This window comes from Actinomyces lilanjuaniae (assembly GCF_003606385.1).
In the GTDB taxonomy this organism is placed as follows: Bacteria; Actinomycetota; Actinomycetes; order Actinomycetales; family Actinomycetaceae; genus Actinomyces; species Actinomyces lilanjuaniae.
Map to the genome: position 1 here is coordinate 1,898,362 of NZ_CP032514.1, position 113,588 is coordinate 2,011,949.

The 113,588-nt window shown below is 69.7% G+C and carries 96 protein-coding genes, 2 tRNA genes and 11 pseudogenes (1 of these 109 running past the window's edge); 52 read left to right on the forward strand and 57 right to left on the reverse strand.

Annotation, left to right across the window (positions count from 1 at the left end; translation table 11 throughout):
• Positions 1-225: 225 nt before the first annotated feature.
• From D5R93_RS08110 to nadD, 7 genes are all read right to left on the reverse strand, one after another.
• A complete protein-coding gene (locus tag D5R93_RS08110; RefSeq protein WP_243106668.1) occupies positions 226-1,161 on the reverse strand; it encodes a hypothetical protein in 936 nt (311 codons plus the stop codon).
• 294 nt (positions 1,162-1,455) lie between these two features.
• Positions 1,456-1,528 (reverse strand) — tRNA-Ala (locus D5R93_RS08115).
• A gap of 41 nt (positions 1,529-1,569) precedes the next feature.
• Positions 1,570-1,645: transfer RNA gene (locus tag D5R93_RS08120), tRNA-Ala, on the reverse strand.
• A 139-nt stretch (positions 1,646-1,784) separates the two neighbouring features.
• Positions 1,785-2,447 carry a histidine phosphatase family protein gene (locus tag D5R93_RS08125; protein WP_120204690.1) on the reverse strand — a complete coding sequence of 221 codons (663 nt, stop codon included), beginning with the start codon at positions 2,445-2,447 and terminating at the stop codon, positions 1,785-1,787.
• A complete protein-coding gene (rsfS, locus tag D5R93_RS08130) occupies positions 2,444-2,854 on the reverse strand; it encodes a ribosome silencing factor (protein ID WP_120204691.1) in 411 nt (136 codons plus the stop codon). Before rsfS ends, D5R93_RS08125 begins: the two co-directional genes overlap by 4 nt.
• A gap of 26 nt (positions 2,855-2,880) precedes the next feature.
• Complete coding sequence (locus D5R93_RS08135; RefSeq protein WP_120204693.1) at positions 2,881-4,695, reverse strand: hypothetical protein; 1,815 nt, start codon at positions 4,693-4,695, stop codon at positions 2,881-2,883.
• Positions 4,685-5,368 (reverse strand): nicotinate-nucleotide adenylyltransferase, encoded by a 684-nt coding sequence (nadD, locus tag D5R93_RS08140; RefSeq protein ID WP_119836039.1) that lies wholly within the window; start codon positions 5,366-5,368, stop codon positions 4,685-4,687. Before nadD ends, D5R93_RS08135 begins: the two co-directional genes overlap by 11 nt.
• A gap of 444 nt (positions 5,369-5,812) precedes the next feature.
• On the opposite strand from nadD, the gene D5R93_RS08145 reads away from it, so the two are divergent.
• The 10 genes from D5R93_RS08145 to D5R93_RS08185 all read left to right on the forward strand — a co-directional run bounded on the left by D5R93_RS08145 (position 5,813) and on the right by D5R93_RS08185 (position 17,167).
• Positions 5,813-7,012, forward strand: coding sequence for a glycosyltransferase family protein (locus D5R93_RS08145; RefSeq protein ID WP_243107064.1), 1,200 nt, complete (start codon positions 5,813-5,815; stop codon positions 7,010-7,012).
• Positions 7,009-8,220 (forward strand): glycosyltransferase, encoded by a 1,212-nt coding sequence (locus tag D5R93_RS08150; RefSeq protein WP_120204697.1) that lies wholly within the window; start codon positions 7,009-7,011, stop codon positions 8,218-8,220. Before D5R93_RS08145 ends, D5R93_RS08150 begins: the two co-directional genes overlap by 4 nt.
• Positions 8,217-9,155, forward strand: coding sequence for a glycosyltransferase family 4 protein (locus tag D5R93_RS14540; protein ID WP_341466809.1), 939 nt, complete (start codon positions 8,217-8,219; stop codon positions 9,153-9,155). Before D5R93_RS08150 ends, D5R93_RS14540 begins: the two co-directional genes overlap by 4 nt.
• Before the next feature lie 8 nt (positions 9,156-9,163).
• The gene (locus D5R93_RS14790) at positions 9,164-9,376 is read left to right on the forward strand and encodes a glycosyltransferase family protein (protein WP_341466810.1); all 213 of its coding nucleotides are present in this window, start codon (positions 9,164-9,166) and stop codon (positions 9,374-9,376) included.
• A 163-nt stretch (positions 9,377-9,539) separates the two neighbouring features.
• The gene (locus D5R93_RS08160) at positions 9,540-11,384 is read left to right on the forward strand and encodes an ABC transporter ATP-binding protein (RefSeq protein ID WP_119836182.1); all 1,845 of its coding nucleotides are present in this window, start codon (positions 9,540-9,542) and stop codon (positions 11,382-11,384) included.
• 577 nt (positions 11,385-11,961) lie between these two features.
• A complete protein-coding gene (locus D5R93_RS08165; protein ID WP_243107065.1) occupies positions 11,962-12,594 on the forward strand; it encodes a phosphotransferase family protein in 633 nt (210 codons plus the stop codon).
• Entirely contained in the window at positions 12,582-13,652 is a 1,071-nt protein-coding gene (locus D5R93_RS08170) for an aminoglycoside phosphotransferase family protein (RefSeq protein ID WP_162933890.1), read from the forward strand. Before D5R93_RS08165 ends, D5R93_RS08170 begins: the two co-directional genes overlap by 13 nt.
• Entirely contained in the window at positions 13,637-14,953 is a 1,317-nt protein-coding gene (locus tag D5R93_RS08175; RefSeq protein ID WP_119836045.1) for a UDP-glucose dehydrogenase family protein, read from the forward strand. Before D5R93_RS08170 ends, D5R93_RS08175 begins: the two co-directional genes overlap by 16 nt.
• A gap of 25 nt (positions 14,954-14,978) precedes the next feature.
• The gene (locus tag D5R93_RS08180; RefSeq protein ID WP_120205952.1) at positions 14,979-16,499 is read left to right on the forward strand and encodes a sensor histidine kinase; all 1,521 of its coding nucleotides are present in this window, start codon (positions 14,979-14,981) and stop codon (positions 16,497-16,499) included.
• Positions 16,499-17,167: a response regulator transcription factor gene (locus D5R93_RS08185; RefSeq protein WP_119836046.1), complete on the forward strand. Its 669-nt coding sequence runs from the start codon at positions 16,499-16,501 to the stop codon at positions 17,165-17,167. The genes D5R93_RS08180 and D5R93_RS08185 overlap by 1 nt, the downstream gene beginning before the upstream one ends.
• Positions 17,168-17,270: 103 nt before the next feature.
• On the opposite strand, the gene D5R93_RS08190 is transcribed toward D5R93_RS08185, so the two are convergent.
• The 4 genes from D5R93_RS08190 to D5R93_RS08205 form a co-directional block, all read right to left on the reverse strand.
• Positions 17,271-17,759 (reverse strand): hypothetical protein, encoded by a 489-nt coding sequence (locus D5R93_RS08190; protein WP_119836047.1) that lies wholly within the window; start codon positions 17,757-17,759, stop codon positions 17,271-17,273.
• A 56-nt stretch (positions 17,760-17,815) separates the two neighbouring features.
• Complete coding sequence (locus D5R93_RS08195) at positions 17,816-19,120, reverse strand: glutamate-5-semialdehyde dehydrogenase (RefSeq protein WP_119836048.1); 1,305 nt, start codon at positions 19,118-19,120, stop codon at positions 17,816-17,818.
• A gap of 308 nt (positions 19,121-19,428) precedes the next feature.
• Positions 19,429-19,722 (reverse strand): TetR/AcrR family transcriptional regulator, encoded by a 294-nt coding sequence (locus D5R93_RS08200; protein WP_279221331.1) that lies wholly within the window; start codon positions 19,720-19,722, stop codon positions 19,429-19,431.
• A 4-nt stretch (positions 19,723-19,726) separates the two neighbouring features.
• On the reverse strand, positions 19,727-20,068 hold the full coding sequence (locus tag D5R93_RS08205) for a TetR family transcriptional regulator (protein WP_205570024.1): 342 nt from the start codon (positions 20,066-20,068) through the stop codon (positions 19,727-19,729).
• 103 nt (positions 20,069-20,171) lie between these two features.
• On the opposite strand from D5R93_RS08205, the gene D5R93_RS08210 reads away from it, so the two are divergent.
• From D5R93_RS08210 to D5R93_RS08220, 5 genes are all read left to right on the forward strand, one after another.
• Entirely contained in the window at positions 20,172-21,164 is a 993-nt protein-coding gene (locus D5R93_RS08210; protein WP_120204706.1) for an ABC transporter ATP-binding protein, read from the forward strand.
• A 5-nt stretch (positions 21,165-21,169) separates the two neighbouring features.
• Positions 21,170-22,168, forward strand: coding sequence for a hypothetical protein (locus D5R93_RS13575; protein ID WP_205570025.1), 999 nt, complete (start codon positions 21,170-21,172; stop codon positions 22,166-22,168).
• A complete protein-coding gene (locus D5R93_RS13580) occupies positions 22,129-22,317 on the forward strand; it encodes a hypothetical protein (RefSeq protein WP_205570026.1) in 189 nt (62 codons plus the stop codon). Before D5R93_RS13575 ends, D5R93_RS13580 begins: the two co-directional genes overlap by 40 nt.
• Positions 22,314-22,874, forward strand: coding sequence for a hypothetical protein (locus tag D5R93_RS13585; protein WP_205570027.1), 561 nt, complete (start codon positions 22,314-22,316; stop codon positions 22,872-22,874). The genes D5R93_RS13580 and D5R93_RS13585 overlap by 4 nt, the downstream gene beginning before the upstream one ends.
• Before the next feature lie 263 nt (positions 22,875-23,137).
• A complete protein-coding gene (locus D5R93_RS08220) occupies positions 23,138-24,301 on the forward strand; it encodes an AAA family ATPase (RefSeq protein ID WP_120205953.1) in 1,164 nt (387 codons plus the stop codon).
• A 69-nt stretch (positions 24,302-24,370) separates the two neighbouring features.
• Here D5R93_RS08220 and D5R93_RS08225 read toward each other — a convergent pair whose 3' ends face one another.
• Positions 24,371-25,456 carry a LacI family DNA-binding transcriptional regulator gene (locus tag D5R93_RS08225; RefSeq protein WP_205570028.1) on the reverse strand — a complete coding sequence of 362 codons (1,086 nt, stop codon included), beginning with the start codon at positions 25,454-25,456 and terminating at the stop codon, positions 24,371-24,373.
• 260 nt (positions 25,457-25,716) lie between these two features.
• Here D5R93_RS08225 and D5R93_RS08230 point away from each other — a divergent pair, with 260 nt between their 5' ends.
• From D5R93_RS08230 to D5R93_RS08240, 3 genes are read left to right on the forward strand one after another with little or no spacing between them, the layout of a single operon-like run.
• Positions 25,717-27,234 carry a sugar ABC transporter ATP-binding protein gene (locus tag D5R93_RS08230; RefSeq protein ID WP_120204708.1) on the forward strand — a complete coding sequence of 506 codons (1,518 nt, stop codon included), beginning with the start codon at positions 25,717-25,719 and terminating at the stop codon, positions 27,232-27,234.
• Positions 27,231-28,214, forward strand: a complete 984-nt coding sequence (locus D5R93_RS08235; RefSeq protein WP_119836052.1) for an ABC transporter permease — start codon at positions 27,231-27,233, stop codon at positions 28,212-28,214. Before D5R93_RS08230 ends, D5R93_RS08235 begins: the two co-directional genes overlap by 4 nt.
• 39 nt (positions 28,215-28,253) lie before the next feature.
• Positions 28,254-29,423, forward strand: coding sequence for a substrate-binding domain-containing protein (locus D5R93_RS08240; RefSeq protein WP_120204710.1), 1,170 nt, complete (start codon positions 28,254-28,256; stop codon positions 29,421-29,423).
• Positions 29,424-29,459: 36 nt separating this feature from the next.
• On the opposite strand, the pseudogene proB reads toward D5R93_RS08240, so the two are convergent.
• The 5 genes and pseudogenes from proB to D5R93_RS08265 all read right to left on the reverse strand — a co-directional run bounded on the left by proB (position 29,460) and on the right by D5R93_RS08265 (position 34,154).
• Positions 29,460-30,552, reverse strand: a pseudogene (gene proB, locus D5R93_RS08245) (glutamate 5-kinase).
• Between the two features lie 56 nt (positions 30,553-30,608).
• Positions 30,609-32,200 (reverse strand): annotated as a pseudogene (gene obgE, locus D5R93_RS08250) (GTPase ObgE).
• Positions 32,201-32,330: 130 nt separating this feature from the next.
• The gene (rpmA, locus tag D5R93_RS08255) at positions 32,331-32,588 is read right to left on the reverse strand and encodes a 50S ribosomal protein L27 (protein ID WP_119836055.1); all 258 of its coding nucleotides are present in this window, start codon (positions 32,586-32,588) and stop codon (positions 32,331-32,333) included.
• Positions 32,589-32,649: 61 nt separating this feature from the next.
• Positions 32,650-32,958: a 50S ribosomal protein L21 gene (rplU, locus tag D5R93_RS08260; RefSeq protein ID WP_119836056.1), complete on the reverse strand. Its 309-nt coding sequence runs from the start codon at positions 32,956-32,958 to the stop codon at positions 32,650-32,652.
• Positions 32,959-33,212: 254 nt separating this feature from the next.
• Positions 33,213-34,154 (reverse strand): sugar-binding transcriptional regulator, encoded by a 942-nt coding sequence (locus D5R93_RS08265; protein WP_120204712.1) that lies wholly within the window; start codon positions 34,152-34,154, stop codon positions 33,213-33,215.
• Between the two features lie 283 nt (positions 34,155-34,437).
• Here D5R93_RS08265 and D5R93_RS08270 point away from each other — a divergent pair, with 283 nt between their 5' ends.
• The 5 genes and pseudogenes from D5R93_RS08270 to D5R93_RS08290 all read left to right on the forward strand — a co-directional run.
• Complete coding sequence (locus tag D5R93_RS08270; protein WP_119836058.1) at positions 34,438-35,448, forward strand: phosphotriesterase family protein; 1,011 nt, start codon at positions 34,438-34,440, stop codon at positions 35,446-35,448.
• Positions 35,445-36,101: a 3-dehydro-L-gulonate-6-phosphate decarboxylase gene (locus tag D5R93_RS08275; protein ID WP_119836059.1), complete on the forward strand. Its 657-nt coding sequence runs from the start codon at positions 35,445-35,447 to the stop codon at positions 36,099-36,101. The genes D5R93_RS08270 and D5R93_RS08275 overlap by 4 nt, the downstream gene beginning before the upstream one ends.
• Entirely contained in the window at positions 36,089-37,069 is a 981-nt protein-coding gene (locus tag D5R93_RS08280) for an L-ribulose-5-phosphate 3-epimerase (protein WP_205570029.1), read from the forward strand. The genes D5R93_RS08275 and D5R93_RS08280 overlap by 13 nt, the downstream gene beginning before the upstream one ends.
• 39 nt (positions 37,070-37,108) lie before the next feature.
• Positions 37,109-38,161, forward strand: coding sequence for a sugar kinase (locus D5R93_RS08285; RefSeq protein WP_119836060.1), 1,053 nt, complete (start codon positions 37,109-37,111; stop codon positions 38,159-38,161).
• Positions 38,162-38,384: 223 nt separating this feature from the next.
• A pseudogene (locus tag D5R93_RS08290) lies at positions 38,385-39,617 on the forward strand (MFS transporter); the annotation flags it as partial.
• A gap of 186 nt (positions 39,618-39,803) precedes the next feature.
• On the opposite strand, the gene D5R93_RS14095 reads toward D5R93_RS08290, so the two are convergent.
• A complete protein-coding gene (locus tag D5R93_RS14095; protein WP_243106669.1) occupies positions 39,804-42,617 on the reverse strand; it encodes an Rne/Rng family ribonuclease in 2,814 nt (937 codons plus the stop codon).
• Between the two features lie 478 nt (positions 42,618-43,095).
• Between D5R93_RS14095 and D5R93_RS08300 the strand changes: the two genes are divergently transcribed.
• The 7 genes and pseudogenes from D5R93_RS08300 to D5R93_RS08325 all read left to right on the forward strand — a co-directional run bounded on the left by D5R93_RS08300 (position 43,096) and on the right by D5R93_RS08325 (position 51,857).
• Complete coding sequence (locus D5R93_RS08300) at positions 43,096-44,601, forward strand: cytochrome ubiquinol oxidase subunit I (protein ID WP_119836061.1); 1,506 nt, start codon at positions 43,096-43,098, stop codon at positions 44,599-44,601.
• A 24-nt stretch (positions 44,602-44,625) separates the two neighbouring features.
• Positions 44,626-45,756, forward strand: a pseudogene (cydB, locus tag D5R93_RS08305) (cytochrome d ubiquinol oxidase subunit II).
• 65 nt (positions 45,757-45,821) lie between these two features.
• Positions 45,822-46,733: an ABC transporter transmembrane domain-containing protein gene (locus tag D5R93_RS14100; protein WP_243106670.1), complete on the forward strand. Its 912-nt coding sequence runs from the start codon at positions 45,822-45,824 to the stop codon at positions 46,731-46,733.
• Between the two features lie 106 nt (positions 46,734-46,839).
• The gene (locus tag D5R93_RS14105) at positions 46,840-47,595 is read left to right on the forward strand and encodes an ATP-binding cassette domain-containing protein (RefSeq protein ID WP_243106671.1); all 756 of its coding nucleotides are present in this window, start codon (positions 46,840-46,842) and stop codon (positions 47,593-47,595) included.
• Complete coding sequence (locus tag D5R93_RS14110; protein ID WP_423243297.1) at positions 47,592-48,941, forward strand: ABC transporter domain-containing protein; 1,350 nt, start codon at positions 47,592-47,594, stop codon at positions 48,939-48,941. The genes D5R93_RS14105 and D5R93_RS14110 overlap by 4 nt, the downstream gene beginning before the upstream one ends.
• A gap of 334 nt (positions 48,942-49,275) precedes the next feature.
• Positions 49,276-49,614, forward strand: coding sequence for an ABC transporter ATP-binding protein (locus tag D5R93_RS15025; protein ID WP_205570030.1), 339 nt, complete (start codon positions 49,276-49,278; stop codon positions 49,612-49,614).
• Positions 49,615-49,750: 136 nt separating this feature from the next.
• Positions 49,751-51,857: pseudogene (locus D5R93_RS08325) on the forward strand (GAF domain-containing sensor histidine kinase).
• Positions 51,858-51,919: 62 nt separating this feature from the next.
• Here D5R93_RS08325 and D5R93_RS08330 read toward each other — a convergent pair.
• From D5R93_RS08330 to coaD, 6 genes and pseudogenes are all read right to left on the reverse strand, one after another.
• Positions 51,920-52,573: a response regulator gene (locus D5R93_RS08330; protein WP_119836065.1), complete on the reverse strand. Its 654-nt coding sequence runs from the start codon at positions 52,571-52,573 to the stop codon at positions 51,920-51,922.
• Positions 52,574-52,719: 146 nt separating this feature from the next.
• Positions 52,720-53,682, reverse strand: coding sequence for a bifunctional DNA-formamidopyrimidine glycosylase/DNA-(apurinic or apyrimidinic site) lyase (gene mutM, locus D5R93_RS08335; protein WP_120205954.1), 963 nt, complete (start codon positions 53,680-53,682; stop codon positions 52,720-52,722).
• Between the two features lie 112 nt (positions 53,683-53,794).
• Positions 53,795-54,579, reverse strand: a pseudogene (gene rnc, locus D5R93_RS08340) (ribonuclease III); the annotation flags it as partial.
• A 122-nt stretch (positions 54,580-54,701) separates the two neighbouring features.
• A pseudogene (locus D5R93_RS08345) lies at positions 54,702-55,282 on the reverse strand (YceD family protein); the annotation flags it as partial.
• A 124-nt stretch (positions 55,283-55,406) separates the two neighbouring features.
• A complete protein-coding gene (locus D5R93_RS08350) occupies positions 55,407-55,979 on the reverse strand; it encodes an ATP synthase subunit B family protein (protein WP_120204713.1) in 573 nt (190 codons plus the stop codon).
• A complete protein-coding gene (gene coaD, locus D5R93_RS08355) occupies positions 55,976-56,467 on the reverse strand; it encodes a pantetheine-phosphate adenylyltransferase (RefSeq protein ID WP_182911356.1) in 492 nt (163 codons plus the stop codon). The genes D5R93_RS08350 and coaD overlap by 4 nt, the downstream gene beginning before the upstream one ends.
• A gap of 119 nt (positions 56,468-56,586) precedes the next feature.
• Between coaD and rsmD the strand changes: the two genes are divergently transcribed.
• Positions 56,587-57,183: a 16S rRNA (guanine(966)-N(2))-methyltransferase RsmD gene (gene rsmD / locus D5R93_RS08360; RefSeq protein ID WP_119836068.1), complete on the forward strand. Its 597-nt coding sequence runs from the start codon at positions 56,587-56,589 to the stop codon at positions 57,181-57,183.
• Positions 57,184-57,277: 94 nt separating this feature from the next.
• Here rsmD and D5R93_RS08365 read toward each other — a convergent pair whose 3' ends face one another.
• The 4 genes and pseudogenes from D5R93_RS08365 to D5R93_RS14805 all read right to left on the reverse strand — a co-directional run bounded on the left by D5R93_RS08365 (position 57,278) and on the right by D5R93_RS14805 (position 61,739).
• The gene (locus tag D5R93_RS08365; protein ID WP_120205955.1) at positions 57,278-59,575 is read right to left on the reverse strand and encodes an ATP-dependent DNA helicase RecG; all 2,298 of its coding nucleotides are present in this window, start codon (positions 59,573-59,575) and stop codon (positions 57,278-57,280) included.
• A gap of 118 nt (positions 59,576-59,693) precedes the next feature.
• A complete protein-coding gene (locus tag D5R93_RS14795) occupies positions 59,694-60,623 on the reverse strand; it encodes a hypothetical protein (protein WP_341466865.1) in 930 nt (309 codons plus the stop codon).
• Between the two features lie 173 nt (positions 60,624-60,796).
• Positions 60,797-60,895: pseudogene (locus D5R93_RS14800) on the reverse strand (hypothetical protein); the annotation flags it as partial.
• Between the two features lie 10 nt (positions 60,896-60,905).
• Positions 60,906-61,739: a DAK2 domain-containing protein gene (locus D5R93_RS14805; RefSeq protein WP_341466811.1), complete on the reverse strand. Its 834-nt coding sequence runs from the start codon at positions 61,737-61,739 to the stop codon at positions 60,906-60,908.
• Between the two features lie 335 nt (positions 61,740-62,074).
• On the opposite strand from D5R93_RS14805, the gene rpmB reads away from it, so the two are divergent.
• Positions 62,075-62,266, forward strand: a complete 192-nt coding sequence (gene rpmB, locus D5R93_RS08375; protein ID WP_119836070.1) for a 50S ribosomal protein L28 — start codon at positions 62,075-62,077, stop codon at positions 62,264-62,266.
• 209 nt (positions 62,267-62,475) lie between these two features.
• Here rpmB and D5R93_RS08380 read toward each other — a convergent pair whose 3' ends face one another.
• From D5R93_RS08380 to D5R93_RS08385, 3 genes are read right to left on the reverse strand one after another with little or no spacing between them, the layout of a single operon-like run.
• Complete coding sequence (locus D5R93_RS08380; protein ID WP_341466812.1) at positions 62,476-63,342, reverse strand: thiamine-phosphate kinase; 867 nt, start codon at positions 63,340-63,342, stop codon at positions 62,476-62,478.
• Positions 63,300-63,782 carry an AIR synthase related protein gene (locus tag D5R93_RS14810; RefSeq protein WP_341466813.1) on the reverse strand — a complete coding sequence of 161 codons (483 nt, stop codon included), beginning with the start codon at positions 63,780-63,782 and terminating at the stop codon, positions 63,300-63,302. The genes D5R93_RS08380 and D5R93_RS14810 overlap by 43 nt, the downstream gene beginning before the upstream one ends.
• Positions 63,769-64,935 (reverse strand): D-alanine--D-alanine ligase family protein, encoded by a 1,167-nt coding sequence (locus D5R93_RS08385; RefSeq protein WP_120205956.1) that lies wholly within the window; start codon positions 64,933-64,935, stop codon positions 63,769-63,771. The genes D5R93_RS14810 and D5R93_RS08385 overlap by 14 nt, the downstream gene beginning before the upstream one ends.
• A gap of 185 nt (positions 64,936-65,120) precedes the next feature.
• On the opposite strand from D5R93_RS08385, the gene D5R93_RS08390 reads away from it, so the two are divergent.
• Positions 65,121-65,879 carry an AMIN-like domain-containing (lipo)protein gene (locus tag D5R93_RS08390; protein WP_119836072.1) on the forward strand — a complete coding sequence of 253 codons (759 nt, stop codon included), beginning with the start codon at positions 65,121-65,123 and terminating at the stop codon, positions 65,877-65,879.
• Positions 65,880-65,970: 91 nt separating this feature from the next.
• Here D5R93_RS08390 and D5R93_RS08395 read toward each other — a convergent pair whose 3' ends face one another.
• The 5 genes and pseudogenes from D5R93_RS08395 to leuC all read right to left on the reverse strand — a co-directional run bounded on the left by D5R93_RS08395 (position 65,971) and on the right by leuC (position 71,451).
• Positions 65,971-66,984 (reverse strand): NAD(P)H-dependent glycerol-3-phosphate dehydrogenase, encoded by a 1,014-nt coding sequence (locus D5R93_RS08395; protein ID WP_120204715.1) that lies wholly within the window; start codon positions 66,982-66,984, stop codon positions 65,971-65,973.
• Complete coding sequence (locus tag D5R93_RS08400; RefSeq protein ID WP_119836196.1) at positions 66,981-67,718, reverse strand: lysophospholipid acyltransferase family protein; 738 nt, start codon at positions 67,716-67,718, stop codon at positions 66,981-66,983. The genes D5R93_RS08395 and D5R93_RS08400 overlap by 4 nt, the downstream gene beginning before the upstream one ends.
• A 151-nt stretch (positions 67,719-67,869) precedes the next feature.
• Entirely contained in the window at positions 67,870-69,192 is a 1,323-nt protein-coding gene (gene murA, locus D5R93_RS08405; protein ID WP_119836074.1) for a UDP-N-acetylglucosamine 1-carboxyvinyltransferase, read from the reverse strand.
• A 175-nt stretch (positions 69,193-69,367) separates the two neighbouring features.
• Positions 69,368-70,015, reverse strand: a complete 648-nt coding sequence (gene leuD, locus D5R93_RS08410) for a 3-isopropylmalate dehydratase small subunit (protein WP_119836075.1) — start codon at positions 70,013-70,015, stop codon at positions 69,368-69,370.
• 6 nt (positions 70,016-70,021) lie between these two features.
• Positions 70,022-71,451: pseudogene (gene leuC, locus D5R93_RS08415) on the reverse strand (3-isopropylmalate dehydratase large subunit).
• A gap of 177 nt (positions 71,452-71,628) precedes the next feature.
• Between leuC and D5R93_RS08420 the strand changes: the two are divergent.
• Positions 71,629-72,363: an IclR family transcriptional regulator gene (locus D5R93_RS08420; RefSeq protein WP_119836077.1), complete on the forward strand. Its 735-nt coding sequence runs from the start codon at positions 71,629-71,631 to the stop codon at positions 72,361-72,363.
• Positions 72,364-72,381: 18 nt separating this feature from the next.
• Here the strand turns inward: D5R93_RS08420 and D5R93_RS08425 are convergent, their stop codons facing one another.
• The 4 genes from D5R93_RS08425 to D5R93_RS13305 form a co-directional block, all read right to left on the reverse strand.
• Entirely contained in the window at positions 72,382-73,515 is a 1,134-nt protein-coding gene (locus D5R93_RS08425; RefSeq protein WP_119836078.1) for a glycosyltransferase family 4 protein, read from the reverse strand.
• Between the two features lie 95 nt (positions 73,516-73,610).
• A complete protein-coding gene (gene nrdR, locus D5R93_RS08430; RefSeq protein WP_119836079.1) occupies positions 73,611-74,066 on the reverse strand; it encodes a transcriptional regulator NrdR in 456 nt (151 codons plus the stop codon).
• 100 nt (positions 74,067-74,166) lie between these two features.
• Positions 74,167-74,889, reverse strand: coding sequence for a LysM peptidoglycan-binding domain-containing protein (locus D5R93_RS14115; RefSeq protein WP_243106672.1), 723 nt, complete (start codon positions 74,887-74,889; stop codon positions 74,167-74,169).
• A gap of 173 nt (positions 74,890-75,062) precedes the next feature.
• On the reverse strand, positions 75,063-75,230 hold the full coding sequence (locus D5R93_RS13305) for a hypothetical protein (RefSeq protein ID WP_162933728.1): 168 nt from the start codon (positions 75,228-75,230) through the stop codon (positions 75,063-75,065).
• On the opposite strand from D5R93_RS13305, the pseudogene lexA reads away from it, so the two are divergent.
• Positions 75,172-76,007: pseudogene (gene lexA / locus D5R93_RS08440) on the forward strand (transcriptional repressor LexA). The gene D5R93_RS13305 and the pseudogene lexA sit on opposite strands and share 59 nt — an antisense overlap.
• Before the next feature lie 204 nt (positions 76,008-76,211).
• Here lexA and D5R93_RS08445 read toward each other — a convergent pair.
• The 3 genes from D5R93_RS08445 to hflX form a co-directional block, all read right to left on the reverse strand.
• Positions 76,212-77,216: an L-lactate dehydrogenase gene (locus D5R93_RS08445; RefSeq protein WP_119836082.1), complete on the reverse strand. Its 1,005-nt coding sequence runs from the start codon at positions 77,214-77,216 to the stop codon at positions 76,212-76,214.
• A gap of 110 nt (positions 77,217-77,326) precedes the next feature.
• Positions 77,327-79,372, reverse strand: a complete 2,046-nt coding sequence (locus tag D5R93_RS08450) for an ATP-dependent DNA helicase (RefSeq protein ID WP_243106673.1) — start codon at positions 79,370-79,372, stop codon at positions 77,327-77,329.
• Positions 79,365-81,095, reverse strand: coding sequence for a GTPase HflX (gene hflX, locus D5R93_RS08455; RefSeq protein ID WP_120204717.1), 1,731 nt, complete (start codon positions 81,093-81,095; stop codon positions 79,365-79,367). The genes D5R93_RS08450 and hflX overlap by 8 nt, the downstream gene beginning before the upstream one ends.
• A 389-nt stretch (positions 81,096-81,484) precedes the next feature.
• On the opposite strand from hflX, the gene D5R93_RS08460 reads away from it, so the two are divergent.
• The 3 genes from D5R93_RS08460 to D5R93_RS08470 all read left to right on the forward strand — a co-directional run bounded on the left by D5R93_RS08460 (position 81,485) and on the right by D5R93_RS08470 (position 84,041).
• The gene (locus tag D5R93_RS08460) at positions 81,485-81,985 is read left to right on the forward strand and encodes a B-box zinc finger protein (RefSeq protein WP_120204719.1); all 501 of its coding nucleotides are present in this window, start codon (positions 81,485-81,487) and stop codon (positions 81,983-81,985) included.
• Positions 81,982-83,340, forward strand: a complete 1,359-nt coding sequence (locus D5R93_RS08465) for an MFS transporter (protein WP_243106674.1) — start codon at positions 81,982-81,984, stop codon at positions 83,338-83,340. The genes D5R93_RS08460 and D5R93_RS08465 overlap by 4 nt, the downstream gene beginning before the upstream one ends.
• 89 nt (positions 83,341-83,429) lie before the next feature.
• Positions 83,430-84,041, forward strand: coding sequence for a class I SAM-dependent methyltransferase (locus D5R93_RS08470; RefSeq protein ID WP_119836085.1), 612 nt, complete (start codon positions 83,430-83,432; stop codon positions 84,039-84,041).
• A gap of 137 nt (positions 84,042-84,178) precedes the next feature.
• On the opposite strand, the gene D5R93_RS08475 is transcribed toward D5R93_RS08470, so the two are convergent.
• Positions 84,179-85,522 (reverse strand): Lhr family helicase, encoded by a 1,344-nt coding sequence (locus D5R93_RS08475; RefSeq protein ID WP_120204721.1) that lies wholly within the window; start codon positions 85,520-85,522, stop codon positions 84,179-84,181.
• A 414-nt stretch (positions 85,523-85,936) separates the two neighbouring features.
• On the opposite strand from D5R93_RS08475, the gene D5R93_RS08480 reads away from it, so the two are divergent.
• Positions 85,937-88,468: an excinuclease ABC subunit UvrA gene (locus D5R93_RS08480; RefSeq protein ID WP_120204723.1), complete on the forward strand. Its 2,532-nt coding sequence runs from the start codon at positions 85,937-85,939 to the stop codon at positions 88,466-88,468.
• 97 nt (positions 88,469-88,565) lie between these two features.
• Positions 88,566-89,639, forward strand: coding sequence for an NADP-dependent oxidoreductase (locus tag D5R93_RS08485; RefSeq protein WP_119836088.1), 1,074 nt, complete (start codon positions 88,566-88,568; stop codon positions 89,637-89,639).
• A 92-nt stretch (positions 89,640-89,731) separates the two neighbouring features.
• On the opposite strand, the gene D5R93_RS08490 is transcribed toward D5R93_RS08485, so the two are convergent.
• The gene (locus D5R93_RS08490; protein WP_243106675.1) at positions 89,732-90,190 is read right to left on the reverse strand and encodes a MarR family winged helix-turn-helix transcriptional regulator; all 459 of its coding nucleotides are present in this window, start codon (positions 90,188-90,190) and stop codon (positions 89,732-89,734) included.
• Positions 90,191-90,410: 220 nt separating this feature from the next.
• On the opposite strand from D5R93_RS08490, the gene D5R93_RS08495 reads away from it, so the two are divergent.
• Positions 90,411-90,830, forward strand: coding sequence for an organic hydroperoxide resistance protein (locus tag D5R93_RS08495; protein WP_119836090.1), 420 nt, complete (start codon positions 90,411-90,413; stop codon positions 90,828-90,830).
• Between the two features lie 90 nt (positions 90,831-90,920).
• Here D5R93_RS08495 and D5R93_RS08500 read toward each other — a convergent pair whose 3' ends face one another.
• The 11 genes from D5R93_RS08500 to D5R93_RS08550 all read right to left on the reverse strand — a co-directional run bounded on the left by D5R93_RS08500 (position 90,921) and on the right by D5R93_RS08550 (position 102,545).
• The gene (locus tag D5R93_RS08500; RefSeq protein WP_243106676.1) at positions 90,921-91,901 is read right to left on the reverse strand and encodes a diaminopimelate epimerase; all 981 of its coding nucleotides are present in this window, start codon (positions 91,899-91,901) and stop codon (positions 90,921-90,923) included.
• 96 nt (positions 91,902-91,997) lie between these two features.
• A complete protein-coding gene (gene miaA / locus D5R93_RS08505; protein ID WP_119836091.1) occupies positions 91,998-93,065 on the reverse strand; it encodes a tRNA (adenosine(37)-N6)-dimethylallyltransferase MiaA in 1,068 nt (355 codons plus the stop codon).
• Positions 93,066-93,073: 8 nt separating this feature from the next.
• Positions 93,074-93,949 (reverse strand): type III secretion system chaperone family protein, encoded by an 876-nt coding sequence (locus tag D5R93_RS08510; RefSeq protein WP_119836092.1) that lies wholly within the window; start codon positions 93,947-93,949, stop codon positions 93,074-93,076.
• Complete coding sequence (locus D5R93_RS08515; RefSeq protein ID WP_119836093.1) at positions 93,949-94,395, reverse strand: YbjN domain-containing protein; 447 nt, start codon at positions 94,393-94,395, stop codon at positions 93,949-93,951. Before D5R93_RS08515 ends, D5R93_RS08510 begins: the two co-directional genes overlap by 1 nt.
• A gap of 81 nt (positions 94,396-94,476) precedes the next feature.
• Complete coding sequence (locus D5R93_RS08520) at positions 94,477-95,106, reverse strand: FMN-binding protein (protein WP_243106677.1); 630 nt, start codon at positions 95,104-95,106, stop codon at positions 94,477-94,479.
• Complete coding sequence (locus D5R93_RS08525; protein WP_120204727.1) at positions 95,103-95,843, reverse strand: ABC transporter ATP-binding protein; 741 nt, start codon at positions 95,841-95,843, stop codon at positions 95,103-95,105. The genes D5R93_RS08520 and D5R93_RS08525 overlap by 4 nt, the downstream gene beginning before the upstream one ends.
• Position 95,844: 1 nt before the next feature.
• A complete protein-coding gene (locus tag D5R93_RS08530; RefSeq protein ID WP_243106678.1) occupies positions 95,845-97,128 on the reverse strand; it encodes an ABC transporter permease in 1,284 nt (427 codons plus the stop codon).
• Between the two features lie 99 nt (positions 97,129-97,227).
• Entirely contained in the window at positions 97,228-98,538 is a 1,311-nt protein-coding gene (locus tag D5R93_RS08535; RefSeq protein ID WP_120204729.1) for an ABC transporter permease, read from the reverse strand.
• 1 nt (position 98,539) lies between these two features.
• Complete coding sequence (locus D5R93_RS08540) at positions 98,540-99,814, reverse strand: DUF2318 domain-containing protein (protein WP_120204731.1); 1,275 nt, start codon at positions 99,812-99,814, stop codon at positions 98,540-98,542.
• A gap of 154 nt (positions 99,815-99,968) precedes the next feature.
• Positions 99,969-100,604, reverse strand: a complete 636-nt coding sequence (locus D5R93_RS08545; RefSeq protein WP_119836097.1) for an iron transporter — start codon at positions 100,602-100,604, stop codon at positions 99,969-99,971.
• A gap of 87 nt (positions 100,605-100,691) precedes the next feature.
• On the reverse strand, positions 100,692-102,545 hold the full coding sequence (locus D5R93_RS08550) for an FTR1 family iron permease (protein ID WP_120204733.1): 1,854 nt from the start codon (positions 102,543-102,545) through the stop codon (positions 100,692-100,694).
• Positions 102,546-102,686: 141 nt separating this feature from the next.
• Here D5R93_RS08550 and D5R93_RS08555 point away from each other — a divergent pair, with 141 nt between their 5' ends.
• A complete protein-coding gene (locus D5R93_RS08555) occupies positions 102,687-103,748 on the forward strand; it encodes an FAD:protein FMN transferase (protein WP_120204734.1) in 1,062 nt (353 codons plus the stop codon).
• 22 nt (positions 103,749-103,770) lie between these two features.
• Here D5R93_RS08555 and miaB read toward each other — a convergent pair.
• Positions 103,771-105,509: pseudogene (gene miaB, locus D5R93_RS08560) on the reverse strand (tRNA (N6-isopentenyl adenosine(37)-C2)-methylthiotransferase MiaB).
• Between the two features lie 290 nt (positions 105,510-105,799).
• On the opposite strand from miaB, the gene D5R93_RS08565 reads away from it, so the two are divergent.
• The 10 genes from D5R93_RS08565 to D5R93_RS08605 all read left to right on the forward strand — a co-directional run.
• Positions 105,800-106,681 carry an aminomethyltransferase family protein gene (locus tag D5R93_RS08565; RefSeq protein WP_120204736.1) on the forward strand — a complete coding sequence of 294 codons (882 nt, stop codon included), beginning with the start codon at positions 105,800-105,802 and terminating at the stop codon, positions 106,679-106,681.
• 175 nt (positions 106,682-106,856) lie between these two features.
• On the forward strand, positions 106,857-107,117 hold the full coding sequence (locus tag D5R93_RS08570; RefSeq protein WP_120204738.1) for an uberolysin/carnocyclin family circular bacteriocin: 261 nt from the start codon (positions 106,857-106,859) through the stop codon (positions 107,115-107,117).
• A 302-nt stretch (positions 107,118-107,419) separates the two neighbouring features.
• Complete coding sequence (locus tag D5R93_RS15115) at positions 107,420-107,734, forward strand: hypothetical protein (RefSeq protein ID WP_479722552.1); 315 nt, start codon at positions 107,420-107,422, stop codon at positions 107,732-107,734.
• 163 nt (positions 107,735-107,897) lie between these two features.
• The gene (locus D5R93_RS13310) at positions 107,898-108,305 is read left to right on the forward strand and encodes a hypothetical protein (RefSeq protein WP_162933891.1); all 408 of its coding nucleotides are present in this window, start codon (positions 107,898-107,900) and stop codon (positions 108,303-108,305) included.
• Positions 108,306-108,315: 10 nt separating this feature from the next.
• A complete protein-coding gene (locus D5R93_RS08580) occupies positions 108,316-108,690 on the forward strand; it encodes a hypothetical protein (RefSeq protein ID WP_120204742.1) in 375 nt (124 codons plus the stop codon).
• A gap of 16 nt (positions 108,691-108,706) precedes the next feature.
• Entirely contained in the window at positions 108,707-110,092 is a 1,386-nt protein-coding gene (locus tag D5R93_RS08585; protein WP_120204743.1) for a hypothetical protein, read from the forward strand.
• On the forward strand, positions 110,089-110,709 hold the full coding sequence (locus D5R93_RS08590; RefSeq protein ID WP_120204745.1) for an ABC transporter ATP-binding protein: 621 nt from the start codon (positions 110,089-110,091) through the stop codon (positions 110,707-110,709). The genes D5R93_RS08585 and D5R93_RS08590 overlap by 4 nt, the downstream gene beginning before the upstream one ends.
• Positions 110,710-110,713: 4 nt before the next feature.
• Positions 110,714-111,619, forward strand: coding sequence for an ABC transporter ATP-binding protein (locus tag D5R93_RS08595; RefSeq protein ID WP_120204747.1), 906 nt, complete (start codon positions 110,714-110,716; stop codon positions 111,617-111,619).
• Positions 111,620-111,717: 98 nt separating this feature from the next.
• A complete protein-coding gene (locus D5R93_RS08600; protein WP_120204749.1) occupies positions 111,718-112,473 on the forward strand; it encodes a hypothetical protein in 756 nt (251 codons plus the stop codon).
• 494 nt (positions 112,474-112,967) lie between these two features.
• Positions 112,968-113,588, forward strand: partial view of an ABC transporter ATP-binding protein gene (locus tag D5R93_RS08605; protein ID WP_243106679.1) — the 5' portion only. 99 nt of this gene lie beyond the right edge of the window; only the first 621 of its 720 coding nucleotides appear in the window; the start codon lies at positions 112,968-112,970; the stop codon falls past the right edge of the window.

Here is a 113,588-nt window from a genome sequence, read left to right on the forward strand (position 1 = left end):
TAATCGCGCGATGGCGGGCAAAAGTCTCCGTCTCACACAGGTCAGCCATATTTGGGAAAAATATAGTAAGTGTCTGTCTGGCTCCTGAATACTGCGGTGACGCGCCCTTGGTGGGTCACAACCACCTCCCGGGGCATGACCGGCCCAGCCCCAAGAGCTATAGAAGTACGGCTGTCCGCCGACGCCACCCCATCATGGCGCCGCCACCAGGGGATGGTGCCGCCGTCAGGGGCGTGCCAGGCGCCGGGGCAGGAGCTCGGCGGCCATCTGCTCCAGGTGCTGCCCGGCCTCGGCAGCCGCCTGGAGCGGTTCGGAGAAGGCAACCACCAGGGTGGTGACCTCCTCACCCGTGATGTGCATGAGGGTGGCTCCGTGCATGTCGACGTCGACGCACAGGATGCGGTCCCACAGGCTGGCGCACACGCCGACGGAAGGCCGGCTGGAGCACACCCACCCGTGAGCCTCCCCCTGGCGGACCGCGTCGCACACGGCCCGCAGCCCGAGCTGCCCCACGGCGCTGACGGCCTCGTGGGCGGCCAGGACCTCCTGGGCGCTCCACGCCCCCGAGGCGGGATGCGTAGGATGCGTTGAGACGCTGTGGGCTGCAGCGGTCCCTCCAGCCGCCTCGACACCAAGGACCTCCGACACCGTGTGGCTGGACACGCCGGTGACGCAGTGGAGCATGACGCGCTCGGTGGTGACGATCCCCAGGCGCCCGCCGGGTGCGCCCGCCACCTGGGCGAGCCGCTCCAGGGGGTCCTCCCCCGTGACCGCGCAGCGGCAGGCAGGGGTGCACGCCGAGCCCAGGACACCGGCGGCCTCCTCCGCGCTCACCCAGGTGAGGTGGCCCAGCAGGTGGGCTGTGGCTGCGGTGATGCGCACGCCCGGCTCAGCGGCGTCCAGGGTAATGTCTACCCGCACCTCGGTGGAGGAGGCCTCCGGGACCACCGCCAGGGGTGATCCGGGAGCAGGGCAGGCAGCCACCAGGACGCGCCCGTCCTTGCTCAGGGCGTGGGCCACGTAGGTCGAGGGCGCGGAGGGGTCAATACGATAGGCCGTGACGGCCGCGCTGCCCGCACCGGACAGGAGCCTGCGGGCGGTACGGCGGGTGCGGTCGTCGATGTGGGGAGCCTTGGCGCTGCCAGCCTGGGGTGACGTCACACGAGTGCCTTCCTGCCGTGTCCTGGCGTGGCGGCACGGCCGCCCTGGCCGGTGGCCCCGACCTGGAGGTGAGGCTACCCTCAGCGGTCGTTTCTTTCTAGCCCTGGTCCGTGATGTGGACATGGAGCCCGTCTCAGGCGGTCAGCCCCGGGTGTAAGAACCTTGCGGTCCAGGCGGTGTCCCGGTCCCGGCACCTTCTGGTCGTGCCGCCCTGCGCCGGGCCCGCACGGGGAGCGTACCCCGGCCGTCACACACATAAGGCCGGGCGCACCAGCCCGGCCTGACCCCCGTGGGTGGAGCTAAGGGGATTCGAACCCCTGACCTCTTCCATGCCATGGAAGCGCGCTACCAACTGCGCCATAGCCCCGACACCCGCAGCAGCCCCTACGCAGGGCCAGATACCACAGGTGGTGGAGCTAGGGGGATTCGAACCCCCGACCTCTTCCATGCCATGGAAGCGCGCTACCAACTGCGCCATAGCCCCGTCGGGACGCCCACCCACACGGGCGACACAGGCAACTGTATGAAGGCAAGGCCCGTCAGGCAAATCCGCCTGGTATGGCCTATCTCTCAGCCCCCGGCTGCCGCCACCGAGCTCTCAGTGCTCCCAGTCCCCAGGGTGCTCACGCCTGGTACACCTGCGGGAACAGGTCCCAGCCCAGGACCGCCCACCCAGGCTCACGGTCCTGGGTCCGCAGCCTCGCGTAGTGCCCGTTGCCCATGCCACGCAGGCCGAACCACGTCACGGGGTCGAGTCCCAGCAGGTGGCAGGTCCCCAGACGAGTGGCCGAGCCGTGCGAGACCACCACGACCACTCCCCCACCATCCGTGCTCCCGTCGGCCACGCCCCCGTCAGTCGTCTCCTCGCGGCCAGGCCCCGCCAGCTCGGCAACGGCCTCGCCGACGCGCCGGGCGACCCGCCCCCTTGTCTCCACACCCACCTCAGGCACGTCACGACCCTCCCGCCAGCGGCGGTACTGCTCGGGCCATCCTGCCTCAATCTGCTCGCGGGTGAGCCCCTCCCACTTCCCGAAGGAGCGCTCCGCGAGCCTGTCCTCGGTCTCCACGGGCAGGCCGACTTCCTGGGCCAGGGCCTGTGCCGTAGCCCAGGCGCGACCCAGCGGCGAGGAGACGATACGGGTGGGACCCAGGGCGGCGACAGCAGCAGCGGCCTGGCGCGCCTGCTGCGCACCGGTTTCGTTGAGAGGGACGTCCACCTGCCCCTGGACACGCCCAGACAGGTTGTAGTCGGTCTGGCCGTGGCGCCACAGGACGACCTCGGTCACCCCTGCTCCTCGGACCCTGGTACCGCGTCCAGACCCGGTCCCGCGTCGTCGGGCAGCGCGATGAGCGGGCAGTCCTTCCACAGGCGCTCCAGGCCGTAGAACTCCCGGTCCTGCTCCTGGAGCACGTGGACAACCAGGTCACCGTAGTCAAGCAGGACCCACCGGGCCTCACTCAGGCCCTCCCGGGCGCGGCGCACCGCACCCGCGCCGTGCATAGCCTCCTCCACAGCATCGACGACCGCACGCACCTGCCGGTCGTTGGAAGCCGTGAGGACAAGAAACACGTCAGTCAGGCCGAGGCGCTGGGAGACATCAATGGCAACCGCCCCGTACCCCTTACGATCGGTTGCGGCACGTACTGCGGTGCGGGTCAGCCCCACGGCATAGTCACTGGCGCTGGCTGGCACGGATCTCCTTTCTCCTCCTCCGGGGATCACAAGAGCCGACTGGCACCTGCGGTCGTCTCCACCAGCACCGTAGGCCCTGCGGCCTCGGAGCTGCCCCCTGTCTGAGACATGACAAACCAGACTACTGCGGCCACAACCAGGGCGATCACCAGGACGATCAGGGCGATCAGCAGGATCCGCCCTGTCGGCGAGGAGCGCTGCGCCGCGGAGTCCTCCAGGGCGACAGCGCTGCGAGGCGCGGCGACAGTGTCCCACTCGGTGGAGGTGAAGGCACCCACCGCAGTCTCCTGCGCTCTCTCGGTGCCGGGCTGGTCGGGGAGACTGTAGGGACTCATTGGCTGGCCCGCGGCAGCTCCGGCGGCAGAGGCGTCCTGGCGCAGTGAGGGCCACTGGGGCGCGTCGTCCTCGAACTCCGCGGAGATGTCCGCGGGAATCACACTGGTCTCGTCCTCAAAGGTAGCCGCGTCCGCGACCGGGAACGAGTCGCCTGCTGGCTGCTGCCCGGCCTCCTCGCCCGAGCCTACCGGCTGCACCGCGCTGAGCTCACCGGTGGAGGCGTTGACCGTGCGCACACCCTGGGCTGCTGCAGGGATCCGCACGATAGGACGGCGCACCGCCGAGGAGGGTGCGGAGGCTGCGCCTGCAGGCTGTCCCTGCTCGTCGTCCCCCGTCGGCTGGGCCGAGGACGCCGCAGTCCCGCCCCGGGGCCCGGCGGAGGCGTCGGACCCGGCAGGGGTACCAGCAGGACCCGCGGACCCGTCGAAAGCCTCACCATCGTCATCATGAGAGCTACCGTAGCCGCCATAGCTTCCGTAGCGCTCAGTGCCGTCCTCACTGACCCCCTCGTCCTGACCGCCCTGGGACGGCCCCTGCCAGGCGGCAGCGTCCAAGGCAGGCTGGGCAGCGGCGCCCCCTGGGCTGACACCGACCGCCGCCTTCGGAGCCGACGCACTGTCGTCGTCAGCACCGGCAGGATAGCCGCTAGAAGCCGGTCCCGTCCCGGGCACCATCGGCGTCTGACCGGTCTCCAGCCGCTCGCGCAGCGAAGCCCGTGCCGGGACCGGTGCCGGACCCGAGTCCTCCTCCGGCACGGACCACTGCCCCTCGACCGCGATCGGCAGATCGACGGCATCCATGAGCCCCGTAGGGATCTCCGACAGGGCGACCGCCTCGTCAGCCGTCAGCGCCCGCCAGCTGGGCGAGTCCTCCGCAGCGGGGTCCTGGTCGGCAGCACCGCCCAGGGTGGCGGGGTCGCCGTCCTGCCCCTGCGAGCGCGCCTCCTGGAGACCTGCTCCCGCCCCCGAGGACGTAGACGTCGTGGGAGAGGCCAGGTCGAACCAGCCTGGCTGACCCCCGGAGCCCTCGGAGGCGCCGTCCCCCGGGACCTGTGGCGCCCCGGCCGCAGCTTCAGCGTCGGCGTCCTGGAAGGCGTCCCGGGTGCCTACCGCCTCCGCAGCACCTGCGACGGACTGGCTTGCCGCAACGGCCTGCTCCTGGGGGTCCCATCCCTCCTCAGGCGCTGTACTGGCCAGACCACTGCCAGCAGCCTGGGCACGGTCCTCAACAGCCGGCTGCTCCGCCAACGGGTCCTGGAGGGCGCGGGCCTGCTCCTCGGTGATCTCACCCGCCTCGACCGCAGCCTGCAGCGCCTTGGCCTCCTCCCGCAGGCGCCGCATCTCACGACGGGTCAGGAGCGGCTGCTGTCCGGTCAGGATCGCCTCCCGCTCGGCAGCCCTCTCCGCCTGGCGGATGGCACGTCGGCTGCTACGTGGAGCCCGCCGCGTGTCCTGCGTCGTATCGTCTGACGTAGGGCTGTTGACGCCGGTCTGGTCAGTGCTCACCGTCGTTCTCCTTCCTCAGGGACTGCTCGCGGGCTACCCGCGCCGTCATCGACGTCGTCGACGACGAACGCAGAGCCATACGATAGAGCCCGTACTTCCGGATGTACTGCACGACGCCGTCCGGGACCAAGTACCACACGGGCTCTCCCCGGCTGACCCGCTGGCGGCAGTCGGTTGACGAGATGGCCATAGCGGGCACCTCCACCAGGGAGATACGGTCCCGAGGCACTCCTGAGCCTGTCAGGACATGGCCTGGTCTGGTCACGCCGACCAGGTGCGCCAGGTCGAAGATCTCCCTGCTGTCCTTCCAGGTGAGGATCTGCGCCAGGGCGTCCGCACCCGTGATGAAGTACAGCTCCGCTCCCGGGTACTCCGCCCCGATGTCGTGGAGGGTGTCAATGGTGTAGGTGGTACCGCCCCGGTCGATGTCCACACGGGAGACGGTGAAGCGCGGGTTGGACGCCGTGGCGATAACCGTCATGAGGTAACGGTGCTCCGCCGGGGAAACGCGCCTGTCCCGCTTGTAGGGCTGCGCCCAGGTGGGGACGAAGAGGACCTCGTCCAGGCCAAAGACGTTCTGGACCTCGCTGGCGGCCACGAGGTGACCGTGGTGGATCGGGTCGAAGGTTCCGCCCATGACGCCGATGCGCAGCGGGCGTTCAGGCGCGCTCAAACCCTGCGCCTCGCGTCGCTACTGGCGGTCACGTCTGCCTCTCCTCTTCCGGTACGGGTACGTGCAGCTGCTGGACATACTGCCATGGGGCGTACCACTTGTGGGCCTTCGCAACGCCCGGAGCGAATCGGCCCAGGCGTGCGGATCACACAGTTCCCCTTACCCAAATCTCATAGGCCTTATAACACAATCTCGATTTACTTAAAGATAAGAGCTTTCTCATCTGCCCCTCATCGTGGTCTCGCCCGGCCTTGCCAGTCTTGTCTCATGAACGTCCCCTGCCTGTCTGACAGCGGGCGGGCGGACCTGCCCGACGGGAAGACAACGAGGGAGAGAAGCACGACGATGCCACACACGACGGCGACAGCGGCACCAGCCGTGACGTCTGCAGAGACAGCGGTCGCGACCACCGTGCCAGCCGCGGCCACCGCACCGACCAGGGTGATGCTCTACAGCCACGACGCCCAGGGCCTGGGCCACCTCAGGCGCAACCTGGCACTGGCTCACCACCTGGCCCGGCTGCTGCCCGGCCTGACCGGCCAGGAGGTCACCGGCATGGTGGTCACCGGACTGCCACCAGCCGAGGACCACACCCTGCCACCCGGCTTCGACTGGCTCGTCCTGCCAGGTGTGGCCAAGTCGAGCAGCGGCTACCAGCCTCGCCACCTGCGCATCACCAGGAGCCACCTGGGCCAGCTGCGCTCCCAGATGCTGGGTGCGGCACTTACGGCCTTCGCCCCGGACCTGCTCATCATCGACAGACATCCCTACGGGGTGCGCCACGAGCTGCGGGAGCCGCTGCGTGTGCTGCGCCGCGAGCGCCCCTCCGCCCGCGTGGTCCTCGGGCTGCGTGAGGTCCTCGACACCCCTCGGACCATGGCCCGCGAGTGGGACAGCCTGGGCCCGGCCTCCCAGATGAGGCGCCTGATCGACCAGATCTGGGTGTACGGCGACCCGGAGGTCCACAACATCGTCGCCACCAGTGAGAGCCCCTGGGCGCTCAACGACCGTGTGCTCTTCACCGGCTACCTGGCTCACGGACGGCAGGCCGTGGAGGCCCGTCCCGAGCACGCTGACCGCCCGTTCGTGCTGACCACGGTGGGCGGTGGCTCGGACGGCTACGCGCTCCTTCGGGCTGCCGTGTCCATGACCCCGCCCCCGGGCCACGATCACATCGTCGTCGCCGGCCCCCAGATGAGCGAGAAGGAGCTGCGGCAGGCCGAGGACTCGGCCGGCCCCCGGACCCAGGTGCGGCGCTCACTGCCAGGAATGAGCCACCACATCGCTGAGGCCGCCGCCGTCATCGCCATGGCAGGCTACAACACTGTCTGTGAGATCCTGGCCACCTCCACCCCGGCGCTGCTGGTTCCCCGCGAGGTGCCCCGTCAGGAGCAGGTCATCCGTGCCAGAGCGCTGTCACGGGTCGGTGCGGTGGAGCACCTAGAGCTGGGCACCCTGACCCCCGAGGCCCTGAGCCGGTGGGCCGCCGGGGCCGTGGAGGGTCGGCAGGACCGTGAGCACCTCGACCTGGACGGCCTGGACACCGTGCCCCGGCTGGCTGCCTCCCTCCTGTCCACACCGACACGCCGGGACAGGCTCGTGCGCACCTCGGCCCTACCAGCAGAAGGAGCTCGTGCCTCATGAAGCGCATCGGCTACGTCCTCAAGGTCTACCCCCGCTTCTCCGAGACCTTCGTCGTCACGGAGATCCTGGCCCGTGAGGCCCTGGGGGACGACCTGTCCATCTACGCGCTGCGTCCCACCACGGACGCACGCTTCCACCCCGAGATCGCCAGGGTCCGGGCCAGGGTGCAGTGGGTGAGCCGCCCGCTCAAGGCCAGCGACATGTGGGCCCAGCTCACCGGCTGTCTGACCGACGAGGAGGAGCGGGAGCGCTTCGCCCGGATCATGCCGGTCCTGGCAACCCTGCCCGGAGACGAGGTGGCGCAGGGCGTCGAACTGGCCAGCAGGGTACGTGCCGACCGCATCACCCACCTGCACGCGCACTTCGCCTCCCTGTCCGCCCGCGTCACCTGGATTGCCTCCACCCTGACCGGTGTGCCCTACACGGTCACGACCCACGCCAAGGACATCTACCACAGCTCGGTGGACCCCCAGTGGCTTCGCCGGGTGTGCACCGACGCCTCACGTGTCATCGCCATCAGCCAGTACAACGAGGCCCACCTGCGTACTCTCCTGGCGGGCACAGGCGCGACGGTCTCCCTGCGCTACAACGCCCTGGAGCTGGAGCGCTTCCCCTACTCACCCCCGACCCGGCCGACCGTGCCCCTCCAGGTCGCTGCCGTGGGCCGCCTGGTCCCCAAGAAAGGGTTTGCCGACCTGGTGGACGCTGTCAGGCTCCTGGCCGACGCCTCGGTCCCGGTCCAGCTGGACATCGCCGGCGACGGGGAGGAGCGCGACCGCCTTGAGGCTCAGGTCACCGAGCTAGGCCTCAGCGGCCAGGTGCGCCTGCTCGGGCCGATGACCCAGGCCGAGGTCCGGGGCCTGCTGTCACGCTGCGACGTGTTCGCCGCGCCGTGCGTCGAGGCCGAGGACGGCAATATCGACGGGCTGCCCACGGTGGTGCTGGAGGCGATGGCCTCGGGGACCCCTGTGGTCGCCACCGCCGTCTCCGGCCTGCCGGAGGTGGTACGTGACGGGGAGACCGGTGTGCTGCTGCCGCCGGGCAGCCCCAGCAGGCTGGCCCGGGCGCTGCACCGCATCGCTGACGGCACGACCGACACCCTCAGGCTGGCGCAGGGCGCGCGGGCACTCATTGAGGAGCAGTTCGACTCCCGCCACCAGGCCGCAGCGCTGTCAGCCTGGCAGTCCGACAGCTGGGGAGGAGCATGATGCGAGTCGCCTACATCTGTCTGGACCCCGGGATCCCCGTTTTCGGGACCAAGGGGGCCTCCGTCCACGTCCAAGAGGTCCTGCGCGAGCTGCGCGCCCTGGGCCACGACGTCGTCCTCTACACGGCGCGCCTGGGTGAGCACGTGCCTGATGACCTCACGGACCTGCCCGTGCGCACCGTGGAGGTGGCCGGAGCCACCACCGTAGAGCGCGAGCAGGCGCAGGGCCGGGCGGCTGAGCAGGTGGCCCAGATGGTGACCGCCGACGGCGCCGACCTGGTCTACGAACGCTACTCCCTGTTCAGCGACGCCCTGGCCCGTGTAGCCACCGACTCGAAGACGGTCTCCAGCGTCCTAGAGGTCAACTCCCCCCTCGTGGAGGAGCAGCGCCAGCACCGCGAGCTGGTGGACCAGGAGCGCGCCTGGGACGTCCTTGCCGCACAGGTGGGTACGGCCTCGGCCACCGTCTGCGTCTCGGAGCCGGTCGCCGCCTGGGTGCGGCGGCACACGCAAGCAGCCGGCCCCGGTCACGCCAGCGCGGGAACCAGGCGGGTCATGACCGTGCCCAACGGCGTCAGCGTGCGTCGTATCCAGCCTCAGCCGGAGGACCCCCACCAGGTGGTGGTGACTTTTGTGGGCACGCTCAAGCCCTGGCACGGGGTGAGCGACCTGCTCGTGGCTGCCTCCCTGGCCCGGGTCCCGTGGAGCCTGAGGATCATCGGCTCCGGCCCCCAGCTGTCGGCCCTGCGGTCACAGGCGGCCGAGCTGGGGCTGGACGTCGACTTCCGCGGCGCCGTCGCCCCCCAGGACATGCCCGACCACCTGGCCGGGTCGGCGATCGGGGTGGCCCCCTACCCGGACCTGGGCGGGGAGGAGTACCAGTACTTCTCCCCCTCAAGGTCCTGGAGTACCTGGCCTGCGGGCTGCCGGTCGTAGCCTCGGCCGTGGGGCAGGTGCCCCAGCTGCTGGAGGGGCTGGGCACCCTGGTGCCGCCCTCGGACCCCCACAGCCTGGCGCAAGCCATCGACGCCCTGGCCGCGGACCCGGGCCGACGTGCCCACCTGGGCGCGCTGGGACGCCGTCGGGCGGAGCAGCGCCACTCGTGGGCCGGCGTGGTCGCCACCGTCCTGGACGCCGCGGGGGTGGGTCGTGCCTGAGCAGCCAGTACCTGACAGCACCCCGGAGCGCGACAGCGACGACAACACCCAGCACGCCGCCCAGCACGACAGCGCTCCCCACAGTGGTCAGCACGACGACTCCCGGTCTGAAGCGCAGACGGCCGGGTCGGCACAGGCAGCGGAGGAGGAGACCCCGGCCCCCATGCGGCGCACCCTGAGGATGGTGTGGCGCGACGCCAGGCCCATGTGGCTGCTCCTGCTGGGCGGGATCGTCGCCCTCCTGGCCGAGGTCGGGTTCAGGGTGCTGGAGCCCTGGCCCCTGAAGATCGTCATCGACTCGGTGGTGTCCTCCCTGGGGACTGATACAGGCACGGCCCCGGCTGGACTACCCATGCTCCTGGGCCTGGGCGCGCTGCAGGTGGCCGTGGTCTCCGCCAGGGCGCTGTGCAGCTACCTGGCCACCGTCGCCTTTGCCCTGGTGGGCTCGCGCACCGCAGCAGCCCTGCGAGCCCGGGTCTTCAGCCACGTGCAGGGCCTGTCCCAGCAGTTCCACGCCCGTAACCGCAGCGCCGATACCGTCCAGCGCCTCATCGCCGACATCAACCGGATGCAGGAAGTAGCGGTCACAGCGGGTATGCCGCTGGCCGCCAACCTGCTGACCCTGGTGGTGATGCTGGTGGTCATGGTGGTGCTGGACCCGCTGCTGGCTGTCGTCGTCGTGCTGGCCGTGGGCGCCTTTGTCCTGACGTCCTCCGGGACCTCCCGGCACATCACCTCCGCCTCCATGCGCTCACGCAAGGCTGAGGGCCACCTGGCCAACACCGCCCAGGAGGCCCTGGGGGCCATCAAGGTGGTCCAGTCCTACGGGCTGGAGCCCCTGATCCAGAAGCGGTTCACCGGCGCCAACGCCAAGTCGCTCACTGAGGGGGTCCGCTCCCGCCGTATCGCCGCCAGGCTGGAGCGCAGCACCGACGTCATCGTCGGGGTCGCCACGGCCGTGGTCATGGTTGGCGGAGGGATGAGGGTCCTGGCCGGGGCCATGTCCCCCGGGGACCTGGTGCTGTTCACCACCTACCTGCGTACCACCATGAAGCCTCTGCGGGACATGGCCAAGTACACCGGGCGCATCGCCCGGGCCGCAGCCTCCGGGGAGAGGGTGGCCACGCTGCTGGAGATCACCCCCGACATCGTCTCCCCCGAGCCGGGACTGACCCCGGCTCGGGTACGCGGCCTGATCCGCTTCTCAGCGGTGCGTGCCGCCTACGAGGACACCGAGGTGCTCCACGGGGTGGACCTGACGGTGACACCGGGACAGCACGTCGTGCTGGTAGGCCCCTCAGGGTCGGGCAAGTCGACGCTGACCTCCCTGGTCACCCGGGCCATGGACCCCGTCAGCGGACAGGTCACCCTTGACGGGCACCCCCTGGAGGAGATCAACCTGACCTACCTGCGCTCCCAGGTCTCCGTCCTCCACCAGGAAGCGGTCCTGCTAACCGGGTCGATCCGTGACAACATCCGCCTGGGCAGGCAGGACGCCACCGACGAGGAGATCGAGCAGGCCGCGCGCGCAGCCTACGCCCACGACTTCATCACCCAGATGCCTGAGGGCTACGACACTGTCGTGGGCGAGCGTGGCGGGACGCTGTCAGGCGGCCAGCGCCAACGGGTGGCCATCGCCCGCGCTCTGCTTCGCAATGCCCCGGTGGTCATCCTCGACGAGGCAACGACCGGCCTGGACCCTGCCTCCACCACCCTGGTGCTCGACGCCATCGACCAGCTGGTAGACGGGCGCACCACCCTGACCGTCACCCACGACCCGGAGGTCGCCATGCGGGCCGACCGGGTGGTGTGGGTCGAGGACGGACACATCCGCCTGGCGGGCCGTCCCGACCAGCTCTTGGAGTCCTCGCAGGCCTTCCGGGCCTGGGCGTGGGAGGGAGGCACGCAGAGCCCGCCGCCCATGGCGCGGCCGGGACTCCCCCAGGACGGGGAGGAAGAGGACACCCAGGACGGGCCGCAGCCGCACAGCAGGGAGGACGTAGCATGAGCAAGACGAGCGGGCTGTCCTCCTCCCTACCATCTACCTCCTCGGCGGACACGCCCCTGGCCGACACGTCAACGGCTGCTGTCCTGGAGCGGGTCCTGGACGCCGACTGGCTCAGCGCACGCACCGGAGGGCGCGTGCGGGCCTGCCGCATCAGGGTCAAGCCCGAGGTCTCCATACTGATGTCCCTGGAGGACCGCCGGACAGGCCACGCGACCGGCTGGGCGAGGATCCTGTGGCCCGTCTCCGCCTCCAAGGCGCGCAAGACCCTGCGCCAGCTCGCCAGGACAGGCCGTAGTGCCGCCACCTCCAACCTCGGTGGCAAGCTGGTCCTGCTGGTGGGTCGGGTGGCCGACGACCCCCGGCTCCTGCCCCACCTGGACCGTGCCCTGCACCACGGAGCGGTGGGCTCCTGGGAACCTGCTGACGTGCTGCGCTACAACCCGGCCCGTCGGCTGGTGGTCCGCCAGGAGCACACGGTGGTCAGGATACGCGCCGGGGAGGCGGACAAGGGCCTCCTGCTCCAAGATATCCATCGCTTTGCAGGCATCCTGGTCCCGTCCCAGAGCTGGAGGAGGACCTGGGGCAGGCAGACCCGGGTCACGTCAGCGTCCAGCAGCGGTGCGGTCGCCAGGACCTCGCCGCCTCCAGCCAGCCGGAAGACCACCACCGGGCAGGGACTCTCCTGGCCGCTCTGCACGCGGGCACCCCGCGACTGCCCGCGCAGCTGCGGCAGCGGCTTCCCGACGGACACCCCAGCCCCCACGACCTGGCCCGGGCGCACGCCAGCGTGCTAGAGGCCGTGGCCCCGGACCTGGCCGCACGCGTGCTGTCCGTGGGCGCCACGCTGCCCTGCCGCCTGCCAGGGACACCCCTCCTGGTGCACGGCGACGCCTCCCCCGACCAGTTCCTGCACGACCCGTCCACCGGCCAGGTGTGGCTGACGGACTTCGACCGGGCCCGTCTGGCTCCTGCGGCCACGGACCTGGGTGCCTACTTGTCGGTGGCCCCGCCCGGGATGTCTCAGGCCTTCCTGTCGGGCTACGCCCACGGCGGGGGCACGGTTCCCAGCGAGGAGGAGCTGGCCACGGCACTCGCCCTGGCCCGCCTGTCCCGGCTGGCCGAGCCGCTGCGCCAGGGAGCCCCCACATGGCGCCAGGACATCGACGAGACGCTCACCCACCTGGAGGACGAAGGCCCGTGGACCCAGTAACACCCAGGCAGGCAGGCACCCTGGAACGTCTGCGGTCCGTCCCCGGCCTGGGACGGGCCTGGCCGGGACGGGACGGGGCCATCAGTATCGAGTGCCGTGACCAGGAGGACCGCCTGAGGGCCGGCGAGCTGAGCGCCCAGGGAGAGGTCCGCCTTCTCCCCTACGGCACGGACCCCGCGCTGCCCGCCCTGTCCCCCACGGAGGCAGGGACGCTGGTGGTGCACCGCTACGGCCGACGTGCCGTCACCATCGGAGCCGACAGCGTCCGCAAGGCGGTGCGGCGGGGCCGGGCCACGCCCCTGGCCAGCCCAGTGGGGGCTACCGCCTTCGCCGCCACAGGCCTACGCACCGCCCGAGTCCTAGACTCCTCAGACTGTCACGTCGACCTGGAGCTGCTTCCCGGGCGCAGCCTGAGTGACCTTGGTGACGACGGCCTGGCCGGGTGGGAGCACCTGACACAGGCGTGGGCCACGCTGGCCCAGGTCAGGGCGAACCTTCCTGTCCACGGCCCCCGTCAGGAGGCCCAGGTACTGCACCGCTGGTTCGACCGGGCAGCCGGGCACGGCCTGCTAGAGCCCCTCCTGCCAGAGGGCACCAGCCTGTCACGCCTGGAGGAGGAGGTCGAGCTCACCTGCGCCGGGCTGGGGCAGGACCCGGGTGCAGTCATCGTCGCCCACCGCGACCTCCACGACGGCCAGGTCCTGTGGGACGGCACCGAGGCGTCGCTCCTGGACCTGGACACTCCCGTGCTTGCCGAGCCCGCCCTCGACCTGGGTAACCTCATGGCCCACCTCGAGCTGATGACCGTCCACGGCCGCCTGAGCCTGCACGGCCTCCAGGTGGTCAGCGGCCTCCTCGACGACCTGGCCCGTTCCCTTCCCACCAGCGCCTCCAGGCTGCGGGTGTACCGCCATGCCGCCGCCCTGCGTCTGGTCTTCGTCCATGCCTTCAGACCTGCGGCCCACACCTGGCTTCCTGCCTGGGTGTCGCGCCGCCTGGAAGATACCCTGTCCACGTCACGTACCATCGATTGGAACTCATCATGCAGCTGTCAGTGATCGGATGCGGCTACCTCGGCGCCGTCCATGCCGCCGCCATGGCCTCTTTGGGCCACGACGTCCTGGGGATCGACACCGACCCCGAGCGGGTGGCTGCACTGTCACAGGGTGAGGCCCCCTTCTACGAGCCCGGCCTACCGGAGTTGCTGACTTCCCAGGTAGAGGGCGGCCGCCTGCGCTTCACCACCAGTCCCTCCCCGGAGGAGATAGCGTCCGTGGAGGTCCACTTCATCGCCGTGGGCACCCCCCAGTCCGCTGAGGGGGGCCAGGCCGACCTGTCCCAGGTGCGCTCAGCCGTGGAGCTGCTGCGATCTGCTCTTCCCGAGGGCCACAGGGCACTGGTCGTCGGCAAGTCCACGGTCCCGGTAGGTACGGCCCGGGAGATCAGCGAGCGTCTGGCCGGGCGGGCGCACACGGTCTGGAACCCGGAGTTCCTCCGGGAGGGCTTCGCCGTACAGGACACCCTGCACCCCGACCGCATCGTCTACGGGCTTGCCGAGGAGCCTCAGGAGGCGCTCGAGGCCCAGCAGGTCCTTGACACCGTCTACGCCCCCCTGCTGGCTGAGGGAATCCCGCAGATCCTCACCGACTACGCCACCGCCGAGCTGGTCAAGACCGCGGCAAACTCCTTCCTGGCCACCAAGATCAGCTTCATCAACGCGATGGCGGGCCTGTGCGAGGCGGCCGGGGCAGACGTCACCGTGCTGGCCCAGGCCATCGGCTATGACGCCCGCATCGGGCACCGCTTCCTGCGGGCAGGCGTAGGCTTCGGCGGGGGCTGCCTCCCCAAGGACATCAGGGCGCTGCGGGCAACCGCCCGCGCCCACGACGCCGATGGCCTGGCCAGCCTCCTGGAGACGGTGGACACGGTCAACCAGGCCCAGAGGGCGCGGGTGGTGGACCTGGCTCTGGAGCACGTGGGCGGGGACCTCAGCGACGTACCCGTCACCATCCTGGGTGCGGCCTTCAAGCCGGACAGCGACGACGTGCGCGACTCCCCCGCCCTGGACGTGGCCTCCCGCCTGTCAGACCTTGGTGCCGTGGTCACCGTCTGCGACCCCCACGCCCTGCCCGTGGTGGCCCGTACCCACCCTCACGTCAGGCGCGAGGAGGACGTGGTCACGGCGTTGGAAGGGGCCGAGCTGGTCCTGCTGCTCACCGAGTGGGAGCAGTTCGTGGGACTCGACCCCGCGCTGGCGGCTGCGCACGTGGCCCGCCAGGTCGTCATCGACGCCCGCAACGCCCTGGACCCGGCTGCCTGGCGCGGGGCCGGGTGGCAGTACACGGGAGTCGGGCGCTAGGGCTGGCGTTGGGAGTGTGCTGAGCATGCGCCTGCCTCGCCGCCCTGTCACTGGGGGCAAGAAGGAGACCAGCTACCCGACCCGGGACTCTCAGGTCGTTGCCTCGGTCACTATCGGCACCCGGGTCATGGTCGCCATCGTCGTGGTGGCGGGAGTCGCCCTGGGAGTCTCCGGGCTCTTTGTGTGGCTGCTGGGCCAGAACAGCATCAGCAGTGACGTCAACGCGCAGCTGGAGCGCAGCAGGGACAGGTTCAAGGCGCTGGTCGAGCAGGGGGTGGACCCGGACACGGGCGCCCCCTTTTCCGAGCCCTCCCAGGCGGTCTACGCCTACATCCGGCAGTCGGTCCTGGGTCCCGACGAGGCCGAGCTGGGGTTTGTCGGCTCCGAGCTGACGCTGCTACCTCCCACCCGGGCAGCCCTCACACCCGAGGACGACCAGGAGCTGATCTCCCACCTGGAGTCCCACGTGACCGGGGACAAGGTGGTTATCGAGGACATCCGGACCTCCCAGGCCAGGTACCGCGTCATGGTGGCCCCGACCAGGACCGCCTCCGGGTCGGCTGCCGGGGCGGCACTGGTACACGTGGTGAACCTGGACACCGCCCATGCCGACCTGCGCCGCACCATGGTGATGTACATGGCCAGCGCGGTCTTTACCGTGGCGCTCGTGGCGGCTCTGGCGTGGTTCGCCGTAGAGCGGCTGCTGCGGCCCATCGGCCAGCTGCGCGAGGCGACCGAGGCTATCGGGGAGAACGACCTGACCTCCCGCGTGCCTGTGCGCGGACGTGACGACCTGACCACGCTGGCCGTGGCCATCAACTGGATGCTGGACCGCGTCCAGCGCTCGGTAGAGGCCCAGCGGGACCTGCTTGACGACGTCGGCCACGAGCTGCGTACCCCTATCACCGTGGTCCGCGGCCACCTCGAGCTCCTGGACCCTGACGACGCCGAGGACGTCGCCCAGACCCGGGAGCTGGCTATCGACGAGGTGGACAGAATGGGAACCCTGGTCAACGACCTCCTTCTGCTGGCCGACGTGTCCGAGACCGGTGTTATCAGCCCTCAGCAGGTCGACGTCTCCGTCCTCACCCAGCAGGTCTTCGAGAAGGCCCAGGGCCTGGGTGACCGCCGCTGGCAGCTGGAGGAGGTTGCAGGCATCTGCTGCGAGATGGACCCTACCCGGATCACCCAGGCCTGGCTGCAGCTGGCGGCGAACGCAGTCAAGTACTCCGACCCCGGCTCCCGGGTCGCCCTGGGCTCCCGGGTGGACGGGGCCAGCCTGCTCATGTGGGTCAGGGATGAGGGCATCGGCATCGCGGAGGAGGACCTGCCCCTGGTGCGTCGCCGCTTTGGCCGCACGGCGGCAGCGGTGCAGAAGGCCTCAGGAACGGGGCTGGGCCTGAGCATCGTGGACAGTATCGCCGTGGCCCACCACGGCTGTCTGGAAATACGCTCCTTCCAGGGGCTCGGCTCCCTGTTCACCTTAAGACTCCCCCTCCACACTGTGGCCGACCATGCCACGAGCCCGAGGAAGGACACAGACTGATGAGCACCATCCTGGTAGTGGAGGACGAGGCCCGGATCGCTTCCTTCCTCGCCAAGGGCCTCCGCGCAGCCGGCTACACCACCCAGGTCACCGCCTCGGGTCTGCAGGCCCTGGAGGTGGTCCTCCAAGAGGACATCGACCTGGTCGTCCTCGACATCGGCCTGCCTGACATCGACGGCTTTGAAGTCCTGGAGCGCCTGCGAGGGCAGGGTGTGTCCACTCCTGTCATCATGCTGACAGCACGCTCCTCGGTGGCGGACCGGGTAGCGGGCCTGGAGCGGGGGGCGGACGACTACATGCCCAAGCCGTTCTCCTTCGAGGAGCTCCTGGCGCGGGTGCGGGTGCGCCTGCGCTCCGAGACGGCTCCCGCAGATCCCGCCGACCCGGTCAGGATCACCCACAAGGACCTGGTGCTCGACCTGCGGGGCCGCACCATGGAGGTAGCCGGGGACACGGTGGAGCTGTCCGCCAGGGAGTTCGCGCTGGCGGAGACCTTCATGCGCCACCCGGGCCAGGTGCTCAGCCGCGAGCAGCTCCTCAGCACCGTGTGGGGGTATGACTTTGACCCGGGATCTAACGTGGTGGAGGTCTACGTGTCCTACCTGCGCAGCAAGCTTGGTAAGGAGCGGGTGCAGACCGTACGCGGCATGGGATACCGGCTGGTGTAGGCAGCGACTGTCAGGCACACGGCCCGAGCCCGAGGCAGGCACCCGACGCGGCAGCCCCCTGCTGTGGACACCATGGGGACGGCTCAGGAGACGTACCGTCTAGCTAGTCGTCATCATCGTTATCGTCATCATCGTTATCGTCATCAAGGTCATCGTCATTGAGGTCGTCAACGTCGTCACTGTCGTCATCATGATCGTCGCTGACGCCGCCACCTGGGGCCTGCTGCTGGGAGCCCGAGCCGTTCTGAGCGCCGCCTGCGCCGGACTGGTCCCCGGAACCACCCTGACTGCCATCACCAGCGTCCTGTCCCGGGTCAACCTCTACCGGCTCGGCAGGCTCCACCGGCTGGGGGCTGGTCTCCTCGCCCCCGGTGTCAGGAGTCGGGGTCGGGGAAGCAGACGCTGAGACGGTCGGGCTGCTGGTGGCCAGCGGCGTCGGAGTCGCGGTCAGAACGAGCCCGGGCTCGCTGGTCGAGGCAGCCGGGCCGTTGAGAGCCAGCCAGATCATCCAGGTCAGGAGCATCCCGGTCACGGCAACGATAGCGGCAGCGACCCGGGTGCCCCGGCTCGTCATGGCGATCATGGTACGCATACGGTGCCCTCCTCAGGCACAGAAGACGGGTCCTCCTCAGGCACAGGAGACGGGGGTCAGGCACGGATATGGCCGTCTCCCTCGACGATCCACGTCGTGGTGGTCAGCTCGGCCAACCCCATCGGCCCGCGTGCGTGCAGCTTCTGGGTAGAGATGCCCAGCTCGGCCCCCAGCCCCAGCTGGCCGCCGTCGGTGAAGCGGGTGGAGGCGTTGACCATGACGGCTGCAGAGTCCATCCCGGCGACAAAAGCGTTGATGACGGCGACGTCCTGAGCCACGACAGCCTCAGTGTGTCCCGTGGTATAGGTACGGATGTGCTCGACGGCACGGTCCAGGTCCTCAACGACGGCAACCGCCAGATCCAGGGAGCCGTACTCAGTGCCCCAGTCCTCCTCAGCCGCCTCCACCAGCAGGTGCCCGTGACCAGAGGCGCCAGCAGGCCCGCGGAGAAGGCGGTGGGCCGTAGGGTCGGCGTGCAGGGTGGTCCCGGCCTCCCACAGGGCCGCCGCCGCCCGGGACAGGTAGGTGTCGGCGACCTTGGCGTGGACCAGGAGGGTCTCGGCAGCGTTGCACACACCCACACGCTGCGTCTTGGCGTTAACGATGATCTCCACCGCGGCCTCCAGGTCGGCAGAGGCATCCACGTAGACGTGGCAGTTCCCCGAGCCGGTCTCGATGACCGGCACCGTGGACTCCTCCACGACGCTACGGATAAGTCCAGCGCCTCCCCGGGGCACCAGTACGTCGACCAGACCACGGGCATGCATGAGGGCGCGCGCTCCCTCCCGCCCAGCCGCGTCGACGCTGGCCACCAGATCCGCAGGCAGCCCCTGGGACTCAAGCGCCCGTCGCAGGCTGGCAACGATCGCGGCGTTGGACTCCTGGGCAGCGCTTCCTCCCCGCAGGAGGACGGCGTTACCGGACTTGACCGCAAGGGCAGCTACATCCACGGTCACGTTGGGCCGGGCCTCATAGATCATGCCGACCACGCCCATGGGTACGCGCACCCGCCGTACCCGCAGCCCGTTGGGCATAACTGACCCGTCCACGACCTCCCCGACCGGGTCGGGCAACGCGGCGACCTCTCGCAGCGACCCGGCGATCCCTGCCAGGCGGGGCTCGTCCAGCGCCAGGCGGTCCAGGAGCCCCGGGCTCATACCCGCGGCCCGCTCCCGCTCAGTGTCACGGGTATTGGCCTCCAGGATCGTTGCGCTGTCAGCCAGCAGACCCGTGGCCATGGCCTCCAGGACGGCATCCTTGACCCCCCGTGGGGCGGCAGCAAGCACACGCTGCGCCTCCCGGGCAGCGCGAGCGGCCACCTGAACCAGCCCGGCAGCCTCCGGAACGAAATCGTTACTCATACAACTACCATACGGCCTCTCCCTCTCCGTTGGTATTCCCCTGCGGTACCCGTGTCCCGGACCTGGAACCGGCAGCAGGCTGACTCACAACTCCCAGGACCTGCCACGGACCGCCCTGGCACGCGCCTGTCCCACTGTCATCCCTGACCAGCCCCTGAAGACCCTGAGGAAGAAAAGAACTCGGTGCAGCCCAGCAGGCAGGCGGCGTCGCAGCACCGCCGTCGTGCGCCAGAGACCTATCGGGTCACGCCGCACGGGTTGCGTCCCCTCTCAGGTGCCATACCCCACCCCAGCCAGTCAGCACATCGCTACCCGTCGGCGGGACCGTCGAGCACCTCCTGGACCGCTGGGGCAAGGCGGGCGACGACCTCCTCCAGGCTCAGCTCCGCCACAGGCGGGGCGCACAGGAGGTAGCGGGCCACGGCAACACCGAACAGCTGCGCGCCGGCGAGTCCCAGCCCACCCAGCTCCTCTGGCCGCAGGCCGGCGATGCTGCTGGCCGCAGGAACCACAGCAGCGCTGAGCCTTGTCCCGGCCTCCTGGGAGGCCACGGCCGAGCGCACGACTGCGGTCAGCACGGGACCAAGCTCGGGTCCTCCCACATGCTCAGGTAGGCGCGGACCAGCCGCTCACCCCCTCCGGAACCCTCCAGCCCGCCCCGACCGCCTCAGCCAACGGCGCCCGCGACGTGACAGCCGCGACGAAGAGCCCTGCCTTGTCACCGAAGAAGTGCCGAATGAGCGCTGGATCCACGCCCGCCCCCCTGGCTATGGCCCGCACCGAGGCCCCCTCAAAACCTCTGTCGGCAAAGAGCGACAGGGCTGAGTCGAGAATCGCCTCGCGGGTCCCGCTGTCGCCCGGGCGCCGGCCAGTCGGGCGACGTCTGGTCCCGCCGCCGTCTGGCTGGTCGCTGTTCGGTCCCGTCTGCCCGCTGCGCGATCGTGTCATGCGCACCACTATATCTCCACTTGCAGATTTCCTCACTCGTAGAGTTCAATGGTGCCGTCCGTCCGCTAACCGGATGCAGCGACCAGAGCCAGAAGGAACCCCTATGGTCACAACCGCGCCCTCATCCCCCTCTCGCGCCATCGACGTCAGGAGTCTTGACAAGTCCTATGGCCGCTTCCGCGCGCTCACCGATCTGTGCCTTCACCTGGACCGGGGTGAGGTGCTGGGCTTCCTCGGCCCCAACGGGGCGGGGAAGTCCACTACGATCCGCGTCCTGCTCGGGCTGCTGCGCCACGACGCGGGCACGGTGCGGGTCCTGGGCCAGGACCCCTGGCGCGACGTCGTCGAGCTGCACCAGCGCATGGCCTACGTGCCTGGGGACGTGTCCCTGTGGCCGTCCATGACCGGAGGCGAGGCCATCGACCTGCTCGGCTCCCTACGCGGGGGGCTCAGCCGCACGCGCCGCCAGGAGCTCATCGAGCGCTTCGAGCTCGACCCCACCAAGCGCGGACGCCAGTACTCCAAGGGCAACCGCCAGAAGGTGGCTATCATCGCGGCCCTAGCCAGCGACGCCGAGCTCCTCGTCCTCGACGAGCCCACCTCCGGCCTGGACCCCCTTATGGAGGAGGCCTTTCAGGTCACCGTTCAGGAAGCCAAGGACCGCGGCGCGTCGGTCCTTCTGTCTAGCCACATCATGAGCGAGGTGGAGAACCTCGCTGACCGCGTCTCGATTATCCGCAACGGCACCATTGCGCGAGAAGGGACCCTGGAGGAGCTGCGTTCCGACTCGCGCAGCACTGTGCACGCCACCCTCGGCCATGCTCCTGGCGACACTCCTGGCGACACTCCTGGCGACGACGAGCTCGACAGCATTGACGGGCTTGAAGAGGTCACCCTGTCGGGCGCCCGGCTGACCGCACTGGTCCGTCCCGACCAGATGGGTCGGGCCATGGCCAGCCTGTCCGCCATCGGCATCCGCACCCTGCAGGTCGAGCCCCCGAGCCTGGAGAGCCTCTTCCTCGACCTCTACCAGGACGACCCCCAGGACGGCGCCGACTCCCGCCAGCAGTTCCCCGCAGCCAGGAAGGAGCAGTGACCACGATGGCACCAGAGACGGGACGGGCACGCCAGACGAGCCAGGCAGCCCAGGACACCCAGGACGCCCGACACGCGCCCGGAGGAGACCGCAAGGAAGCATCGCGCAGGAGGCCACCTGCGGCCGCCCTGACGGGCACACGCCTTCTCCTGCGCACCTCCCTGCGCCACGACGGCCGCCTCCTGGTCCCGTGGATCCTCATCGTGACGCTGCTGTCGGCCTCCTCCCCGCTCCTCTACCCGCTAATCTTCGACACCCAGCAGGAGCGGGCGACCCTGGCAGCGACGATCGGCGCCAACCCTGCGCTCGGCCTGATCTTCGGTCCGGCGCACGACCTCCTGAGCACCGACGGCTTCAACGCCTGGCGCTCCCTGACACTGGGAGGTTTTATCACGGCCATGTCCGCGGTCCTGGCTGTCGTGCGCGCCACCCGCGGCCAGGAGGACTCCGGCCAGGCCGAGCTGCTCGCCTCGGGGGTGATGGGGCGCGGCGCCAGGCTTGCGACCGGGGTGCTCATGGCATCCACCGGCGCACTAGCGACCGGCATCGTCGCAGCCGTGGTGACCGTGGCCTGCGGGGGCGGGTGGGGCAGCACCGCGCTGCTGTGCGCCACCTTCACCACGACAGGACTGATGTTCGCCGGGGTCGCCGCCCTGGCCTCCCAAGTGGCTGCGGACCGCCGTATGGCCTCCACGATCTCCCTGGGCACCCTGGGGTTCCTCTTTGCCCTGAGGGGCCTGGCCTACTCCCTGGAAACACCATCGTGGACCCTGTGGGCCAACCCGCTGGGCTGGATGACCCAGACCGAGCCCGTGGTGTCGAACAACTGGTGGCCGCTGCTGCCAGCGCTGCTCCTGGCCACGGTCCTGGTGCTGGTCGCCTTCCTCCTCCAGGATCGCCGCGACTTCGCGCAGGGACTTCTCAGCCCACCACCAGGTCCCGCTGACGGGCAGGTACACGGGCCGTGGGCTCTCACCTGGCGGCTCAACCGGGGCTGCTGCTGACCTGGCTGGTCGTCTCCCTCGCCCTGGGCACGGTCTTCGGCTACTTCACCACCTCGATCGACGACCTCCTCGGATCCAACGAGGCCGTCCAGGGGTCCTCGCCTCAGGCGCCACGACCCAGGACGACCTGGTCTCCGCCTTCCTGGTGACGATCCTGAGCCTGGTGGGCATTATCTGCTCGGTCTCCGGAATCCAGATCATGCTGAGGATCCGCTCCGAGGAGGTCGAGGACCGCGTCGAGCCGCTGATCGCGACGTCCCTGAGCCGGGGACGCTACTACCTCAGCGGGCTCGTCTCGGCTCTGACTGCCTCGACCCTCCTGGTCACGGTCGCCGGGACCATGCTGGCAATCGTGTCGTCAGTCGCAGACGCCGGGATCGGCTTCACCAGCACGATCATCCAGGTCGCGGCAACGCTGCCCGCCGTGTGGGCGGTCGTGGCCGTGTCCGTCATGGTCGTCGGAGCCCGACCAGCGCTCAGCATCGCTGCCTGGGCCGGGGTGCTGGCCTCCTTCGGCCTGACCCTGCTGGGCCCCACCTTCAACCTGCCGGGGTGGGCGCTGGGGATCAGCCCCTTCTACCACGTGCCTGCGGTGACGGATGCGGACGCGACGCTGACTGGCCTGGCGGTGGTGGCATCCGTGGCCTGCGCACTCACCCTGGCCGGGTGGGTCAGCTTCCAGCGCCGCGACCTGGCACGCGAGTAGCTGCACCACCCCTGGCCCAGCCCTCCGCCACGCAGCCGACACCAGGGCCAGCCAGGGCAACCAGCCGAGATATGAAACCTGGGACCCTGGGAGGAGTCATGGAGCCGGCGGCGGGAACCCGCTCACGGGGCCACGCTGCCGCCGTCACACCACTGTCCAGCACACATGAAGAGGACAGTCATGAGGGGGATAGTATGTGGGACTACCCACAGGAGAGGCTCTGCTGCCGGCAGGGCGGTTGAGACGTGATGGGAGGCGTGCGGATGAGAATCACCCAGGTGTCCGCTAGCAACTGGAGGAACTTCAAGTCCCTCGACCTCCAGCTTGACCGGCGTCTCTTTGTCGTCGGGCCCAACGCGGCAGGAAAGTCGAACCTGCTCGACCTGTTCCGCTTCCTCGGCGACATCGCCAGACCCGGGGGCGGCCTGGCCAGCGCGGTCGGCGGACGTGGCGGGCTCAGCCGGGTCCGCAGCCTGTTCGCACGCAACTACCACAGAGGTCGGCTCATTGTGGACGTCCACCTGGAGGAGGGTGGTACCACCTGGCACTACCGGCTGTCCGTCAAGGGACAGTCGGGAGACCTCAACCGTCCGGTCGTGGACGAGGAGCTCGTCGAGCGTGACGGCACCCCGCTGCTCCAGCGCCCGACCTCTGAGGATCTAGACGACCCGGAGCGGCTGACCCAGACGCACCTGGAGCAGATCGGGGCCAACCAGGACTTCAGGAGTATCGCGGAGTACGTCAGCAAGGTCCAGTACTTTCACCTGGTCCCCCAGGTCATCCGCGACCCCTCCAGGAGCGGCTTGGACAGGGACGACCCCTTCGGCGGCGACTTTATCGCCCAGATGAACGCAACACCTCCACGGACCCGTGACGCCTGGATGCGGCGGATGCAGGCCGCCCTCCAGGCCGCCGTCCCAGAGTTCGAGTCCCTGGCAATCGAGGTAGACTCTGCAGGCAGGCCCCACCTGCGCGCAGGCTACCGCAACTGGCGCTCCACGCCGTCAACTCAGTACGAGACCGAGTTCTCCGACGGCACCCTGCGGCTCATCGGTCTGCTGTGGACCGTGATCAAGGCGCCCAGCGGCGCTGGGACCCTCCTTCTTGAGGAGCCTGAGCTCTCCCTCAACTCTGCCATCGTCCGCCTGCTTCCCTCAGTACTGGCAGCAGCCCAGCGCTCCAGCGACCTTCAGGTGGTCCTGTCCACCCACGCCCCCGAGATCCTTGACGACGAAGGCGTCCTCCCCGAGGAAGTCCTCGTGCTCAGGGTCACCGACGACGGGACGCGGGCAGACCTCCTCTCCTCGCTTCCCGAGGCAGTGGACGACATCAGCCTGGGGCTGCCCCTGTCCGACGTCGTCAGTGGCCTGACCGAGCCGCAGGATCTTGACAGCCTGCTGAAGGCGGCACGGGGCAGGCGCTCATGACAGATCCACCTCCTGTCTGAGATGCGGGACTACCTCTTGGAGGTCCAGGGAGGCTGAGACCCCGACACATCACTGAGGCCACGCCCCTGAGGTACCAGGAGGCGGGATCTCCCCGCTGCCGCGGCAGACCAGCTCGGTGGGCACCACGAGGTGCTCTGGCTCGCCCTGGTCCCCGTCCAGCCGGGAGAACAGGCGCCGAGCGGCAAGACTGCCCATGGTCCTGGGGTCCTGGCGCACCACGGTCAGGGCGGGGGCCAGCATGTCCGCCAGGGGAAGGTCGTCAAAGCCGACGTGCGCCACGACCTCACGCAGCCCGAGGCGCCTCAGCGCGTGCAGCGCGCCCTCGGTGAGGAGGTTCTGCCCGCTGAACACTGCCGTAGGCGGATCCGGCGAGGTCATGACGCCCCACAGCGCCCGCTCAGCCGCCTCGGCACCAACCAGCCCTGACACGACCAGCGCCCCGGACTCCTCAGTGCGTGTCTCTCGAAACGCGTCAAGGAACCCCTGGCGCCGCGCGAGCGCGGTGGCAACGTTGAGCCTCTCGGTGAGCAGGACGATCCTGCGGTGTCCCTGGCCCAGAAGATGACGCGTGGCACGCTCGGCGGCGCTGGTGGTGTCGCTGGTGACGCAGTCCGCCACGAGTCCGCGCGGAGCCCTGTCCACGAACACGATCGGTACCCCCATGTGCAGCACGCGCTCCAGGGCGGCTCCGTCAACGGTGGTGGTGTTGACGATGATCCCGTCCACGTGCCGTCTGATCGAGTCCTCGACGGCGGCGACCTCGCGCTGGGGCTCCTCATCAAGGCTGGAGGCCAGGACAGCCACGTCGTGCTCGCGGGCGACGTCCTCCACGCCACGGTGGAGCTCTCCCGCGAACGGATTGTCCACACTGGCCACGAGCAGGGCTATGGTCCTCGTCGCCCCGCCCGGGCGGCGGAGGCTACCGGCACGGATGTCCACGTGGTAGTCGAGCTCCTGCACAGCGTCCCAGACCCGGCGCGCGGTATCCGCAGCCACGTTCGGCTCCCCGTTAACAACCCTGGAGACGGTCTTGGTGCCGACTCCCGCCAACCTGGCAACCTGCTTCATGGTGGGGCGGCTCCGCTGCCCACCTGCTGCGACCGCCGACCGCAGCAGCACAGAGTCCTCACTCACTCCCCCAGCCTACTTGACCGCTCACGACCCTTGACATATCGTTGTGGCTGTCTGATTGACATCGTTGTCAACCAGACAGGGCGCCGATCTTACGCACTCCGCTCTGTCACCACGAAGCCACACGCCTCTTCTCACCGCCGTCGCCCTCCTCAGACGGGCCGTCGGCTGGCACCCAGCCTGTCCACCTGCCCGGTCCCGGTCCTCACCGTCTGGCGCCTCCAGGCACAGCCGGGTACCCACAGCCAAGCAACGGAGCACACATGCCACCTCAACTACCCCCTCCCCGTCTCCGACTCCGCGATGTATCCAAGTCCTTCCCAGGGGTCCAGGCCCTGAGCAAGATCACCTTCGACCTCCTTCCCGGAGAGGTCCACGCCCTGGTCGGCGAGAACGGCGCGGGCAAGTCCACCCTGGTCAAGGTCCTCACCGGGATCTATCCCGACTTCGAGGGACGCTACGACTATGACGGAGCTCCCGCTCACTTCCGCTCCGTCCGGGACGCGCAGCACGCCGGGATCTCGATCGTCCACCAAGAGCTGAACATGATGGCTGACCTCACCGTGGCCCAGAACATCTTCATCGGGCGGGAGTCCTCCTCCCCGCTGGTATCGGACCGTCACCTCAACCGCAGGGCGCAGGCCCTCATCGACGAGTACGACATCGGAGTCTCGCCTTCCGCCCTCCTGCGCGACCTGAGCGTCTCCAAGGCCCAGCTCGTCGAGATCGCGCGCGCCCTGTCCTTCCCGGCCACGAAGGTCCTCATCCTGGACGAGCCGACCGCCGCCCTGACAGACAGCGAGAGCGCCGACCTTCTCCAGCGGGTCGACCGACTGCGCGCGCAGGGGGTGTCAGTCATCTACATCTCCCACCGCATGCACGAGGTCATGACGGTTGCCGACCGCATTACCGTGCTGCGTGACGGAGCCAGTGTCGGGACGCTACCAGCCTCCGAGTCCTCTCAGGAGGAGATCATCGAGCTCATGGTGGGCCGTCAGGTCGTCAACGCCCCCAAGAAGCGCTCCACGGTGCCGCAGGACGCCACAGTCGTCCTAGAGACCAGGAACCTCTCCTCCCGAGACGTCCACGGCGTCTCCTTCACCCTGCGCGCCGGGGAGGTACTCGGCTTCGCGGGGCTGGTCGGCGCCGGGCGCACTGAGACCATGCGGATCGTGGCCGGGGCCGACCGGGCGTCCTCGGGCAGCATACGGGTGCACAACCGCCGCGTCACCTTCCGGCACCCCAGGGACGCGATCAAGGTCGGCATCGCCTACCTGTCCGAGGACCGCAAGCGCTACGGCCTCGTCACCGGCCTCTCCGTCGCAGAGAACACCTCTCTGGCCTCCTACGACGCGCTGTGCACCGGTCCTGTCGTCCACGAACGGACGGTCCAGGCCTGCGCACGCAGGTATATCGACACGCTACGGATCAAGACGCCCTCACCCCGACAGCTGGTCCGCAACCTCTCAGGCGGCAACCAGCAAAAGGTGGTGCTGGCCAAGTGGCTCCTGCGCGACGTCGAGATCCTCATCTTCGACGAGCCGACACGCGGCATCGATATCGGAGCCCGCGCTGAGATCTACCAGCTGATGCGCGACCTCGTGGAGGAGGGCAGGTCCATCCTCCTGGTCTCCTCGGACCTCGACGAGATCCTCCACCTGTCTGACCGCGTCGTCGTCATGCGCGAAGGACGCAAGACCGGCGAGCTTGACATCTCCGAGGCAACCCCTGTCTCCGTCATGGAGCTGGCGACCAGGCAGAGGGAAGGACACCCCGCATGACCACCGATACCACCACCCGAGGACCCGCCAGGACCCTGCCGATGCAGCAGATCATGGCACTGGCGGCCCTCGCCGTCCTCTACGCGTTCTTCGCCGTCTTTGGCAACCACTTCCTGTCACCCAGCACCCTGGTCTCGATCCTCGACTCCTCCTACTACATCGGCTTCCTGGCCATCGGCATGACCTTTGTCATTATCACCGCGGGCATTGACCTGTCCTCGGGGACAGTCATGGTGGGTGCGGCACTGGTAGGAGGAGTGGCGTACAACGTGTGGGGTCTACCGATCCTGGTCTCGCTTCTAGTCGTCCTGGCCACCGGCGTCGCCTTCGGCGTCGCCAACGGTGTCCTTGTCGGCTTCCTGCGCCTGCCTCCGTTCATCGCCACCCTGGGGATGCAGTTCGCCTCGCTGGGCCTGTGCGCCGTCATCGCCCAGGTCCAGACCCAGACCTACCCGAGCCTGTCCTCCGACGACGGCTGGTTCAAGACGGTCCTGTACAGGACGGGTGACCTTCCGGTCGGCGTCCTGTGGCTAGCCGCCTTCTTCTCCATGGCATGGTTCATCCTCTCGCGCACCAAGCTGGGGCGCTACACCTACGCCATCGGGTCCAACGAGGAGGCAGCCGAGCTGTCCGGCGTCATCGTGTCGCGGTGGAAGTTCTGGGTCTACGTCCTCAACGGGTTCTTCTGCGGCCTGGCCGGGGTCATCTACGCGGCGACCTTCTCCTCCATCACCCCGCAGACCGGCAACGGCCAGGAGATGTACGCCATCGCCGCCTGCGTGATCGGCGGCACCTCCCTGGCCGGAGGAGTCGGCTCCCTGTGGGGCACGATCATCGGCGTCTTCGTCATCAGCGTCCTCAAGACCGGCCTGCTGTCCATGGGCCTGCCGGTGCAGTGGCAGCAGGTGCTCATCGGCGTCGTGGTGGTGCTCGCCGTCCTGCTCGACGTCGTGCGCAGCAGACGCGCCCGACGCTCCTGACACCCCCTGACCCGCCTCCGCAACCGTGAAAGGACCACCATGAACCCCGCCGTGAACCCCACCACCCTCACGACCCGCACAGCACCCGCCGCTCCCGTGCCAGACGGGGCTCCTGCGCCCGCACGCCGGGCCGTGCTGGCAGCCACCCTGGCGGCCGCCGGCGCCCTGACACTGGCCGCCTGCTCCCAGGGATCCGGCTCGAACGCGACGATGAAGGTCATCATCATCGCAAAGAGCTACCAGAACCAGTTCTACCAGGCTGCCTTCAGGGGAGCCCAGGACGCCGCGGACGAGCTCAACGTACAGCTGGAGACCAACGGCCCCGACGCAGAGTCCAACGTCTCCCAGCAGGTTGAGCAGCTCTCGGCCGCTGTCAACCAGGGACCTGCGGCTATCGCCCTGGCCGCCTGCCAGCCCGACGCCGTCCAGGACGCCCTGGTCAGTGCCAGAAGCCGGGACATACCGGTCATCGGGTTTGACTCCGGCGTTCCCGACGACGCCTCCGGAGCAGTCGTGGCCACAGCCACCACTGACAACACCGTGGCGGGCGGCAACGTGGCCACCAACCTGGCCCAGGACAAGAGCCTGGTCTCCGCAGTGACCTCCGCGACCGCGGACTCGCCCGCCGTCATCGGTGTCCTCGCCCAGGACTCGACCTCAGGCTCCATCGTCCAGCGTGTCGACGGCTTCGTGGACACGCTCGTCACCGAGCTGGAGGCGCTGGACGGCCTGGCCGGGGCGGTGGACGTCTCCGGACAGCAGCGGTGGACCCAGGCCTCCTCCGAGCCCGCCAGGGTGAGGATCGTGGTCACGGTCCCACCAACCACCAGCCAGGCGGACATCCAGTCCGCAGCGACCTCCGTCCTGTCCACCACCGGGCTCGTCGCCCTGTTCGCCGCCAACCAGGACGCGGTCAACGGCGTCATCTCAGCGACCGGCGACGCCACCGCCCTCGACCGCTCCAGCGGTACCTACAAGGACCTGCTCGTCGTGGGCTTCGACGCAGGAAGGTCTCAGAAGGACGCTGTCAGCTCCGGCGCCTTCCTGGGGTCAGTCACCCAGGACCCGTACCAGATGGGCTACCAGGCCGTCACCCTGGCGGTCAGGGCAGCCAACGGCGAGACGGTCCAGGACGTGGACACCGGCTCCCACTGGTACACCGCCTCGAACATTGACGACACGGAGATCTCGGAGCTGCTCTATGACTGAGCACCGGCTCAGGCACAGGATCGGCGCAAGGAAGGCTCACTCCCCCGCCGTGCGGGGCAACTCGGCCAGGTCGTCGCGGTGGACCACCGGGGCCACGTGGTCGGGTGCAGGCCTACCCTGCGCCCGGGCACGGAGGACCTCCGTCAGCTCTGCGGAGGCGTAGCGGCAGATCCCCCGGGCGAGCGTGCGCCCAGGCCCGACCACCTCCACCACGGCCCCGGACTCGAACTCCCCGTCGACCCCGGTGACCCCCGGCAGCAGGAGGGACTTCTTGCCGGAGGTGATGGCCCGGGCCGCACCGTCGTCGATGAGGAGCCGTCCCTCAGGCTGGGAGGCGTGGGCCATCCACAGGCGGCGGCTGGGGCGTCGCGGACCGGTGGGGGCGAACCAGGTGCCCATGTCTGCAGGGACGTCCTGTCCTCCCAGGAGGAGGGGAGCGTCGTCGGCGCCGGCGATGAGGACCGCTGTCCCCGAGGCGCAGGAGATCGTCGCCGCCTGGACCTTGGTCACCATGCCCCCCGTGCCCACGGCCGAGCCCCGACCGGACACGTTGAGGTCTGCCAGGTCGGCGGCGGAGCCCACGTAGCGCACCGGGACCGCCCGGCGGTTCCCGGAGGCGCCGTCCACAGGCCGTCCACGTCGGTGAGCAGGACCAGCACGTCGGCGCTGACCAGGTGGGCCACCAGCGCTGCCAGGTGGTCGTTGTCACCGAGGCTGAACTCCGTAGTGGCCACGGCGTCGTTCTCGTTGACGACGGGGACCGCCCCCAGGGACAGCAGCGCGTCAAAGGTCGCCCGAACGGTGCGGTAGTGGCTGCGTACCGCAACGTCCTGGGCGGTCAGCAGCACCTGAGCGGTCACCACCCCGTAGGCGCTCATGGCGCTCTGCCACCGGGCTACGAGGTTTCCTTGCCCCACCGAGGCCGCCGCCTGCAGCAGACGCAGCTCCCCGGGCCGCCTCTCCAGCCCCAGGGGACGAGGCCTGCGGCAACCGCGCCGGAGGACACCAGGACGACGTCGTGCCCACGGTCGCGCAGCCTGGCGATCAGTCCGGCGATGATGTCGATGCGGTTGAGGTCCAGCCCGCCGTCGACCCGGGTCAGGGAGGAGGAGCCGACCTTAAGGACGATCCGGGCGCCGGGGGGCAGCGCGGCAGGCCGTTGCCCCGGCACCGGAGCCCTGCGGCTCACTGCGTCTCCTCCCAGACCGAGGCATCCGTCCACAGGCCCTCGGCGGCCTCCTGGCGTAGCTCGGCACGGGCCGCCTCCTTGGCGTCCATCATCTCGTGGTAGTGACGACGACGCTCCGCGTTAGTCCGCCGGTGCCCTTCCTGGAGGCGGGCGTCGGTGCCGCGTGCACCCAGCAGCTCAGGTCCTGTAGCCAGGGCCGGCTCCCAGGTGAAGAGCACACCTCGCTCCAGGTCACCGATGAGGACCGTGTCACCGGCGTGTGCCCCCGCCCTGACCAGCTCGTCCTCGACTCCGGCGGCCGCCAGGCGGTCAGCCAGGTAGCCTACCGCCTCGTCGTTGGTGAAGTCGGTCTGAAGGACCCACCTCTCCGGCTTGTCTCCCCGCACCTGGTAGACCTGTCCCTCCGAGGGGTGCTGGAGGGCAGAGACAACCGCTACTGGCTCCCTGTCCTTCCTACCAACCCCAGCGGGCCGGATGACCGGACGCTGGACAGGCTGGCCGTCATGGCCCACCCTGCCCGCCCTCCGGGAGGGAGCCTGTCCACGCGCCTGCTCCACCAGACCCGCCAGGGCGAAGGACAGAGGCCTCAGCCCGCGGTGCACGACGGCTGAGACCTCGAAGACCGGCACCCCCGGGCCTCGACGTCGCTGCGGACGAAGTCAGCCAGCTCTGCGGCCTCAGGAACATCGACCTTGTTGAGAACAACGACACGGGGGCGCTGTGGCAGCGGCAGGAGCCCCGTGAGGGCCGGATCTGACTCCTGGCTGCCCAGCCGGTCCGCGTAGGCCGCCAGCTCGGCCTCGATCGTGTCCATGTCGCTGAGCGGGTCACGGCCCGGCTCCAGGGTGGCGCAGTCCAGGACGTGGACGATGACGGCGCAGCGCTCGATGTGGCGCAGGAAGTCCAGACCCAGGCCCCTACCCCGGGAGGCTCCGGGGATGAGGCCCGGGACGTCGGCGACCGTGTAGCGGCTGGCGCCCGCCTCGACCACCCCAAGGTTGGGCACCAGGGTGGTGAAGGGATAGTCGGCGATCTTAGGGCGGGCGGCGCTCATCGCGGCGATGAGGGAGGACTTGCCCGCACTCGGGTAGCCCACCAGTGCCACGTCGGCGACGGTCTTGAGCTCCAGGACCACGTCGAGGGCCTGGCCCGGTTCACCCAGGAGGTGGAAGCCAGGGGCCTTCCTCCTCTTCGAGGCCAGGGAGAAGTTGCCACGCCCGCCCGTCCCACCGCGGGCGACTACCACCGAGCAGGGGTGTCCCACCAGGTCAGCCAGGACCTGGCCGTCAACGTCCTTGACTACCGTACCCTCCGGGACGGGCAGGACCAGGTCCTGCCCGTCGACGCCTCGGCGCCAGCTACCCATCCCCGGGGTACCGCTGGAGGCACGTCGATGCGGTCGGCGGTGGTAGGCCAGCAGGGTTGACACCGAGGGGTCCGTGGTGATGACGACGTCGCCTCCGTGCCCCCCGTCCCCGCCGTCAGGGCCGGCCAGGGGCTTGAACTTCTCACGGTGCACCGAGGTACAGCCGTGGCCGCCGTCCCCGCCGGCTACGTGAAGAACCACTCGGTCGATGAAGCTGGGCATAGAGCCTCCCCCAGGAGCGACAGGTGCGGCGGACAGGTGGCAGGTACCCGTGCGGGCCTGCCCAGACAGGACGGGGGCAAACGGTATGAACCGTTCGCCCCCGTTCCGACGTATGACGGTGCCGCGCGGCTCAGGCCTCGGGAAGGACGACGTTCACAACGCGACGGCCCCGGAAGGTGCCGAACTCGACACTGCCGGCAGCGGTGGCGAACAGCGTGTCGTCGTTACCGCGGCCCACGTTGCGGCCAGGGTGGAAGTGGGTGCCGCGCTGGCGGACGAGGATCTCCCCAGCCTTGACGACCTGGCCCCCGAACCGCTTGACGCCCAGGCGCTGGGCGTTGGAGTCACGGCCGTTACGGGAGGAGCCAAGACCCTTCTTGTGTGCCATGTCAGGATTCTCTCTCTCGATCGTGTGCGTCCAGGCGCCCCTTGAGGGGCGTGCAGGAGGGTCAGTCGATAGACGTGACCTTGACCGCCGTCAGCCTGGCCCGGTGGCCCTGGCGCCTGCGGTAGCCGGTCTTGTTCTTGAACTTGAGGATGTTGATCTTGGGGCCCTTCCGCTCACCGAGGATCTCAGCGGTGACAGAGCTGTGGGCCAAGTCAGCGGCACCAGTCGTCACCTTGTCCCCGTCCACCACCATCAGCGGAGCGAGGGTGACCCGGTCACCCACCTCGCCAACGAGCTTGTCAACAACCACGACGTCGCCGACGGAGACCTTCTCCTGACGGCCACCAGCCTTGACGATCGCGTAGACCACTTGTTTGCTCTTCCTGTCGCGTCTTGAGGCACCCACCGGCACGGACCACACTGGTAGCAGCCATCGCGCCGGTCTCCCGGGCATGGTGCACGATGCACCGGCTGACAACTTTAGGTGATCCGTCTTCCGGGACCAACCGCGCCAGGACCGTCAGACCTGTGTTCTTGGGCACGAAGCCAGGGAGACCGCCCCGGGAAGCGGCGCGCGGGGCAGCCTCCCGCCACCACTTCCGTAACCAGGTTCCCGACGCCGCGCTACCGGTCGCCAAGAACGGCTGCGGCGGTGGCCTCGTCGGTAACGAGTCCGGAGAGGTACCCTCCCCGCAGCACCGCTCGGATCGCCTCCACCTTGTGCCAACCGTGTGCCACCCCGATGACCAGTGGAACCTCCCGCAGCCGGTCCGGCTCCAGGCAGACGGTACGTCGGCACACAGGGGTGCGGACGTGTGCCCCGCGAGCGTCGATGTGGTGCCCGCAGATATGGGCCACCGCACCTGCCCGCGCGCACTGCTCGACAAGCTCTGGAGTCATCCACCTGCGTAGGATCGGGCTGACCGCTCCTTTCTCCACGGCCCCCACCCCGGTCAGAGCCACGTCGCTTCGGGCCGCCAGCTCCAGGGTGATGACCACCTGCTCCTCCCGGCGCATCGCGTCCGCGGCCTGGACGGTGTCAAACACGAGCGGGACCGGCAGCGCCTGATGGCTGCCCCCCAGCCGCATCGCCATGTCCCGGCAGATGTCGGGTCCGTCCTCCAGCCCGCTGGACTGCCCGACCAGTCCCAGCATCTGCACCACCAGGCTGCGCGGCCAGGAGCGCTGGGGGAGCGAGCGCACCACCGACCCGACCTCACGACCGTTGGAGACCGCAATGACCGAGGTCGGTCGGCAGTGCTCCAGGAGCAGCTGCGCCGCCTGGGCGCCCAGCTGGTCCCCTGCCTGCTCCGTCACCCGCACCGCGCGCAGGCCGTAGGCGGACACCAGCCGGTCCTCGATCTCAGTGAGTCGCTCGATCGGATGGGACACCTGCACCGTCACCACACCTGTCCGGCGCGCCTGGGCCAGGAGCCGGGAGACCGTGGAGCGTGAGTAGCCGGTACGCCTGGCTACCTCCGCCTGGTCCGCCCCCTCCTCCCAGTACATCCGCGACACCTCCAGGAGCAGCCGGATCCGGTTCCGGTCAACACCTGCTGCGCACATATTCCCATATTATCCCACGACAGCAGCCCGACACGCCCTGTCGCGAATCGCATCCGACCTCGGATAGGCCAAAAGTAGAGGTGAGAAACGGTTTCTGGGTCGAGCCGCCGGACACCGGAGTCCCCCTCGCCGGGCACGCCACCGCTAACGCACAAAAGTGCACTTCCCCTCATACCTGCACGCCGATGCCCTTCTAGGGTGGCCGTGTCAGCAGCCCGGTGGCACGCACAGGCGGCCGCGCTCGCGGACAAGCAGCAGGAAAGAGGCAGCAAGGAGGCCCTCCATGGCGCACACGGCGCTCGCACGAACCATTGCCGGGGACGTGGACCCCACCACCCTGGGGGTGGTCAACGCCCACGACCACCTCATCCGTAACGGTGCAGGCGAGGTCTACATCGACCCCGACCACCAGCTGGACGACGTCGACAAGGCGGTAGAGGAGGCTGGTCGCTTCGTGTCGGCGTCAAGGCGCTGGGCCCAGGCCGGCACCGTCGTCGACATGTGCCCGGCCAACTGCGGCCGGGACCTGGAGCGTCTGGCCGAGGTAGGGCGGCGCGTACCCGACCTGCACATCATCGCCTCCACCGGCTTCCACCGGGAAAAGGTCTACCTGGAGACCCGCAGCCACTGGGTAAGCCGCTACAGCGTGGACCAGATCGCGAACCTGCTCATCGCCGACATCCGCGAGGGCATCGACCGCCACGACTACTCCGGCCCGATCGTGGAGCGCACGCCCTACAAGGCAGGAGTCATCAAGGTCGCCACCTCCTACGGCGTGATCACCGACTTCGAGCGCACGTGCATGCGAGCAGCCGCGCTCGCCTCGATCGAGACGGGCGCCCCGATCAACACCCACACCACCTTCGGCACCTGCGGCCTGGAGCAGGCTCGCGAGCTCATCGGTATGGGCGTCCCGGCCGACCAGATCGCCATCGGCCACATCCAGCGCAACGCCGACGTCTACTACCTGCGCCAGATCCTGGACACCGGGGCGTGGCTGGAGATCGACGGGACCTACCGCATCAAGTACCAGCCCGACACCAACCGGATCATGGAGCTGCGCGAGCTGGGCGAGCTGGGCTACGGCAAGCGCATCCTCCTGGGCACCGACTCAGGCAAGCGCTCCTACCAGAAGGCCTACGGGTCTGTGACCGGTGTGGACTTTAACCCCGCCGTGGACGGCCCCCGTATGCTGGAGGAGGGCTTCGACCCCTCCTACGTCCAGGACCTGCTTGTGGGTAACGGTCAGCGCTTCTTCACGATGAGGAAGGACGTGAGGGGGGACCAGTCATGACTCCTCCCCGGCTCCAGGTCGCCCTGGACACCACCGACCTGGTCACTGCGCTGCGCTGCCTGGGTCGGTGCCAGCCCGCGGTCGACGTCATCGAGGTGGGCACCGTGCTCCTGCTGGCCGAGGGGCTGCGCTGCGTACGTGAGATCCGCGCACTCTACCCGGAGGCCACCATCCTCGCCGACGCACGTATCGCCGAGGCGGGCTCGGTCCTGTCGCGCCAGTGCTTCGAGGCAGGGGCCGACTGGGTGTCCTGCGTGGCGGGCGCCTCTTTGACCACTGTGGAGCAGGTAGTCAGTGTCGCCTCCGACCACGGCGGTGAGGTCCAGGTCGAGCTGGGTGAGCACTACGACCACGACCGGGCCGCCGCCTGGCGCGAGCGCGGAGTCGAGCACGTCATCGTCCACCGCTCCCGCGACGCCGAGGCCGCCGGCTCGCTGTCCTGGGGGCCGAGGGACCTGGAGACCGTGGACGACCTGGCTGCCATGGGCTTCACCGTGACGGTCACCGGCGGGGTCACGCCCCGCGAGCTCGACGTCTTCTCGGGGCACCCGGTCGGTGTGGTCATCGCGGGCCGGGCGATCGTGGGCGCGCAGGACCCGTTGGAGGCCGCCCGGCAGATGCGTGAGGCTATGGAGAGGGTGTGGGACCGGTGAGTACCGGGAGCACCGACAGCACAGGCCCCGCCAGGAGCACCGGCGGGGCGGCCTCCGCTGGCACCCGCACCTCCAGCACAGTCAGCACGGCTAGTGCAGCCAGCGAGGTGACCCTCGGTATCTACGAGAAGGCCCTGGTCGGCACCACCGACTGGGACGAGCTGTTCAGCCAGGTACGCGCGGCGGGGTTCAGCTTCACTGATCTCTCCGTGGACGAGTCCGACGAGCGTCTGGCCCGCCTGGGCTGGTCCTCCCCACGGCGTCGCCGGGTGGCGCAGGCCGCCGCGGACACAGGGGTGCGCATCGGCGGCGTGTGCCTGAGCGCGCACCGACGCTTCGGCCCGGGCTCCGCCGACCCTGCGGTGCGGGACCAGGCCCGCAGCATCTACCACCAAGGCATCGACCTGTGCGTGGACCTGGGCGCATCCGTGCTCCAGGTAGCCGGGTACTTCGCCCACGGCGAGCCCCGGGACCCGCAGGCCCGTAGCCGCTACGTCGACATGCTGGGCGAGGTGCTGCCCCACGCGGCGGAGGCGGGCGTCATCCTCGGGATCGAGAACGTCGACGGCCACGACATCGCCGCCGTCCAGGACGTCGTCGCCGTTCTCGACGAGCTGCCCTCCCCCTGGCTCCAGGCCTACGCCGACATCGGCAACATCGCGGAGCACGGTGGTGACGCCGCCACCGAGCTGACCTCCGGGCTGACACGCATCGTCGCCCTGCACCTCAAGGACGTCCGCCCTGGGGAGCCGCGACGCGTCCCCATGGGTCAGGGCGTCACCGACTTCGACGGTGCCTTCGCCACCCTGGCCGCCGCCCGCTGGAGCGGACGCATGATGATCGAGATGTGGAACGACGACGCCGAGGACTCCCTGGAGCGCTGCGTGGCGGCCCGGCACTTCATCGAGGACCGGCTTGACCGCGCAGGCATCTCGGTGCGTACGCCCCGGTGGGAGGCAGCCGCATGACTCACGACAACAGACCCTCGACACGCTCAGGAACCAACCATGACAGACACAGTAACCGCCACCACGACCATCGCCACAGTCGGCACCAGCAATGACACAGCAACCACGGCAGCACGGTACGGACCCCGTGACGGCGCCCAGGCCGCCTTCGACCTGACCACGATCGGCGAGGGCCAGATCCGCCTCACCTGCGAGCGCGGGGACCGCCTCGCCTCCGCCCGGCACCTGCGGATGAGCGCAGCGGGCTCGGAGGCCAACGTCGCCGGCCTGCTCAGCCAGCTGGGACGACGTACCTCGTGGGCCACCAAGCTGCCCCAGGGCGAGCTGACCCACAGGATCCTCAGCGAGTACCGCTCGGTAGGCGTGGACCTGTCCCACGTCGTCCTGACCCAGCACGGCCGCGTCGCCCAGTACTTTCTGGAGCCGGGCGAGTACCCGCTTCCGGGCAGGGTCACCTACGACCGCCTGTACACCCCGTTCCGCGACATCGAGCCAGCCGACTTCAACTGGGACAGTCTCCTGGACACCCGCGTGGTGTTCCTGACCGGCATCACGGCCGCCCTGACGCAGCGCACGGCAGAGGTGGTGCGCTACTTCGCTGACGCCGCCCAGGAGCGGGGTATCGCCATCGCCCTCGACGTCAACTTCCGCTCCCTCCTGTGGGACGGAGACCAGGCCCGCTCCGTGCTGGAGCCCATCGCCCGCTCCGCCTCGATCCTGTTCTGCTCACGGGCGGACGCACAGGTGGTCTTCGGCCTCACCCACAGCGAGGGGGTCCAGGTCTGCCGCTCCGTGCGCGAGCTTCTGGGCCCGCCCGTCGTCGTGTCCACCGATGCCGCGCGAGGGACCTACCTGTCCACCGCTGAGGGCGACCAGGCCTTCGAGATCGAGCAGGTGCCCATCGTGGACCGTCCCGGTGCCGGCGACTCCTTCGTGGCCGGCACCCTCCATGGGTGGCTCGACGGCGACGTCTCCCGAGGTATCGCAACCGGCCTGCGCACAGCCTCCCTGGCCCTGACCCACCACGGCGACCTGACTCGTGTGCCTCCCGGTGAGCTGGACCTGGCCCTCAGCGGGGACATCGTGCGCTAGGGCGGCTCCTTCCGGGCAGCGTCCACGCAGCCCGGCTCACCCCGTACCCGGAAAAAGCCTTCTGCACATACCAACGATTGGTTCAATGATGAGCACTCTGGTCTCCACCAGCCCGCCTCGGGGACGTACCGCCCCCGAGCAGATAGACAACCACCCTCTCACCAGGCACCAGCGGTCCCTCATCGGGATGGCTATCGTCGGCAACGTGTCGGAGTTCTTCGACATGTTCCTTATCGGCTTCATCGTCAACATGCTGATCGAGTCCCCCGGGTGGGACCTGACAGGCTTCCACTCCGGGGTCATCCTGGCAGGAGCAGGCCTGGGCACCGTCATCGGCTCGGTGATGTGGGGCCGCCTAGCGGACAGCCTGGGCCGCAGGACCGCCTTCATCGCCTGCATCATCGTCCTGGTGCTCTTCACCGCCGCCTCCGCCCTGACCCCGGTCAACGGCTGGGTGCTGCTGGCTGTCCTGCGCACTGGCGTCGGTATCGGGGTGGGCGGTCTCAACATCACCTCCGTGCCCTACGTCCAGGAGTTCGTCCCGGCCAGGCAGCGGGGCCTGCTGGCAGGGCTGACCAGCGTCTTCATCCCGGCCGGGATCTTCCTGGGGGGCCTGGTCACCAGGTACTTCGGTGACGCCCTGGGCTGGCGGGGTCTGATCGCGGTAGGCTGCGTCCCCATCGTGCTGCTCGCCTGGACCCGGGTGGTCCCCGAGTCCCCCCGGTTCCTACAGTCACGGGGCCGAGAGCAGGAAGCACGGCAGGCCTACGCCTGGGCCATGGAGATCCCCGTGGAGCACGTGGCCGAGCTGCCGGAGATCAGGCAGGCCGCCTCAACCTCCTACTCGGCGATCTTCACCAGGTACCCGCGCCAGCTCCTGGTGGTGGCCGTGGGATCGTTCTCCTTCATCCTGGGGTCTTTTACCGTCCAGTCCTGGGGGCAGAGCCTGCTGGGACAGTCCTTTGGCTTCAGCGTCTCCGCCGTGGCTACGCTGTTCATGCTGGTCTCCCTGGGCGACCTCCTGGGGCGCCTCGGGTCGGCGTGGATCTCCGACCGTATCGGACGGCGCTACACCATGCTGGGATGCGGCCTGATCGGCGGGACCGGGGCACTCATCGCCGCTTGGTCCACCACGATGGTTGACAGCCGCGGGACCACCACGGCCGGGTACGTCTTCTTCGTCGGCATCTTCATCGTCATGACCTTCGGAGACGGTGCCTTCGGCATCCTCAACGCCTTCGGGGGCGAGCAGTTCCCCACCCAGGCCCGCTCAACGGGCCTGGGCCTGGGCTACGGCATCGGGTCGGTGGCCAAGGTTGTCGGCCCCTACTTCATGGGGGCGCTCATGGGTAGCGACGAGCCTACGGTCGAGGTCGTCATGGTTCCCTTCCTCATCTTTGCGGTCATGCTGTTCGCCGGGGCATCACCTACATGTTCGCCCGGGAGACCAAGGGAACCTCCCTGGAGGACATCTGAGCCGGGCAGGAGCCTAGACGCACACGCCAGACACCGACGTCGGGCCGGGCAGGAGCACGCAGAGCGAGCCGTCCCGGCCCGACGTAGCACCCACGGCACTAACAGACACGCAGGACCGTGGAGCCGGTGGAGCCGAGGGGTAACCGCACGGGCAGGGCCTGTACCCCTAGGAAGTGCTGTCAGTGCCGCCTGTACTGTCAGTACCGCCTGTACTGCCAGTGCCGTCAGAGCCCTCAGTCTGCGTGCCACCAGGCGCAGGGGGCGCTGGGCGCGGCGCAGTTACCTCGGTGGTCACGACCCGACGCCGTCGAGGCCTCCTGGCCCGAGTCCCAGCCGCAGCATTAGTACTACTCCCACTGTCCTCCCTGCTGCTTCCACTGTCTGCGTGGGCCTGGTGAGCCTGCTCGGTGGCGGCCGCAATCTGGGCCAGGGCACCGCGGGCAGTGGAGCGCGCCTTGTCCTGAGAGGCAACAGAGACTGCCGCAGAGGCCTCTGCGGCAGCCTGCCCCGGGTCTCCAGCCTGGTCCTGATCAGAGGACCCGGCCTGCCTCGACTCCTTGGCGGACCTGCCCGCAGCCTTGGAGCCGGAGGCGGACGCACGTACGGCGTCCCGGCCTGACCCGGTGTCCCTACCCTTGCGTCCGCGCCCCTTGCCCGCGCCCCGCGAGGCAGAGGCGGACATGTCCACCTGCTGGTTCTCCACGGGCGCGTCGTGCACGATGAAGCCTCGACCCTTGCAGGTCTCGCAGGTGGTGGAGAATGCCTCGACCAGTCCCTGCCCCACGCGCTTGCGGGTCATCTGCACCAGGCCGAGCGAGGTGACCTCAGTGACCTGGTGCCGGGTGCGGTCCCGGCCCAGGCACTCGACAAGACGTCGCAGCACCAGGTCGCGGTTGGACTCCAGGACCATGTCGACAAAGTCGATGACGATCATGCCGCCGATGTCACGCAGCCGCAGCTGCCGCACGATCTCCTCGGCTGCCTCAAGGTTGTTGCGGGTGACCGTCTCCTCCAGGGTACCGCCCGCCCCCGTGAACCGGCCGGTGTTGACGTCGATGACGGTCATCGCCTCGGTGCGGTCAATGACCAGGGTCCCGCCAGAGGGCAGCCAGACCTTGCGGTCGAAGCCCTTGGACAGCTGCTCGTCCACACGGTGGGCGCTAAAGACGTCCTCCGGGCTCGTCCAGCGCTCGAGGCGGTCAGCCAGGTCGGGGCTGAGCTCGTTGACGTATCCGGATATCGTCTTCCAGGCGCCGGTCCCGGAGACCACCAGCCTGCGGAAGTCCTCGTTGAAGACGTCGCGCACGACTCGCACCGCCAGCTCCGGCTCCCCCTTAAGAAGTACCGGGACCTTGGTGCTGCCCTTACGCACCGAGGCCACTTTCTTGTCGATCGCCTCCCACTGGGAGACCAGCCGGGCCACGTCGGCGGCCAGCTGCTCCTCCGAGGCACCCTCGGCGGCGGTCCGCACGATCACGCCCGCAGAGTCGGGGACCACGCGCTGAAGGATCTTGCGCAGCCGGGACCGCTCGGTGTCAGGAAGCTTGCGCGATATCCCGGTCATGCTGCCCCCGGGGACCAAGACTAGGTAGCGCCCGGCCAGGGTGACCTGGCTGGTCAGCCGCGCCCCCTTGTGCCCGATGGGGTCCTTGGTGACCTGGACCAGGACCGTGTCCCCGCTGGACAGGGCGTCCTCGATACGGCGGGACCGACCAGCGGTGTCGGCCGCCTCCCAGTCGACCTCGCCGGCGTAGAGGACGGCGTTGCGCCCCCTGCCCAGGTCGACGAACGCGGCCTCCATCGAGGGCAGCACGTTCTGGACCCGACCCATGTAGACGTTGCCGACCATGGAGGTCTGGGTATGGCGAGCTACGTAGTGCTCCACCAGCAGCCCGTCCTCCAGGACCGCGATCTGGTTGAGACCGTCCGTCTCACGCACGATCATCTGGCGGTCCACGCTCTCTCGGCGGGCCAGGAACTCGGCCTCGGTGACGACACTGCGACGACGGCCAGAGGCCCGTCCCTCGCGGCGGCGCTGACGCTTGGCCTCCAGCCGGGTGGAGCCCTTCAGCGCGGTCACCTCGTCACGGGCGTCCCGGCTCGGCTCCGTGCGCGTGCGCGAGCGACGGCGACGGCGTGGGACCACGGACGCCACTGAGTCCTCCGAGGTGTCCGTCGAGGTGTCCGCGACCTCCTCGGCAGCCTCCCGGCCGACGTCCTGCCCGGTGTCACCAGGTTCCCGCGACGACGCCTCACCGCTGCCCTGGCTGCCGTCCTGACTGTCCCGGCTGCTTGAGTCTGCCGTCTCCGCGTCGACGCCGTCAGTAGGGGCGGTGCGTAATCGGGAGCGGCGCCCCCGGCTGCCACGGCGACGTCTGCGGCTCCCACCGGACTCGGCCTGCTCGGCCTGCTCACCGTCGTCGTCAGCACGGGCACTACGGGCACTGTCTGCGCGCGTTCCGCTGCCCGTGTCGTCGTCCATCCCCTCCTCGTCCCGAGGGGACCGCCCCTCCACGGCTGCGCGACGTCGGCCCCGCCTGGGTCCAGACGAGGAGCCCGTCCCCGAGGCACTCGCACCCACAGAGCCTGCGGTCCCGCCAGTACCACCTGTGGCGGAGTCCTGACCGTCTCTACTATCTCTGCCCTCTGCCGGCTCCTGCTGCTGGGTACCGGAGCCCTCACGCAGCGCGACCGCGGCGCGTCGGGAGGCGGCAGGAGCCGGGTCTGGTGCCGCGGACTGCTGCGTGACCCTCCTTCGGCGGCGCGCCCGGCTGGGGTCAGGGGCCTGAAAGAGCAGCGAGGCCACCGGAAGGCGCGGCGGCTCCTCGTTGCCCTTGTCCTGAGGACCCGCAGCAGGAGTCTCCTGGGGCGCCGTGGCCGTCTCCGTGTGGTGGTCAGCCGACTGCGTCGCCCACCCCTGGGAGGCCTCCTGCGGCCTGCGGTCACCGTGGTCGTCTTCTGTTGTTGTACGTCGTGCCATTTCGAGGTTTTCCGGGTGCCGTCGCCGCCGTCGTACCCCCGGAGCTCCGGCACGGTCACGCTCCTGCCAGGAGAAGCATCCACAAAGTCTGTCGCGCACGCCGCTAATGGGCGCTGACACCCCTGGCGCCTGCACAGGCCGGGCTCGCGGCGGCGCTTGCAGCGGCGCGAGGCGCCCGGAAGAGGTCGTCCCAGGGTGCCCGCCCCAGGCATCGGTACGGGACGCCCGGGACCTAGGCAAGTATTCCACAACCACAGCTCTCCCCGGGACAGGTCGCACACGCTGACCCGGACCCGTGCCCCACCCGGTCGGCACAGGTCTTGCGGTAACAGCACAACTGTACTCCTTTGTGTTTGTGACAAACCGTCAGTGAGCCGCTACACTCTGGGACCAGGGTCCTCCGTGACTCCAGGGCACTGCGTGACTCGCGTCGCGACGCTCTTGCTAACTCCATTGTCATCTTTGAAAGGTGGCGCTGATGGTCATCGCACCGCTGGCGCTGGACTCCCTCGACCTGGCTCGCTGGCAGTTCGGCATCACGACCGTCTACCACTTCATCCTCGTGCCTCTCACCATCGGCCTGTCCCCGATGGTGGCCCTCATGGAGGCGCTGTGGCTGCGCACGCGCAACGAGCAGTGGCTCGTTGCCGCGAAGTTCTTCGGCAAGATCCTTCTCATCAACTTCGCCCTGGGAGTTGCCACCGGTCTTGTCCAGGAGTTCCAGTTCGGCATGAACTGGTCGGAGTACTCTCGCTTCGTCGGGAACATCTTTGGCGCTCCTCTGGCCTTCGAGGCCCTGCTGGCCTTCTTCATGGAGTCCACCTTCCTGGGGCTGTGGATCTTCGGCTGGGACCGCCTCTCCCCCAGGCTCCACAACCTGTGCATGTGGGCCGTCGCCGCAGGAACCAACTTCTCGGCGTTCTTCATCCTGGCGGCCAACTCCTGGATGCAGCACCCCGTGGGGACCGTCATCAACCCCGACACCGGCCGTGCCGAGCTCGACGGCCTCTCCGGCTTCGCCGCCGTGCTGTCCAACCCCATCCTGTGGACCACAGCCACCCACGTCATCACCTCGGCCTTCCTCGTCGCCGGCGCGGTGGTCCTGGGGGTCTCCGTGTGGTGGATGACCCGGGCCGCGCGCGCCGGCCAGGACTACGAGGCCCGCCACCTGTGGCGGCGCACCACCCGCCTGGGCGCCACCGTCATGCTTGTCGCGGGGCTGGCCACCGCGGTGTCAGGACACTTCCAGGGCCACCTGGTGACTGAGGAGCAGCCCGCCAAGATGGCGGCGGCGGAAGGGCTGTGCCATACCGAGTCCCGTGCGCCGTTTACCGCTGTCGCCTTCGGCGACTGCGACACCGGGATGACCCGGTTCATCTCGGTGCCCGGGGTCTACTCCTTCATGGCCACCAATGACGTCAACGCCGAGGTCACCGGCCTGGTCGACGCCCAGCAGATGTACAGCGACTACGTCCAGGCGCACGAGCCCGGCGCGGCAGAGACCGACTACACCCCCAACGTCATGATCACCTTCTGGTCCTTCCGCCTCATGATCGCACTGGGCATGGCCTCGGTGGGCATCGGTGCTCTCGCCCTGTGGCTGCTACGGTCCGACAGGCTGATCACCCGCCCCTGGCTGGGCAGGGCAGCGCTGTGGACGATGTGGCTTCCCTTCGTCGCCTGCTCCTTCGGCTGGATCTTCACCGAGATGGGGCGCCAGCCCTGGGTCATCGTGCCCAACCTGGCGGACCCTGTCTCCCAGGTGTACATGCGCACCGCTGACGGGGTCTCCACCGCCGCCTCGGCAGGCACCGTCCTGGCCTCGGTGACCATCTTCACCCTCTTGTACGCGGCACTGGGCGTGGTGTGGTTCATGCTGCTGCGACGCTACGTCCGTGAGGGCGTACGCACCCAGAGACCTCCGGCGGACCAGGAGCACGGCAGCGACGCGGCTGCACCGGCGCTCCTGTCCTTCGACTACTGACACTGAGCACAAGGCAGGCACACTATGACTCTGGCAGTCCTGTGGTTCGTCATCATCACCATCCTGTGGGCCGGCTACCTTAGCCTGGAGGGCTTCGACTTCGGGTAGGGATGCTCCTGAAGACCCTGGGCCGTGACGAGCAGGAGCGCCGTGCCACGATCATGGCGATCGGCCCTCACTGGGACGGCAACGAGGTCTGGCTGGTCACAGCTGGGCCACCATCTTCGCGGCCTTTCCTGAGTGGTACGGCACCCTGTTCTCCGGCGCCTACATCCCCCTGCTCCTCATCCTCCTGTGCCTCATCGTCCGGGTGTGCGCTATCGAGTGGCGCCCCAAGATCAACTCCCAGTCGTGGCGCGACCGCTGGGACTGGGTCCACACCGTCGCCGCCTGGGTGCCCTCTGTGCTGTGGGGCGTGGTCTTCGCCAACCTGGTCCAGGGCATGCACGTCGAGGTCGTCGAGACCGCCTCAGGCGCCATTGTCCCCGCCAACGAGGTCCCGGCGGACAGCCTGATCAACGGGGCAGCGCACCAGGTCACCGGCAGCTTCTGGTCCATGCTCACCCCCTTCACCCTCCTGGGCGGTGCCGTCACCTGCCTGCTCTTCCTCAGCCACGGCGCCTCCTTCCTCAGAATCAAGACCACCAGCGAGCTCTCCCGGCGGGCCGAGGCCGCCTCGCAGCGGCTCGGGGTGGCATCCACAGCCGTGACCGTGGTGTGGGCGCTGTGGGCCCAGCTGGTCTACTCCGCCAGCACGCTCTCCTGGGTCCCGTTGGCCCTGGCCGCGCTGGGACTGACCACGTCCCTGGCCGCCAGCCGGGTCGGCCGCGGCGCCCAGGCCTTTGCCCTCCACTTCGCGGGCATCGCCTTCGTCGTCATCTTCATCTTCACCGCCATGGCGCCTGACGTGATGCGCTCCTCTGCGGACCCCGCCTACTCCCTGACCCTCACACAGGCCGCCAGCGCGGACACGACGCTGATGATCATGCTGGCTGCCATAGTGGTCTTTATGCCCGGTGTCCTGGCCTACACGATCTGGAGCTACAAGGTCTTCTCAGGCAGGATCAGCCCCAGCCAGGTCAACCCCGACGAAGGGGCCTCCACCCCACCCTGATCCGCGACTCCGCCCAGCCGGAGGCGCACATCGGCCACTGACCGTCCCGGCAGCACAGCCCGGCACAGCGGCCGGGGACTCGGGCCAGACCACTATCCTTGTCCTGATGAAGCCTCTTGACCCACGGCTCCTGCGTCACGCCCGAGCAGCACGCCGGTACATTGCCACGACCACGCTCAGCGGCGGCGTCGTGGCTGGACTGGTGATCGCCCAGGCCGTACTGGTCTCACAGGCGGTGGCCCCGGCCGTGGTCGGCTCGGGTTCCGCCCGTAGCGTCCCCGCCCTAGTGCTCGCCCTGGGGCTGGTCGTGGTCGCGCGCCCCCTGGTGCTCTACCTCCAGGAGTCCCTCGCCCACAGGGCAGCCACTCGCACCGTTATCGACCTGCGCCGCCAGGTCCTCCAGCACGCGGTCGCTCTGGGGCCTCGTTGGCTGGCCCTCCACGGCTCCGACACCGCCACCCTGCTGACCCGGGCGCTGGAGGACCTGGAGCCCTACTTCGTCCGCTACCTGCCCCAGCTGCTTCTGGCAGCCACCGTCACCCCGGCGACCACGGTGGTGCTCCTGACCCAGGACCTGCCCTCCACCGTCGTCGTCATCTGCACCATTCCCCTGATCCCGGTGTTCATGATCCTCATCGGCAGGATGACGCAGGCCTACTCCCAGGAGCGGCTGGAGGCCATGGAGCGTCTGGGAGGACAGGTCCTCGACCTGCTCGCCGGGCTGCCCACCCTCAAGGCCCTCGGCCGTGAGAAGGGGCCGGCAGCACGGGTGCGGGCGCTGGGCCGCGCCTACAACCGCACCACGATGTCCACGCTACGGGTGGCCTTCCTTTCCGGAGCCGTTCTGGAGTTCATCACCACCCTGTCCGTGGCCATCGTCGCTGTCCAGGTCGGCTTCCGCCTCCTCTACGGCAACCTGGACCTGTCCACCGGGCTCCTGGTGCTCATGATCGCCCCGAGGTCTACCAGCCGATCCGTCAGGTCGGCTTCCAGTTCCACGCCTCCGCCAACGGGGTAGCCGCGGCCGAGGCCGTCTTCGAGGTGCTGGAGACTCCCCTGCGGCCCGCGGCCAGCAGCCCTGCCCGGACCTGGCTACCAGCACTGTCAGCATCGAGAGGCTGTGCGTGTCAGCTCGGGGCCGCTGGGCGCCTGACAACCTGTCCGCGCAGATCCGCCCCGGACGCCTGGTCGTCCTGACCGGTGCCTCCGGGGCCGGCAAGACCACGACCACCCAGGTCCTCCTCGGCCTGCTTCCCGCTGACAAAGGCGAAATCACGGTCCTGCCCCAGGGGGACGCCTCCCGCGCAGTCCGCCTGGAGGACATCGACCCCGCAACCTGGTGGCGGCAGGTCTCCTGGGTTCCCCAGCGCCCCGTCATCGTGCCCGGGACAGTGCTGGACAACGTCCTGCGCGACACAGGCCTGCACGACACCACCTCCCTCTCGCAGAGCCCTCCGGAAGGCACTGCGAGCCTGGACAGCGTGCCCGCGGCCCTGGTTGAGGCGGCCCGGACCACCGGCCTGGACGAGGTTGTCTCCACCCTGCCCCAGGGCTGGTCCACGCTACTGGGTCAGGGTGGCGTGGGGCTCAGCGTGGGCCAGCGTCAGCGCCTGGCCCTGACCCGCGCCCTGCTAGCACCCGCCGCGCTGGTCGTCATGGACGAGCCTACCGCGCACCTGGACGCCGCCAGTGAGGCCCACGTGCTCGACGGGGTGCGTGCGCTGCACGCCTCTGGACGCACCGTGGTGGTTATTGCGCACCGTCCCGCCCTGGCCTCCCTGGCCCAGGACACCGTGACTGTCACCTCCAGCACCCCCAGCACCGCCGACTCCAGCACGGGTCCCGAGGAGGCGCACTCGCCAGGCCAGGAGGCCCCATGACGCCCACGAACACAGCCGCCACCGCCGGGACCCTGCGAGGAGTCCTGTCACCCCAGGAACGTCACGCGCTGCGCCGGGCCACCGCCCTGACCGACCTGGACCGCCGCCGCTTCGCAGGCGCCGTCCTGGCCGGCGCCGCTGGCACGGCCTCAGCAGTCGCGCTGTCAGCCGTAGCAGCCTGGCTCATTGCCCAGGCCTCCCTGGCCACCGACATCGCTGCCCTGGGCGTCGCGCCGGTGGCGGTGCGGCTGCTGGGGATCTCCCGCTCCGTCCTGCGCTACTGCGAGCGGCTCATCTCCCACGACACAGCCCTGCGGGGTATGAGCGCACTGCGGACCCACCTCTACGAGATCCTCGCCTCGGCACGCACCGACGCCGTCGTCGGCCTGCGGCGTGGCGACGTCCTGGCCCGGGTGGGCGCTGACGTCGATGCCGTCGGCGACCTCGTGGTGCGTGCCTACCTGCCAATGGCTGTGACAGCCACGGTGGGAGCCGCCACCTGCCTGGGACTGGCAGCCGTCTACTGGCCATCGGCCGTAGTCGTGGCCGTCTGCCTGCTGGTAACGGGCATCGTCGGCCCCCTGGCAACGATCCGCTCCTCCCGCCTGGCCGAGCTGGCCCGCCAGGAGCAGGCCACCGACCTGTCCTCCACTGTCATGACAGTGCTGGAGTCCGGACCAGAGCTTGCCGTGTCGGCCCGCCTGGCAGGCGTCATGGACGACCTCGCCCGTACTGAGCGCAGACTGGCACGCACACGTGACCGGGCCGCCCGCCCGGCTGCTGCCGCCACTGCGGTCGACTCCCTGGCCATGGGGGCCGCTGTGCTGGGCAACCTGCTGGTCGGCCTGCCCGCGGTGCAGTCGGGGCAGCTGGGGGAGGTCTGGCTGGCTGTCGTCGTACTGGTCCCCCTGGCGGCCTTCGAGGCCACCTCCTCCCTGGCGCCAGCCACCGTCCAGCTGGTCCGCTCCGCCGGAGCGGCCAGGAGGGTGGTCGCCATGATCGAAGCCGCCGAGGCGGGCACGAGGAGCGGCCCCGAGGCCGCAGCCCCGGCAGACCAGGTGGCGGTGGCAGGCTCAGCAGGGCTAGCAGACGCAGACGGCACCACAGGTGCGGCACCGTCCCCGCGCGAGCCCCAGACGGCAGCGCTGCCTCGCGGCTACCGCACGGCTGCCCGCCCGAGCAGGACGTCCCAGGAGACCTCTCAGGCCCATCTTCATGCTCAGGACCTGTCCGTCGGGTGGCCCGGGGGGCCGGTGGTCGCCGAGGGGCTCAGCCTGGACCTGGCCCCGGGCAGGCGGACTGCCCTCGTCGGCCCTCCGGGATCGGCAAGACCACGCTGGTGCTGACCCTCGCCGGGCTGCTGGAGCCCAGGGCGGGACGCTGGCCCTCAACGGCACCGCCCGTGGCTGCGCCCCCGGCAGGAGGTGGCTGCCAGCCTCACTGTCACCGCCGAGGACGCTCATATCTTCGACACTACGGTCCTAGAGAACCTCCGGGTGGCTCACGGGACCTCAGCCCTGACCAGGCCCAGATCCTGCTGCGGCAGGCAGGCCTGGGAGACTGGCTTGACGGCCTGCCCGAGGGCCTGGACACCGTCGTGGGTGCCAACGCGACCACCGTGTCGGGGGGGAGAGGCGCCGCCTCCTGCTGGCCCGCGCCCTGGCCGCGCCGGCACCGCTCATGGTCCTGGACGAGCCCGGTGAGCACCTGGACCCCGCCACGGCCGACAGGCTCGTGGCCGACCTTCTCCAGGCAGGCGGCCGAGAGCGCGGGGTCCTGCTGGTCACTCACCGTCTCAGCGCTCTGGCAGCGGCTGACGAGGTCATTGTCATGGGACGACCACGGGGCAAGCCCCACGACGGGCAGCGCCCCGCCACCGTCACCGGCCGCGGCAGCCACGAGCAGCTGGTAGCCACGCATCAGGAGTACCGGTGGTCCCTGGCCCAGGAGAACCCCCTCCCGCAACCTGCAGCCGACATGACGGCGACGGCAGCGACGACAGCGACAAACGACCACTAAGACAACAGGGCCGGCCCGCCGTAGGACACTGCGAGGCCAGGTCCACGCCACGGGCCGGACAGCGGCCGCAGCAGCGAGGCGGCTGAGGCGTACGACCCGCACGGGAGGAGAAACGGGAGCAAGGATGAGTGACAGGATGCACGAGCCGTCCCAGGAGCACTCCTGGGACGGTGCAGCCGACGCCCCAGGTCAGGGCGGTGCGCCGCCCGGCGCCCCTGGCTGGAGATCCCCCGGGACCACAGGGAGCGTGACCGGTGGCCTGCCCGCAGGGGTGGGCCACCTGGCCTATGCAGTCCACGCGGACCAACTGGCCTCTACCCGAAGCAGGCAGGCACCAGCGCAGTCGCCCCGTCTGGACGCCGCCACCGTCGACCTCATCCAGGCTGCCCTGAGGCTGACCAGCTCCCTGAGAGTCCCTGACGCGCTACAACGCCTGGTGGAGTCAGCCTGCTCGATGACAGGGGCCTCATGGGGGACGATCGCCGTCCTCAGCCGGGCCGACGTACCAGGAAGCGCCTTCCCCTCCGTTCCGGGCGCCTCAGGCCCCACGGTCAGCACCGGGCACCCTACCGCCTCCCCGGACGAGCTCGCCCACCTGGCTGGCAGAGCGCCCCTGGCAGGACCAGAGGGAGCCGACGTCGTCATCGACAACGACTTGTGCGGCGCCTCGGCCTTCACCGGTGCTATCGAGGGCGAGACGGCGGGCAACCTGCTGTCAGCCCCCCTGCGTCTGCACGGGCAGGACTACGGGTGCCTCTACCTGTGTGACAAGCCGTCCGGGTTCAGTGAGGCTGACGTCGCCACAGTCCTGACCCTGGCAGAGGCTGCTGCCGTCGCTGTGGAGAACGCCCGTCTCTACCGGGAGGCGCGTGACCGGGAGCAGTGGATGTCGGTCTCCCAGGAGCTGACCACCCTCCTGCTGTCCGGGGCGGAGGAGGACGACGCCCTGAGTCTCATCGCACGCCGGGTGCGCCAGGTGGCCCACGCCGATACCGCCGCCCTCATCCTGCCCAGCGTGGGCCAGGCGTGGATCTGCGAGATCGCCGACGGGCGCCACGCTGAGGAGCTGATCGGCACCTTCTTCTCCCCCGAGGGCCGGGCACTGACCACGCTGGCCCGCCGCACAGGGCTGACTGTGCGCTCCCTGGCCGAGGCCTGGGACCGCGACGACCTGAGGCTACCCGAGCTGGCGGGGTTCGGCCCCGCCCTCTACGCCCCATGATCCACCGCGGCCGGGGGGTGGGGGTCATGCTCCTGCTGCGGGACCGCGACGCACCCCCTTCACCGACAAGGACCTGGAGATCGCCGAGCTGGTCGCGGGCCAGGCCACGATGGCCTTCGAGCTGGCCGACGCCCAGCACGCCGAGGAGATGGCCACCCTCCTGGACGAGCGGGCCAGGATCGGGCGTGACCTGCACGACCTGGCGATCCAGCAGCTCTTTGCCACCGGGATGCAGATCTCCGCCGCACGCGCCCGCCTGCGCCCGGCCCGCAGGCCGCAGGGCATGGACACCGACGACGTCAACGACGCGGACACAGAGGGCGTGGGCACGCAGACGGTGGAGGAGGTCCTCACCTCCGCGCTGGAGGCCGTGGACGACTCGGTGCGCCAGATCCGCTCCATCGTGCGCTCCCTGCGGGACCGTGACGAGGACGTCAGCGTGGTGGAGCGGCTGCGGCGCGAGGCCTCCCTGGCGCGCACCTCCCTGGGCTACGCTCCCTCCCTGCTGCTCAGCGTGGACGGCCGGGGCCTGGCGCAGGCGGCCCGGGAGGAGGAGGACGAGCTGATCGCGGCGGTCGACGCCGCCATCGACTCCGATGTCGCTGACGACATGGTGGCGGTGGTCCGCGAGGGACTGAGCAACGTCGCCCGCCACGCCCACGCCTCCTCGGTCACCGTGGACGTGAGGGTCCAGGGCGTGCTGCCTGCCAGCCGCTCCCCGCATGCAGGGCCAGAGGCTTGCCAGCCAGGCACGCGATCAGCAGGTGCGCAGGCGACAGCCGAGCAGGAGGCGAGGTCGGCTGCCTGGCCGTACGACGGTGTGCCATCAGTGGAGATCGTCTGCCGGGACGACGGCGTGGGCGTGGACCCGAGGGTGACACGTCGCTCCGGGACCGCCAACATGGCCGAACGCGCCCGCAGGCACTCGGGCAGCTTTGTCATCGGCCCGAGGGCACGCTCCGACGGCGAGCGACGCGGCACCTGCCTCACCTGGCGGGTGCCGCTGAGGCACGGCAGCTAGGAGCCCTCCCTGCGGCCCTGCCACCGCGCACAGCTCCCCGAGCACCTCACCCCGGCCCCGGCTCAGCCCCGACGCCAGCCGGAGGCCCGCTGCCCGGCCACCCACGCGGCCACCTGGGTGCGGCGCTGCAGCCCCATCTTGGCCAGCAGCGAGGTGATGTGGTTCTTCACCGTCTTCTCCGCCACGCCCAGGCGCTCACCGATCTCCCGGTTGGACAGCCCGTCACCGATGAGGTCGAGCACCTTACGCTCAGCGTTGGTCAGCTCCGCAGTGGGGTCGTCGTGGTCGGCACGACGGCGCGTCACGGTGCGCTCGTCCAGAAGCACCCTGCCGGAGGCCACAGCCCGCACCACGTCGCTGATCTCGGCGCCGTGAACGGTCTTGAGCAGGTAGGCCCGGGCGCCGGCCTCCAGGGCCTCTGCCAGCGCCTTGTCGTCGTCGAAGGAGGTCAGGACGATCGGCAGGGTCTCCGGAACCAGCTCCCTGAGCTCGTGCATGAGCTCGATCCCAGTACCGTCAGGCAGCTGGAGATCTACGAGAATGACGTCGGGGCGGACCAGCTGGGCACGGCGCAGCGCCTCCGCGCGCGAACCCGCCTCGGCGACCACGTCCAGCCCGTCCGCCCGGTCAATGATCTCGGCAATTCCACGACGCACGATCTCGTGGTCGTCCACGATCATGACCCGGTCCGTCTCCGGGGAGGGCGCAGCTGGCATGTCAACGACCCTACCAGTCTTGGGGACCTACATCACAAACGGTAGCGCCGGGGTCCGCCCCGGGCAGGGCACCTCACCCGACAGGAGCGCGACGTCCGTCAGGGGACACCTGTCACGGCAGGAAGGCAGTGCCCGGGTCGGATGGGTCACCTCTGGCAGCACGGGCAGTAGGTGTGGGAGCGCCCGCCGATCCTCTCCACCTGCATCAGTGCCCGGCACCGGTGGCAAGGCTGGCCGGCCCGGCCGTAGGCCTCCAGGGCGCGGGCGAAGTACCCGGGACTGCCCTCAGCATCGACGTAGAGCTCGTCAAAGCTGGTTCCGCCCGCCTCCAGCGCTCGGTCCATTACCTGGGCGACAGCCTCCAGGAGGCCGGTGACCGCGTGCTCCTCCAGCGAGGTCCCAGGCCGAGCACCGTGGACGCCCGCATACCACAACCCCTCGTCCGCGTAGATGTTACCCACCCCGGAGACGATCCCCTGGTCGAGCAGCAGGGTCTTGATCGCACGGCGTGAGGCCCGCACGCGCTCCACCACGCGGGACCGGTCCAGGTCGGGGTCAAGCAGGTCCCTGGCCACGTGGGTGGTGTCGGCCGGGAGCAGGGCGGCGCTGCTACCCCGCCCGCCCGGGGCGCCGTCGCAGGTGGGCACCAGTGCCGCGACGTGCATCCCGCCCAGCATGCGCTGGTCCACCAGGTCCAGGCGGGCCGCCGTCTGCGCTCCCCGGGGCTGCGGCCCCAGGTGCAGGCGCAGGCGCAGGTGGCGGTGCCCCTGAGGCACCTGGGACAGCGGCCCGCCAGACGAAGGAGCCTGCTCGGCACTACCAGGCTCGCACCGCCGCAGGTCCTCACCGTCGCGCACCAGGAGCTGTCCGCTCATGCCCAGGTGGACCGACAGCGCCCGGTCGCGCCCCAGGGGCGCCCAGAGGAACTTGCCTCGTCGTACCACGGCCTCCAGGGTCCGGCCGACCAGCTGGGAGCGCAAGCCCTCCGCCCCACCCACCTGACGTCGCAGCGGGCGAGGGTCGAGGACCTCCACACCCGTAACCCTACGGCCCCTGAGGTGGCGTTCCAGGCCCGCACGCACCACCTCGACCTCGGGGAGCTCAGGCACGTGCGCAGCGACCTGGTCCGCCCCGCAGGTCGGCACTCTCCTGGGCGACAGGTCGGTGGACAGGCGGGTCACCAGAGGGAGACGAGGCGTCAGGGAGGTCCTCAGCATCGTCCTTGGCACCTCGGCCCGCCAGGAGGTCGGCGCGCAGCGCGTCGTGGACACCGGGCAGGTCCAGCCCGCCGTCGCCCCTGGAGGCCAGGATCGTGGCGTAGGCCGCCTCAGCGGCCTCGTGCTCAGCGGCCTTCTTCGAGGTCCCACCACCCCGCCCCACCTGCTGACCGTCCACGACGGCACGGGCCGTGAAGGAGCGCTCGTGGTCGGGCCCGTGGCTGGTGACCTCATAGGACGGGCTGCCCAGCCCGTGGGCGGCGCACAGCTCTTGCAGGCTCGTCTTCCAGTCCAGGCCGGCGCCCCGGGTCCGGGCGGTGTCCAGGAACCGGGAGACTAGGCGGGTGACCACGGTCCGGGTCGGCTCCAGGCCGTGGGTCAAGTAGGTAGCGCCGATGAGGGCCTCCAGGGTGTCAGCGAGGATCGAGTCCTTGTCCCGGCCTCCCGACAGGGTCTCCCCTTGCCCAGCCGGATGAAGTCCCCCAGCCCCAGGTCGCGGGCCGCCGCGGCCAGGGCAGGCTCAGAAACAGTGGCTGCCCGCATCTTGGCCAGCTGCCCCTCGGGGACGTCGGGGTGGGAGCGGAAGAGGTGCTCGGTGACCACGACCCCCAGAACGGAGTCCCCCAGGAACTCCAGCCGCTCGTTAGTGGGCAGCCCGCCGTTCTCGTGGGCGTAGGAACGGTGGGTCAGGGCCAGGCCGAGCAGATCAGGGTCGATGCTGGGCCCCCACCGGTAGACCAGGGCCTCCACGTCGGTGCGGGCGGGTGGAACGGTGCGGCGCCGGGCCATCACTGCGCCCCTGCCTGACCACCGTCCCGGGGTATACCGGGAGCCTCCCGAGCCGCCTGGTCTCCCTCCCGGCCCCGGCCAAGACTACCGTTACGGTCACCCCGATCACCCTCGCGGCTGTCCTCCGGTCCGCCGCCACTGGCGCCCAGCTCCTCCAGGAGACCGGCCAGGCCGGCCCAGCGCGGATCAAGGACGTCGTGCCCGTGGTCCGCGGGAAGGTCCTCCAGACGCTCCCCGCACTGCGGACACAGCCCGGGGCAGTCGGGGCGGCACAGCGGCCGGAAGGGAAGCTCCAGGGCCAGGGCGTCACGCAGCGCAGGCTCCAGGTCCAGGGAGGTCCCCTCCACGGTCAGCATCTCCTCAGCCTCCTGGTCCCCCTGGGCTGCCCGGGCCAGGACCGCCTCCGGGGTGAGGTAGAGCTCGTCAAAGGTGATCGTGCGGTCCTCATCCAGGTCCGCCAGGCAGCGCACGCACTGGCCGTGGACGTGAAGCTCGGCGCTGGCCCGGGCCAGGACACCCTCCTCCACCGAGGTCAGAGCCACCTCCAGGCTGAGGCTGCTTCCCCGGGGACGCCGATGATGTCAGTCCCCAGGTCAGCCGGGGCCGAGGTGCGCACCTGTAGCGTCCTGACCGAGCCCGAGGCCTGCGGCAGATCGGTGATGTCCACGACGAGTCCCTCGGATCCGGGCACAGTACCGGGCATAGTCTCCTCATCTCCTCTGCTGTCTCCCCCACGTGAGTCTCCACGTGGTCCCTAGTCTTCTGAGATCCTCCGGGGCCTATTGTGCACGTCAGCACACAGCACCGACTAGGCCGGTGCCGACTGATCAGCGGCGCGCAGCCTCCGGGTCCACGACCCAGCCCGCCCGACGGCGTACCGGCTCCTGGACCTCCCCGACCGCTGCCTGGCTAGAGGCGCCGTCCCGGGACCCCAGCCGTGCGGACAGGACCTCCCTGCCGGCGCGAACCTGCTCGGTGATACGCGCGACCTCCGTCTCCAGCGCCGCCAGGGCCTGGTCAGAGTACTCATCGGCACCGTGGCGCAGGGAGGCGGCCTTCTCCTCGGCGGCACCGACGATGGCATCGGCCCTGTCGTGAGCCATGCGCACCACGTTCTCACTGGAGACCAGGCGCTCAGCCTCCTCCTGCGCGTGGCGGACCAAGCGCTCAGCCTCCTGCCTGCCCTGCGACAGCACGGCGTCCGCGTCGGTGATGATCTCCTCGGCCTGGCGCACCGCGGCAGGCACGGCGTCACGCGCTCGCTGGACCAGGTCACGAGCAGCCTCACGGTTGACGATGGCTGAGGCGCTCATGGGCATGGAGCGGGCAGAGGAGATGAGCTCGTCGAGCTCGTCCAGGATACTCAGCAGGCTGTCCCCGGCGTCGTGGCTGGTCCTCACAGCGGGCTCCTCTCGGTGATTGCCTCCAGCGCCCTGGCAACTGCCTCGGGAACCAGGGAGCTGACGTCCCCCCCGTGGGTGGCGACCTCCTTGACCAGGGAGGAGGAGATGTGGGAGTGGGCGGGCGCGGCCACCAGGAACACGGTCTCAGGGGCACCTAGCTCCCGGTTGAGCAGGGCCATCGGCAGCTCAGCGTCCAGGTCGGTACCGCTACGCAGCCCCTTGACCACGGCATCTGCCCTGCGGGCACGGCAGTAGTCTGCCAGGAGACCGGGCACGACGTCGACCTCGGTCCTGGGCAGGCCAGCCACCGCCTGACGGACCAGGTCCACCCGGGTGTCCAGGTCGAGCAGGTAGCGCCCGGCCTTGGAGCTGTTGTGGGCCACAGCGACGACCACCGTGTCGAACAGGCTCGTGGCACGGGCGGCCAGGTCGACGTGCCCCAGGGTCGGGGGATCAAAACTACCGGGGTAGACGGCCAGGCTCATGGCTCCACGCTATCGGCCCGGCCCCTTCGGTCCCAGGAACCGCGCCGTGGGGCCGCACCGCTGTCCGTCGCCAGCCTCCGCTGGCGGGGCATGACCTCAGGGCACGGTAGGGTCTGGCTATGGCTCGGATCGTGGCGGGACAGGCAGGGGGCAGACGCATTGCCGTGCCCAGGTCGGGCACGCGCCCGACCTCGGAGCGGGTACGCGAGGCCGTCTTCTCCCGCCTGGAGCACGACGGGGCAGTGGAGGGCTCGCGGGTCCTGGACCTGTACGCAGGCTCGGGCGCGCTGGGCCTGGAGGCAGCCAGCCGCGGAGCAGCCGAGGTGGTCCTGGTCGACGTCGCGCGCCCAGCCACCCAGACCTGCCAGGCCAACGCCCGTTCCCTAGGCCTGCCGGGCGTTCGTGCCGTGACCGCCAACGTCTCAGCCTTCCTGGCCGGCCCCGCTGGTCGGCCTGCGGACCTGGTGCTCCTTGACCCACCCTACGACACCGACGAGACCTCCCTGGCGGGCGTCCTGGACGCCCTTGCCCGCCAGCAGGACCCCTGGCTGGGCCCCAGGTCGGTAGTCGTCGTGGAACGCTCCTCGCGGTCGCCAGAGCCTGACTGGCCTGTCGGCCTGGAGCGCCGCCTCCTCAGGCGCTACGGGCAGACCACCGTCTGGTTCGCCGGGCCGACCGGCCAGGCGGCTCCTTCTGCGCAGGCCCGGCAGACGTAACCGGGGAAACCTCGCCGTGCGGGCCTGACAGCGCAGGCCTGGCAGCCGCGAGCCGCTGTGCCTGCCTGCCGCGCCTACTCGCCCGGGGCAGGCACTACCCCCGCTCGAGGAAGGCCTGGGAGCGTGCGTCCAGGCGCTGGGCGATCGCCTGCGCGAGCGCCCGGTGGTCCTCCAGCCGCGGGTCCTGGGACACGATGGCTTCCGCCTGCTGACGCGCCCGGGCTATGAGGTCCACGTCGCGAGTGACGCGCAGGAGGTCCAGCCCTGAAGCGCGTCCCGACTGGGAGGCACCCAGCACGTCCCCCTCGCTGCGTAGCCCCAGGTCAGCCTCAGCCAGGGCGAAGCCGTCAGTGGTGGAGGCGAAGGCTTTGAGACGGTGGAACGCGGGAGAGCCCACCTGCGCCCCGGTGACCGCCATGCACACCGACTCCCTGCTGCCGCGCCCGACCCGGCCACGCAGCTGGTGGAGCTGGGACAGACCGAAGCGGTCGGCGTCCAGGATCACCATCATGGAGGCCTCGGGCACGTCCACGCCCACCTCGATCACCGTCGTGGCCACCAGCACCGGGGTGGTGCCAGAGGCGAAGGCCTCCATGGCAGCGTCCTTGTCGGCACCACTCATCTGGCCGGTCAGGGTGCCGATGCCCACGCCCTCCAGGGCCGGCTCGCACAACAGGGCACGCGCCCACTGCTCCACCGACGCGAGAGCCCCCGGCGCGCTGCCCGCCGCAGCCCCTGCCACCGTCTGACCCCGTCCGAGGTCGGTACCCGCGCCCTCAGCACCGACGTCGCTCACGTCGCCACCGGTGCCCGACGCCACAGCGGCGTCCTGCTCCGCCTCTTCCTCAGCGCCCTCCTCGGCACTGATGCGGGGGCACACCACGTAGACCCTGCCCCCGTCGGCCACCTCACGGGCGGCGCGGCGCCACAGGCCCTCCACCCAGGTCCGGCGCTCCCAGGGGACCAGGTGGGTGGTCACGGGGCTGCGACCTGCGGGCACCTCGTCCAGAACAGAGGTAGCAAGATCACCAAACACCGTCATGGCGATCGTACGGGGAATGGGAGTGGCTGTCATGACCAAGAGGTGAGGGGTGCGGCGCTGGCCCGTGACCGGGTCGGTGGAGCCCCCTCGCTGGCGAAGAGCGTCGCGCTGGGCCACGCCAAAGCGGTGCTGCTCGTCGACGACGACCAGCCCCAGGAAGGGGATCTGGACCGAGTCGGACAGCAGGGCGTGGGTTCCCACCACGATCGCGTCCGCCCCGCCCGCCAGCTCTGCCAGGACCTGACGGCGCCGGGCCGCAGAGGTGGCGCGGGTCAGCAGGTGGACCCTGGTGGCGCGCCGGGCCGCTCCCAGGGTCCCGGCCTCCGCCAGGTCCCCCAGGAGGGCCTCCAGGGAGGCGTGGTGCTGGGCGGCGAGGACCTCGGTGGGGGCCAGGAGGGCCGCCTGACCCCCCGCCCCGACGACCTGCAGCATGGCGCGCAGGGCCACCAGGGTCTTGCCGGAGCCGACATCGCCCTGGAGGAGACGCTGCATCGGCACCGTGTCAGCCAGGTCGGCGGCTATCTCCTCCCCTACCCGCGCCTGCCCCGCGGTCAGCCGGTAGGGCAGGGAAGAGTCCAGGTCGGCACGCAGCGAGCCGTGCGCCTCGGGGACCGGCCAGGCCACAGCGGTCCGGGTGGCCTGGTGCTCAGCACGCCGCTGCGCCAGGGCGGCCTGGAGGACCAGGGCCTCCTCGTGGCGCAGGCGCCTTCGGGCCGCCTTCCACTGGCTGGCATCCCGGGGTACGTGCGCCCACCGGTAGGCGGTCAGGACGTCCACCAGGCCCTCTTGGCGTCGGAGCCCCTCAGGAAGCGGGTCGGACAGGTCGACCGGGCCCACCTGGTCCAGCACGGTACGCACCGCCTTGGCGACCCGCCACGACGGAAGCGCCTCCGTGGCGGGGTAGATGGGCACGGGCCGCTCCAGCAGCGCCTGGCGCTCGGTCTCATCCAGGTCGTCAAGGACCTGAAAGCGTGGGGAGGCGAGCTGCCGACGGCCACGGTGCGAGCCCACCCTGCCGCTGAGGAGCACCGTCGTGCCCGGGCTGAGGCGGTCGGCCAGCCCCTTCATCTGGCGGACAGGCCCGAACATCACCACGTCCATCCTGGACGTGCCGTCGGTGACAGCTGCCTCCAGAACGGCGGGAGGGTGCCCCGAGCGAGTTCGCCGGGAGGCCGAGCGCACTACCTGCGCCTGGATCGTGGCCTGCTCCCCTTCCACCAGGGTGCTCAGGTCGGTCAGCTCCCCCCAGGTGTCGTAGCGGCGTGGTAGGTGTCTCAGCAGGTCCCCGCCCGTGACCAGGCCCTGCCTGGACAGCTGGGAGGCTGTCGCCGCGCCCACGAGACGCTCCAGAGGACGAGCCAGAAGAGGCGCAGCACTGGCAGCGTCAGGACCGCCCGCCGTGCCGAGGCTGCTCGGCCTCCGTGATGACGGCCTGGTCGGTCTCGACGACGACCTGCTCGATGGCGACCTACTCGATGGCGACGAGGACATCAGGCTCCTCCTGGCCCCCCGCGTGGACAACGACCTCGACCCCGGGGGTGACAGCGAGAGTCACAGCATCGTCGGGGGCCTGCGCACCGGTGACCTGGCTGCGCTGGGCGAGGGCGCTGACAACCAGGGCCGCGACGTCCCTGCTGGCATGCCGTCCGGTGATGACGGTGAGCAGCTCGTCGTCCGGCCTCAGGGCAGCGTGAATAGCCCGCACCACGGCCTCCGGCTCCGCCTCGGCACCGGCCAGGCGGAGGGTACGCATCGTGGCCCCGGCCTGGGAGGCGCGTCTGGCCAGGTCGGTCAGCGGGATGCCCTGCCCCTGACCCGCCACGGCCACGGCCGCAGCCAGGACGCGAGCCTCGTTGTCGGTGTCGCACACCACCAGCTGGGGGCCCCCGGGCTCAGACACGGCCGGTGCACCAAGGCGCCAGGCGGCGCTCTCGCTTCCCAGGGCACGGGGAGCCCCCTCAGGCGTCAACGACGTGGTCGGTGTCATGGTCGGTGTCGTAGTCGGTGTCATGGACACGGCCGAGCGGGCCACCAGGAACCGGGCAGCCTCGTGGGCGACCTGGGTACTGGCGGCGTCGCAGGGAAGGACGACGACCTGGGCCGCCCCCAGGTCACCAGCGGCCCGCACCACGGCGTCACGGTCGGGATCCAGAACGACGACGGCCCCGGTGCGCGCCAGCTGCTCCACCAGTCCCGGAGCCCGGCTGCAGGCGATGACACCGACCCTGCTGCGAGCCTCTGGCCGCAGGAGCGGACCTGGACCGCTGGTAGGACCAGCGGCTGAGCCCTCGGCGACGGCGCCTGGCCCAGGGCGGGAGGGAACCGCCTGGGAGGGGTGCATGCGCACGGACTGCGCCCGACGCTGCGCGCGTCGGGCCGCCAGTCGCTCGAAGGACACCACGTGGCCTGCCGGGTCCGTGGCGGACCACGGGGAGGGGGCTCCTCGGCCGGGGCGACCAGAGCGGTGGGGTGGAGGTGGTGAATGCAGGTCTGGCGTGCCCGCCCCTGGCGCGGCAGGGCCGCACGAGGGGTGTCGGTGTGGACGTGAACCTGGTACAGCCCCACACCAAGAGCGTCAGGGGTTCCCACCACCCCCACCGAGTCCCCGACACGCTCCAGGTCCTCACGCAGCTGGGCAGCCTGGTCGGCCGTCGCCTCCAGCAGGTACATGACCTCGAACTCACCTGAGGCCGCCCCAGCAGCGGCACCGGGGCAGCCCCACCCGCCCCGTGGGAGACTCCCCGGCCGCAAGCTCGCGCAGCATCTGGCAGGCCACTGCGGTGTAGGGCGCCCGGTCCTGCCAGGTGCCGCCGCCCCTGCTCGCGTCGGCAGCCCCGGCGCCACCGGTAGCGTCAATGCTGTCCGACAGGCTGGTGAACAGCAGCATGACAGCAGCCGCGCCCGCGTCAACCGGTCCGTGCCCCAGTCCGGCGGTCTCTACGACGGACTCCTGCGCCCCGAAGGCAGCCGCAGCGGCGACGGTGCTCAACGAGGCCGGAGCCGGGGGCGCGGACTCCTCCAGAGCATGACGGGCAGCCGTCGCCGCGTCGCGGACCACCGTCAGCAGGGTGCCGACCACGGGACGGGAGACAGCCGCCCATGTCGTCGAGGCCATCCGCTCCACGGCGTGGACCAGCTCTACAGCCCGCAGCCCCGAGGGGTCAGCGGCCTGGGCGCACACGTCTGCCAGCGCCGACAGCGCCTGGGAGACCAGCAGGCCCGAGTTCCCCCGAGCCCCGCGCACAGTGCTGTCAGCCACGGCACGCGACACCTGGACGGCGTCTGCCGAGGACGGCACACGCTCCAGCCCCTCAGCAGCCGAGCGCAGCGTGAGCAGGATATTTGTCCCCGTGTCAGCGTCAGGGACCGGGAAGACGTTGAGCGCGTCCACCAGGTCCCTCACGTCCACGGCAACGGCCTCAGCCAGGAGGATCCAGTGACGTATCGTGGCACCCTCCAGGACGGCAGCGGGCGCACCCCGCCCGGCCCGGCCGTGTTCCTGCCGACGCGCCATGCTGCCTCCTGCTGCCAGAGATCTGCTGGGACCGTGCGTGGGACCGCTGGTTAGGACTGCGCTACCGCACCGTGCCCCGGCCGGGGAGCGCGGGGCCAGCAGGACATCAGGTTACCTGGTCGCGCTCGGACTGTCTTTCCCGGCCACGACCCCGCCCGTCGGCCCGGACTCGGCCCGGCTGCGGTGTGCCTGAGCCCACGCCGCTCCCGCTTGGGCATCTCCAGCACGTCCGCTATGGTATCGGGGCTGCCTGGCTGCATGGCCTCCGGGTGGCTGACCCAGCGATGAGCCGGTCGGGCTCACTCGCCCCACACGGAAGAATCAGGAGTGAGACCGTGGCTGCTGTGTGCGACGTCTGCGGCAAGGGCCCCATGTTCGGCAAGAGCGTCTCGCACTCCCACGTGCGGACCAACCGTCGGTGGAACCCGAACATCCAGCGTGTCCGCGCGCTTGTGAACGGGGTTCCCAAGCGCCTCAAGGTGTGTACGTCCTGCCTCAAGGCGGGTAAGGTCACACGGAACATCTGAGCGTCTCCGCCGGGCCTCCCGGCACCAGGGCCGTCACCCCACGGGTGGCGGCTTTTACGTTACCGGTGCACCAGGAGCCCCTGCGCCTGCCAGCCATGCCTCCCGAGGCCTACCGCACTCTCCTGCCCACCCAGGCACAAGCAGGCGGGCACCCGGGTAGACAGCCGGATAGACAGCGTCCCGGCTAGACGTCCCAGGTAGACACCCTCTCAGCCCCGGACCCCGAAGTGGTCCCATCCCAGACCGGTACCGCCAGCCTCGTCACGATCAGGGACGAGGGCAGGAGGAGACCCGTCCACGAGCACCCCCGGATCCTGCTGCGGCCCGGGCCGTCGCACGCGGCCCACGACCCGACTGCCCGGCGGCAACCGCCTCAGCGCCTGGGGCGCGACGGCAGCCAGCACACCGTGGTCCTCTCCCCCGGTCAGCACCCACTGACGTGCCCTGGCGCGGGCGGTGGCCGGGTCCGCGCCGTCAAGCAGGGCAGCCACGGGCGTCAGCAGGGACGTCTCGGCCGCCACGGCACCGACCAGGTGCCGACTCCCCTGCGGGACCGCCGCCGTCCCACCACCATCACCAGCACCGCCATCACCAGCACCGCCGCTGTGCTCGCGCGTACCGGCAGGGGCCTCGCCCAGGTCCTCAGAGGACAGGACGTCAGCGGTCAGGACGTCAGCGGTCAGGACGTTGATGACGACGCCGCTGGCTCTGGCCATCCTGTCGGCGTCACGCAGCAGGGAGTCGGAGACGTCCATCATGGCGGTGGCACCCAGGTCAGCCAGGGCCGGACCCACCTCCAACGGCGGCTGCGGGACACGGAAGAGGCTCATGCAGCGCAGGGCCTGGGGCAGCGCGCGCACCCGCCGGTCCTCCTCCATCCCGGCCTCCAGGAGGCACAGCCCGGCAGCGCTGCAGCCCAGGCTGCCAACGTGGACCACGATGTCCCCGGGCCTGGCGCCGCTGCGCAGCACGGGCGCCCTGCCCTCAAGACTGCCCAGGGCGGTCACGGCTACCACGATGCTGTCCCCCGAGCTCAGGTCACCCCCCACGACGCCAGCCCCGCTCGCCTCGCACACCCGAGCCATCCCCGGGCCAGGTCCAGCACCCACGACACCGGCGTGTCCGCAGGCAGGACAAGACCGACCACCACGGCAGCCGCCCGGGCGCCCATGGCGGCCAGGTCAGCCAGGTTCTGGGCAGCGGCACGCGCCCCGACGTCGTGGCCACCAGACCACTCCCGCCGAAAGTGCCGCCCCTCGACCAGGACGTCGGTCCCCACCACGGCACGTGCGTCAGGAAGCCCCAGGACGGCGCAGTCATCACCGTTGCCGACAAGCGCGGCACCGGCAGGCGGCAGCAGCGGGGCGACCAGCCTCAGCAGCGCCTCCTCGCTCAGCTCAGACACAACCTGGTCCTGGAGCCGGGCGGAGGCGCCAGGGACGCCGGAGCTGACCCTGGCAGGCCCGCCACCTCCCAGGAGACCCTCGCTGCCGCCTCCCGCCTCAGCGGTTGACATCCGTGGAACGCTCCAGGGCCAGCTCGATAAGCTCGGATACCAGGGAGGTGTAGTCCGTACCCGAGACCTGCCACATATAGGGGTACATGGAGTAGGGCGTGAATCCGGGCATGGTGTTGACCTCGTTGACAAGCGCCTGCCCCTGCGCGGTCAGGAAGAAGTCCACCCTCATCAGCCCCTCGCCCCCCAGCGCGTCGAAGGCCCGCGCAGCAGTGTCGCGGAGAAGCTCTCGTTCCTCGGAGCGCAGAGGAGCGGGGCAGACCATGGAGACGGCGTCATGGGCCAGGTACTTGGTCTGGTAGTCGTAGAAGTCCCCGGCACCCTGCTCAGGATCCATGAGGACCTCCCCGGGCTCAGCCACCCTGGGGGCCTGCCCGTCACGTCCTCCCAGGACGGCCACCTCGATCTCACGAGCCTGGACGCCGGACTCCACCAGCACCTTGGGGTCCACGGCGCTGGCGGCCGTAATGGCCGCGGACAGGTCCTGGGCACGGTCCACCTTGGTGATGCCCAGGGAGGAGCCTGCCCGGCACGGCTTGACAAACAGGGGGTAGTCCAGCGCCTCGCAGGCGTCCAGGACCAGCTCGGGGTCACGGCGCCAGGTGCGGGGACTGACGACGACGTGAGGCACGGTGGGTATCCCGGCCGCACCCAGCAGGACCTTGGTGACCTGCTTGTCCATGCCTGCCGCGCTGGCCAGCACCCCGCACCCCACGTAGCGCAGGCCCGCCATCTCCAGCAGACCCTGGACCGTCCCGTCCTCGCCGTAGGGACCGTGCAGCAGAGGCAGGACCACGTCCACAGCCAGCTCACGCGGCGGCTGCCCGGGCAGGGCGACGAGCACGCAGCCCCGCCCACCCTGCGGGAGGGTCACAGTCCCCCGCCCTGTGCCCTCCTCAGTGATCTCCACCGGCGGGCGGCCTTCGGCCAGCTCCAGGGCTGCCGGGTCGTCGTCCACCAGGACCCACCGGCCGCTCCTGGTGATACCCACCGGTACTACCTCGTAGCGCTGCCGGTCGATAGCTGACAGGACGCCCGCTGCCGTGGCGCAGGACACCGAGTGCTCGCCGCTGCGCCCGCCGAAGAGGACGACAACACGTGGCCTGCGCGGGCCGGAGGACGGTGAGGATGCAGGTTCCTGCTGGTCAGACATGGGCGTCATCGTAGCGCGGCCTCCTCCCTGACCAGACCGGCCTCTCCGCCCGCAGGCTATACTTATGCTGTACCAGGCAGGTCCGTGCCTGCCCCGTGTCTGCGGGCACGTCCTGGGACAGCCCGGTGGTCAGAAGAGGCGTCCGGTACCTGCCGCTAGGTTCTTGTGCTGATTCAGGAGGATCCATGAGACACCGCGTGTCGCACCCGGCTACTGCCCCAGCCTCCGTCCTGCTCACCGTGCCCCTTGTGGTGTCCCTGCTGGCCCTCCTGGGCCTGGGCGCCTGCTCCACACAGGCAGCGGGCAGTGCCGGGAGCCGCCAGGACGCCACTACCAGCGCCTCAGCCTCTTCCGCGACGTCACCCACGACCTCTCCCGCACCGGCGTCGCCCCCGGTCGCTGCCGCCTCCCAGGTACCCACCACCACCGGTGTGCTGACCCAGAAGGAGCAGGGCAGCCAGGTCGCCCCCTCCTGGGGCAGCGGCAGCCAGGGACAGGACGCGGCCGAGGACTCCGCCCTGGTCATCACCGACGTACGCGTGGGCTCCCACGACGACGAGGGATACGACCGGATCGTTATCGAGCTGGCCGGCAACGGGGCTCCAGGCTGGTCGGCCCTGTGGACCGACCAGGCCTACTCCCTGGGCAAGGGGGACCCTATCGCAGTCAGCGGCGACTACACCCTGGTGGTCACCGGGACCGGTGCCACCATGCCGACGACTCCTGAGCAGCAGGAGCTGGCCTACACCGGGACCACACGCTTCGACATGGACGCCAAGGGAATCGAGCAGGCCCACGTGAACCTGACTGTGGAGGACCAGTTCCAGGTGGTGCTAGGCACGGGCTCCCAGACCTACCGCGTCTTCACCCTCTCCAGCCCCACCCGCCTGGTCATTGACGTGGCAGACGACGCCGCCGGGGAGCTCGGGGACGGTGAGGGCTAGAGAATCCCGCCGCCAGATCCCCGCCCCGTCCCTGGGAGCCCTGGGAGCCCGTCCTCGGGAGTCCCGGGAGTCCTTAGTCTCAGTCGTGAGGCTACTCGTGAGGCGGGGCGTGGACCCCCTCCGCTTTTCGGGGACGTGCCAGCAGTACGTCAGTGACCTCGGCGACGGTGGCCGTGCCCTCCACGACCGCCACCACCCCGGCGGTAATCGGCATCTCCACCCCCTGGGCCAGTGCCAGGTCCAGGACCGCCCGCGCCGACCTGGCCCCCTCCGCCACTCCCCGTGAGGCTGCTGCCGCCTGGTCCACGCTCATCCCCTCACCCAGGCGGCGTCCGAAGGCCTGGTTGCGGCTCAGGGGCGAGGAGCAGGTGGCAACTAGGTCGCCCACGCCGGCCAGGCCCGCGAAAGTCTCCGGCCTGGCGCCCAGGGCCAGGCCCAGGCGGGTGATCTCCACCAGGCCGCGGGAGATGATCGTGGCCCGCGAGTTGTCCCCCATGCCGTGCCCGGTGGCAGCGCCCACGGCCAGGGCAATGACGTTCTTGACGGCACCGCACAGCTCGACCCCCAGCACGTCGGTGTTGGTGTAGGGACGAAAGGTGGCAGTGGCGCAGGAGGAGGCCACCAGACGAGCTACCGCCTCGTCCTGGGCGGCCACGACTGTGCCCGTGGGCTGCCCGGCAGCGATCTCGTCGGCCAGGTTGGGCCCAGACACCACGGCCACCCTGCCAGGAGGCAGCCCGAGTACCTGGGTGAGAAGCTCACTCATACGCAGCCCCGTCCCCAGCTCCACCCCCTTCATGAGCGACACGGCCACCGCCGCCTCTCCCAGGGTTCCTCCCAGCGACCCCAGGACACTGCGCGCCTCCTGGGAGGGCAGGGCCACCGCGACAAGCTGGGCGCCATAGACTGCCTGAGACCTGCTGGTGGTGGCCCGCACGGTCGACGGCAGGCGGTGGCCCGGCACGTAGCGCTCGTTGGTACCCGCGTTGATCTCCTCGGCCACCTCGCGGCGCCGCGCCCATATGGTCGTGGGGGTGCCCGCCTGGGCCAGGAGGGAGGCAAAGGTGGTGCCCCAGGCCCCTGAGCCGATGACCGCCGCCCTCATGCCGACTCCTCACCCAGGTGGGCACCCAGGTCGGAGCGGGCCTCCTCAGGCTCCACAGGGTCGGGGCGTCGCACCCCCACCCTCCTGCGTCCCGGGTCCCCGTCATACTTCAGGTCAAAGGGTCGCGGGGCCTTCAGCCCCCGCAGCTCCTCCACCAGGCCGGTGACGGCGCGCATGATCTCCGCGGTGCACTCACGCACGGCCTCACGGTCGGTGACGTCGCTGCCGTAGCACGACAGGTCCAGGGGCTCGCCGATCCTGACTCTGACGTCCTTGCGCGGAAGGGGGCGCAGCCTCACGGAGTAGGTGTCCAGGATCATGTGGGCGCCCCACTGGCCCATGGGCAAGACCGGTACCCCCGTGGCCATGGCAAGCCGAGCGGCGCCCGTCTTCCCTGTCATGGGCCACTTCAGCGGGTCACGTGACAGGGTTCCCTCCGGGAAGACCATGACAGCCTCCCCAGCGCGCAGCACCCTCTCCGCCTCAGCCAGGGAGCCAGACGCCGCCGAGCTCGACCGCTGCACCGGGATCTGGCCTCCCGCACGCAGGACCGACCCCAGGACAGGTACCCGGAACAGGGACGACTTGGTCAGGGAGTAGATCGGGATCCCGGCATCCACGATGCTGCGCATCGCGGTCAGGGAGTCCAGGTCGCTCAGGTGGTTGGCCACCGCGATAAAGCCGCCGTCAGCGGGAATGTTCTCCACCCCGCTCACCTGCTGACGGGAGACCATCCGCAGGAAGGGGATGATCACGCCTCGGGCGGCAAAACGGTAGAACGGGCTGAACTGTCGGGTCTGCTGAGGGTGGGCCACGACAGGACTCTAGCCGTTCTCCGTCCGCCAGGTGGCGCCTGGAGGCCGACTCCGTCCGTCTCCGTCGCGCTCAGGCCAGACGAGTCACGTTCGCGTCCAGGGCGGCCAGCTTGGACATAAAGCTCTCGTACCCGCGGTCGATGAGGTTGACGCCCTCGACACGGCTGGTCCCCTCTGCCGCCAGGGCGGCAATGAGGTGCGAGAAGCCCCCGCGCAGGTCCGGTACCACGATATCGGCGCCCCGTAGCGGCGCAGGTCCTGAGATGACTGCCGAGTGGTAGAAGTTGCGCTGGCCGAAGCGGCAGGCGGTACCCCCGAGGCACTCGCGGTAGACCTGGATCGTGGCCCCCATCTTGCGCAGGGCGCCGGTGAAGCCGAAGCGGTTCTCGTAAACGGTCTCGTGGACGATGGACAGGCCCCCGGCCTGGGTCAGGGCCACGACCAGGGGCTGCTGCCAGTCGGTCATGAAACCAGGGTGGACGTTGGTCTCCACCACGCTGGAGCGCAGGTCGCCCCCAGGGTGGTAGAAGCGGATACCGTCGTCGCGCACGTCGAAGGCACCGCCTACCTTGCGGAAGGTGTTGAGGAAGGTGGTCATGTGGCTCTGGCGCGCCCCACGCACGAAGACGTCGCCCCGGGTGGCCAGGGCCGCCGAGGCCCAGGACGCCGCCTCGATACGGTCCGGCAGGGCAGCGTGGTTGTAGCCGCCGAGCTCCTCGACACCCTCGACGTGGATGGTGCGGTCGGTGTCCACCGAGATGATGGCCCCCATCTTCTGCAGCACGTCCACCAGGTCCATGATCTCAGGCTCGACAGCCGCTCCCCGCAGCTCGGTCAGCCCGTGGGCGCGCACAGCGGTGAGGAGAGTCTGCTCGGTGGCGCCCACAGAAGGATAGGGCAGCTCGATAACAGTGCCGTTGAGGCCGTGGGGCGCAGTCAGCCGGATACCCTGGACCTGCTTGTCCACGTCCGCGCCAAACTGCCGCAGGATCTCCAGGTGGAAGTCGATGGGACGGTCGCCGATGCGGCACCCACCGAGGTCGGGGATGAACGCCTCCCCGAGCCGGTGCAGCAGCGGCCCGCAGAAGAGGATCGGAATACGTGAGGAGCCCGCGTGGGCATCAATATCTGCGACGTGGGCCGCCTCGACCTTGGAGGGGTCCAGGCGCAGCACGCCCTCACGCTGGTCGTAGTCGATGGACACCCCGTGCAGGCTCAGCAGCCCGGAGACGACGTCGACGTCACGGATGAGGGGGACGTTGCGCAGCACCGACTGGGTGGTCCCCAGCAGCGCAGCCACCATGGCCTTAGGAGCCAGGTTCTTGGCACCGCGCACAGTGATCTCGCCGTTGAGCGGACGCCCTCCCTCCACCTGGAGCAGACCATCGACCATGTGTTCCTCCATCACGTGCAGACCGAGCGCGACGCGGTGGCAACCGCCCCGGCCCCGGAACGGCTCACAGCCGGGGCCGTCCCAGCATAGGCGTGCGCTCCCGGCCAGGCTGGCCGTAGAACGCTCCGGCCAGGGTGTCCTTGGACTCAGGGAAGGTCCCTGAGACCTGGCAGTCTCAGGGTGCCTGCGTCGAGCGCGCCGACACGACCTGCTCCTTGGGCAGGTGCCTGGCGGGCAGGGTCCGCGGCTTGTAGGCGGGGCGACCCTGCTCGTAGGCCTGGATCTTGTCCTCGTGCTGCAAGGTCAGGGAGATATCGTCCAGGCCCTCCATGAGGGTCCAACGCACGTAGTCGTCAATCTGGAAGGAGCAGCGGAAGCCCGCCGCCTCCACACTGCGGTGCTCTAGGTCCACCGTCACCTCGGTGCCCGGCTCCGCCTCCAGGATCTTCCACAGCTGCTCGCAGTCCTCCTGGGTCACCACCCCGGTCACCAGCCCCTGCTTGCCGGAGTTGCCCCGGAAGATGTCGGCAAAGCGAGGGGCCAGAACCGCCCTGAACCCGTAGTCCTTGAGCGCCCACACCGCGTGCTCGCGCGAGGAGCCCGTCCCGAAGTCCGGCCCCGCCACGAGCACGGAGGCCCGCCTGTAGGCCTCCTGGTTGAGGACGAAGTCAGGCTCACCAGCACGCCACGAGGCGAACAGGGCGTCGTCGAACCCGGTGCGCGTGATGCGCTTGAGGTAGACGGCGGGAATGATCTGGTCGGTGTCCACGGCGCTGCGCCGCAGCGGGGCACCGACCCCGGTGTGACGGACAAACTTCTCCATATCTGATCAGGCTCCTTCTGCCTCTGGCGGGACGTCAGGCAGATCGGCGGGCGTGGACAGACGACCACGCACCGCCGTGGCGGCCGCCACCACCGGGGACACCAGGTGGGTGCGTCCGCCCTTGCCCTGACGGCCCTCGAAGTTGCGGTTGGAGGTGGAGGCGGCACGCTCGCCCGGGCTGAGCTGGTCAGGGTTCATACCCAGGCACATGGAGCACCCCGCGTTGCGCCACTCCGCGCCAAAACTGGTGAACACCTGATCCAGGCCCTCAGCCTCGGCCTGGAGCCGTACGCGCGCGGAGGCCGGAACTACCAGCATGCGCAGGCCGTCGGCCTTCTCCCGGCCCCGGATCACCTCGGCGGCAGCACGGAGGTCCTCGATTCGCCCGTTGGTGCACGAGCCGAGGAAGACAGTGTCCACCTTGATGTCACGCAGGGGCGTGCCCGGGGCAAGGTCCATGTACTCCAGAGCACGCTGGGCAGCCAGGCGCTCGGTCTCGTCGGCGATCTCCTCCGGGACCGGGACACTGCCCGAGATCGGCAGCCCCTGGCCCGGATTCGTTCCCCAGGTGACAAAAGGCTCGATGTCCCTGGCCTCCAAGACCACCTCGGTGTCAAAAACGGCATCGGGGTCGGTGCGCAGGGAGGACCAGTACTCCACCGCCGCGTCCCAGTCCTCCCCCTGAGGGGCATGGGGACGACCACGGATGTAGTCAAAAGTGGTCTGGTCAGGGGCGATCATGCCTGCCCGGGCACCACCCTCAATGCTCATGTTGCAGATGGTCATACGGGCCTCCATGGACAGCTGCTCGATGGCGCGGCCGCGGTACTCAATAACGTGCCCCTGCCCCCGTTGGTACCGATCTTGGCGATGATGGCCAGGATGATGTCCTTGGCACCGCTGCCGGGGGGCAGGTCCCCGTCGATAGTGACGCTCATGGTCTTGAACGGCGCGATCGGCAGGGTCTGGGTGGCCAGGACGTGCTCCACCTGGGACGTGCCGATACCAAAGGCCAACGCCCCGAAGGCGCCGTGGGTCGAGGTGTGGGAGTCACCACAGACGACGGTCATCCCCGGCTGGGTCAGCCCCAGCTGAGGGCCGACGGCGTGGACGATGCCCTGGTCGGCATCGCCCAGGGAGTGCAGACGCACCCCGAACTCAGCGCAGTTGGCCCGCAGCGTCTCGATCTGGGCGCGGCTGGTGATGTCGGCGATAGGCAGGTCGATGTCGAGGGTCGGGGTGTTGTGGTCCTCGGTGGCCAGGGTCAGGTCGGTACGGCGGACCTGACGGCCCGCTAGGCGCAGGCCCTCGAAGGCCTGGGGGCTGGTGACCTCGTGGACCAGGTGCAGGTCGATGTAGAGCAGGTCGGGCGCCCCGTCAACACCCTGGGACACGATGTGGTTGCGCCAGACCTTCTCGGCCAGAGTCATTCCCATCGCGCAGCCGTCCTTTCCTTTCCTTGAGGCACGAGCACGGGCCCGGTGGTGCGCGGCCCCCGGCCCAAGGGACGTCGCCGCTTCCACGTCCCGCTCAGGACGTTATGCTGACACCACGCCACTTCTCGTAGGCAAGCATACTTGAAGTCTCATACCTTGAAATGGCAGTATCAGAATATGGACAACCCCACTGAGAGCAGCAGCGGCGTCGGCGTCATCGACAAGGCCGCGCAGGTGCTCAACGCCCTGGAGTCCGGCCCCGCCACCCTGGCGCACCTGGTTGCCTCGACCCATCTGGCCCGCCCCACCGCCCACCGCATCGCGGTGGCCCTGGAGTACCACCGCCTGGTCACCCGCGACTCCCAGGGCAGGTTCGTCCTAGGCCCCCGGCTCGCAGAGCTGGCCAGGGCCGCGGGCGAGGACCACCTCCTGGTGGCCGCAGGCCCGGTCCTGGCCGCACTGCGCGACAAGACCCACGAGTCCGCCCAGCTCTATCGGCGCCAGGGAGACGTACGCGTGTGCGTGGCCAACGCCGAGCGTCCGATCGGGCTGCGTGACTCGATCCCGGTGGGCGCCACCATGTCCATGCAGGGCGGCTCCGCAGCCCAGGTCCTGCTGGCCTGGGAGGAGCCGGACCGTCTCCACCGCGGCCTGGTCGGCTCCCGGTTCAACGCCACGATGCTGTCTGCGGTGCGACGGCGCGGGTGGTCCCAGTCGGTGGGGGAGCGGGAGCCCGGGGTCGCCTCCGTGTCCGCGCCGGTACGAGGCAGCAGCGGGAAGGTCGTCGCCGCCATCTCCATCTCCGGACCGATCGACCGCATGGGCCGTCAGCCCGGACGGACCCACGGTGCCGTCGTCGTAGCCGCGGCACGCCGCCTGTCGGAGGCCCTGCGCCACGACGAGGACCGCTGACACCCGGTCATCCCCCGCTCAGCCTCTCGCCCCCGCCCGCCGGTAGGCCGACAGGTTCATACCCGTGACGCTGCCCCACTCCGGGGTGGGAGGAACAGTCCTGTTGTGGTGCTTGATGCGCTCCAGGCGCTGGGGGTCCGCCAGAAGCCCGGCCAGGGCCTCGGCCAGGCCTGCGTCGTCGTCCGCCAGGAGCCCGTCCACGCCGTGCTCGATGAAGTCTCCGACCCCCGAGGAGCCCAGCGCCACCACGGCCAGCCCGGCGGTGCGGGCCTCCAGGACGCTGATCCCAAAGGAGTCGGCCGGAGAGGTCTGCAGGTAGACGTCCGCCTGGGCGAAGGCACGCGCCAGCTCGGGACGGTCCACGCGTCCCACAAGGGTGATGCGCTCCGCCATGCCACTATCGACGACCTCCTGCTCCAGCCGATGCCGCAGGGGGCCGTCACCGTAGACATCCAGGACCGCGTCACGGCATCCTGAGCGCCGCACCGCCTCAGCAAAGGCCTGTACCACCTGCAGCGGCCGCTTGCGCCCGATCCAGCGCAGCGAGGCCACGACCCGCAGCGGCGCCCCGGGTGGTCGGCCCTCCCCTGACGGGCCCGGGTGCCAGTCAGCCAGGCTGATGCCATTGGGCAGCACCGTGACCGGCTCACGGGCACCCGCCTGCAGTACCTGCTGCGCCAGCATGGAGGACACCGCCGTAAGGTCGGCCCCCGCCTCCTGCCACAACCGGACCGGGCTGAGGCCCCCGAGCCGTCCGACAGCCCGCGACCAGCCTCCCAGCACGCAATGGAAGGTGATCGCTGTCGGCACGCCGCAGCGGCGCGCGGCCGCGATGCCCGGCCAGGCGAAGGGCGAGACCACGCCGACGTGGACGTGGACGACGTCGGGCTGCAGGTGCTCCATCAGCCACGTCATCTCCCCGCGCGCCCGAGGGTGGACAGGCAGCTCGGCAGGAAGGGGCACGGTAGTACGAAATACGGGAAAGCCGTCCGCTCGTTCCACCTCCCGCCCCCGGTGAGTGCCCGCTGGCGTCGCGGTAACGACAGCGGGCTCGTGCCCGTGCCGCAGGAGGTTCCTGGCCAGGTCCCGCACCTGGGTCTCGATCCCACCCAGGCGTGGGGCGTAGCAGTCAGACACGATGAGCACGCGCATGGTGCCCAGTGTGCCACCAGTCGCCAGGCGCAAGAGCCCGTCCGGGCCCCACACCCCCGGGCCAGCGCGCCAGATCGGCTCCTCAGGTCGTACCCTCAGTCCTGGGAACCGACCTGCCGCAACTTGGCGATAGCAGCCTCGAAGTCCTCCAGGGACTCAAAGGAGGAGTAGACAGAGGCGAACCGGAGGTAGGCGATCTGGTCCAGCTCGCGCAGCGGACCGAGGATGGCCAGACCGACCTCGTGGGAGTCCACGAGAGCCTGCCCGCTGGCGCGTACCTCCTCCTCGACCTTGTGGGCCAGGAGGGCCAGGTCGTCGTCAGAGACCGGACGCCCCTGGCAGGCCCGACGGACACCGACCATGACCTTGTCCCTGCTGAACGGCTCTACTGCCCCCGACCGCTTACGCACCGAGAGGCTGGCTGTCTCCAGGGTGGTGAAACGTCGACCGCAGTGCTGGCACTGACGTCGTCGACGTATCGAGGTCCCGTCCTCAGCGGTTCGTGAGTCCACGACCCGGGAGCCGTCATGGCGGCAGAAGGGGCAGTGCACGTGACCGACCTCCAGGTGATCGCTTGACCGACACCTTGGAGACTAAACGCCAGCCGCGTCACACCGCAAGCCTCAGACACCCTGGTACAGCACCAGGCTCTCAGGAGACCGGCACGACGAGACGCTGCCCAGCACGCACCGACGGGGTCTCCAGGTTGTTGAGCTCGACAATGACGGCCACCGTCTCGGCGACGTCCGGGCTCCCCGTCGAGGAGGCCACGTCCCACAGGGACTGCCCGGGCTGGACAACTGCCGTGGAAGTCCCGGTGTAGCCCGGCTGGCCCAGCGCCGACAGCACGATGCCCCCGGCAACCAGCACCGCCACCACGAGGGTGACCACCAGACCTGCGGCCAGGTACCGCACCGCAGCAGGTACAGACGGGGCGCACACCCCCTCGGCTCCCGGGGCGGTGGACACAGCTTTGGACGCCATCCCGCCCCCGCGCTGGAGCCGATGTCGTCCAGCACGGACCGCCGGGTGAGCGAGCGACATCCGAGAGGGGCGCCTTGCGGGGGCGCGCACGACCAGAGGAGCACCCGGCCGCCGAGGGGGCATCTCCAGCAGTCGGGGGGTTGCCTGGCCACCTTCCCGGCTACCGCCGCCGTCAGGACGCACAGGGGCGGCCACGTCAGGTACCGGCCGCAGGTGGGTCGGGCGCCCGGTCCCGCGACGAGCGCCCGTACGGTGCGGACGACGCTGCTCCTCACCCCCGGGCGCGGCAGGAACCAGGCTCAGGTGCCGGGGACGGATCCGGGGAGCGGGAGCCCAGCCACGTACCTTCTGGGTGGGGCGGGACGACGGTGGGACGGCTGCTGCACTCACGAGCTCCTCCAGAACACATGTTCGACGAACGTCTGTTCGATAGACTAGCGCCCCAGAGCCGACACGTCCACCATTCTTCGAACACGTGTTTGAAGGCGTGTCCGATCGGCTCTAGGATTGGGGCACCAAGACCACCACGGGCCTACGACACGAATGCCCGGCCGGCCCCGCCCCTAGGCCTGCAGGATCACCAGGGGCGCGGCCACCTGGCTCCGCCAGCGGGGTACCAGGCTGTCGGGCAGGGCGGCGGCAGGCAGCAGCGAGCTCAGGGAAGGCACGGCGATGAGCACGACCACCGGCCACAGCGGACGCGCCGCCGGGACCACCAGGATGCGCGGCACCACCACGCCTGCGGCTGACAGCCTCCTGGCAGACCTCGACATCCGGGCACGGGCTGTCTACGAGGCGGTCCAAGATGCGGTCGAGTCCCGCGGCTACCCGCCGTCGCTGCGAGAGATCGGCACCATTGTGGGCCTGACCAGCCCCTCCTCCGTCAAGCACCAGCTGGACAAGCTGGAGCGGCTGGGGCTGCTGCGCCGCGACCCCCGACGCCCCCGCGCCATGGAGGTGGTGCTCCCCGGCAGCGGGAGCACCGACCGGGCAGACCGGAGGGGCTCGGCGGGGACGCCAGCCCAGGTTCCGGCACCGTCACGCACAGACGGGGCACCCCGCCCTCCCCGCGACCTGCCGTCCACCGGGGAGCCACGGGGAGAGCCGCAGACGGAGGTAGAGGAGACAGTACCTGTCCCTCTCGTCGGCCACGTCGCCGCAGGCGCCCCGATCCTGGCGGAACAGCACTGGGAAGAGGTCATGCCCCTGCCTCGTCGCCTGACGGGGGGCGGGGACCTGTTCATGCTCAGGGTCCAGGGCGACTCCATGACCGAGGCAGCCATCTGTGACGGCGACTGGGTTGTGGTACGCGCCCAGCCCGACGCGCAGACTGGCGAGGTCGTGGCTGCCATGCTTGAGGAGCCGGACGGCGCCAGCGCGACGGTCAAGGTGCTCTCGCGGCGTGACGGGCACCAGTGGCTCCTGCCCCGCAACCCCGCCTACGCCCCATCGACGGCGACGAGGCCACAATCATGGGCAAAGTAGTCGCTGTCCTACGCTCCCTGTGACCGACCCCGACACAACACCTCCGCAACACCCCGCAGCATGGCCCTGCGGCAGCCCCGAGCAGTCGCCCCTCGGGCGCCCCTCCGGGTGAGAGGGGACGACTGCCACGCTGCTGCGGCCCGGGTGGCACCCGGTACCACGGCAGAGCGGCCGGGCTGCCGGTCGAGGCCGTCATCCAGGGGTGCCGACCAAAACGGCGGTCGGGGTCAGTAGCCCAGGCCGCGAGCCACCTCGCGCAGGTGGTCGGCCGAGGCCGTGAGGGCCTCTTTCTCACCAGGGGTCAGCGGGAGCTCGAGGCGCCGCCCCGCCCCTTCCCTGCCCACGATGGTGGGCACCGCCATGCACACGTCAGAGATCCCGTGCCAGTCGGTGAGCAGCGGGGAGATCGTCAGCACCCGCTGCTCGTCGTTGAGGACCGCGGAGATGATCCGCTGGACCGCCAGGCCCACGGCGTAGTTCGTGGCTCCCTTACCCTCAATGATGCGGTAGGCGGAGCGGACGACGTCGTGGGCGATACGGTCGCGCTTGGCCTGGTCAAAGACGCCTCCGTCAAGAGTCTGGCCCCACTGGGTGACCGGCACCCCCCCGATCTCCGTGGACGACCACAGCGGGACCTCGGAGTCCCCGTGCTCGCCAGCAATGTAGCCGTGAATGTTCTGCGTGGCGGTTCCGGTCTCTAGGGAGACCAGGTAACGCATACGGGCGGTATCCAGGACGGTGCCGGAGCCGAAGAGCTGGTTCTCCGGGAGACCCGTGATCTTCTTGGCGCAGTAGGTGACCACGTCCACCGGGTTGGCCACGAGCAGGAAGATGGCATGGGGAGCAACCTCCACCAGCCGTGGCAGGATCTTCTCCATGATGCCCACCGTGGCGCCCGCCAGCTCCAGGCGGGACTGGCCAGGCTTCTGCTTGGCACCGGCAGTGATGGCAATAACGTCAGCGTCGCGGCAGATCTCCGGATCGTCGGAGCCGGAGACTGCACCTGCGGAGGTGAACTGGATGCCCTGGGCGATGTCCAGGGCCTCCGCCTCCACCTTCTCCTTGGCAATGTCCTGGAGCACCACCTCGCGGGCCACGCCCTTGGTGACGCAGGCATAGGCAAGCGTGGACCCGACAGCACCCGCACCAATGATAGCGACCTTGGACGGGCGCCCTGAGTGGGCAGTGGGGTAGGAGCCTTGAGCGGTGTTGGTGATGGTAGCTTCGGACACGGTGTCTCCTCCGACTCGATCAGCGGTAAGGGGAACGGGTTCCCCGGGTCTTACCCTACGTGGTCCCACCAGCCGCACCGAGGGACTCTTGGCACCTGAGCCGTAACGGCTCAGTCGTGGGCGGCCAGACGGGTGAGCGCGCCCAGGACGACCTGCGGGTCCGAGGTCGGCCACAGCGGCGGCAGGGAGCGGGAGAGGAAGCCCCCGTAGCGGGCTGTGCGCAGCCGGGGGTCCAGGACCGCGACTACGCCCCGGTCCTGGCGACGGCGGATGAGGCGGCCCGCGCCCTGAGCCAGCAGCAGGGCCGCGTGCGTCGCCGCCACGCTCATGAAGCCGTTGCCGCCCGCAGCGGCCACAGCCTGGGTGCGTGCCTGGACCACGGGGTCGTCAGGTCTGGGGAACGGGATGCGGTCGATGACGACCAGGCGGCAGGTACGCCCAGGCACGTCCACCCCCTGCCACAGGCTGAGGCTGCCCACCAGGCAGGCTGTGTCGTCGGAGGCAAAGGCCTCCACGAGCGTGGGCAGCTGGTCCTCCCCCTGGGCGTAGACGGGCAGACTGGTGGATGAGCGCAGGAGCTCCGCCGCCTCCTGTGCCGCCAGACGCGAGGAGAACAGGCCGAGCATCCCTCCCCCGGAGGCCTCCGCCAGGGCCAGCATCTCCTCCAGCGCGGCCTGCGAGACACCGGAGCCGGGACGAGGAAGGTGCGTAGGCGCGTACAGGATGCCCTGACGCGGATAGTCGAAGGGCGAGCCCACGTCAAAGCCTCGCCAGGACTCCCCCGCCAGGGTCAGTCCGAGGGTGCGGGCCATCGGCCCAAAGCCTCCGCCCAACACCAGGGTTGCGGAGGTCAGCACCGTGCTGCGGCCCGCCAGCAGGGTGGTCGCCACCCGCGAGGCGACGTCAACGGGTGCCAGCATGAGCCGTGGCGGCTCCTCCCCGGCTCCAGGCCGCTCCACCCAGGCCACTTCCCGCCCCTGGTCCACCGCGTCCGAGGTCAGACGGTCCACGGTGTCTACCAGGTCGGCGAGGGCCTGACGGGCCATGCTGAGGCCCCCGGCCTCCTGGGCGCGGGCAGCGGTACCACGAGTCTTCTCACGCACGTCGGCAGCAACCTGGCGGACCGCGTCGTCCAGGACTACCAGGGCGCTGCGCAGTGACGGCGGCAGCCCCTGCCCCAGTCGGCCGTCAGGAAGCTCGTCCAGAACGCCTGCCAGCCCCTGACCTGCTGCCTCCAGGTCGGAGACCAGCACCGAGGCGTACCTGCGGGCGGTCGTGGCGGCCCGGGCCACTGCGGCACCCGACAGCGAGACAGTACCCTGGGAGCGCACCCGCTCGGCCAGCTCGTGGGCCTCGTCCACCACCAGGACCTGGTGGTCGGGCAGGACCCCGGGACCGCCCGCAGCCACGACACCCAGCACGGCGTGGTTAGTGACGACAATGTCAGCCTGGGCAGCCTGCGACCGGGCCGCACGGGGGAAGCACTCGTCCCTGACCGGGCAGGAGTGCCCCAGGCACTGGGCCCGCGAGACGCTGACCTGTCTCCAGGCCCGGTCAGACACGCCCGGTACGAGGTCGTCACGGTCACCGCTGTCGGTGGTCCGGGCCCACTCCCGCAGCCTGACCACCTGCTCCCCCAGACCCAGGGCGCCAGCCTGACCGACTCCCGGCCCTGACAGCACCTCCCCGGCGCCGAAGAGGGCGTTACCGACGTCGTCGTCCTCGGCGGGGTAGCCCCCCTCCAGCCGGTAGCGGCACAGGTAGTTGTGCCAGCCCTTGAGCAGCGCCACCCGGGGTCTCGACCCGGTAGCACGCTCTACCGCCTGCGCCGCTACAGGGGCATCCTTGGCCAGGACCTGGCGCTGTAGCGCCAGGGTGGCTGTGGAGACTACGACCCGGTGACCGGCGCCGACCGAGTCGAGCATAACCGGTACCAGGTAGGCCAGGGACTTACCAGTACCCGTCCCCGCCTGGACCAGAAGGTGGCCCCCGTCCTGGAGCGTCTCCCCCACCGCTGCCGCCATCGTGGCCTGCCCCTGGCGCGGGCTGCCTCCCACCTCGTTGACCGCGGACCGCAGGACGGACACAATGCTGTCTTGGCTGTCCTGGCTGTCCTGTGCCCGGCCCGTCGGCTCAGCCCCGGTCGGCTCAGCCATCAGCCGTCCCGGGCTCCTCGTCTGCCTTCGCCACGTGCCCGTCGGCACCGGCATCCTCGGCACAGGCGGACCTCAGCTCCGCGGCCAGTGCCGGACCTACCCGGGCGACCAGGTGGGTCCCGGCCTCCGTATAGTCGGCGGAGTCGACCTCTCCGTCGGCATGGGCACGGGAGACCAGGTCACCGCGTGAGTAAGGAACGACGACGTCCACGACGACGTCGGGACGCGGCAGCGCCTCCTCCACACGCTCGCGCAGCCTAGCCAGCCCCTCTCCGGTACGTGCCGAGGTGACGACGGCACCAGGGAGGGCGGTACGCAAGGTCGCCACGACGACAGGGTCCGCCAGGTCCGCCTTGTTGAGCACCACCAGCTCAGGCACCTCCAGGGCACCAGGTACGTCCGACAGGACGTGACGCACCGCCGCGACCTGGCCCAGGGGGTCCGGATGGGCGGCGTCAACCACGTGGAGGAGGAGGTCCGCCTCAGCCACCTCCTCCAGGGTGGAGCGGAACGCCTCAATGAGCTCGTGGGGCAGGTTGCGCACGAAGCCGACCGTGTCCGTCAGGGTGTAGGTGCGCCCCTCAGCAGTCTCAGCCCGGCGCACGGTGGGGTCCAGCGTGGCGAACAGCGCGTCCTGGACCATGGCGCCCGCGTCGGTGAGGCGGTTCATGAGGGAGGACTTGCCCGCGTTGGTGTACCCGGCGATCGCTACCGAGGGGATGCCGCCACGCCGCCGCGAGCCGCGCCTGGCCTGGCGGGAGGGAGTCATCTCCTTGATCTCGCGTCGCAGCCTGGCCATGCGGGTGTGGATGCGTCGGCGGTCGAGCTCGATCTTGGTCTCTCCGGGGCCGCGTGAGCCGATCCCCTGGCCGCCGGCCACGCGTCCGCCGGCCTGCCGGGACATGGACTCGCCCCAGCCACGCAGGCGCGGCAGCAGGTACTCCAGCTGGGCGAGCTCGACCTGGGCCTTGCCCTCGCGCGACTTGGCGTGCTGGGCGAAGATGTCCAGAATGAGGGCGGTACGGTCCACCACCTTGACGCCGACGACGTCCTCCAGGGCGCGGCGCTGAGAGGGGGACAGCTCGTCGTCGACGATGACCGTATCCGCCCCCGAGGCGGCCACCGCCTCCGCAAGCTCGCGCGCCTTACCGCTGCCCAGGTAGGTGGCGGGGTCGGGGTGGTCACGCCTCTGGATCACCGCGTCCAGGACCTGGGAGCCGGCGGTCTGTGCCAGGGCGGCCAGCTCGCGCAGAGAGGTCACGATATCCTGGGACCCGGCGGCGTCGGCCCGGTCTACGCCGGTGGCACCGCGGGCACGGTGATCGCCCCTCTCCCCGGTCCGGGACCGGGAGAGGTCCAGGCCGACAAGAACTACCTTCTCCAGGCGGACCTGGCGGTACTCGACCTCGGAGACGTCCTGGAGCTCGGTGGACAGGCTGGCCACACGTCGCAGGCCGGCACGGGCCTCACGCTCCAGCGAGCCGTCGTCATGCTCTCCGTCAAGGTCAGCGAGGCTGCCCAGGCCATCACGGGAGGAGGATCCCGACGTCGAGGCCAGGGCGGTTCCGGCCCGGGACAGGACACGGGCCACGACGTCCTCGGGAGCGGGCGGGAGCTGCGGGAGCCCACCGTCGACGTCATCGGGGACGTCAGGGGACTCGGTGCGGGCGCCGCGCTGAGAGTCGGCATGCGCGGCAGGAACAGTGGATCGAGAACGGGTCACCTTGAGACTCCTTGCAGTATGCGTAGACACGGCCCGGAGCGTGGGCTCAACAGACCTTCCCGGTGCGTCCGGGCCCGGTTCGGTGCAGGACGGAGCCGGGGTGGGACCGCGACCGTCAACGATGACCGTCGGCAAGGCCGCCTCTCCGGCTCAGCGCATACGCAGAATCCACATGAGTTCAGCATAGCTCCCTGCCCTGGTCCGCACAACCTGCCACTCGTCCCAGGTGCCTGTAAGAGGTGCCCGGAGCCCCGCCCAGGACTGCCCGCGAGGTCCGTGGGCCGTGTGGCAGGCACGGGAAGACGGACCGCCCACAGCTCGGTGTTCCCGCCATCCTGACCGCCTGTGTCGCCTAGGGTCATCTCCTAGGGTGCTCCTAGGGTGACTGTATGAACTGCCTCCACCATCCTGAGACCCCAGCCGCGCTCGTCTGCGAGTGCGGGACCGCTCTGTGCCACGAGTGCGCCGCCCGGCGCCCCGACGTCGGCTGCCCCACGTGCGTTGCCGCGAAGACCTCCCAGGAGGTCGCAGGAGCCGTCACGGACACCGTCATGGTGGTAGTCGGTGCGATCGCAGGGGCTGCGGCCTTCTACGCCCTCACGCGCTCGTGGTCCGAGGTCGGCGGCGCGCTCACTTTCACTGTCATTGGCGCCGGATGGCCCTTCGGGTGGCGGGCGCTACGGTTCTGGTCCGCGCTAGGTACCAGCTACAGCGCCTGGGGAAGTAACCTCATCGTGGTCGTCCTCATCTGGATGACTCCCCTGTTCCTGCTGGTCCTGAAGATGTGGGTCGCCATGCTGATCGGTGTGCCCGCCCTGGTCGTGACCGCGCTCAGGCGTGTCGTCGCGCTCCTGGGGCTGCGTTCCTCCCGGCTGTCGCAACCAGCGTGAGCACGACCCCCGCCCCCACGCCCCGGACCCTGCTGCTCACCCGCCTGGGCCACCTGGTACTTGCCATGCTCGTGGTCGAGCTGCTGGCCGGGATGCAGGTCTACATCAACCAGACGGTCCTACCCCTGCTGGCCACCGACCTGCACGCCCGCGACCACTACGGCCTGGTGACGGCCGCTGCCCAGGTACCGGCCTTCCTCACCATGCCCCTGGGCGGGGCGATGCTGGTGCGGTGGCGGGCGGACCGGCTCATGACTGCCCTGACCGCCGTCCTGGTGGCCGGAGCGGCCTGGGGAGCCCTGGCTCCGAGCATCGAGATCTACGTGGCGGCCGAGGTCCTGCGCGGCCTGGCCGCCGGGGCGCTGGCCACCGTCACTATGGGGGTACTCGTCGCGGGGCTGCCCGAGGCCTGGAAGCGCCTCTTCCTGGCAGCCAGCTCAGCGACGTGGGTGGTCTCCTCCCTGCTAGGTCCCGCCTACGCCGCTACCACGAGCACGCTGTGGGGGTGGAGGTGGGCACTGGTGGCCTACGTGCCCCTGCTGGTGGCGGCACGGCTGGTTATGTCCCGAGAGGTCCGGGGGCTTCACGTCGAGGACGACGGGGCCGCCGCACCGTGGACGGCGGCGCTCGCCCTGGCTGCGGGAGTGGGAATGATCGGACTGGCTCCGGCGGGACGCTGGTGGTTCTGGCCCGGCTGCCTCCTTGGTGCCGCCACGGTGGTCTGGGCCTGCGCCCGGGTGTTTCCGCCGGGAACCATGCGTCTGGCCCCGGGGCGCCGGGCGGCGGTAGCCACACTGGCCTGGGTGTGTGCGGCCTACTTCTCCCTAGACTTCCTGGTCTCTCCCGGCGCCCACGACGTCCTGGGACTAGGCGCGGGGCCGATCGGCTGGGCACTGACCTGCGCAGGGGTGCTGTGGTCCGTCACTGCCATGTGGTGCGGGGCGCGACCGGCGCGGGCTACGCGCCACTACACGGCACGTACCACGGCCGGGGCCGCGTGCCTGACCGGCGGTGCCGCGCTGATGGCTCTCGCCTTCACCGCAGCACCGCCCTGGTGGTGGCTGCACGTGGGCTTCGGCCTGGCGGGCACAGGGATGGGCCTCACCCACCAGGACACGCTCATCCGGTGCGTGAGCCAGCCACCTGAGGGCCATGAGGACGGGATCTCCGAGGCCGGTGCGGCGACCTCGGTGACCGTGGCGACCACTGCCGGGGGCGCGGCGCTGGGAACCTTCACCACGGCACTCGTCGCTCCCACGACCGCCGGGGTCGACGGCGCCCGCCTGGTGGGTGCCGTCGTCGTGCTCGCGCTCCTGCTAGCCTGCACCCCATTGCTGGCTCGTCGAGCGGCCTGAGCCGGTGCGGCGCACGGACCACTCGGTACAGGAAGCGGATAGCCCCCGGAAGAAGAGGGAGCAGGCACCCTGCCCGGTAGCCTTGAGCCGTGAACGAGCACTACTTCACCGCCTCGCCCAGCGGCTCCGTGCAGGAGCGCACCCGGCGGGTCCTTGTGTGCGGCACCGAGTACGAGGTAGTCACCGCCTCCGGAGTCTTCTCCGCAGACCGCCTGGACCGGGGGACCCGCGTCCTGCTTGACCACGTGCCACAGCCTCCAGCGCACGGCACCTTCCTGGACCTAGGCTGCGGGTGGGGCCCCATCGCCCTGGCCATGGCACAGGCCTCACCGCAGGCGCTCGTCCTGGCCACGGACGTCAACGAGCGGGCGGTGGAGCTGACAGAGCGCAATGCCGCAGGCGCAGGGCTGACCAACGTCAGCCCCTACCTGGCAGGCGACCTCCAGCGCAGACTGACGCAGTCCGGGCGGAGGCTGGACCTCATATGGTCCAATCCCCCGGTGAGGGTCGGCAAGAGGGCTCTTCACGACCTGCTCACCACCTGGCTGTCCCTACTGTCTGAGCACGGTGAGGCCTGGCTGGTAGTGAATAAGAACCTGGGCGCTGACTCCCTGACCAGGTGGCTTGTCGAGGAGGGCTGGCAGGCGGGCAAAAGTGCCTCGGCCAAGGGCTTCCGGGTGCTGCGGGTCGCGCGCTCCTGACCAGGGAGCACGGGAAGGGCCGCCCCGCCGGGCTGGCACCAGCGCGCAGGGTGTGTAGACCGCGTGGGTCGCGTGGGCACTGCCGTCAGGGGCCGCCCAGTCCTGTGCGGTCCCGCACAGCCCTGCCCTGTCCCGGCCTACTGCGAGGCGCCCAGGTCCTGGGGCGGCCACACGCCCTGCCCGGGCTGCGCCGGGGGCTGTGGCCCAGCGGGAGCCTGTCCCTGGCCCGGGGCATAACCGGTCGGCGGCACCTGGCCCTGACCCGAGGTGTACGGCACCTGAGGTGCCTGGGGGTAGGCGGCCTGAGGCTGGGCGCTGTAGCCGCCCTGCGGCTGGACGGGCGCCTGAGGCTGGCCCGGCACCGGGTAGGTGGAAGCACCTGGAGCACCCGGTGCCGACACGCCGTAGCCCGCTGCGGGCTGCTGCACCAAGGGCTGTGCTGACGTCGCAGAGCGACGACGACGCACCACCAGGAAGACGACGACCCCCGCCACGGCCGCCAGGAGGACCCCACCGCCGATCAGCGCGGGCAGCAGCCAGGGCAGCCCCTCCGAGTCGCCGCCGGTCACCCGGATCCTGTCCTCGGAGGCAGCGTCGGCCCACGTCACAGTCGAGCCGTCGATCTCGCTGGCACCGGAGGCGGACTCCACGCCGCCCGGGAAGCGGACGGTCAGACGCGCCTGATCGAAGTTGTAGAAGAAGTCCTCGTCCAGGACGACCTCGTAGGCACTGTCGGTGTGGCGCACGGTGATGCTGTCGGTGAAGAGCTCCTCCACGTCCCGCAGGCGCAGACCCGTGAAACGCACGGAGCAGGCAGGCATGCCGTCGAGCTCAGCAACCTCGACGGTCATCGTGCCACTAACCTCTTCCGCGTCCTCCTCGAAGTCCGCCGGGTCGCAGCCGTCCTCCGTCTCCGAGGTGGTCGCGCCCTCCTGGGCAAAGAAGATGGCGATGTCAACAGCCTCCTCCTCGTGCAGGGTCACGGTCATGTCGACGTGGCGGTCGTCCTCGGCAGCGACGGCAGGAGCGACCAGGAGCCACGAGCCCACCAGCGACAGGAGGCCGACCAGGAGGGCGACCAGCGGCGCAAGCCTCAGAGCCCGCAGGCCGCGAGGGAAGGACCGGGAGGACGGGGAAGCTAGGGACACGGTACTTGAACGAATCACCCGCGTGATGGTATCGCAACTGCTCAGCACGGGGCACGCGCGAGCGGAGGTCGGCTGCACGAAGCCGCTGTCCTGGCAGGCACCGACTGCGCGCAGCTGCTCGACAGCGTCCTGCCGGGCGAACTGGACAGGCCCGAGCCCCTCGACGAACTGCCCCCGCAGGACCGCCCCGGTGTCCTCCATACGACGCAGGACCGCGTGAAGCGGGGTCAGGCCGCCACGGACGCCGCCCGCTGCCGCCGTCTCCCGGCAGACCACGCCGTAGCGTTCCAGGAGGTCCTCCCACAGCCTCCTCCGGGGAGACCTGCGCCGCACGCAGGTAGCACCAGGGGGAGCCGACGACCTCCTGTGACCCCTCCCCGCCCGACGATGCCGTGACCACCGATACCGCAGCAGCCGGGACAGGTCTGGGCTGCAGGCGGGCCCGAGCCCGGCGGCTGCGTACACGACGGGGCGGGGCAGCAGGTGCAGGCGCCAGCCAGCGACGCACCGGCTCGAAGGAGTCGGCGCTGGCCCGCCCCTGGCGGACGAGCCGCCAGCACTGTTGCCCGGAGAGGTCGGCCTCCAGGGTCAGGGTGTTCGGCCCCGTCGCCACGGGCGAGACCATAAGGGATCCGACACCGACCTGCTGTTCTACACGGACCGGTCGCTGGGACCGCTGGACTGTCAGACACGCTGACTCTGGACGCCCTCACGCTGTGGCTCGCGGCAGGGATCTAGGCTGCCCGTATGACTGCCCGGTCTGTGGCCCCTCCCGCAATCACCGTGCGTGGCGCCCGCGTCCACAACCTCAAGGACGTCACCGTGGAGGTACCCCTGGGGCGACTGGTCGCCGTGGCTGGCGTGTCCGGCTCGGGCAAGTCCTCCCTGGCCCTAGGAGTCCTCTACGCCGAGGGCGCCCGCCGCTATCTGGAGTCCCTGTCCACCTACACGCGACGGCGCCTGACCCAGGCGACCCGCCCCGCCGTCGACGAGGTGCTTCACGTCCCTGCTGCCCTGGCCCTGCACCAGCGCCCACCCGTGCCCGGGGTGCGCTCGACCTTCGGCACCTCAACCGAGGTGCTCAGCTCGCTGCGCCTGGTCTACTCCCGGCTAGGCCACCACACGTGCCCGCAGGGCCACGTCAACGAGCCGACCACTAACGTCGCCCTCGAGCGCCCCCTGCGCTGCACCACGTGCGGCACCCAGTTCTCCCCGCCGAGTGCGGAGTCCTTCGCCTTCAACTCTGAGGGTGCCTGCCCCCGGTGCGAGGGCACGGGCGTGGTACGCACAGTGGACGAGTCCACCCTGGTGCCCGACGACTCCCTGACCATTGACGAGGGCGCCGTCGCCCCCTGGCAGAACCTGATGTGGTCACTTATGAAGGACATCGTCCGTGAGATGGACGTGCGCACGGACGTGCCGTTCCGCGAGCTGACGGCCCGGGAGCGGGACATCGTGCTCCACGGCCCCGCCGAGAAGAGGCACATCCTCTACGTCAACGACAAGACCGGCGTGGCCGCCGAGATGGACTTCACCTACTACAGCGCGGTACACACCGTGGAGAACGCGCTGGCCAAGGTGAAGGACGAACGGGGCATGAGGCGGGTGGAGAAGTTCCTCCACGAGGCGAGCTGCCCGGACTGCGGCGGCTCCCGCCTGTCTGAGCTGGCGCGCTCCACAATGGTGCGCGGCATCAGCCTGGACCAGGCCTGCGTCATGCCCCTGGGCGACCTGGTGGAGTGGGCGGCGGGAATTCCGGGGACCATGCCGGACGACCTGACCGCCATGGCTCGCCAGATCGTCGACGAGCTGACGGTGACCGCCACCAGGCTGCTCGACCTGGGACTGGGCTACCTCAGCCTGGACCGGGCCTCCTCGACGCTGTCCACCGGTGAGCGCCAGCGCGTCCAGCTGGCCCGAGCGGTACGCAACCGCACCACCGGGGTCCTCTACGTGCTCGACGAGCCGAGCATCGGCCTGCACCCGGCCAACGTCGCGGGCCTCCTGGCCGTCATGCGCGACCTCCTGGCCGACGGGAACTCGGTGCTTGTTGTCGACCACGACGCCGCCTTGCTGGCACAGGCCGACTGGCTCCTCGAGATCGGCCCCGGATCGGGCGCGCAGGGCGGCCAGGTGGTGATCTGCGCCCCGCTGGAGCAGGCCCTGGCCGACCCTGCCTCCCAGGTGGCCGGGTTCCTCACCGGCACCGAGGACGTCCTGGTACGTGACACCGCCGCACCCGAGGAGGTCTTCGACCACGGCAGGGTCCGTCTGGAGACCGCCCCGGTCCACACGGTGCGCGCCCTTGACGTGGAGCTGCCCGAGCAGCGGCTGACCGCGGTGACCGGGGTCTCGGGCTCGGGCAAGACGACCCTGGTGCTGGAGGCACTGGTGCCCGCCCTGGCCTCCCTGGCGGGAGACGAGCCGCTGCCCCGCCCAGCCACGAGCATCGAGACCGGAGGAACGCGCCGCGTCGTGGTGGTGGATTCCACACCGATCGGCGCCAACGTGCGCTCTACCGTCGCCACCTACTCCGGGGTGCTTGACTCCTTGCGCCGCACCTGGGCGGCCTTGCCCCAGGCCCGGCAGGCCGGGTTGAAGGCGGGGGACTTCTCCTACAACACCGGGTCCCTGCGATGCCCCACCTGCGACGGGACCGGCCAGGTGGTCCTCGACGTACAGTTCCTGCCTGACGTGGAGATCGTCTGCCCTGCCTGCGAGGGCAGCCGCTACCGGGTGCAGGCCCTGGAGTACCGCCGGGTCAGACGCGGCGGCAGCCAGGCAGAGGCGACATCCCTGCCCAGTCTGCTGGCCATGACGGTGGAGCAGGCCTGTGAGGCGGTCAGCGACCTGCCTAGCGCCCGGCGGCGCCTGGAGCTGCTGGTCGAGCTGGGACTGGGCTACCTGCGCCTGGGCGAGGCTACGACGACACTGTCAGGCGGGGAGGCTCAGCGTCTCAAGCTCGCCGAGGACCTGGGACGCGACCAGCACGGGACGCTGTTCGTCCTGGACGAGCCGAGCATCGGGCTGCACCCGCTGGACGTGCGCGTGCTGCTGGGGGTGCTGGACAGGCTGATCGAGCAGGGGGCGAGCGTCGTTGTCATTGAGCACGACCTGGACATGATCGCCAACGCCGACTGGATCATCGACATGGGACCGGGAGGTGGCCAGGACGGCGGCCGCGTGGTCGCCACGGGCACACCCGCCCAGGTCGCCGCCGCCCCGGCCTCGGTGACAGGCCGCTACCTGGCCAGGCACCTGGGGAGACGGAGAGCGTAGGGCGCAGATGACCTAGGAGCCCCGGCACGCGCCACCACGCCGGTGCAGAATATAACCAGCACGTCACCACCGACCCAACCTACTACGAGGAGGACACGTGCACGCACTGATGCTGGACAAGTACGGCGCCCCGCTGAGACCCGCCACCATCCCCACCCCCTCCCCTGCCCCGCACGAGGTCCTCGTGCGTATGGTGGCCAGCGGCGTCAACCACGTCGACGAGCGCGTCCGGGCAGGAGAGTTCAAGAACATCTTCCGTCTCAACCTGCCCAAGGTCCTGGGAAGCGAGCTGGCCGGAGAGGTGGTGGAGGTCGGTTCCGCCGTCACTGACTTCGCGGTAGGCGACCGCGTCTACGGCTACACCGGGATGACCGCCATGGGCTCCTTCGCGGAGACCGTGGCCATCGACTCCGCCGCTGTCGCAGCGGTGCCATCCTCGGTCTCCCTGGTTGAGGCGGCCTCTCTACCCCTGTCTGCCCTGACCACCTGGCGCGCCTTTACCGGGCTGTGGCACCTGAGTCCCGGGCAGGTAGTCCTCATCCACGGCGGTACCGGAGGCGTCGGGGTGGTCGCCATCCAACTGGCCAAGCACCTGGGGGCCACCGTGGTCACGACCGCCTCAGCCGCCAACGCCGACTACGCCCGCGAGCTGGGGGCCGACCTTGTCATCGACTACCGCAGCGAGGACTTCGTCGAACGGCTGAAGAGTGTACCGGTTGACCTGGTCCTGGACACCCAGGGCGGGGACGTCATCTACCGCTCCCTGGATGTCGTGCGCCCCGGCGGCATGGTCATCGGCCTGGCCAGCGTCCCCGACCCTGGTGTCGCTGACCAGATCGGCGCCGGCCCAGTGCTCAGGCTCGCCGTGACCGTGCTCAGCCACCGGCTGCGCCGACGCGCCCGGTCGCGGGGCGCCAGCTACCGCTTCCTGTTCTTCTTCCCTGACGGGGAGGTACTGCGTACCGTCGCCAAGATCGTTGACAGTGGCGCTCTGCGCCCCCAGGTCGGTCGGGTGCTGCCCTTTGAGAGGACTCGCGAGGCCCTCGCCCAGCTGCAGGCGGGCGGCACCCGGGGCAAGGTCGTCGTCACGACGCAGCCGGAGGAGGTCACCGAGAACAGGCCGCGCACCCCCGGCAAGGACCAGGCAGACCCGAGCCCGTTCGTGGACTGACAGGGACCGGCTGAGGGAGCGTGGCGTCGTGCGAGCCCGCACGAACCATCCCCCTGGCTGCTCACCCCCAGCACCGGCTCCCGGGGTACCCCTTACCCCTCAGAGGCCTCAAAGACCCGCGTGACCCTGCACAGCTGGGCGTGCAGGGTGGCGGCCTCCTGCGTACTGAGGGGGTAGCGTCGCGCGACGGACGGGGCCACATGTCCCACCTGCCTGCGCAGGTCCTGACCCGCGGGTGTCACGTGCACCATCACCCTACGCTCGTCGGTGTCAACCCGGCGCCGCTCCACCCGCCCCTGCTCCTCCAGACGGCGCAGCAGAGGGGTGAGGGTCCCGCTGTCCAGGCCCAGACGCCTCCCGAGCTCACTCACACCTAGCGGCCCGTCTTCCTGCCACAGGGCCGTCATGACCAGGTACTGGGGGTAGGTGAGCCCGGCATCGGACAGAAGCGGCCCGTAGGAGCGGATAACGGCGCGCGAGGCCCGGTAGAGAGCCAGGCACAGCCAGTCCTCCAGGAGCGGTTCAGCCATAGCGGCACCCTGGGATCCCATGACACAAGCATACCGTCTCTTCAGGAGCACAACTTAGTTGTGTACAATTCTTCGGGCCGGGCAGGCACGTCAGCCCGATACCGGCATCCTGGCGGCGGCCGCCTACAGGGGTCGGCCGCACGAACTGGCTGCAGCGACCCTGCCGGGCAGGATCGCAGTGCCGCCCTGCTACCCAGACACAGCAGGTCCTGCGGAAGGACCCGCAGAAAGGAGCAATACCATGGAAGCCATCTACACCGCTGAGGCCCTGAGCACCGGTGCCGCCCGCAACGGCCACGTCCGTACCACCGACGGCCTGGTGGACCTGGACCTGGCCGTCCCCGTGGAGATGGGCGGCAAGGGCGGTGCCCCCAACCCAGAGCTGCTCTTCGCCTCCGGGTACGCTGCCTGCTTCCACTCCGCCCTGCAGGCCGTGGCCCGTACTGCTGGCAAGAAGCTGGGAGACAGCTCCGTAGGCGCCCGCGTGTCCGTGGCCAAGGAGGGCGAGGGCTTCGGGCTGGCTGTCGAGCTGGAGGTCATCATCCCTGACCTCCCCCACGACGAGGCCCAGGCCCTGGCAGACCAGGCCCACCAGGTCTGCCCCTACTCCAACGCCACCCGTGGCAACATTGAGGTGCTCGTGACCGTCAGCGACGACTGACCGCTGGCTGGCCTACGGCGCCTGGGTACCGTAGGCCAGCCCGGCAGCGCCGCTGCCGGGTACCAGGCTCCCGCAAGCGGCGCCCCTGCGTCAGGCCACCCGCACCCGTCCGGTGACGGCAGCGGGTCCCGTCAGCAGGAGGGCCGCGTCCTCAGCCAGCGGGTCAGCCTCCACATGGACCCCGAGATGCCCACCACGGGTCCGGATCTGGTAATGACGTGAGGCCGTCTCTCCCGCCCACTGGTGCAGCGCGACAGCTGCGGCGCAGCAGCCCGTGCCGCTGGAGAGGACCTCCTGCGCCCCCCGCCCCAGCACGCGTACCTGTGCGCAGCTCACCACCTGGCCCGTAGCGGGGTCGGTCTCCTCACCCAGGGGGACGACAAGGTCCAGGCTCACCCCCGGGACAGGCTCAGGCTCGTAGCGGACCGGCGCCGCCGAGCCTCTCAGGTCCAGCTCTGCGGCCTCCAGCTCGGACTCCTCCCCCAGGGCGACCACGACATGAGGGACGTGGGGACTGGACACGGTCACGCTCAGGCCAGCGCGTGCGCCCTCAAGCCCCGGGACGACCACCGCCGTGTCCCAGCCCTCGGCCTGGGCCTCCTGGGCACGGGCGAGCCCGGTCGGCCCCATGTCCACCGTCCACAGGTCTCCCAGCCGGGTAACCGTACGCGCTCCCGCCCTGGTACCGATGGTCACCGAGTCCCCGTCGCCCAGCGGCTCCAGCCCCTCCGTCTCCAGGACGCGGGCGAACAGGCGCGCGGCGTTGCCGCACGCCCCCAGCACCGAGCCGTCGGCAGCGTAGCAGTCCATGAACCACCGGGCCTCGGGCGCGGCCGAGGCCAGCTGCTTCGCACCGGGCAGGGCCGAGGTCCGCACCACCCGGATGAACCCGTCAGCCCCGATGCCGCCGCGACGGTCGCACACCGCCACGACATCCGTCACGCTCAGCTCGATCTCACAGTCAGGGTCCACAAGGACGAGGAAGTCGTTCAGAGTCGCGTGCCCCTTGACCAGCTCGTGTCCTGCTAGACCCGACATACCTGCCGGAGTGCCTGCTGAGGTACCTGCCATGCCTCCAAGCCTAGGTGAACTCGCGACCGTCACCACCTGTCCTACCGGTACCACGTCGTCACAGGTCACTGGACCCGGATCCCCCTGCGTCTACCACTACCCGGCTACCACCCGGGAGTCAGCCTCCTGGACGAGCTCTACCGCACGGTCCACGACCCGCTGCCACTGGACCTGGACAGGCTCGCCGTCGGGGGCCAGCTCCACGTCGAGCCAGTGCACGCGCGGGTCGCGACGAAACCACTTGAGCTGACGGGCGGCCAGCTGACGAGTGGCCTGGGCCGTGTCAGCCGCAGCCTCCTCCACGCTGCACCGCCCGTCCAGGACGGATAGGGCCTGGGCGTACCCGATGGCGCGTGAGGCTGTCGGCCCCTCGCGCAGCCCCTCACCTACCAGCGCCTGCGTCTCCTCCACCAGTCCGGAGGCAAACATGGCCTCAGCCCGGGCCGTGATACGCGTGCTGAGGGCCTCCCGCTGGGGTCGCAGGGCCAGGTGAACGGTGGGGCTGACGTCCTCGTAACGGGGTAGAGACGCGGAGAAGGGTCTGCCGGTAACCTCCAGGACCTCCAGCGCCCTCACGATCCGGCGGCTGTCACCAGGGCTGACTCGAGCGGCCGCCTGTGGGTCACGCTCCTCCAGCTCGGTGTGCAGACGCGCTGTCCCCTCCTCCTGGACACGCTCCTCCAGCCGGGCACGTACCTGCGGGTCAGTTCCAGGAAAGTCCAGGCTGTCGGTGAGGGCACGCAGGTAGAGGCCGGACCCGCCTACCACCAGCGGCCTGCTGCCGCGCGACTCAATGGCATCCAGGTCGGCACGGGCGTGACGCTGGTAGGCCGCGACGCTGGCCTCCTGGGTCACGTGGAGCACGTCGATCTGATGGTGGGGATAGCCACGGCGCTGGTCGGCGGGCAGCTTCGCGGTACCGATGTCCATACCCCGGTACAGCTGGGAGGCGTCGGCACTGACCACCTCGATACGGCCAGGGCCACAGGGGCCACAACCACGAGTGTCCCCGAGCCCGCAGGAGGCCCTGGCAGTGCTGCCCTGGGACGTAGTGTCGCCAGGGGAGGATCCTGGCCCCAGGCGGTCAGCCAGGTCCAGGGCGAGGGCGGACTTTCCTGAGGCAGTAGGACCCGCAACGACGACACGTGCTCCACGAGTGCCCATCGTTGTCCTCACAGCTCAGGCAGGAGCGGCCCCACCTGGGTCAGCGCCTGCGTACAGGCCGACAACGCGGTGCCAAGATGGATACGCAGCTGGTTGTCCGTTACGCCGGCTCCCAGGTCCATCAGGTAGGTGGCACGCACCAGCGGACCGGTGGGACTGTCAACCACGCCGACGGTGGGGAAGAACTTGTCACGGTTCCAGTCGTTGACGGAGGCAGCGATCTCGTCCCGCTGAGAGAGGGGACCTGCCTCCTCCCAGTCTCCCGACACCAGCAGCCAGCCGTCGTGGCCCTCCGGGATCTCGATGACAAAGGGGAAGGAGTCCCACACCCCCAGCAGGTGGGGCTGGCTGTGGTCGCTGCGGTCCTGGACTCGGTACCCCATGGGGCCGGTGAGCATGTTCCTGACCCGGCTCAGGGTGATCTCCTGAACCGTGTCCGCAGAGGGACGCGGCTCCCAGATCCCCGTGGACCACGTAAGCGGGCCCATGACGCCGTCAGCAGCGCTGGTGGCCGCACCGGCTGCGGGCTGGACCTGACGTGCAGGCCTGTCGGCACGCTGCCGACCCTGCGGCACCTGCCTGGCAGCCCCCTGCCCGTCCTCGTCCCGCCCACCGACACGGCCGGGACCCTGTACGTCCCGGCCAGAGTCGGCTGCGGCAGCTGCAGAGTCGCGGTCGATCTTCCCGGAGACCCCCCGACGCCCCTGGGAACCGCCCCCCTGCTCGCTGCTGCCGAGGCGACCCACGGTATCCTGCGTCCTGGCAGCCCGGTCCCAGTGCCCAGGAGCAGACACGCCCTGGGCACGCAGGTCCCACTCCTTGCCCAGCAGCCGCGCTACGAGGCCGCTGACCAGACCACCCAGGCGGTGCTTACGCCGTACCATCAGGGCTCCAGCCTACCCCTCAGGGGGTCAGGAAACAGGTTCTCCGCCTCCCGCATAAGAGTCACGATAAGCCGACAGCCGTTAAAGACGAAGTCGGAGAGCTGCTGGTCGGTCATCTTGGCCTTGAGCGGGTAGGTCACTTCCCCGTGAAGACGCACCACGCCGCCGTCAGCGACGGTCACGTAGGCCTTGGGACCGATACGGGTGACGTTCCACTCCTCCACCAGCGCCCGCATCTGCTCCAGGTGATCGGTGTCCGCGATACGGTGCCAGACTCCCCGGAGCTGGACGGCACGGGTGTCCTGGAAGATGACGTGGACCGTCACGTAGCGCCAGGGGATGCCGACATCGCCCTCGTCGTCGACGAAGTAGCGCAGACCCAGGGCCTGGACACACGCCCGCACTCGCTCGGCGTCCACCGGCGTGGGCGTGGTCGAGGATGGCATGGCACAACCCTAGTAGGACGCCTGCACTCAGCCCACGGCCGCAGCCGGGACTCCACCGTCAGCGCAACGGTCCCGGCTGGCTCAGGAGGCCTGTGCGGCAGCCTGGCGAGCCTGCTCGGCAATCGCGTCCACAGCCTTGTTGAAGGCCTCCGAGGTCTTGGAGGCGCCCGCCAGCGCGTGGACGTGGGCGTCCTCGACACTGCGCCCCACGACGGCCTCGTCAATAGCCTCCGAGAAGCTGTCCACGTGCTCCTGGGAGGTTGACGTCATGACGTTGCCAACGACCTCTACCTGAGTGACAAGACCGTCCGACATGGTGAGCGTGACGTCGATGGAGTCCTCCTCCACCAGCTCGTCCACAGCGCCATAGGCCTGGCTGACACTGTAGGAGCCGTCCGCGTAGGGGCCAGCCGTCGGTGAGGCGGCGGGCGCTGCGGGGTCCCCGGAGACCTCCGTGCTCGGGGCTCCCGTCCCGGGCACGGACGCGGTACCGCCGTCCTGGGGCCGTCCGGCGTACTCGTCCTGGGAGGGCGCAGCCTCCTGACCGCACCCCGCCAGGCCCGCAGCAGCCAGGAGCGCCGTGCCCAGCGCGACCGCCGTGCGGGCACCACGGTAGGCAGGCGGGCGGCAGGCACCCGGCTCACGGGAGGGAGCACACGGAGTAGAGGAGGTGCCCTGCGGGTCCTGGACGTCGTGGTACGGGCTGGTCATGTCTCCTCCTGGCTGGCAGTGCTGCTCGCGCAGAGACCCAGCATATCCGCCTCCTCCCGCCCGACCGCGCCACCGAGGCCGGTCCCCTGCTTCTCCCCCACCAGCCTGCCGTGGTCCAGGAGGATCTGCCGCTGGGCACAGGAGGCCACGAAGGGGTCGTGAGTCACCACGATGAGAGTCCTCCCCTGCTCGTGGAGCCGACGGAAGATGTCCAGCACCAGCTGCCCGTTGGCCTCGTCAAGGTTGCCGGTGGGCTCGTCGGCCAGGACCAGCTCGGGGTGGTTGATCAGTGCACGGGCGAGGCACACACGCTGCTGCTCGCCGCCGGAGAGCTGGGAGGGCAGATGGTGGGCGCGGTCGGCCAGGCCCACGTCCTCCAGCGCCGTCCTCGCCTCGTCCCGGTCGGTCATCGAGTGGTAGTACTGGGCCACCATGACGTTCTCCACGGCAGTCAGGTGCTTGATGAGGTGGAACTGCTGAAAGACCAGGCCGATGACGTTCTTGCGAATCTCGGTCAGCTGGGCGGCACTGAGGGCACCCAGCTCACGGCCCTCCAGCCGGACAGAGCCCGTCGTCGGGGTGTCCATGCAGCCGATAATATTCATCAGCGTGGTCTTACCGCTCCCGGAGGAGCCCACCACCGAGAGCCACTGGCCCCTGGGTACCTGGAGGCTGAGGTCGTCCACGGCGTGCAGGTCGCCGTAGGTCTTGGAGACGTGGGACAGCTCGAGCAGCATGTCATTCCTCCCTGAGGACAAGCGCGGGATCAATGCGTGAGGCACGGCGTACCGGAGAGTAGGAGGCAGCCACAGCCACCAGGGCGGACAGGAGCACACAGGCCAGCGCCAGCGGCCAGCTAAAGGCGATGGCGGTGTCGAACACGGCCAGGCACACGACTACCGCCAGGGCGTAGCCCAGTCCCGCGCCTACCACGCCCCCCAGCGCCCCCAGCAGGGCGACCTCGGAGTAGAACTCTGCGGCGATGGACCTCCCAGAGGCCCCCAGGGCCTTGCGCAGACCGATCTCCTTGCGCCGCTGTGAGACCACCATGGTCATAGTGGTCGACACCCCCACCAGCGTCAGCCCGAGCACCACCACGGACACCACCCAGAACAAGGTGTTGAGCATGGTGACGATACGGGCGTCTCCCGAGGTGATCCTAGAGACTGGCTCGCCACGGACGCCCTGGCTGACACCGTCGACGGCCTCCACAACAGCGTCCATCGAGGTCGAGGAGACGTCCACGGAGATCTCGATGATGTCGTAGCCAACGTCGCTGGTGCCGGTGAGCCCCTCCACCTGGGCAGTCGGGGCGTAGACGATGTCGTCCTCCTCGCCACCGGTGTCCACGACTCCCGAGACCCGACACGAGGCCTGGCCTGCAGCCGCCTCATCCGCCTTGGTGACCTCGGGGCCAGCGCCGTCCCCAGAGTGACCGGAGTGGCCGGAGTGCCCTGAGTGGTCGGAGCCCTCGTCGGAGAGGTAGTCCAGGGTCACCGTGGAGCCGATACCCAGATCTACCGCCTCGGCCACGTCCTTGCCCACAAGGACCTCCCCCTCACCGGGCCAGGCCCCCTCCAGGGACCAGTGCCCGTTGAGGCCGCGCACCGCCTCCACGTCAACGCCCGCCAGCAGGTAGGGGGAACGGTTGATGCGCACGGTCTCGTAGCGGTAGGCGGCCAGCGGCAGCTCCTCCGCCTGCCGCCCCGTGGCAGCCGCGACCGTCTGGGCCACCTCCTGCTTGTCGGCGAGGGTGATACGGGAGGACTCAGCGCCGACGGACAGGGGCACCACGATAAGGTTCGCGCCGAACTGCCGCATCTGGGCGCTCATCTGCGCAGGCACGGCCAGGCACACCGCAGCCAGGCTGAACAGCGTCACCGCGCCCACGGCCGAGGAGAGCAGCGCACCCAGGACCCGGGAGCGGCGCCGGAAGACGGCCCCGGCAAGCATGGTGACAAACATGCGTCGGTTGGTCATCGTACGTGAGCGGCCCTGGGGCCGCGGCAGCGTGCTACTCACCGCTAGTCATACCCTTTCCTGTCCGCCCTTCCCGTCCGTGCACCTGCGGACCCAGCTGCCTGGCGCGTCGCTGGCCCTGAGGCACCAGCGGACCCGACCTCACCGTCCGTGCAGCGCCGTCGCAGGCTGGATACGCAGGATCGAGCGCATTGAGGAGCCGGTCGCCGCCAGAAGCACCAGGGCCATCAGGGCGGTCACGACGACGTACACCATAGGCCGCATCGTGATGGTGGACTCGAAGACCGCTGCACCGATCACCTGGGCCAGGCCCGATCCGACCACAGCCCCGACTACCAGGCCCACCGCCCCGAGGACTGAGGTCTCAGCCAGGATGAGCCGGCTGATGGAGGCGGAGGAGGCCCCCACCGCCTTGAGCAGGGCGAGCTCGCTGGTGCGCTCCACCAGGGAGGCGCTGGTCAGCGAGGCGACCGCCAGCGCAGCCGCCACCAGGCTCAGGGCCGTCATGAGAACCATGAGCGCCTGGGTCCTTGACAGCACGTCGCCCTCCACGGCCGCCACCTGACGGACCTGCTTGGCCACCGCGCCGTCCATGACCTCCTCGATCTGGTAGGAGATAGAGGAGGCGTAGGCGGTGCAGTACCAGGTCTCCCACTCCGAGCTGGACAGCACGGCAGGGTTGGTGGCCGCCTTGCGTGACAGATCGTTCTCCGGGGTCGTCAGTGCCTTGACCTCGACCTCCTCGACCTGGCCCGCGTGGTCGGCCAGGTCCTGGATAACCGCCAGGGGAGCGTAGAGAGTCTCGTCATCGTCGTCGCCGGCGGCGTAGACGCCCACTATGAGCAGCTCGCGCTGCCCCTGCGAGCCGGTCAGGGTGACGGTGTCACCGGTACCTACCCCCAGGTCCTCGGCCAAGGTCGTGCCTACGACAGCCTCCTCGGCATCGTCGCTGGGCCAGGTGCCCTCCATCTCCCACCACGGGCGCAGGGTCGTCACCCCCAGGGTGGTGGTCTCCCCGGTTGACAGGCTCAGATCCTTGTCGAACCAGGTCCCAGTGGCCAGCACCGTGGGTCCAGTGCCCTCCTGGGCGGCGCCGTCAGCGGGACCGGCGCTAACCCGGACCTCTCCGGAGAGGGTCGGAGCCAGGTCGACGATGTTGTAGGCCCAGAAGATCGTCTTGATCCCGGCGACCTCGTCCTCCCTCAGGAAGGAAGTGGCCTCGGAGTCCTGGCTGGTCTCGTAAAGGTTGTCCACGACCGCCTCGGAGCGGGGCTGGACCACGATGTTGGACCCGTAGGTGGTCAGCTCCGCGTTGAGCTTGTCGCCCACGTCCAGGACGACCCCGAGCATGGCCACCGACACCGCCGCGCTGAGACCCACGGTGAGCGCGACCAGCGAGCGGCGTCCGAGCTGGCGGGTGAAGGAGCGGTGGAGCAGACGTAGAAGAAACATCTCAGGCAAAGACCTCCGCGTTGTCCTCCAGCACGGAGGTGGCGATTGTCAGGTCTGCCCCGTCCACGGCAAAGTCGAGGGGGATGGGGTTGCACCCTCCTTGGAACCCGATGGTGGCGGGGTTGATAGCGACGTCGCAGCGCAGGCATATCACCTTGCCGTCAGCCTCGTAGTACCCGGAGGGGCCGCAGTTCTCGCAGGCGTCCAGGCCTACTCCATAGGCCCCGCCGTTCTTGAGGATGGCGATGAAGCGCACCTCGGTCGTGCCGGTGGTGTAGGCGTAGCGGTGCAGGTGCCCGTCAGCCAGGGCGGAGGTCGGCAGGCGCACCAGACCTGCGGTCTCGTCCAGGGTGTAGTGCTCAGGCTCAGACAGGGTGGGGACCTCGTTGACCCTGGCGACAGCGACGGTACGCGTGAGCACCAGGGCGGAGAACCCCAGGGCAGAGGCCATGACCCAGCGTCGCGAGCGCCGCCGTCCCGAGCGCTCCGCGCGCACCCGTGCCGGGTTGGGCAGCTCGGGCAGGGAGCGCAGGGTGGAGGCGAACAGGGACACCATGGGGACCAGGAGCAAGGCGGCTGCGACCATGAGGACTGCTCCCTGCGCGTTGTTGGTGGCCCATGTCAGTGCCCGGAAGCCGGACCCGTACAGCACGATGCGGTGGGTGGCGTGCAGGAGGCGGAGAAGGTCCACGGCACTGACGAGCGCCACCACCGCCCCGAAGGCCAGGACGGTGAGGTGGGCCGCTCGCCTGGGGACACGTCGCAGTGCCCGGGCGTTGATAAAGGCGAGCAGCGCCACCGCCACCCAGCCTCCCAGGAAGCCCAGGACGCGTAGCAGGGTCTCCGTTGACAGGGCTGCCTCCCCCGGCTCGATAAACGCTGTCAGCCGGAGGATGACCTCCTGGGCGGCACGGAAGAAGGACAGCGCCAGGGCGGCACAGGCCACCGTGCTGGCAGCCAGGGAGAACCTCCCCTCGTAGCCCCAGGAGGTCCGCGCCGCCAGCACCGCCAGGACGACCAGGAGAGCCAGGTCCGCTACCACCAGCAGGGAGGCGGTCGGCAGGTTGACGGCGGTGCGCGAGTGCAGGACAGCCGCGGCCCGCAGGAGCGCGAAAACGGTGGCAGCGGCCAGCCCCGCCCCCGCAGCAGCCATCCTGGCCCGGCTGGCCCGGGGCCAGCCGCTGACGACCGGCGGCGTCAGCACCACGGTGACAGCTGCCAGCAGCAGGAACGGGAGAGTCATCCCTCCCACGACGGAGACAAAGTGCTCCAGCATGCCGCTCAGGATCCCTTCTCTCGTGCAGCCCGCCAGCCTGCCAGGCCAGCGCTCTGACGTCGTGTCAGCATCGTGTCTCGGCGGGGCGCCGGGGCAAGGCCGCTCAGGGGGTGGCCTGTGAGGGCGTCCTGACCCCGGTCCTGCCCGGAGAAGGTCACCACTCCTGAGGCGTGTAGTCCCAGTCCCAGGTGAGCTCGATGGGCTCGGTCCAGAAGCGGCCCTCCACGCCCGTCTCGTCGTCAACGTGCAGCACCCATCCCTGGCCCTCGGGGCTGTCGATAGTAAGCGTCAGCTCGTACTCGCCGGCGTCGGGGAGGGCGATGTTGCCTCCGTAGTGGGGGCCGTCCGAGGCGTTCATCGCCATGAAGGTCCCGCTGGTGGCCTCCTCGCCGCTAGCCTTGTCCGTGATGGCGTACTCGACGGTGAGGCCGGGGATGAAGTCGCCGGCACCATAGCCTAGGGTGTTGCCCTCCAGGGCAGAGATGTCGGCCTCCAGGTGGAGGTCGGCGTCGCTGGCGGCCAGACCGGAGTCAGCCGGCTCCATGTCGATGGGCTGGAAGTAGACGACCGCAACGTTGATCTGGTCCACGGCCTCCTGGTCCTCCCCGACCGGGAACTCCTCGAACCCGGCGCCTGAGTCGCCGCCGGAGTCAGCCGCGGAGTCGGAGGCGGCGGTCCCGGAGGAGGCGTCGTCTGAGCTGCCGGAGTCGCCGGAGGAGCAGGCGGCCAGGCCGAGGCTGCCCGCGAGGAGGAGGGCACTGAGGGCGGAGGTGATCGGGAGAGAGCGCATGTGGGATCCTTTGCTCGGTTACGGGTGGGTTGACAGCCGTGCTCCCCGGTCCTTCCCGGGGCGGCGGGTCCTGGTCAGTAGTCAGAGTCAGGTCTGCGCAGTCCCAGTACCCTCCTCCACGTCCTGCGCAGCCTCTGCGGCCTCGGCGGCTTCCGCGCCCTGCGGGGTCTCGCTATCACGGCTGTCGTAGGCACCGTGCCTGTCGACCGCCTCGGCCTCCTGCCGTGAGGACTCGGGCTGCGCCTCCACGGCCGCACGGCGACGACGCACCGCGGAAACCAGGGCCAGGCCGACGACGACGACCGCCATGGCCGCCTGGGCGGCCAGCGTCTCCACGTAGGGGTAGACGCCGAGGTAGTCGTAGGTGGGCCACCCCTCAATGTAGGTGGCCGGGACGACGTCGCCTTCCAGGAGGGCGTGGACCCCGCCGCCAGCGAAGACGACGACGAGAACCGCCATCATGGCTGAGGTCACCAGGAAGAAGGGGCGCAGGGGGATGCGCACCGAGGTGAAGCGGATGAGCAGGAAGATCGCCACCAGTGCTGCGGCCCCTGCGGCAAAGCCCTGCCAGACGCTGGCACTGCCACCGGGATCGAGGGCCAGGAGCGCCTGGTAGAACATGACCGTCTCCGCTCCCTCCCGGAATACGGCTAGGAAGCTCAGGGAGGCCAGCGCCCACACACCCCCCTGGGAGACTGACGCCTCAGTGCGGTCCTTGATGTACCTGTTCCACGACTCCACCGAGGACTTCGACAGCATCCAGCTGGATGTGAACAGGAGCATGACCATGGCGGCCAAGGCCACCACGCCCTCCAGGACCTCCTGGTGGGCAGAGGCGGAGTTGAACAGGACCGAGAAGAGCAGCGCGACCACACCCGAGGCTGCTAGCCCCAGTGCCACCCCCAGGTAGATGTAGCGCACACGGTTCCTCATCCCGGCCTTGACCAGGTAGGCGATGACCGCCGCGACCACGAGGATCGCCTCCAGGCCTTCACGTAGCAGGATGAGGAAGGCCTGGCCGAAGGACCCGCTGAGGAAGGCCCGCACAGGGCTGATCTCGCCCGCGCCGCCGTCCAGGGCGGCGGCGTCCTCGGCCAGCATGGTGGTCAGCAGCCGCGCCTGCTCGGCGATATTCCCCGTGTCGCCAGTCGAGTCCTGCGCCACCATGGCCTTGCGGACCACCTTGAACTGGTTCTCCACCTCGGAGACACGACTGCCTGAGATCGCCGCCATCACGGTCTTCTCAAAGCCCAGCTTCTCGTAGTAGCCGTAGTAGGCGTCGTTGACCAGGGCGGCCCCCGCCTCGCCGTCCCCGGCCTGGGCCTCCTCCACGCCCTGGTTGATGAGCTCAGTCATCTCCTGGGCCACCACGGTCCAGGTACGGTCCCCGCGTCCCTCGTTGACGCTGGTTCTGCTGGCCTGGATCTCGGCGCGCTGGGAGGCGATCACGGCAGCCTGCTCCTGGGCGTAGTCTCGGGGACCCGCCAGGTCGGCGGTGGCGTCGAGCTGGGTGGCGGCCTCAGTAACCTCCTGACTCAGCCCGGCGACACCCTCGCTGAGGACCTGGTCGTTGCCCAGGGAGTAGGCGGCGGTCCGCAGCGCGTCAAACTTCTCCCTGTGGTCCTCGGCCACGTCCTCCCCGAGGGTCTCGGAGACGGCCGCTGACATGTTGGAGGCCTTGTAGGAGGAGTGGTAGGCGCTCTGGAAGCCGGAGGCGGCGCCGGCGGTGTCCCCGTCCTCGTACTTGGTGAGCGCCGAGTGCAGGCGCTCGTCCACCACGGCGGCAGCCTGGCCCCAGGTGTCGTGGTCGGTATCGGAGTCCGAGGCGCGGGCCGGGGAGAGCGCGCCCGCCACAAAAACCACCGGGGACAGCACGAGGACCACCAGGAGCAGCGAAGCCGCGACAACCGGGCCGGTACGGGCTGCGGGGGCTGAGAGCATGCTGGAGGGGTCCTTCATGTGGCAGGGTCAGGGTGTCACCGTCGTGGTGAGGTCATACGTGAGCTTGTTGTGGGATCGTCGCCATAAGTCGCTGGAAGCATAGGTGAGCCTTTCCTTTATGGCGAAGACTATGCTGAGGTAATGGCTCTCGTCAAAGGCTGGCAGGAGGAGGCGTCGAACGTGGTACCGACCAGCGCTGGGTGCGCCCGCGCTCAGCACGGAGGCCGGGACGACCGGGCCGACGCCCTCCCACCACTGCCCGGCCCGGGCGACCACCTGAGGTGCTCATGGTCTCTGCCCGCCACGGGGACTACCTGGCAGGTCCGCACCAGGCAGCCGCTGGAGGCGCAGCCCCGCGCGGCGGTGACTGCGCTCGTGGAGCAGTTTGAGCGGACCTGGTCGCGGTTTCTGCCCTCCTCCCTGGTCCGGCAGGCCGCGGACGGTCGGCTCGGCAGCGGCCCCGTGCTGGTGGACCTGCCTGCGGGCAGCTCCAGGATGCTCGACCTCTACGACCGCCTGTACCGGCTGACGAACGGGCGCCTCGACCCGCTGGCCGGCGCCGACCTGGTCGAGCTGGGATACAGCCCCGACCTAGACTTCCGGGTGCGTGACGGCGCCGCCCACCACCTGGGGGCGACCCACGGCCGACCGACCTGGGGCACCACCGTGAGCCACGCGGGCGACAGGCTCAGGCTGGAGACTCCGGCCCTCGTCGACGTCGGCGCGGTGGGCAAGGGGTTCCTGGCGGACCTGGTAGGCGCTCTTCTCGCCGACCACGGCGTGGAGGAGCTTGTGGTAGACGCCTCGGGCGACCTGCTGGTGCGCTCGTCGCGGCCCGTGAGAGTAGGGCTGGAACAGCCGGGCAGGTCAGGACACGTCGTGGGTGCCGTGGAGATCTGCCGGGGCGCGGTGTGCGGCTCGGGCACGGACCGGCGCACCTGGGGGCACGGGCTCCACCACATCCTCGACGCCGTGACCGGGCTGCCCGTCCAGCAGGTAGCGGCCACGTGGGTGGTGGCCAGCTCCTGCGCCGTGGCTGACGGTCTGGCCACGGCGCTGTTTACCACCGCGCCCCAGGACCTGGCCCGGGCCACCCGGGGCGCCCCGGGGCTTGACTACGACTTCGTGCTGCTGCGTACTGACGGGTCTGCGTCAGTCTCTCGCGGCTTCCGCAACCTGCCCGCAGAACTCTTTACCTCGTGACTCCTGTTACTCCTACAAGTCCTCAGGGCGTCGGGGCACCGACGCGGATCGTCGGCATCCCGATCGCCACGGGGGCGGAGTCCGGCTCCGGGACCGCGCGGGCCTCGGCCTGGCGGCGCTGCCAGGCGTCCCCCGCCCGGGTACGGCGGACCGTGAAGAGGGCCGGACCGTCATCGAGCCACAGGCGTCCGCCCAGCGGCCCAGCCCCATTGACAGTGCTGCCGACGCTGCCGACGCTGCCGGCGCTGCCGTCCTGCGTCCCCAGGGCGTGCGCACCCGCCGGTCCAGGGCACCGGGCAGAGTCGGCAATGAGGTGGTGGGGGCGCCGTGGGTGACACGCACGCTCACCATGTCACCGGGTCGCGGCGCGCCACCGGCGTAGTCACCTGCGTCCAGGCCCGCGGGCAGCGCCAGGTGCACCAGCCGGTTGTCTGCGGCACGCCCTGAGACCCGGGAGGTAGAGGCGTCACGGCGCCCCTCCCCCTCGGCCACGAGCACCTCCAGGACACGCCCCTCCTGGGCGGCGTTCTCCTCGTGGGTGATGCGGCGCACCAGGGCGTCCAGGCGCTGGTAACGCTCCTTGACCACCTCGGTGGGCACCTGGTCCTCACGGTCCGCCGCGGGCGTGCCCGGGCGGGGGGAGTACTCGAAGGTGAAGGCGGAGGCGAATCTGGCGGCCTCGACCACCTCCAGGGTGGCCTGGAAGTCTTCCTCGGTCTCCCCGGGGAAGCCCACGATGATGTCGGTGGTGATGGCGGCCTGCGGCATACGGGTACGCACCTTCTCCAGCAGGTCCAGGAAGCGCCGGGAGCGGTAGGAGCGCCGCATGGCGCGCAGCACCGTGTCCGAGCCGGACTGTAGGGGCATGTGCAGGCTAGGCATGACGGTGGGGGTGGAGGCCATGGCGTCGATGACGTCGTCAGTGAAAGCCGCAGGGTGGGGACTGGTGAAGCGCACCCGCTCAATGCCCTCGACCTGGCCCACAGCCCGCAGCAGCCTGGCGAAGGCTCCCCGCTCCCCGAAGCCCACTCCGTAGGAGTTGACGTTCTGTCCCAGGAGGGTCACCTCAATGGCCCCCTGGGCGGCCACGGCCTCAACCTCGGCCAGGACGTCACCGGGACGGCGGTCGCGCTGCCTGCCCCGCAGTGAGGGCACGATGCAGAAGGTGCAGGTGTTGTTGCAGCCCACGGCCACCGACACCCAGGCCGCGTAGGGCGACTCCCTGCGGGTAGGCAGGGTAGAGGGAAAGACCTTGAGGGACTCCTCCAGCTCCACGGCGGCGGCCCGGTTGTGCCGGGCACGCTCTAGCAGGGCGGGCAGCACGTCCAGGTTGTGGGTACCGAAGACGACGTCCACCCACGGCGCCCGCTCGACAATCCTCTCCCCCATCTGCTGGGCCAGGCACCCGGCGACGGCGATCTGCATGCCGGGGCGCTGGCGCTTGACCTCCGCCAGCTGGCCAAGGTTGCCAAACAGGCGGTTCGCGGCGTTCTCCCGCACCGAGCAGGTGTTGAGGATGACGACGTCGGCCCCGCCGTCACCGGCAGGGGTGGCCCGCGCCGCAGCCTGCGGAACGTCCTGGGCGCGCCGGTAGCCGGCCCCCTCCAGGAGGCCGGCCATGTGCTCGGAGTCGTGGACGTTCATCTGGCAGCCCAGCGTGCGCACGTGGTAGGTGCGCGGCGCAGTGCTGGCGCCCCGGGCGTCCAGGGCCGGGGCGGACGGGGCGGGGGCAACGGAGGTAGAGGTGTCTGCCGTGGTCATCGGCATCGAGTCTACGGCGGACAGAGGGTAGATAGACAGCGGGTCGGCAGCAGATGGGTAGTAGACAGGCAGTGACAGTCAGCAGATGGGAAGTGCTCGCCGCTGCGTCACCTCCGGCAGAGCATTCCGACAGAGCATGGGGGCACGAGCCTCAGCCGACAGCGAGGTATCGTAGATATGGGCGGGTGTGACCCGCCAGTCAGCACCAGGTCCAGACTGCCAGGACCAGGCACGGGACAGACAGACCGGGGAGGACCCGGGTTGGAACCAGGAGGACCCGAGGAGAGCCCATGCGCACCATGATCGCGCCGTCGAGCAGCTCACTGTGCCAGACACCGCTGCACCGCACCCACGACCGCCTGGGAGCCCGTCTGCGCACTGTCAGCGGCTGGGCCATGCCCTGGTCCTACGTCGGCGAGCAGGCAGAGCACCGGGCGGCCCGTCACGCGGCCGGGATCCTGGACCTGTCCCACACGGGGGAGGTCAGGGTGGAGGGACCAGGAGCGGCAGCAGCACTGGACGGGGTCCTGGCCGACCGCGTCTCCACCCTGGCAGTGGGCAGATCGGGCTGCTCGGCGATCGCGGGTCCTGATGGCGGTGTCATCGACGGCGTCCTGGACGAGGTCGTGGTCCACCACGTCGGCGAGGAGGAGTTCCTCCTGGTCACCAGTGCCGCCAGCCGCGAGCGCGTGGCGGCGGAACTGGTCCTGCGCTGCGCGGGCACTGGGGCCCGTGTCACCGACCTGTCCCTAGACACCGCTCTTATCGCGGTCTTGGGGCCACGCGCACCGGAGGTGCTGTGCCACGTCGTGGGCTCCGGCCCGGGCATCCCTGCGGCCCTGGGTCCAGCACCCGGCCAGACCGAGCCGGGCGGGGACGTCCCCGACGTCCTGTGCGGGACGGGCATCGTGGCGCGCCTGCGCTGCTGCGCCATCGTGCGCGCCACGGCCGCGGGGCACTCGGTGCTCCTGGCCCGCACCAGGCGCCACGGCCAGGACGGCTTCGAGCTGTTCTGCGGCTGGGAGGACGCCGAGGACCTGTGGCACACGATCACCAGTGCCGCCACCGCGCTGCCCGCCAACCAGGGCGATGCGGCCGACCTGGCGGTGCTCACCCCCTGCGGCCTGGGCGCCCACGGCCTGCTGCGCCGGGAGGCGAACACCTCCTACTAGGGGACCGCTGACAAACACCCCTGCTGAGGTGAGTGAGCCAGAGCCTTTACCAGGTCCTGACAAAGAGCGGCATCCAAAGGGAACTAACAAAGATCAGTATTCCCCGACGTTGACGGAGGATCTAGCCTGGGGTGCAGGAGCAAGGTGCTCCGGTCTTACAGGAAAGGAGATCCTGATGTCTCGCAACGCCTCCATCGTCGCAGCAGTCGGTGCTGCCACCCTCGGGCTCATCGCGACCGCCCTGGGCACGATGTACATCGCAGGCATGTTCGGTCTGTCCGGTGCGTTCGCCAGCCAGATCGTTGACGCCGTCGAAGTCGGTGGCGCCGCTCTTGCTATCGTCATGGCAGCGCTGTCGGGAGGTACCGCCGGCGCGGTGGTTGCAACAGCCCGCTGGGCCGTCGCAAGAATGGGAAGGCAAGCCGCAATAGCCTGACAGCACTTACCCGACTGACCGCAGTAAGTGACCGCCCAGTGAGAAGGATGGGTAGGACAACCTCCCTGGCAGTTGTCATGGGGGCCGGGCTGCCCGTTGCCCTCGCCTCTGTGATCGGGATGGCTGTAGGTGTCATCAGTCTCCACGGGGTCCAAAGCCCTGCGGGAGGCCCGGTTCCAGGGGACAGCGAGACTTCGTTATGGGAGGTTGTCTACCCAATTGCAGCCACCAACCTGCCAGCATGCCTCTTGCTGTACACGGGAGTTCTCACCTGCGGAGCAGGAACTCTCCTGTCAACCTTCATGCTCACGACCTACATCGGAGCCACGCTCACTGCTGCTGCAGCGAACGTCGGATGGCTCTCGGCCATCGGATCCATCTGGATATACGCTCCGCTCGAGTTCACCGGGTTCGCGCTTGCCTCATACGGTGGCCTACTGCCACTGGCGACAGCCGTCACTGACGCCGAGGGTACTGGCACGTCGGTTCCCTCATGGCTCCGTCGCTACGGCGACGGGATGTCCCGTAGCCTGCGATTCTTGCTGCTCTCGCTCCTCGTCGTCACCGTGGCGGCTGTCGTCGAGGCAGTCGTCATCCGTTCCCGCCTAGGAAACTAATAAGATGTCAACTGCTACATCTACATCATCCAATACCTCCTCTACGTCAGCAGATCCCGGTCAGCGTCCCAGCCCCTGGCGGTGGCGATGGTTATCCTGGGCCGTAGTGACCGTGTTGCTCATCCTCCGGGCACCTCGCCAGCGCGCCGATGCGCTCGAGTCCTTGACCTCATCTAGAGGCTCTGATATTCAGAGCCTCGATCCCCGCCTACTTGACCTGGCCCTCAACGTCTCCATCGTACTTGCCGTTATCCTGTCCGGGCTCCTGTTCCTTGTCTACCAGGCTGTCGGCACGGGCCTCCAGCGTCGCATCCTGCCGGGTCGTAGAGATCTTCCAGGTCCTTTCTGGCTGGCGTCGCTGCTAACCGTTGCGGGCACACATGCTGTTACGCTCGTGCTGGGAGTCAGTTCGGTGCGAGAGGAGCCTGCGTGGCTTGCCACGCTGCCCCTTGTGGGATTCCTTATCGGAGTCCTCGACAGCCGCAGGCACGGAACTACCCTACGTTCACGACGAGCCTGCATTCTCATAGGCTCCTTGACCCTCTACTCGCTATTGGCCGCGCTCTTCTAGGAAAAACATCATGGCAAAGAACCATCTCCCGGCACGCCGCCTCATGCTCGTACTGACCGCAGTCAGTGCCGTCTGCGGCTGCGGCACGGCGCTCCTAGGCTCCACGGGCGGAATACCCCTGGCTGTCGCGGGAGCCGGTGCATCGCTGGTCCTGGTGTCGCTGCTGACCAGGTTCCACGAGCGCGCGGTGGGTGCGTGGCTGATCTTCATCGGTGCCACCATGCTTGCCGTCACCGGGACGCTGCGTCACACGCACACTCTTGAGACGGTCCCGCCCACCCCGAGCGCCTGGGTAGGCATCATCGCCTCCGGCCTGCTGGCTGTTCTCGCCGTCATGACCTGGGCTGAGCGGGCTGAGGCGAGCCGCCCCAGCAGGAGCTTCTGAGCAGGGGCAGCCTGTCATGACGGCCACCCCCGTGACAGCGGCGGCACTCCTGTGGGCCTATGACGCGGCCGCACGATTCGGCCTGAGATGGAGACCCAGGACGCTCCTCGCCGTCGTCACCGGGCTGACCGTGCTGGCAGTGGTGCCGGTGCTTGCGCTGGCGCTACTGGTAGGTCGGCTCTGCGCCGCCGTTGACCTGACCCCACCCTGGCCTGCCCTGGCCGCCGCCTGGGGTGTCTGGCAGCTGGCGCACACAGCGCTCTCCCAGAAGCGGGAAGAGCTGACGGCACCGGTGCTGGCACCATTCATGCGGGCAGTGGACCTGGGGATGCCCCAGTGGTTCCTGGTCCGGTTCACAGTACCAACGGTGGTCAAGGGCGCCTTCACCGTGCTGGCAGCCAGCGGCCTGCTCGTGGGCAGCGGGGCGGACAGCACCTGGGCCGCCCCGTCCCTTCTCGTCATCGCTGCGGGCACGGCTGCTGAGCTCGGCCTCATGGCCCAGCTCATGACGCACCAGCGCGGTCCTCGTCAACTGCTCACCGCCGTGCTGCTCTGCCTTGTGGGCGCCCTCGCCCTCGCCCCGAGCATGCTTCCCAGCCAGCTCGGGCTTGCCGGTGCCTGTACTGCACTCACCGGCCTGGCCGCCGCAGAACTGCGGACGGTAGCGGGCACTACCTGGGTACCGGTCCGCGCACGGCGCCGACGCCGCCGCACACCCCTGTCCGCACGGACGCCTGTGGCGGTACGGACGCTGGTGGTGCTGCGGCTGGGGTGCTGGGTGCCACCGGTGCGGGCGCTGCTGGTTCGCTCCCTGACGCTCGCCCTGCTGCTGTGCGTGGTCCTGGTCGCCGCCAGAACGAGCGTCCCTGAGATCGGCACGGTGGTGGCACGCAACGGTGAGGCTGCGGCTCGCGTCGTGGCACTCGGAGCAGTGCTGCCCGCCCTGGCAATCACGGACACAGGGGTCAGCTGGTACGGCGTGCGCAGCCGGTGCTACCAGCTCCGGGCTGCCTGGGAGGCGGGTGCCTGTGGCTACGGGCTGGCTGTCGGAAGCAGCCTGGCCCACCTTCTCGACGGTTTCCTGGTCTCCGGCGCCGTCGGTCTGGTCTGCCTCGCCCTGGCCGCCCCTGCCACGCCAGCCACTCTCCTGCTGCCGGTAGGGGCCTCGCTGGCTGGCCCCCTGGGCAGCGCACTCGTGTCCGCGCCGCAGCTGCCGGACGGGCGCTGCCGGTCCTCCCTGGCTGGGGCGCTGGCGGGCATGGGCCTGCTGGGACCCCACCTCTACTCGGTCCTGACCCCCTCAGCCGCCGCGCTGCCCGTCACCGCCACCATCGTCCTGCTTGGAGGTCTGCCGTGGGTGTCCCTCATGGTCATCCGGAACGCGTCGTTCTCGATCGTGTGACTTTTGCCTACTCAGAGGACGACCCGCCGGTCTTCACCGACCTCTCCATGAGGTTCCCGCGCGAGGGGCTCGTAGCCTTGCAGGCCCCCAACGGCTCCGGCAAGTCGACACTCGTCGAGCTGGTCAGCGGCTACCTCAGACCGGGGGCCGGACGCGTCCTGGTGTGCGGGCACGACGCCTCCAGCCCCAGTGCCCGCCCCTGGCGCAGGGTGGTGCGGACCAGGCCCGCCCTCTACCCGGCGATGAGCGTCTACGACCACCTGGCCTTCTCCAGCCAGCTGGCGGGATCCCGGCTCCACGGCGTACTGGAGCGCGCAGGCCGCTACCGGCTCGAGGACTGGCTTGACACGCGCGCCGACGAGCTCTCCTCGGGTACTGAGCGCAAGCTGTGGCTCCTCATGTGCACCCTGGGGAACTTCGACGTCGTCATGCTGGACGAGCCCTTTATCGCCCTGGACGATCAGGCGCGCGCGGAGCTCAACCGGGAGATGTGCCAGTGGCGCGAGGAGGGCAGGCTGGTCGTCGTCGCCGCCCACGGCAGCCCAGACGGGTTCCAGCCGACCACGACGCTTCGGCTGCCCGCGCCAAGGACGACGGAGAAGGACAAGAAGGAGTAAGCCAATGGGTGTGACCGTGCGAGCACACAGGCTGGGAGCCGTCTACGGCTCCCAGCAGCGTCTGTTCGATGTCTCCTTCGAGGTGCAGCCGCACGAGGTTGTCGGCGTCCTTGGTACCAACGGTGCCGGGAAGACGACCCTCTTCCACCGGCTTCTTGGGGCACTGCCAGGTCCCGGCACAGCCTGGGTCGCCGGGTACCGGGGCAGCAACCGGGCTCCGAGTCCTCATCGAGTCGGCGCTGTCCTGGACAGCCTGACAGCCCACCCTGGTCTGCGGGCACGCTACCTGCTTGCATCCTGGTGCCAAAGCCTTGGTCTGCCACAAAGGCGCGTTGACGAGCTGCTGGAGACTGTCGGCCTGAGCACGCTAGAAGGTCGGCGGGTGGGGCAGCTGTCGCTGGGCATGCGGCAGCGGCTTGCCCTTGCCATGGCTCTTGCCCCGCAGCCGCGACTACTGGTCCTTGATGAGCCGACCAACGGCCTGGACCCCCTCGGGATACGCTGGATTAACTCCGTCATCATCGATTTCGCAGCTCATGGAGGCGCCGTGCTGCTGTCCTCCCACCACCTCTCCCAGCTCGATCACCTTGCTCAGCGCGTCCTTCTCATTGACGCTGGCAGGCTCGTCACCGACGAGCCGATGCACGACTTCAAGCTGTCTGCAGGACCACTGACACATCGGGTAGCCTGCAGCCGGGCATCGGACCTCCAGGAACAGCTCGTGCGGAGAGGAGCACATGTCTTACGCACCTCCACCGACGAACTGCTGGTCACAGGCTGCCAGGTCAATGAGCTCGCGCACCTCGCGCATGACTACGGTGGGATCATCCGCCTGCTCGCCCCAGAAGGAGCCAGTCTAGAGACCTCATTCCACAGACACCTTGACCACCACCGGAGGTCTGCGGCATGAGCGTCCGGACAGGCACGGGGCGTACAAGAAGACTGCTGCTCCGACAAGTGGCCCCCAGGCACAGGCACCGAAGCACTGCACGATCAGGAGCCACTGCGGTGCTGCAGTTCGACCTGCTACGGATGCTCGGGCTCCGCTCTGTGCGGACCCTTCTGATTACTGGGATAGTACTGTACCTTGTCATCCAGTCAGCCATGGCACTGGTGATGGTTGAGATGCGCAGGAGGGGCGTTCTGGAAGCAGATGCCCTGGACATGGCCACACTGATCATAGGGCGCAACCCGGTCCTGCCTCTGTGCGCAGGCCTGACCTGCGCACTAAGCGCAGGTCAGGAGTACACCCATTCCGGCCGTACTATGGTGATCATGATGGCCGGGTCCCGCACTACCTTTGTGATGTCCAAGGTTTTCGGGGCCGCCGTTGTCTCAGCGGCAGTCGCGCTTGTCGGCAGCCTCGGAACCTGGGGAATTCTTGTCAGCACCGGCCTTCTTGACGGCAGGCTCTGGGTTCCAGGACTGACCGTGCTGATACTCGGACGCTCGGCAGCAGTAGTCGCCTGGGGCGTCGTTGGTACCTGTACGGTACTTACTACCCGATCACAGACTGCGGCAATCACCCTGATACTGACTGTACCGTTCGTGGCGGAGACAGCGGTGAGGACTCTTGCCAGGCAGGTCGGCGGGACTCTGGAGGGCCTGACGCGCCTGCTTCCATTTGCGAGCATTGATGCGCTGGTGCCGGTCCCACCTGACTCGACACTCTTCGAGGAGCCTGTCAACAGCCCTGAAACTGCCTGCACCGTCGTGGGATGCTTCCTCGCCCTGCTTCTGACCGCCAGTACCCGCAGGGCCTGAACCTGCCCTGTCCTGCTGCGCCAGCCCGTCCGTCTCAGGACGAGTGCATTCTTCAACGCGCTCTCGGCGACTTGCGTTGGTGATCGCCTATCGGCTGTCAACGGTGATTGATTCCGGCATCATTTTTGTTGTCGACAACGGGAGAGTGGTGGAACAGGGTAGCCACCGGGAACTAATTGAAAAAGGCGGCGCCTACAGCGAGTTGTACCTGCGGTCCAGCAGCAAAGAATCGATGTCGGACGGGGCGCGACCAGATGATGGCACCGGCAGCGAGCCCTCGACGGCTCGTCCTGGAGGATGGCCTTCAGGTCCTCCGGGAGGACGAGCCTGAAAGTGAGACGTGGTACCCACGGCCGATGATGCGCGGCTTCGGTAGGAGCACCCTGAACACTAACACACAAAACGATCGCCGCCCTGCGTCGATCTCAAGAACACGAGGAAGAACTAGTATGCAGCCAAGCGAGGCAGCAGTACGAGCGGTCAATCTCCGGAAGATGTACGGTTCGGGCGAGGCGGCGGTGACAGCCTTGGGCGGAGTAGACCTCGAGGTCGCTCACGGCAGTTTTCTGGCGGTGATGGGGCCATCTGGTTCCGGAAAGTCCACGCTCATGCAGACCATGGCCGGGCTGGACTCGCTTGACGCGGGCGAGGTCTGGATCGAGGGAACCAATATCACGCGGCTGCGCGACCGTCAGCTGACGAGGATGCGCCGGGACCGCATCGGCTTCATCTTCCAGTCATTCAATCTCATCCCCACACTCACCGCCGAGCAGAACATCCTCCTCCCGCTCAAGATCGCACGCCAGAAGCAGGACAAGGACTGGGTGTCGCTGGTTGTCAAGGAGCTCGGTATCGGGGAGCGTCTGAACCACAGGCCGCACGAGCTCTCCGGCGGGCAGCAGCAGCGCGTCGCCATCGCGCGGGCGGTCATGACGCAGCCAGCCGTTGTCTTTGCCGACGAACCCACGGGAAACCTGGACTCCGGCTCTGGCACGCGAATCCTGCACCTGCTGAGGGACATGGTCTCCGGGCTCGGTCAGACAGTGATCATGGTGACGCACGACCCCAAGGCCGCCTCATACGCCGATGAGGTCCTCATTCTTGCAGACGGCAAG

What these genes read in the sequence shown, in the direction of transcription:
- D5R93_RS08550 (WP_120204733.1), bottom strand. Translation starts at nt 102,545, where the DNA reads ATGCTCTCAGCCCCCGCAGCCCGTACCGGCCCGGTTGTCGCGGCTTCG.
- D5R93_RS08190 (WP_119836047.1), bottom strand. Translation starts at nt 17,759, where the DNA reads ATGCGTACCATGATCGCCATGACGAGCCGGGGCACCCGGGTCGCTGCC.
- D5R93_RS08265 (WP_120204712.1), bottom strand. Translation starts at nt 34,154, where the DNA reads ATGTGCGCAGCAGGTGTTGACCGGAACCGGATCCGGCTGCTCCTGGAG.
- D5R93_RS08525 (WP_120204727.1), bottom strand. Translation starts at nt 95,843, where the DNA reads ATGCTGCTCGAGCTGTCCCACGTCTCCAAGACCTACGGCGACCTGCAC.
- leuD (WP_119836075.1), bottom strand. Translation starts at nt 70,015, where the DNA reads ATGGAGAAGTTTGTCCGTCACACCGGGGTCGGTGCCCCGCTGCGGCGC.
- D5R93_RS08185 (WP_119836046.1), top strand. Translation starts at nt 16,499, where the DNA reads ATGAGCACCATCCTGGTAGTGGAGGACGAGGCCCGGATCGCTTCCTTC.
- D5R93_RS08490 (WP_243106675.1), bottom strand. Translation starts at nt 90,190, where the DNA reads ATGGGATCCCAGGGTGCCGCTATGGCTGAACCGCTCCTGGAGGACTGG.
- D5R93_RS08240 (WP_120204710.1), top strand. Translation starts at nt 28,254, where the DNA reads ATGAACCCCGCCGTGAACCCCACCACCCTCACGACCCGCACAGCACCC.
- D5R93_RS14100 (WP_243106670.1), top strand. Translation starts at nt 45,822, where the DNA reads ATGAAGCCTCTTGACCCACGGCTCCTGCGTCACGCCCGAGCAGCACGC.
- D5R93_RS08230 (WP_120204708.1), top strand. Translation starts at nt 25,717, where the DNA reads ATGCCACCTCAACTACCCCCTCCCCGTCTCCGACTCCGCGATGTATCC.
- D5R93_RS08180 (WP_120205952.1), top strand. Translation starts at nt 14,979, where the DNA reads ATGCGCCTGCCTCGCCGCCCTGTCACTGGGGGCAAGAAGGAGACCAGC.
- D5R93_RS08480 (WP_120204723.1), top strand. Translation starts at nt 85,937, where the DNA reads ATGACTGCCCGGTCTGTGGCCCCTCCCGCAATCACCGTGCGTGGCGCC.
- D5R93_RS08195 (WP_119836048.1), bottom strand. Translation starts at nt 19,120, where the DNA reads ATGAGTAACGATTTCGTTCCGGAGGCTGCCGGGCTGGTTCAGGTGGCC.
- D5R93_RS08450 (WP_243106673.1), bottom strand. Translation starts at nt 79,372, where the DNA reads ATGGCTGAGCCGACCGGGGCTGAGCCGACGGGCCGGGCACAGGACAGC.
- D5R93_RS08425 (WP_119836078.1), bottom strand. Translation starts at nt 73,515, where the DNA reads ATGCGCGTGCTCATCGTGTCTGACTGCTACGCCCCACGCCTGGGTGGG.
- D5R93_RS08540 (WP_120204731.1), bottom strand. Translation starts at nt 99,814, where the DNA reads ATGCTGGAGCACTTTGTCTCCGTCGTGGGAGGGATGACTCTCCCGTTC.
- D5R93_RS08520 (WP_243106677.1), bottom strand. Translation starts at nt 95,106, where the DNA reads ATGACCAGCCCGTACCACGACGTCCAGGACCCGCAGGGCACCTCCTCT.
- D5R93_RS08145 (WP_243107064.1), top strand. Translation starts at nt 5,813, where the DNA reads ATGCTCTACAGCCACGACGCCCAGGGCCTGGGCCACCTCAGGCGCAAC.
- D5R93_RS15115 (WP_479722552.1), top strand. Translation starts at nt 107,420, where the DNA reads ATGCTCACGACCTACATCGGAGCCACGCTCACTGCTGCTGCAGCGAAC.
- D5R93_RS08460 (WP_120204719.1), top strand. Translation starts at nt 81,485, where the DNA reads ATGAACTGCCTCCACCATCCTGAGACCCCAGCCGCGCTCGTCTGCGAG.
- D5R93_RS08210 (WP_120204706.1), top strand. Translation starts at nt 20,172, where the DNA reads ATGGTCACAACCGCGCCCTCATCCCCCTCTCGCGCCATCGACGTCAGG.
- D5R93_RS14805 (WP_341466811.1), bottom strand. Translation starts at nt 61,739, where the DNA reads ATGGCGCGTCGGCAGGAACACGGCCGGGCCGGGCGGGGTGCGCCCGCT.
- rpmA (WP_119836055.1), bottom strand. Translation starts at nt 32,588, where the DNA reads ATGGCACACAAGAAGGGTCTTGGCTCCTCCCGTAACGGCCGTGACTCC.
- D5R93_RS14810 (WP_341466813.1), bottom strand. Translation starts at nt 63,782, where the DNA reads ATGTCAACCGCTGAGGCGGGAGGCGGCAGCGAGGGTCTCCTGGGAGGT.
- D5R93_RS08235 (WP_119836052.1), top strand. Translation starts at nt 27,231, where the DNA reads ATGACCACCGATACCACCACCCGAGGACCCGCCAGGACCCTGCCGATG.
- D5R93_RS08580 (WP_120204742.1), top strand. Translation starts at nt 108,316, where the DNA reads ATGGCAAAGAACCATCTCCCGGCACGCCGCCTCATGCTCGTACTGACC.
- D5R93_RS08545 (WP_119836097.1), bottom strand. Translation starts at nt 100,604, where the DNA reads ATGCGCTCTCTCCCGATCACCTCCGCCCTCAGTGCCCTCCTCCTCGCG.
- D5R93_RS08330 (WP_119836065.1), bottom strand. Translation starts at nt 52,573, where the DNA reads ATGCCAGCTGCGCCCTCCCCGGAGACGGACCGGGTCATGATCGTGGAC.
- D5R93_RS08220 (WP_120205953.1), top strand. Translation starts at nt 23,138, where the DNA reads ATGAGAATCACCCAGGTGTCCGCTAGCAACTGGAGGAACTTCAAGTCC.
- D5R93_RS08390 (WP_119836072.1), top strand. Translation starts at nt 65,121, where the DNA reads ATGAGACACCGCGTGTCGCACCCGGCTACTGCCCCAGCCTCCGTCCTG.
- D5R93_RS08160 (WP_119836182.1), top strand. Translation starts at nt 9,540, where the DNA reads ATGCGGCGCACCCTGAGGATGGTGTGGCGCGACGCCAGGCCCATGTGG.
- D5R93_RS08270 (WP_119836058.1), top strand. Translation starts at nt 34,438, where the DNA reads ATGGCGCACACGGCGCTCGCACGAACCATTGCCGGGGACGTGGACCCC.
- D5R93_RS08205 (WP_205570024.1), bottom strand. Translation starts at nt 20,068, where the DNA reads ATGACACGATCGCGCAGCGGGCAGACGGGACCGAACAGCGACCAGCCA.
- D5R93_RS08300 (WP_119836061.1), top strand. Translation starts at nt 43,096, where the DNA reads ATGGTCATCGCACCGCTGGCGCTGGACTCCCTCGACCTGGCTCGCTGG.
- D5R93_RS14110 (WP_423243297.1), top strand. Translation starts at nt 47,592, where the DNA reads ATGACGCCCACGAACACAGCCGCCACCGCCGGGACCCTGCGAGGAGTC.
- D5R93_RS08515 (WP_119836093.1), bottom strand. Translation starts at nt 94,395, where the DNA reads ATGCCATCCTCGACCACGCCCACGCCGGTGGACGCCGAGCGAGTGCGG.
- D5R93_RS14540 (WP_341466809.1), top strand. Translation starts at nt 8,217, where the DNA reads ATGATGCGAGTCGCCTACATCTGTCTGGACCCCGGGATCCCCGTTTTC.
- D5R93_RS08565 (WP_120204736.1), top strand. Translation starts at nt 105,800, where the DNA reads ATGCGCACCATGATCGCGCCGTCGAGCAGCTCACTGTGCCAGACACCG.
- D5R93_RS08555 (WP_120204734.1), top strand. Translation starts at nt 102,687, where the DNA reads ATGGCTCTCGTCAAAGGCTGGCAGGAGGAGGCGTCGAACGTGGTACCG.
- D5R93_RS14095 (WP_243106669.1), bottom strand. Translation starts at nt 42,617, where the DNA reads ATGGCACGACGTACAACAACAGAAGACGACCACGGTGACCGCAGGCCG.
- murA (WP_119836074.1), bottom strand. Translation starts at nt 69,192, where the DNA reads ATGGTCGATGGTCTGCTCCAGGTGGAGGGAGGGCGTCCGCTCAACGGC.
- D5R93_RS08385 (WP_120205956.1), bottom strand. Translation starts at nt 64,935, where the DNA reads ATGTCTGACCAGCAGGAACCTGCATCCTCACCGTCCTCCGGCCCGCGC.
- D5R93_RS08500 (WP_243106676.1), bottom strand. Translation starts at nt 91,901, where the DNA reads ATGGCAGGTACCTCAGCAGGCACTCCGGCAGGTATGTCGGGTCTAGCA.
- D5R93_RS13575 (WP_205570025.1), top strand. Translation starts at nt 21,170, where the DNA reads ATGGCACCAGAGACGGGACGGGCACGCCAGACGAGCCAGGCAGCCCAG.
- D5R93_RS08495 (WP_119836090.1), top strand. Translation starts at nt 90,411, where the DNA reads ATGGAAGCCATCTACACCGCTGAGGCCCTGAGCACCGGTGCCGCCCGC.
- D5R93_RS08420 (WP_119836077.1), top strand. Translation starts at nt 71,629, where the DNA reads ATGGACAACCCCACTGAGAGCAGCAGCGGCGTCGGCGTCATCGACAAG.
- coaD (WP_182911356.1), bottom strand. Translation starts at nt 56,467, where the DNA reads ATGAGCCTGGCCGTCTACCCCGGTAGTTTTGATCCCCCGACCCTGGGG.
- D5R93_RS08570 (WP_120204738.1), top strand. Translation starts at nt 106,857, where the DNA reads ATGTCTCGCAACGCCTCCATCGTCGCAGCAGTCGGTGCTGCCACCCTC.
- D5R93_RS08535 (WP_120204729.1), bottom strand. Translation starts at nt 98,538, where the DNA reads ATGTTTCTTCTACGTCTGCTCCACCGCTCCTTCACCCGCCAGCTCGGA.
- D5R93_RS08150 (WP_120204697.1), top strand. Translation starts at nt 7,009, where the DNA reads ATGAAGCGCATCGGCTACGTCCTCAAGGTCTACCCCCGCTTCTCCGAG.
- D5R93_RS08175 (WP_119836045.1), top strand. Translation starts at nt 13,637, where the DNA reads ATGCAGCTGTCAGTGATCGGATGCGGCTACCTCGGCGCCGTCCATGCC.
- D5R93_RS08395 (WP_120204715.1), bottom strand. Translation starts at nt 66,984, where the DNA reads ATGAGGGCGGCGGTCATCGGCTCAGGGGCCTGGGGCACCACCTTTGCC.
- D5R93_RS15025 (WP_205570030.1), top strand. Translation starts at nt 49,276, where the DNA reads ATGGTCCTGGACGAGCCCGGTGAGCACCTGGACCCCGCCACGGCCGAC.
- D5R93_RS08275 (WP_119836059.1), top strand. Translation starts at nt 35,445, where the DNA reads ATGACTCCTCCCCGGCTCCAGGTCGCCCTGGACACCACCGACCTGGTC.
- miaA (WP_119836091.1), bottom strand. Translation starts at nt 93,065, where the DNA reads ATGGGCACTCGTGGAGCACGTGTCGTCGTTGCGGGTCCTACTGCCTCA.
- D5R93_RS08510 (WP_119836092.1), bottom strand. Translation starts at nt 93,949, where the DNA reads ATGGTACGGCGTAAGCACCGCCTGGGTGGTCTGGTCAGCGGCCTCGTA.
- D5R93_RS08585 (WP_120204743.1), top strand. Translation starts at nt 108,707, where the DNA reads ATGACGGCCACCCCCGTGACAGCGGCGGCACTCCTGTGGGCCTATGAC.
- D5R93_RS08400 (WP_119836196.1), bottom strand. Translation starts at nt 67,718, where the DNA reads ATGGTCTCCCGTCAGCAGGTGAGCGGGGTGGAGAACATTCCCGCTGAC.
- D5R93_RS08595 (WP_120204747.1), top strand. Translation starts at nt 110,714, where the DNA reads ATGGGTGTGACCGTGCGAGCACACAGGCTGGGAGCCGTCTACGGCTCC.
- rsmD (WP_119836068.1), top strand. Translation starts at nt 56,587, where the DNA reads ATGGCTCGGATCGTGGCGGGACAGGCAGGGGGCAGACGCATTGCCGTG.
- D5R93_RS08285 (WP_119836060.1), top strand. Translation starts at nt 37,109, where the DNA reads ATGACAGACACAGTAACCGCCACCACGACCATCGCCACAGTCGGCACC.